Below are 115343 nucleotides of genomic sequence, written 5' to 3'. Positions count from 1 at the left end.
GGATCATCTCCAGGGGCGGGGTTTCTTCCTCCAAGCCCAAGGCCTCCACCGTGCCGCGCGGGAAGCGCGGGTGACCGGCAGCAGAAGGCCAATAGAAGCCGCGTCCGGCAGCCTCAGCAGCAGGCGCCAAGAGCTCACCCAGCATCACGCCATCGGCACCGCACGCAATTGCCTTAGCCACATCACCAGAGGCATGTAGTTCCCCATCGGCGATGATGTGCACATATCGGCCACCGGTTTCATCCAGGTAATCCCGGCGCGCTGCCGCCACATCCGCAATGGCAGTCGCCATGGGGGTGTCAATGCCCAAGGTGTCGTAGTTGGTATTCGAACCGCCACCCACAATGATTCCGGCCGCGCCGGTACGCATCAGGTGCATGGCGGCGGTGTAGTCAGCCACACCACCAGCGATCACCGGCACATCCAGGGTGCCAATGAATTCCTTGAGGTTTAGCGGCTCTTCACTATCCCCGGAGACATGCTCAGCGGAGATAATGGTGCCCTGAATAATCAGCAGCTCCGTGCCGGCTTTAATCACATGCGGGGCGAATTCGCGGGCACGTTGGGGCGATACGCGTACCGCCACCGTGGCCCCAGAGGCCCGCACCTGTGCGATGCGATCTGCCAGCAGCTCATGGTCAATCGGAGCGGCGTGGAGTTCCTGCAGCACTGCGGTGGGGTTGCCGCCTTCCAGGGCTGCTTGGGTGACTTTCTTAATGGCGGCATCCAGGTCCGCGTGGCGGCCCCAGAGGCCTTCCGCGTTGATCACCCCGAGGCCACCTTGGCGGTCCATTTCGATAATGAACTCCGGGCTCGCCAGAGCATCGGTGGGGTGCGACATCACCGGGATATCGAAGGTGTAGGCATCAATATGCCAGGTGGTGTCAACGTCTTTGGAGGAGCGGGTACGCCGGGAGGGGACGATGGTGATGTCCTGGAGACGGTAGGTGCGGCGGGCTTGGCGGCCTTCACCGATTTCAACATAATCGCGCATGAGCTGTGCTTTCTCTTTTCTGCAGAGCGGCTGTATCTAGCGTCCCTCGTCCCTTAAGGGGAACTCAGTCCCCACCAGGGGGAACCGATCCCCCACACAAGGCGGATCGAGGGCCGCTAGGAGCCAATAAACCTAGTGGTAGTTCGGGGCTTCGACGGTTTGGGTGATGTGATGCGGGTGAGATTCCCGCAGCCCCGCCGTGGTGATCTGCACGAAACGAGCATTGTGCAGCTCTTCAATGGTGGCGGATCCGGTATAACCCATGGCTGCCCGCAATCCACCAACCAACTGGTGGGTAATGGCATCAATGGAGCCACGGAAGGGCACCCGCCCTTCAATGCCTTCGGGTACTAGTTTGTCTTCGCTGCGGACATCAGCCTGGAAATAACGGTCCTTGGAGTAAGAGCGCTTCTCCCCGCTCAGCCCACGGCCTTGCATGGCCCCTAGGGAGCCCATGCCGCGGTAGCGCTTATATTGCTTGCCGCCCACAACCACCACATCACCGGGTGATTCGGTGGTGCCAGCCAGCATGGAGCCCAGCATCACGGAGTCGGCACCAGCAGCCAGGGCCTTCGCAATATCGCCGGAGAATTGCATGCCACCATCAGCGATGATCGGCACCCCAGCCTGGTGTGCCACGGTGGAGGCTTCCAAAATGGCGGTGATCTGCGGGGCACCCACACCAGCAACCACGCGGGTGGTGCAAATGGAGCCCGGGCCAATACCCACCTTGATGGCATCCGCCCCGGCTTCGATCATGGCTTTAGCGGCAGAGCGGGTGGCCAGGTTGCCGCCAACCACATCCACCTTGTCGCCCCATTGCTTCTTCACGCGGCTGACCATATCCAGCACGCCGCGGGAGTGCGCGTGCGCAGAGTCCACCACCAGCACATCCACCCCGGCATCCACCAGCAGGCTTGCGCGCGACCAGGATTCCTCGCCAGTACCAATACCAGCGGCCACCAGTAGTCGACCGGCCTCATCTTTGGAGGCATCCGGGTACTGTTCGGTCTTCACGAAGTCCTTGACGGTAATAAGCCCCGCCAAGCGGCCTTCATTATCCACAATCGGTAGCTTTTCTACTTTGTTGGTAGAAAGCAGGCTCAGAGCTTCTTCCTTGCTCACACCCTCCTTAGCAACCACCAGCGGCATCTTGGTCATCACTTCGGTCACCGGACGGTTCATGTCCTGCTCGAAGCGCATATCGCGGTTGGTGCAAATACCCAGCAGGCGGCGGTCAGCATCCACTACCGGCAAACCGGAGATCCGGTAGCGGGCACAAAGCGCATCCACTTCCCCAATGCTCATATCCGGCGAGCAGGTAACAGGATCGGTGACCATCCCGGATTCGGAGCGTTTCACAATTTCTACGTGCTCGGCTTGTTCCTCAGCCGAGAGGTTGCGGTGCAGTACACCAATGCCGCCTTGGCGGGCCATCGCAATCGCCATGCGCGATTCGGTGACGGTGTCCATGGCGGCGGAAGCAACCGGGATCCCCAGTCGGATATTGCGGGTGAAGCGGCTGGATACATCCACTTCGCTGGGGACAACGTTGGACTCATCGGGCAGCAACAGGACGTCATCAAAGGTCAGGCCGACGAGCGCAACCTTTCCGGGATCGTCGCCACCGGTTGCTACGTGCTGATCAGTCATCAATGCTCCTTCGGCACACTTTGGGTCTGCAAGTCTTCGGTGCTCACCACATTAGTGCCTTGAGGGAACAACCTCTAAGCCGTTAAGGTGGCGCTTGTGACCTTCGACTCTATGATGCCCCGCGATCCCTTCGCTGATGATCCGAATGATCCTGCCTCCTTCCTTAGTGATGAGGAGCGTCCAGAGCCGTTGAGCGACCAGGAGCGGCGCTCCATCGAGGCGGATCTTGAACGTTTAGCTTTCTTCGCCCAGATCCTCTCCCCCCGCGGCATCCGCGGCATCGTTTTTTATTGCGAGGACTGCGAAGACTTCCACTTCTACGATTGGGAGATCCTCGCCACCAATATGCGCGCCATGCTCGCCGGCGAGCTTTCCCCAGTTCACGAGCCCGGCGCGGAGCCCATCCCAGAGCAATACGTGACCTGGGATTATGCGCTCGGCTACGCGGATGGTTACCGCCGCGTCTAAGCCCCCGCCTGCCGCACAACCCATCCCACAGCTGGGCATAGCAAAAGGGTGAGCACCGTTTTTTCGGTACTCACCCTTCTTCTTTTCATGCTTTATTCACCAGGTGCCGGCGGAGCGGGGCGTTCCCCGGCGGGCGGTGCCGGCTGAGGTTCCTGCGGGGAACCAGCTCCACCCTCTTCAGGGGGCACAGGGCTTCCCTCAGGCGGGGTGGTCGTAGGCGTGGTGCTCGGCGAGGGGCTCGGGCTGGTAGGGGACACTACCGTAACCGTCACCGTTTCGGTGGCTACCTGAACCTCGGTGGTGGGTTCGGTTACCGTCGTGGTTTCGGTAAGCACCTCGGTGCTCGGCGGTGCCGGCGGGATGGTGCGCGTCGTGGTCGCCGGGTTGCTATTGCCTAAACGCTGCGCATCCTTAATAACGGCGCGCATTTGCTCCACCAACGCCCGGGTCCCAGCGATATCCCCCTCGGTGGCGCGATCATCAAGCTCCCCTAGGGTTCCCGCTAATTCCACAATGGCTTTGCGATCGCTAAAGAAGTGCTCAGAAATAGGATACAGGGACGAATCCGGGGTGCTGTTATACAGCGCCGCCCCGCCACCGGCAATCACCAAAGTGGCTGCGGCCGCGCCAATCATCCCATGTACAAATGGGTGCGGTTTTTTCGCTTCTCGAGATCGGGTGGCTCGGAAAGGCAGGAAAGTACGCCGCTTCGTTCGCTCACGCGAGATTGAGGCCACGCCTTCCACCAGTCCCAGCTCAGCCAGGGTCGGTGCAGACGGCATCTGGGCATTAACCTCAGCGCGCATACCTAACAGCGCGTTCGCTAATGGGTCCTCACCACTGCTGGGGTCTTCACCGCGGGCAAGCGCATCAAGGAAGGCATCAGTGGATTGGATAGCCTCGAACTCACCATGCCCCGAGTCGGGGTATGTGCCTTCGTCATGACGTCTCGTCACTGAACTTGCTCCTCGTTTTCCAGGTTTTTGCGCAAAGCTGCAAGAGCGCGGTGTTGAGCGACCCGAACAGCACCAGCAGTGCTGCCCACAATGGCGGCGGTTTCTTCCGCGGATAATCCCACGAACACACGTAGAATCACGATGTCGCGGGCCTTCTCACTTAATGAATCGAGCAAAAGGCGCACTCTGTTACTACCGTCGCTGACCAGCGCAAATTCCTCCGGATTATTACGCATATCCGGACTATCGGGGAGCTCATCGGTGGGATGGGAGTGATCCCGCGACATGGCGCGGTGCGCATCCGCCACTTTGTTATAGGCAATGCCATAAACATAAGCCATAAAGGGGCGGCCCTGGTCCACATAATTGCCAATGGATGTCGCCACCGCGAGGCACACCTCTTGGGCAATATCTTCCGGGGTGGGGTGGCGCCCACCGCCGACCCGCGCACGCGCATAGCGCAGCACTGGCGGGTGGATAATGTGCATGATCCGTTGCAATGCCTTTTGGTCCCCGGCCGCGGCGTCGGGAACGAGCTGAGCAAGCTCTAACTCGGTATCGCTCACGAGATCGTGACCTTTCGCGGGGAGAAGTAACGGATGGAAAGTAGTGCCGGGAAAACTAGCAAATGTCGTGCTTCGTGAAGTTATTCTACCCACCGCCTGGGTCAGTGCAGAGGAATAATTTCCTACTCTCGAACATCAAATAGAGTTTGCACTGCTCAGCGGCATGTTGGAAATAGAAAACCCCCTACCCGAAGGCAGAGGGTTTTAATAGTTCACTCTCCACTTATCAGTGGTGGTGATGTCCAGCTGCTGCCGGGGCAGGATCAGCGGGCTTTTCCACAACCGATGCTTCGGTGGTGAGCACCATGCGAGCAACCGAGCTGGCATTAACCACGGCCGAGTGCGTGACCTTCACCGGGTCGATAATCCCGGCATCAATCAGGTTGCCGTATTCCATGGTGGCGGCGTTGAAGCCTTCACCATTGGGCAGTTCAGCACTGCGGGCAACCACTACGGAGCCATCCAGGCCGGCGTTCGCGGCGATCCAAAAAGCGGGCTTCGCCAGGGCGTGGGCAAGTGCGAGCACACCGGTGCGCTCTTCCCCTTCAAACTTATTGGCGTAGGCCTTGAGTTCTTGGGAGATCTGCACCAGGGCGCTACCCCCACCAGCAATCACACCTTCTTGGGCGGCTGCGCGGGCAGCGTTAATGGCGTCTTCGACGCGCAACTTACGCTCGTTGACTTCCGTTTCCGTAGCTGCACCAACCTTGATGACGGCAACGCCACCGGAAAGCTTCGCCAGGCGCTCGGCCAGCTTTTCCTTATCCCAATTGGAGTCGGTGGCTTCGATATCGCGACGAATTTGTTCGCGGCGGCGTTCCACTGCCTCCGCGCTTCCGGCGCCGTCAACGATGATGGTTTCATCCTTGGTCACGGTGATACGGCGGGCGGAACCGAAAACATCCATATCGGCTTCGCGTAGGGTAACGCCAACCTCGGGATCAATGACGGTGGCGTCGGTAACAACGGCGAGGTCATCCATGAAGGCCTTGCGGCGATCGCCGAAGTAGGGGGACTTCACCGCAACGACCTTCAAGGTCTTGCGGATGGAGTTAACCACCAGGGTTTGGAGGGGTTCGCCTTCAATGTCTTCCGCGATGATCAGGACTTGCTTGCCGGACTCCACGACCTTCTCAAGCACCGGGAGGAAGTCCGGTAACGAGGAGATCTTATTGCGCACCAAGAGCACCAAAGCATCATCGAGAATGGCCTGCTGTGTATCGGTGTCGGTAATGAAGTAAGGCGAGAGGAAGCCCTTGTCGAAGGAAATGCCCTCCGTGATCTCCAGGGTGGAGTCAATGGATTGGGATTCTTCGACGGTGAGGACACCATCTTTGCCCACTTTTTCCATGGCGTTAGCAACCATTTCGCCTACCTCCGGGTCCCGGGAGGACACGGTGGCAACATTGGCGATATCACTGGCACTAGCTACTTCGGTGGCGCGCTTTTTGAGCTCTTCCACCGTCTTTTCAGCAGCTGCGGCGATGCCGCGGTTCAGGCCAATGGGGTTGGCGCCGGCAGCAACATTGCGCAGGCCTTCGCCGATGAGGGCTTGGGCGAGCAAGGTGGCGGTGGTGGTGCCATCGCCGGCAATGTCGTTGGTTTTGACGGCCACGGATTTCACCAGTTGTGCGCCGAGGTTCTCGAAGGGATCCTCGATGTCGATATCGCGCGCGATGGTGACGCCATCATTGGTGACGGTCGGGCCGCCGAATGCTTTGTCCAGGACAACGTTGCGGCCACGGGGCCCCAGCGTCACCTTCACGGTGTCGGCGAGTGCGTCCACACCGCGCATAATGCCCTCTCGGGCCTCCTGGTCGAATGCGATCAGCTTTGCCATTAAAGACCTTCTTACTTCTCGACGATGGCGAGAATGTCGCGGGCGGAGAGGATGAGGTATTCCTCGCCGTTGTACTTGATCTCGGTGCCGCCGTAGCGGGAGAAGATCACGACGTCGCCGGACTTAACGTCGAGCGGAATGCGCTCACCCTTCTCATCGAAGCGGCCGGGGCCTACTGCGATGACGGTAGCTTCTTGCGGCTTTTCCTTAGCGGAATCCGGAATGACCAGGCCAGAAGCGGTGGTGGTTTCAGCTTCGTTGATCTGAACCAGGATCTTGTCTTCTAGCGGCTTGATGTTGACGTCTGCCACGATTCTTCCTCCGTGCAAATATTCAGGGATTTATGTGCCGGTTGCGGTGTCCAGCACAGCCGTCGTCGCGGGTGAACAACTGTGGGTCAAACAACCTCCTGGCACTCTACCCTTGCGAGTGCCAAGTCTTCAACGCACCGGGCATTCTGAAGCTATGTGATAGCCTTTCACTATTGCATTAGGCAAGACTTTGTATACATGTATACTCAGTGCCGTGAAAAATAGAGCACATGCTTAAGACATCCGCTTTGAAGAACTTCAGAAAGGTGCATCAGCTCTCATGAGCACCCCCGTTTCGACTGACTCCTTAAGCGAGGAACAAGCCGCCGCACCGCCGGCCGATAAACAAACCACCAGTATGCCGGCTCTTAAGAAGATGCTGGCCCCGGTGAAAACCCAGATGATTATCGGGCTGATCCTCTCCTTTATTGGCGGCGGGCTACTCCTTGTCCCAGCTGTAGCCATTGCTGAGATCGCCCTCCACCGCGATGAGCTCAGCACCGGCTATGTGGTGGGCTGGATTATTGCCACCACCATCTGCCTTGCCCTGGGCAACCTCTTGGTTAATGGGGTCACTGGCTGGAGCCACAAAATTGAGGCTGATTATCGCGCCAGGTTACGCACCCGCATCGCCAAAAAACTCTCCATAACCCCACTGGGATGGTTCGCAGATACCAACTCCGGCAATATCAAGAAAACACTCAAAGAAGATGTGGCTAATATCCACACCTTGATTGCCCACGGCCCAGCTGAATTAGGCAATGCGCTGGCTGGCCCAATCTTGGGGTTCGTCATCCTCTTCTACTATGACTGGCGCTTCGCGCTAGGCATGCTGCTGTGGTTCGGCACCGCAATGGCTATTTTCTCAGCCATTCGGCCGAAGAACCTAGAAGAATCCACCGAGATGTTCATGAGTGCGCAGGGGCGCATCTCCCAGGCACTGGTGGAATTAGTTGATGGCATCACGGTGGTGAAGAACTTCAGCGGCACCGGAAAAATTTTTGAACGCTTCAACGCCGCCCAAGAAAACTTCATCGAGAAGATGCGCGAATGGATGACCAAGGGTGGGCGTAGCCAATCCCTTGGCCTAGCGATCCTCAACCCCGCCGGCATGTTGCCCGCCATCATCTTCTTCTCTTGGATGGTTATCCACTTCTTTGATGCTGACCCGGCTCTTATCGCTGCCTTCTTGACCATCAGCATTGCCCTTCCTGGTGGCGTGCTTTCCCTAGTTCCGCTTATCCACCTGATCTCTGCGGGCATGGAATCAGCACAACGCCTCCAAGATGTCTTGGACCTAGATCCCCTACCGCTGGCCGAGCACCCCACTGCCCTACCTGATACCCGTGGTTTGGATGTGCGTTTCGAAGACGTCAGCTTCAGCTATGACGGCACGCACCCAGTCATTGATCACTTAAGCGCCACCTTCCCGGCCGGTACTACCACGGCTTTGGTGGGACCTTCGGGTTCTGGTAAAACCACGCTCACCCGGTTGATCTCGCGTTCCTATGATGTCACCGGTGGGGCGATTTATGTCGGCGGGGTGGATATCCGCCAAGCCAATGATGAGGAGCTTTTAGCTCACCTGGCGATTGTGGACCAAGACGTCAGCCTCATTAATGACACGATCCGCGAAAATATTGCGCTGGGCCATCCGGAAGCCACCACCGCCGATATTGAGCTCGCCGCGAAACGCGCCCGCATCCACGATCGCATTATGCGACTACCGCATGGCTATGACACCGTCGTGGGCGGTTTAAGTGGTGATGAGAATGCTGCCGATGAAGGTGCGTATCTCTCCGGTGGTGAACAGCAGCGTGTCTCCTTAGCCCGCGCTTTCCTCCGGGATGCCCCAGTGCTATTGCTCGATGAGGCAACTGCCTGGGCGGACCCGCACTCGGAACGTGAAATCCAAGAGGCTATCGCGGAATTAGCTAAGGGGCGCACCGTGATTGTGGTGGCGCACCGGCTAGCCACCGTGGTTGGTGCCGACAATATTCTCGTTCTGGATTCCGGCAAGGTTGTGGAATCTGGAACCCACGATGAACTTCTCGCCAAGGGCGATATGTATGCAACGCTGTGGGAGGCCCAGCAATGATGACCATGCTTCACCGCTATGAACTCTGTCTTGGCCGTAAATCTCAACTGCGGTTATTGGCCCTGCTCTTTAGTATCTCTTCGATTCTTCAGGGCATCACCATCATCTTGTTGGTGCCACTGCTTCGCTCCCTCATGCTCGAGGGCTTCGGCTCTTCTAGCCGCTGGTTCCTCGCGGTTGGTTTGACCGGCGCGGCTTCGCTGATCGTGCACTTCTTTACTTCCCTGCATGCCTACAAGGTGTGCATGGATGACATGCTGGATCTCACCGCACGTTCCGGTAACCGCATTGTGGATCTGCCCTTGGGTTGGTTCCGCGCTGATTCCGCAACCAAGGTCAGCCACGCAACCTTAAATGCGCCCAGTGGTCTTTCGCACCTGCCGGTGATTATTCTGCCGCAGATCGTGATCAATGTGGTCACCCCGGTGGTGATCTTAATTGGCATGTATATCTACGAGTGGCGTATGGCTGTGGTGCTCACCATTGCCATTCCCATCTACTACCTCCTGCAGCGCTGGATTAACCGCGTATCCACCCGCGCTATTGCCCTGGAGGGTTCTTCGGATGAGGAAATTAGCCGACGGGTCCTAGAATTCGGTGCGCTGCAGTCAGTATTCCGTGCCGCTGGTGGGGATCGCGGTATGGACCGGGTGCGCGCTGCGATTGATAAAAATAATCAGGCCATGCTCGATGGTTTGAAGAACCGCTCCACCCCGATGCTGAGCGCCATGCTCTTTATCCAGGGCACCTTGGTGGTGGCTATTGGTGTGGGACTGTACCTGCTGCTGCATGGCGAATTGGATATCGCCACCTTTACAACGCTGGCCCTATTCTGTGTGCGCTTTGCACAACCGCTGTCCTTATTGCCTCCCTATCTATCTGAATTAACCGGGATCAAGGCCAATATTGAAACCATTGCGGCCATTGTGGTGGATGCCCCGTCAGTGCCGGAACCAGCCCCGAATAAGCGGGCGCAGGCTAAGGATAATTCCATTGATATTGAGCATGTGAGCTTCGGTTATGGGCCGAATAACAGGGTGCTCAACGATGTCTCATTGCACCTGCCCGGCAACACGGTGACCGCGCTGGTAGGCCCTTCAGGTTGTGGTAAATCTACGCTGCTTCGGCTGATCGCGCGCTTCCATGATGTCAATGAAGGTGCGGTACGCATTGGTGGCGCGGATGTGCGCGACCTGGGTACCGATCAGGTTATGGAGATGACCTCCATGGTCTTCCAGGACGTGTACCTTTTTGAAGGCAGCATTAAGGAAAATGTGCGCCTGGGCTTACCGGATGCCACGGATGAACAATTAGCGGAAGCCGCCCGGCGCGCGCGGCTTGATGAGGTCATTGGGCGCCTACCTGGTGGGTGGGATGCCGAAGTGGGTGAAGGTGGCCGTCGCCTCTCTGGTGGTGAGCGTCAACGTGTAGCGATTGCGCGGGCTTTCTTAAAGGATGCCCCGGTGCTGCTGCTTGATGAGGTCACCGCATCCTTAGATGGTGCTAATGAAGCTGCGGTGACTGCCGCGATCCATGAGCTTTCTGCTGGTAGGACCACGGTGTTGATTGCGCACCGCTTATCCACGGTGACCCGTGCCGATAAGATTGTGGTCTTTAACCAAGAAGGCCGTATTGATGATGAAGGCACGCACCAAGAATTAGCGGCACGCTCTGGTATCTATGCCCGCTTCCTGGCGGATCATGAGGCCGGTGAGAATTGGCGTTTGGATGAGGTGGAAAGCCACAGCTAGTTCACCAGGGGGATTTCCACTTCCAAGCTGGGGTCGGTGCCCACCGCGTAGCTAGAAGGCTTAGCGCCTTCATAAATCAGCTGCGCGGCTAGGGCGGCGATCATCACGCCATTATCGGTGCATAGCTTGAAGCGGGGGACGCGAAGTTCGATGCCGTGTTCTTGGCAGCGCTGGGCAGCAAGTTCGCGGAGGCGACTATTAGCTGCCACCCCACCGCCAAGAAGCAGTACCTGCGCGCCGGTGTCCTCACAGGCGCGCACTGCTTTGCGGGTCAGCACATCGCAGACAGCTTCTTGGAAGGAGGCACACACATCGGCCATGTCGATGGTGCGTTCTTCACGTTCGGCGGCTTCGACGTAGCGGGCCACGGCGGTTTTGAGCCCGGAAAAAGAGAAGTCGTAGGGGGCGTCGGATTTCTTCATGAGCCCGCGGGGGAAGGCGATGGCTTTGGGGTTGCCCTGGGCGGCAAGGCGGTCGATGACGGGGCCACCGGGGTAGCCCAAGCCGAGGAGTCGGGCGACTTTGTCATAGGCTTCTCCGGCAGCGTCATCGAGGGTGCTGCCGAGTTCGCGCATGGGTTTACCAACGGCATCGACTTCTAGGATTTGGGTGTGCCCGCCGGAGACCAACAAGGCAATGCTGTGGCCTAGGGGGGCGCCTTCGAGGTTGGCTACTGCCACATGTCCGCCGAGGTGGTTAACACCATAAAAGGGCACTTCCCAGGCGGCGGCATAGGCTTTGGCGGCACTAGCGCCAACTAAGAGGGCACCGGCAAGGCCGGGCCCAACGGTGGCAGCTACGGCATCGGGGCGGGTGATGCCGGCTTCGGCTAGAGCGGCACGCATGACAGGGCGCATGGCTTCGAGGTGTGCGCGGCTGGCGATTTCGGGGACCACACCGCCGAAGCGGGCGTGTTCTTCCATGGAGCTAGCTACCTGGTCGGCCAGGATTTCGGTATCACCGGTTTCTTGGTTAAGGCGCACAATGCCTACTCCGGTTTCATCGCAGGAGCTTTCAATACCCAAGATGATCATGGCTGTGGTTTCGCCTCTCTTTTCATGGTGTAAGCATCAGCACCGGAGGGCTGATAATAATTCCGGCGCACCCCTAAACGTTGAAAACCTAGGTTCTCATAAAGGGTGATGGCGGGTTCATTATCGGTGCGCACCTCAAGGAAAATGGGGGCGCCATAGTGATCGGCGATGCGCAGCAATTCGGCCATTAAGCGCCGACCGATTCCGCGGCGTTGATAAGCCGGGTCCACCCCAATGGTGTGGATTTCGAATTCCGGGGCATCAGCTGGGCCCATGGCGGCGATGCCGGCGTAGCCGATAAGTGTTCCGGTTTCGGGGTCATCTTCGCCGATATAGATGGTGTGGGCTTGGTTGAAGGCCTCGCGAAAAGCTTCGGTGGGCCAAGGATCATCGCCGGGGAAAAGCTGGGTTTCTAGCTCAGCGCAGCGCGGGGCATCGAAATCGCTGAGTGTCCTCATCGAGATTGCTCTCTAAATTCCGCGGGAATAGCACGACTTAATGGCTTGCTACTCGGCTCCACCGCGTCCGGCCTGCGAAGGTACAGCGGGACCAGCGGCGCGGGTGTGGAACCTAAGTCCACGATCTCGATTAAAGCCCGCGGTGTGGGCGGCTGCTCGATAATCTGGGTGCTGTTGGGTACATCGAATTTTTCGCGCATGGCCTCGGGGATGGAGATGAGGTCATAGGAAGTGCAATCAAGGGCATCGGGTTTGATGACGCCGGGGCCCTCGAGGCGCGCGGGGCCCTGGTAGCTGGCCCAATAGGTTTCGCGGCGGCGCGCATCTGTGCACACCAAGAGGCGCTGGGCATGCGGGTGCGCGTGGCGGGCGGCCTGTGCGATGGCGTCGTGGGTGCACACGCCGTGCACGGGGATGTCAAGGGCGTCGCCGAAGGCTTGGGCGGTGGCCATGCCTACCCGCAGGCCGGTGAAGGGGCCGGGGCCGCAGCCCACCACAATGGCGCCGAGATGCTCGAAGCTGGTGTGAGCGCTGCGCAGGAGTTCCTGGACGCAGGGTACGAGGGCTTCGTTGTGGTGGCGGCTGGAATGCAGGGTGTTCTCCCAGGTCTGTTGCGTGTTGGTGTCGACAAGCCCAGTGACCAGGTCGGTGGTGGCGGTATCAATCGCGAGAACAAGCACGTGGTTTAGTGTAGGCCAGGCTAGGTGAGCAGAATCAGTAGCACCTGGCAGGCAATGATCTTGCCGATCATGGCGGAGGGGTACACGGTGGCATAACCGCGGGTGGCAAGCTCGGTGCCGGTTTGGCCATTGAGATAGGAGATGATCGCCGGGTTGGTGGTCATGCCGGCGGCGACACCCATGGATTCATCCCAGGTAAGGTGCAAAATCCAGCGGCCGGCGAGCCCGCAGACCAAGGCGGATGCAACGGTGATAATAAAGCCCACCGCAATGAATTTCAGGGACTCTGGGTCCGTGAGTGCAGAGCGGAAACCAGCGCCGGCGGTGGTCCCCACGCCGGCTAAGAAGAGCACCAAACCGAGCGTGGAGATGGTGCGATTGGCGTGATACGGCAATTGCCATTGGATAGGGCCGCTGCGTTGTAGGGCGCCGAGGATCAGGCCTACGACGATGGGTCCGCCGCCGAAGCCGAGGTTAAGAACATTGCCGCCAGGAAGCGGGATCGGGATGGCACCAACGAGCAGGCCGAGGGTGAGGCCAAGCGCGAAGGAAAGGAGGTCTACTTCGGCTAGGCGGCGTTCGGAATCCCCCAGGAAACCGCGGATGCGATCCATCATGTGTTCCGGGGCGACCACCAGCACACGGTCGGAGTAATTCAGCACCGCATCTTGGCTGGGTACCACATCGGAATCGCCGCGGCGCAGGCGGGAAATGAGGAAGCCGCGGGAGGTGGTGTTGAGGTCTTTAATCGCATGCCCGGCAACTGCGGAGCTAGAGACCGTGAAGCGTTGGTAGAGCAGGTCGGTGCCATCGATTTCGACATCGACCTGTTCGCCGAGGATCTCGCTGGCGCAATCAATATTTTCGCGGGTGCCATTAATAACAATGACTTCCCCGGGGCGGATCGGGTCGCTGGGCTCGGCTAGCTCATGGTGCTTTTCATCCTTGACGATGCGGGTGGCAATAATCTGCACGCCGGTAAGCTGCGAAAGTTCACCTAAGGTGCCGGAAAGACCCGGGCGAATACGGATGCCTTGGGTCAGCAGCGGGCCGGGCAGGAGGCCTTCTTTGCGGGCGTCGGCGCGGTGATCCACTTTGAAGACCTTCGCGCCAATGGCGGCCACCAAAATGGCGCCCAGCACGCCGCCGGGATAGGCCAGGGAGTAGCCGATCACTGGTTCCGCGGCGAGCTCTGGGGTGGTGCCGCGCACCATGGAAACAATGGCGGCCATACCTGGGGTGGAGCTCAGCGCGCCGGCGAACATGCCGGCACCGGTGGTGTGCTTGAGGTGGAAGATGGTGACCAGCCCCCAGGCCAGGGCCACCAGTGCCATCAGCAGGAGGATGAGGAAGAGGTTGAGTTTCCAGCCGCGGTCTTTGAATTCGGCGAAGAAACGTTCGCCAGCGGAAAGTCCGATCGCGTAGACGAACATCGCCAGGCCCATTTGGAAGAGCAAAGGTGGGACGGTGATCTCGGGGTTCGCGGTGGACAGCGCAATGGCGACGAAAAGCACCGCGGCGGCCCCCAAAGAGAGCCCGAAGATGCGGACTTTGCCCAGCGCCAGGCCCACGGCCATGATGAGCACGAGGGCGAGAAGTGGGTTGGTGGCTAGGAATCCAAGGACTTGAGTCACGGCGCGGAAAGAACCTCCTGGGGGCGTGCATCCCCGTCCACTTATGCCTGATCAGGTAGAAAATAGGTGGAAATAGGCGAAAGCAGGCGAAAGTGGACGAAAACAGCCCCACATTATCTTTTGGTTATGTCCGTATAATTCTGCTTGGTTATGGTTGCTACTTCAAGCGGACATATTCGCGCCCGAGAATGTGGGAAATTTGGGGAGGGGTGTTTAGCCGCGCGCTGTTTAGCTGTGCGTCGGTTTAACCGCGCGCTGGCCTAGCCGCGGTTTTCCATCCACTGCCAGGAAATAATGCGCGCCTCCGACTCCGGATCCTCCGCCACCGCCGTCTCGCGATCAAAACTCACCAACAAATACGCCTCGCTGAGCTGCTCCACCAAACCCCCACCCCATTCGGCCAACACCACAGCTTCCTCAAGCTCGGTATCCAAATCCAAAGAATCCAATGCCCCCAAGGGATCCGCATCCCCCGCATCCGCATCCAACAAACGATAAGCATCCACATGCACCAACGTCGGCCCCTCCCCCTTCGAACGATGCTCCCTCGCAATGACAAAGGTCGGCGAGGTCACACGCCCACGCACCCCCAACCCACGCGCCACACCCTGAGTGAAGGTCGTCTTCCCCGCACCCAAAGGCCCATCCAAAATCACCACATCCCCAGCCTCCAAGGCTGCCCCTAATTCTTCGCCCAACGTTTGGGTGTCTACCGCATGTTCCAGGCGACGGCTACCACTGCGGGGGAAATTTTGCTTCACGAGATCCTCAATACTTCTTCGGCTTTAAGGCTGCGGGTATGGGCTGTGGCTGGGCTTAAGCATCGCCTGCTACTGATGCGCCCGGCATAGCGGTTTCATAGATGCGTTGGATACGCGGCCCCTTCGGTCGACAAATAATTTCGTGAGAAATAGACCCCATGCGGGTGGCTAAGGTAGTGGCATCCAGACCGCCTTCCCCGAAAATCACCGCCACATCCTGGGTGCTCACCTGGTGTGGGTTATCCCCTAGGTCCACCACAATCTGATCCATGCACACGCGCCCCACCTGTGGGTAGAGGTGCCCATTAATGCCTACTTCTAGGTGGTCTTGGATATTGCGCGGCAGCCCATCGGCATAACCCATGGGCACAATCGCAATGTAGCCATCTTTCGGGGCACGCCAAGTAAGTGAATAGCTACTCCCCTCCCCCGCTTTAATGGGATGCACCACCGTAATATCTGACTCCCAGGTCATGGCGGGGATCAGATCATTTTCGTGGCCCAGGATCGGCTCATGGCCATAAATCGCCAGCCCGGGGCGCACCATACCGAAGTGTAAGTCCTTCCGCGATAGCGTCGCCGCACTATTACAGATGTGGTTCAGCGGCAGCTCCAAGCCCAGGCGGCGGCCAGATTCAATGGCGGCGCGGAAGCGTTCTGCCTGCGCATCGGTTTCTGGATTATCCGGATCATCTGCACAAGCCAGATGGCTAAACAGGCCGCTAATCTCCACCCCGGGGGCTTCCCTAAGCACCACCAACGCGGGGCCAAGGTCTTCTACCGGCATCGCTGAACGGTGAATCCCGGTATCTACTTTCACCGATACCCGCACCGTGGTGCCTTCTGGTTGCGCCTTCATCAGCGCAGCTAAGAATTCTGCTTGCTCAAGGGAGGTCACCCCAATATCAATGCCGGCCGCAATCACACGCAGCACGGTTGCCTCATCGTGGGTGGACCACAGCCACGCCAAAATGGGGGCCTCAATGCCTTCGCGGCGAAGCTCCAGGGCTTCTTCGAAGGTGGCCACACCCAGGCGGGCTGCACCATTAGCCAGCGCAACGCGGGCCACGCGGGTGGCACCATGGTTAAACCCATCGGCTTTGACCACCGCCATCAGCTCAGCCCCCGGGGCGAGCAGCCCCTGAATGGTGCGAACGTTATGGGCAATAGCCCCAAGATTAATGCGCAGGCGAGCAAGAGTCATGGCCATTATCATGCCACTTCAGCAAGTTTCGTGGGGTGAGCTTAAAGCCTAAAGGTGCGCAATCCCCATCCCGATAAGCAGCACCGCCACCACATAACCTGCGATCGTGGAGACCTCCCTAGGATGTGCCCGCATCCACTTAAACCAACGCCCGACCATCGACGTGGGGTGCATGCGTACCTGGCCTACTAGCACCGCACTTAAAGCCGGCAGGCTCAACGCCACCGAGGCATAACCTAAAAGCCCCACATAGCGGGCAAAGGTACTAATCCCACTGGCGGAGAGCACCAACAAACCACCAAAGAAAGGTGCCGAGGTTGCTGATTGCACCACCCCCAACACAAAACCGGTCAACACGGTGCGCAAAGAAGGTTTCTTTAAGCCCTGCATAATGGGTCCGAAAATTTTATTTTCCTTCGGCTTCCCGGAAGGCCCCGATACCTGCCGGGCATTCCGCCAGGCCATCATTGCTGCTAACCCACCAACGGCGATGAGGATAATGCCGAAAACCGGTGAGCTCACTAATTTTTGGACGGATTCTTGGAGCCCGTCGAAAATATAGAGAGTGGCTAAGGCAAGTAGGAAAACACCAAGCCAGTCGCCAGCTACCAGCAGGGTCACTACCGCGGCATAGCGTTTCTTCAGGCTCACCCCGAGCGCCAAAATCACGCCGATAAGCAGGACATTAATGGAATCAGCCCAGGCTAGAACCAATGCATGGGTCATCGCCTGAGCATCTCCTTAAACACCAATGTCTAAAAATTTTGTGCGGGTGCGGGGGTTTACTCCACCGTCACTGACTTCGCCAGGTTACGTGGCTTATCAATATCCTCATTACCGCATTGACGGGCAATCTCAGCGGCTAAGAATTGCAGCGGCACGGTAGCCAGCAGTGGCTGCATAATCGTGGAGGTTTCCGGAATGCGGATCAACCAGGTGGCATAAGGCACCACCGCATCATCGCCTTCCTCGGCGATCACAATGGTCTTAGCGCCGCGGGCCCGGATCTCCTGAATATTGGAGACAATCTTCGAGTGCAGGAGCTTCACCCCGCGCGGGCTAGGCACAATGACCACCACTGGGAGGTCATCTTCAATCAAAGCGATGGGCCCATGCTTGAGCTCACCTGCTGGGAAACCTTCGGCGTGAATATAGGCCAGTTCCTTAAGCTTTAAGGCACCTTCGAGGGCAACCGGGAAGCCCACCCCACGGCCCAGGAACAACATGGTGCGAATAGCACCAAGTTCCTTAGCAATATCATTGACCGGGCCTTCGCAGGCCAAAAGCTCCTCAACCTTGGCGGGGATTGCTTCTAGGGTGTCATAGATTTCCGCAATCTCATCAGGGTATTTCGTGCCCTTCGCCTGGGCAAGAGCTAAGCCAACAATGTAGTTAGCGGCCACCTGCGCTAAGAAAGCTTTGGTGGAGGCCACGCCGATCTCGGGGCCGGCGTGGGTATAAAGCACCGCATCGGATTCCCGCGGGATCTGCGAACCATTGGTGTTGCACACCGCCAGGACCTTCGCGCCTTGGGATTTGGCGTGGCGAACAGCTTCTAAGGTGTCAGCGGTCTCACCACTTTGGGAGATCGCCAGCACCAAGGTGCGTTCATCCAAGACGGGGTCGCGGTAGCGGAATTCGCTGGCCACCTCGATTTGCACGGGGATGCGTACCCAATGCTCAATGGCGTATTTGGCGAGCAAACCAGAGTGATAAGCCGAACCACAGGCAACCACAAAGACCTGGTCGATGTATTTAAGTTCCTCTTCGGTGAGGTGCTGTTCATCAAGCACCACGCGGCCATCATGGAAGTGCCCTGCCAAGGTATCGCGCACTGCGGAGGGCTGCTCATGGATTTCCTTCATCATGAAGGAATCAAAGCCGCCTTTTTCTGCGGCAGCCAGATCCCAGTCAATGGTGAAGGGGGTGGCGGAGGCTTTAGAACCATCGAAGTGCATCAACTGGTACTCATCAGCATGCACAATCACCACGGAGTCTTGCTCCAATTCCACGGCATTGCGCGTGAACTCAATGAAGGCGGCAACATCGGAGCCAAGGAACATTTCGCCTTCCCCCACACCCAAGATCAGCGGGGTTGAGCGGCGCGCCGCAATGATCATATCCGGGTGATCCGCATGCATAAATAGCAAGGTGAAAGCACCCTCGAGGCGATTAAGAACGCTCAGTGCGGAAGCTTGGAAATCCTCGGCGGTTTCGCCTTCGTTGTAGGCGCGGGCGAGAAGATGCGCGGCTACCTCAGAGTCCGTGTCGCTGACAAGGGAAATGCCGGCTGCTTCGAGTTCGGCACGCAGGGGTGCAAAGTTTTCAATGATGCCGTTGTGGACGATGGCAACTTTGCCGTCATAGGACATATGCGGGTGCGCATTAGCGTCGGTGGGGCGCCCGTGAGTGGCCCAGCGGGTGTGGCCAATGGCGGTACAACCAGCAAGCGAGTTTTCGCCGACCTCGGCGATGCGCTCTTCTAGGTTTGCTAGTTTGCCGGCGCGTTTGGCCATATTAATCGCGCCTTGACCGTCGGCGACTGCGATACCGGCGGAGTCATATCCGCGGTATTCCATGCGCCGAAGCGCCTCAACTGCGATGGGGAGGCCTTGGCGCTGCCCGACGTATCCAACAATTCCACACATGGGCACAAGAGTAATGGATAGTCCTAGCAATGCAGTACATCTGGTGGTGAGCGCAGAAAATGCGCAGAACATCACATAGGCAAGCACACTCCACGGAAAATGTGCGGTGTTCCAAGCTGAGCAATCAGGGCCCTGATCGGGGCCCCCTTTGGCCGCGGGCGGGCGCGGGCGAAGCATGGCTTCCACTATCCTGGGGAACGTGTCTGAGAATCTAAAGAAGCATCTAGGGAAATTATCCAAGCGAGGCCCGCACCGCGTGCTGGTTGGTGACCTGTCTTATGCAGGTTTAGCTGGCAAGGCTTATACCCCTGCGGAAGGAGATGGCATCCCGGCAGTGGCCTTTGGTCACGACTGGATGAAGGATATCTCCAAGTACCATGGCACCCTCCGCCATCTTGCCAGCTGGGGTATTGCGGTAGCCGCCCCGAATACTGAAACTGGGTTCGTCCCAGACCATGGTGGCCTCGCTGCTGATTTAGAAACCTGCTTGCAGATCCTCGCCGGGGTGAAACTTGGCGCCGGTAAAGCAGTAGTCGCACCGGGCAAACTGGGTGTGGTTGGCCACGGCATGGGTGGCGGCGCAGCCATTCTTACCGCTGTTGATAACCCGAAGGTCAACTGCGTTGCTGCCCTTTACCCGGCAGTGACTACTCCTTCTGCGGAATTAGCGGCCCGCCATGTGGATATTCCTGGGCTGATTATTGGATCCGGAAAATCCCAGCTATTAGATGCCGGTAACCCTGCCAAGATTGCCCACAATTGGAAGGGCGATGTTGCTTATCGCGAGATCGCGAAGGGCACCCAGCAGGGCTTTAGTGAAGACACTATGTTCAAGTTGCTCTCTGGGATCGGTGGTCCGCAGTCGAAGTACATTGAGATTGCTCGCGGCCTGGTGACCGGCTTCCTGTTGCACCAGCTGAATCAGGATAAGAAGTATTCGGCTTTCTCCGCGGCAGATGCCACGGGCAAGAAGGTCGAGTCCTTCACCGGAGACAAGCTAGCTGATCGAGCTGGCTTCGCCCCCGATGAGGTCCTCCCCTTCTAGGCTTCTAGTTCTTCCGCAGCACCCCCTGCACCGCCCCGCGTCGTGGGCGCGCAGCAGGGGGTGTTGTCATTCCTGGGGTATCCAACGGCGCGCCTTGAGGTGCACTCTGCGGTACGCCTTGAGGCGCGCCTAGTGGTGAGTGCGTTGGGGTGCGCTCTGGGCTGTGCGCCTGGGTTCGGCTTTGATTCTTGGCTTGTTTTTCGCGGGCGGCATCAACTGTTTTTTGGGCTTCAGTCAGTGCCTTATCGAATTCGGTGAGCCGTTGTGCCAGTCGTTTGTGGAAGTTTTCAATGAAGGTATCGAAATCCATGGTGATCACCAGGCTCCTGCTTTAGGTGGAATGCCTTTAGTTGGTGCCCCAGCAGCTGGGTCCACCGGCGGTGGTGGTGGCGGTGGGGCGGCGTGGATAAATTTCTTGGGTGGTGGCGGTGGTTCCGGGACCTTCGCTAGCTCATCCAGATTCGGTGTTGGCGGCGGTGGTGCTGGGGGTGGTGGAGCAGGTGCGGGTTCTGGTTCCGGTAGAGGTGGCGGCTGCAGGTGATCGGAAATATCTTCAATGATCTTGCCAATACCGAAAGCCAGAATGCCGATTCCGATTACTCCCACGATACCGCCGAAGATGCTGCTACCGGCAGGAGCTGGTGGGCAGTCTTCTTCCTCATCTTCTTCACACTCAGGTTCCGGGACAGGCTCGGGCTCAGGCTCGGGCTCAGGTTCGGGCTCTTCGCAGTCCTCTTCGGGTTCCTTCGCAGGCTCAGGTTCGGGTTCTGGATCCGGTTTGGGTTCGCAGTCTTCTTGTTCCACCTCAGCAGGTTCTGGTGTTGGGGCTGGAGGTTTCTTTTCTTCCTCGCAATCCGTTTCTGGTTCCTTGTCTGGTTCTTCAGGTTTGGTTGGTTCCTCGGGTTTGTCAGGGGTTTCCTTATCTCGCTCTGGTGGACAAAGGTCCTCAAGATCCGGGAGCTCTGGTTTAGGGATACTTGGCGGGGTGACCCCACCGATCGGTGCCGATGGCGGCAACTTTGGTTCAGGTTCCGGTTTGGGCTCAGGTGTGGGTTCCGGTGTGGAATCAGCACTTGGTGGTGCTGGTGCTGGTGCTGGGCTTGGTGCGGGCGCAGGGCCTGGTGCCGGAGCAGGTGCAGCCCCGCCGGGACTTGGGGCCGGCGCATTACCGGTAGTCGGTGGAACCGTTGGTGGGCAAGGATCCGGTTCTGGCGCACAGGGATCTTCCACCACGCACTCTTTAATTTCCGGCGGTTCCTCGCAGTCGGGGTCTTCAGTGATTCTTCTGGCTTCTCCAATCATGTGGTCGAAGCATTGGTTAATGGCCTCGTCGCGGTCTTTGCACTGTTCCAACGCCAATTTTCCGGTGTCATCAATGAGCTTGGAGCCACAACTGACTAGCTCTCTAAATAGGTCGATGTGTTCCGGTAACTCCAAGGAGTTAAGGGTGTTGCATAGTGAGCGGATTGCTTGAGCCAAAAACACCATGAGCGTGCGCACGCTGTGTTGTGAGGAGTCGCAGACTTCATCAATGACCCTGGTGCCTTCGTCTACGCACTCTTGCATTTCTTGGCCGCGGTCTTTCCACCAACTCCAGCTGTTGACGCGGTCCGTGATGAAATTCCCCAAAATCCCGTTGAGCACACCATGCAGTGTCTTTTTCAGCATTAGGGCAATGCCAGAACGCATGGTGGTGGGGTCGCTCTCTCCTACCGCATTGCGGGTGTGCTGCTGCAGCTCTGCGGTGTTTAAACCATCAATAGCTCCAAGCGCTTTAGCTAAATCCGAGGAACTAATTGCAGGTCCTGCGTATCCTCCCCGGGAAGCACTCCGAAGGTCACTAATCGCGGCATTATAAGAGCTCACTAGAGACGAGTTATCGGTTTTTAGGCTCATAGCGGAACCGCCTCAATGCGAGCGCGGTGGCCCCGCTCGCCTTCCTGATAGGTGCTGATCTGAGCGGTTGCTTGGTTACCGGTTTCTTGAATGAGCGCTAATCGTCGTGCACCTTTGTCGTGAATCTGCTGCAACACTTCAGCAAAAGCTGCGCCGCGGTCAACGAAGTCACGTCCGGCGCTACTTGGTGCTAAAGCTGGGCTGCGTGATGCGTGGATGGTGCTTTGTTGGCTGGCCTCATCTGTGAGTTTGCCCAACATGGCTAAAGCTTCGCTGATATTGAGTTCTAAATCCGCCATGGTGTGTAGGCCTCCCGTAGAAAAGAACAGATTGTGTAGTTTCCGAGGTTCTCTAAGGGGTTATGCCCAGAGAATCCTCGCTGTCTCTTCTTAGACGCCCTCGGCAGCAGTGCCGGTTCCCAACCTCTGAGTTTTCGCTGCCCTATACCCCACCCCAGGTCCTTTCCTTACGGGCAAACCAAAGCACCCCCTGCACATAGCCACCAGAAGGTGATCCGGATGTCCAGGGGGTTTAAGGTGTCCGAAGGCTAGAAGGAGTTGGTGTATTCCTTAAACAGCAGCAACTACAGCTGCGAGCTTGCCGGCAACTCGGCGGGCGGTTTCTTCTTCGCCAGCTTCAACCATGACGCGGAAGAGTTCCTCGGTTCCGGAGGGGCGAAGTAGCACGCGTCCGGTCTTACCGAGTGTTTCTTCAGCTTCAGCGATGGCTGCGCGCACATCGGGATTATCCATAATGCAGGCTTTGTCAGAGACCGGCACGTTAATCAGTACCTGAGGCAGTACCTTCATTACCTTGGCCAGTTCAGCCAAGGACTTTTCAGTTTCAGCCATACGCGCCATAATCGCCAGGCCGGTAAGCGTGCCATCACCGGTGGTGCCATAGTCCGGCAACACAATATGCCCGGATTGTTCACCACCCAGGCTAAACCCGCCGGCGTTAAGCTCTTCGAGAACGTAGCGATCCCCCACGCTGGTGGTGCGTAGGTCGATCCCAGCTTCAGCCATGGCGAGTTTCAACCCAAGGTTGCTCATCACGGTGGCGACGAGGGTGTTCTTTCTTAATTCCCCGTTGTCTTTCATGGCAACCGCCAAGATCGCCATGATTTGGTCTCCATCGACGATACTGCCCTTGGCATCAACAGCCAGGCAACGGTCCGCATCACCGTCGTGGGCAAGCCCTAGATCGGCGCCATGTTCCACCACAGCTTTTTGGATCTGATCAATATGTGTGGACCCACATTTGTCATTGATGTTGTAGGCATTGGGGTTGTTGTGGATGGCGATAACTTCTGCGCCGGCCGCGGAATAAGCCAAGGGGGTGACCTCCGAGGCTGCACCGTTCGCGGCGTCGACAACCACCTTGATGCCATTAAGTCGGGTGGGGATGGATTCGCGCAAATGGTTAAGGTAGCGGTCCTGTGCGTCCGGGGCTTCTTCAATGACTCGGCCAATGCCATGGCCGGTGGGGCCTTCTTCTTTGAGGCGTCCCATGACCGCTTCGATTTCATCTTCTACGACGTCTGGGAGCTTATGGCCGCCAGCGGAGAAGAACTTGATGCCATTATCTGGCATGGGGTTATGCGAGGCGGAGATCATCACACCCATGTCGGCGCCATAGTCATCGGTGAGGTAGGCGACCGCCGGGGTGGGGATCACGCCTACACGCAGCACATCAACTCCGCGGCTGGCCATGCCGGCGGAGAGGGCTGCGGCTAGCATTTCGCCAGACACTCGGGGATCACGGCCCACAATGGCTATGGGGCGTCGTTTAGAGGTGCGGTTTTCTGCGGTGAGTACCTGGGCTGCTGCTGCGCCGAGACGCAACGCCAATCCAGCGGTGAGATTCTCATTCGCGAGGCCTCGAACCCCGTCAGTTCCGAAAAGTCTGGTCATGGGCAACCATTATGCCTGGCCCGGGCAGGAGTCAACGCATTTGGTTCCAAAAAGCCAGCTGAAAATAGCAAAACACCGTCCCCTGGCACGCCCAACCACGTGGTTGGAAAAGTGCGCGCCAGGTAGGGCGGTGTTTGGCAATAAAGCGAAGCGGTAAGGCTTAGCGCTTGGAGTACTGCGGAGCACGACGGGCCTTGTGCAGACCAGCCTTCTTGCGTTCCACGGCACGAGCGTCACGGGTCAGGAAGCCGGCCTTCTTCAGGGCAGCACGATCCGCGGGGTTGTAGAGATTCAGTGCACGCGCGATGGCGAGACGGAAGGCACCGGCCTGACCGGTGGGGCCGCCACCGTGCAGGTTGGCCTGGAAGTCGAACTGGCCTTCACGGTCCAGCAGAGCCAGCGGAGCCTTCACCAGCTGCTGGTGCAGCTTGTTGGGGAAGTACTCTTCGAGGCTACGGCCGTTGCACTTGAATTCGCCGGTGCCGGGCACCATGCGGATGCGAACGATGGCGCGCTTACGGCGACCAACGGTCTGGATGGGGCCTTCGACGCCTTCGGTAACCGGAGCAGCTTCAGCTTCGGTGCTTTCGGAAGCAGCCGGGGCTACGGCGTCACCAATGGTGTTGGTGAATTCTTCGGTGGCTGCGGTAGCGGCCGCGATGTCAGCGGAGTCCGCAACGTTGCTTTCGATGTTGTTCTGTTCGGTCACTGTGCCACCTGCTTGATCTCGTAGGTCTCGGGCTTCTGGCCGGCGAAGGGATGCTCGGAGCCGGCGAAGACGTGGAGCTTCTTCACAGAAGCGTTGGAGAGCTTGTTGTGCGGCATCATGCCACGGATGGACTCTTCGATGACGCGCTCGGGGCGGGTCTCGAGAGCGCGACCGAGGGTCATGGACTTCAAACCACCCGGGTAACCGGAGTGGCGGTAGCGCATTTCACGATCGCGCTTGTTGGAGGAAACGGCAACCTTGTCGGCGTTAATGATGATCACGTGGTCACCACAGTCGACGTTCGGTGCATAAAGGGGCTTGCCCTTGCCGCGGAGAAGATCAGCAGCGTGGGTGGCGAGGCGACCGAGCACCACGTCAGTGGCGTCGATGACGTACCACTTGCGCGTGATGTCACCGCTCTTCGGGTGGTAAGTAGACAAAGTGACTCCTCATAAGTCTGTCTAGTGACTGCCAGCCTAAGAAATTGGCGGTGGAAAAACGTCCCGGCGGCCGGTGGAGACCCGGTCGTTTCTGCTGTCCCCGCACCTATTCAGGCAGGAGACTCCACACACGGCGATCTACATTACGCGTTAGCGGGGCCAAGATACAACACCAGTATTCTGCGGCGGGCATAACCTCAGCGCCTAGTTGATCATTTTCTTCACCGCATAGCTACATGTGGACATTCGCTTTGATCTTCCGCCCTCGGGATGTGGCGTGCGTAGTGTGCTGGGCTACGCACACCTAGGGTGCCTGCGGATGATGTCAGCGAGTAGCTGATGGTTCGCGGTTCATGATCTTTATGTCTGCTTGAGGTTACGCCCGCGGCACAACACTGTTGTTGGCACAATGCTGCCACTCGATCCGCGCCCCACGCTCGGTACTTAACGCGTAGGTGCGCTACCTGGACGCCGAAAGACTGCCGATGGGATACGCGGGGGATGCTCTCGAAGGGATAGTGGGATGTAGTGTGGCCAAGCCTGAAAACCTCAGCATTGTTATGCGAAGTTCCAAGGAAAGTAAGTACTTCTTAGTACTCACTGTGGCGCATTCCCCCGCGCGTATCTCATCACTGGCTGAGTGAACTTAATCCTCAGCCCTTAGTAATCCAGCGGCATCATTCCTTTCCTTTTCTCACCTTGCGCACACCGCACACCGCGGTGGGGAGGGGGCCGCTTCGATAACTGCTCAAGCAATCGAGACCTACCGCGAGAGCTGTCAGCCGGAAAGCACCTACCTCAGCTCCTCTGATGTCCGCGAGGTGCGTGTTCTGTTTAAGTTATGCGTTTGCCCAGTCGTTAATGTGCGTAGATCAGGGTTCTTAAACAGTCCACGGCACCTTCAAACAAACACCAGATGATCTGAGGTACTAACAATCCTGTGCTCGCCAGCTGGCCCTCTCCCCTCACCCACGTAGAGCGCGGGGAACGTCATTCCACGTCCTTGCGCTAGTGGTGGTTTATCCCCAGCTGGCAGCAGCCTGACGGTTGATATCGCTCATGCGATCATTACCGGCACTGACGGTGCGGGAAATGGTCTGCAGCACCATATTGAGTTCGGCAGCAGACTGATCCCACTGTTGTTGGGCGACTTGGTATGCAGCGGCGGATTCGCCTTCCCAAGCCTCCACCATTGGGCGGATCTGGGCTTTAATGTCATCCAGCAGCTGGTTGATCCGAGCGGCCGTGGAATTAATATCGGCCGCCGCGGTCTGGATGGCGCCGAAGTCATACTTGATTTGGCTATTCATGGCCTTGGTGTTTCTCCTTATCCTTCTCCCCCGCACTCGCCGAGGGAAGATCGGGGTATTTTTCGATCTACCTGCGAACTGCCGCAGGTCTCGCCAGTGCGCTACACAAGCGCAACAGCACTACGCCGGTACTACAGCGCCAACCCATCTCCGCCAACCTGGGCGAATGCTTGGGCGTTATCGGCTTCCACGTTTTCGAAGTGATGCGCATTCGAGCGCAAGTTATCGGAAATGGCCTGCAGTGCTTCTCGCAATTGCTGAGCAGAGGTATTCCAGCGCTGCATCAGCCCATCGAAACTCACCTGCGCAGAACCCACCCACGAGGCACGGACACCATCAACGACACCATGAAGTCGCTGCAGCTCCCCCTGCACCTCATTATTGGTGTCATCGACGCGGCCAGCAGTGGCCACCATAACTTCGGCTTCGGTCCTAAATAGTGCGGACAAAGTCGCCCCCCTTTTTGTTCTGAGTATCCCCCGAAGAAACCACAGCCACCGCATCACAGGGATGCTCCTTGCTGCCGATTTCCCCGAAGTATGAATAAATGTCCTGAAAACCCCTCAACTGAGGCCTTCATAGTTATTGGACGTCACCACCACCCCAACTGGTTCCCCGCAGCTCACACCCCCTAATTCTTCAACTCCAAACTCTCCACAGCCATCCGACACACAGCCTGCTGAACCACCGTCGGCGCCTGCCGCGTATGACACCCCACCGACATCTGATGCTCCCCACTTACCCACACAGTCCACGCCACCTGCGAACCATCACCAGGATCCTCCCGATAACGCAACGCCGGCACCTCCTCAGTCCCCACTACCCGCGCACTCTCCTTCACCCCATCTAGCTGCGGGTCCGCGGCAATAATCTCCCTAATCTCCGCCAAAATCATCTCCGCCGTGGCCCCAAATAAGGGCTCGGCTTTCACATGCACCCGCAGGTTTTCATCCAACCCCTGTGCAAACACCCTGCCCTCCTCGCTCACTAACTCATATCCCCGCGGCAGATTCACCCGCAACTGTTCATGCTCCAACACCACTTTCATCTCCGCGGTGGTTGTTGGCGGCGCACTCGGGGCACTACTACTCGCACTCGTACTCACCGCGCTGCTACTTACCGCAGGCAACACAGGCTCCGACTTCTCCTCAGGCTTCAAAGTCCACCAACTCACCCCCACCACACTGATGAGAACAAACAGCACAATCCCATGGAAGGGATGCAACCCGAGATCGCGCACACTACGGCCCTCAGTAGGGCGCGGGATTTTCAGTTCCTCGCTTTGCCGCACGCGGTGCCGCCCAGCGGGAATAGTGTTTTCCTCAGGTGGTTCTTCGTATTCCTCTTCCACCTCACCCGCAGGATAAGCAGGCACCCCCTTATTAATCAGCGTGCGACTAATCAACTCGGTGATCTGCTCATCAGCATCAATAACCACCTCCACCTCCGGCCACTGCGGGCCAGCAAGATGACGCACCTGGTCAATCAAGGAACCTAAAGCCCACCCCTCCATCACGCCACTAGCTGGAAGGTCATAGCGGTACACCGTATCGGTGCCTTCCACAATGCTGGCGTTATCATCCACTCGCACCACAATCGTTGGGCAGATAGCCGGAGTAGTTGTGGTTTTCGATGGAACCCCCATTTATTCTTCCCCCTCTGGCACACATATCTGGCACAAGCCCACCGCAGTGCCACCAACATAAAGCTGTCCTCGACCAGGTGGTTGTGGGCTCGGCCGAAGTCCCATAATGGGACCTTCTTCCTTATCGCAATCAAGCAATAAAAGTGCTGCTTGTTGATCTCTGAGCGCGCTATAGAAAGCGTGGAAGAAGGCCCTGCCAATACCACCGGATTTGCGGGCAATAAACACATGCAACCCAATATCGGTGGCATGCGGTAAGAGCTCAACCAGCGGCAATAATGTGCCATCTGGAAGCACATCAGCATCATCAATAAGCAGGTAAATCTCCGGCCCACTCCACCACGAGCGTGCCTTCAGCTCCGCTGGGGTGACATCCGCATGCGGCAACCTAGTTCGCAAGGTGGTGACGGTATCCCTAATCGCATCACTAATGGCGGTGGTAGTAGCCGCATAAGAAGCCATCACTTCATCCGGGGTGTCCCCCAGGTGGCTGCGGCGCGGATCGATCAGCACAATGCGCGCATCTGCACGACCAATCTGCCGGATCCCCTCGATCATGGTGGCTAACCAAGTGCTACGTCCAGAGCCTTTGGAACCAACACAGATCATGTGGTTCAGGGTTTGTGGGGTCCAGCTCAATGCTTCAAGACGTGGTCCACCAATGGCATAGACATTGCCGGAAATATTCTCCGCACTGGCCTCCGCCAACGTGATGTGCTGCGGCAGCATCTTTAATGACGGTACTGGTACTTGACCTTGGCTCTGGGCCGCGGTGGAGATATGCGCAATATCCTGGTTGGAAGATAACGCAATCAGCACATCTTCGGAATCACTCGTGATGCCCCTACCCGGCGCATCCACCGGGATGCGTTGTTGTGCTTTGCGGTCAATGAGGGAATCCAACGGTTCATTAAGCCGCAGTTCCAATCTTTGATCAATCAGATCCCGGATAGCTGGGCGAAGGATAGTCCAACGGGTGGTGGCAATTAGCAGATGCACACGCACCCCAGGCCCGTCCGCGGCGATCTGAGATATAGCGCCCAGGAGTTCTTCGTATTCGGAGATGATGGTGTGCCAACCATCAATAATTAAGAAGGTATGTCCGTTATAGCCGGTGGGGTTAGTGCCCTGTTCTTTAGCTTCTAGGCCGTCATGGATGATGCCCGCAACCTCATCGATAATGCGGCGGATTCTTTCGGGATCACTACGGTTAGCCACCCCAGCCACATGTGGGAGTCGACTGGTGGTGGCCAGTTCACCGCCACCTAGATCAAGGACATAGAAACGGATCTGGTTGGTGGGATGGGTTGCCGATAAGGAACAAATAATGGTGCGCAAAGCAAAAGATTTTCCGCTTCGCGGCCCACCACTAAGTGCAAGGTGACCACTGCCTTGGCTGAAGTCAATCACCAATGGGTCTTGGCGCTGTTGGTAGGGGCGATCAATGATCCCAATAGCGGCCCGCAAAGCCCCCAGATCATCTGCGACCCCAGCAAGTTCCACACTGGCAGGCAATGGTGGAAGCCATACTCGGTGCGCTTGTTTTCCTTGGAGTTCCCCGGCGTTGCATGCCGCATCCACCACAGAGTCCAGCAAGGTGGTTGAGTCATCGATTTCGATGGTCTCTTCTACTTCGGTGGTGTCATCTTCCAAGTCTGTCCAACTGGTGTAGAAGATGATGGATTGTTCTTTGGTGTGTTCGTTGTCCTCAAAAACACCGCGGCGGCGTTCTAATGGTCCGGAAACATAGGCGGCCCGGAAAGCGGTGAGTTCGCCGGCTTCGGTGGTATCTGCTCTTAAAAACCCAACCCCTGGTTGTGCTGGAAGATGATAGGCATCCGGTACGCCAAGAACTTGGCGGGATTCCGCTGCGGAGAAGGTTTTCAGACCGATGCGATAAGACAAGTGGGAATCTAAACCCCGGAGGCGACCTTCTTCTAGTCTTTGGCTAGCCAACAGAAGGTGAACATGAAGGGATCGCCCGAGTCTGCCTACGGCAACAAAAAGATCGGCGAAATCTGGGTGCTGGCCTAAAAGTTCTGAGAACTCATCAACAATAATGATCAGCGCCGGAAGTGGTTCCAATTCTGGGCGGTGTGCCCTAGCTGCTGTGTACTCGCCTACGTTGGCGAAGTTTCCGCTGGTTCTTAGTAGTTCTTGGCGACGGTTCATTTCTCCACTAATCGCATCATGCATGCGTTCTACCAGCACAGATTCCTCGGAGAGGTTCGTGATCACAGCGGAGGTATGCGGGAGGCGTTCTAACCCTAGGAAGGTGGCGCCGCCTTTGAAGTCCACCAACACTAAGTTCACATCATCCGGGCTATGGGTGGCTACTAGCGAGACCACAAGGGTTCGGAGGAATTCGGATTTACCGGCTCCGGTAGCACCGATACATAAGCCATGCGGGCCCATCCCACCATGGGCAGCTTCTTTGAGGTCAAGCTGCAGGATATGTCCGGCATCGCTTAAACCCACCGGGACTTTGAGTCGATCCTGCAAGCTCAATGGTGGCCACATGGTTTCAGCTATAAGTTGTTCAGGATCTCGTAGCCCCAGCATCGCCAATAGGTCACCGGTGTGGGTGGCCGTGCCGGTGGTATCAAGGCTTCGCTGTTGGGGGCGCACACAACCGTGCATCCGGCGAGCCATAAGAGTTGCTTGGGCGATGCTCAACCGGTCAGCGATGCCGAGTTCTTCCATGCCATTAGCGGTATGCACGCTTAAAGTGCGGTCACAATAAAGAGCAAGCCCTTCTTCTTCGGCACGTTGAGCAAGGACACTGCCCTCCCGGGAGCCCACGCTAATAACGCAGGTTGTGTTGGGTTCTGCAAGGATCTGGGCTATCAGCTGATCGCGTTCCGGGGTGCTATATGTGCGGTCATCAACCAACACAATGTGGTGGGCTGCTTCCCTGGGATTTTTAGTGTGCGGCAACCATTTCAACCATTCCCAATCCCCTGCGTGATCAGCTGATCGACGGCTTGTCCCCTGTGCCGGAGTATCGACTAAAGCACTGATCCCCACGGTGTCAGGGCCATGGTGGAAAACAATATTGGTGATCAGTGCGCGGACGGCGTCCGCAGCATCCGGGCCTTGGAAACTGATATACGAAAATGCTGGTAACGCAACAACGACCGGCATATTCGGTACCTGCGCAATGGCGCGAACAGTGTGGCGCACACTAACTGCGCACACTGGGTCGAGATCCTCAGTGGCACCACTTTCGGCGACCACCACTGGGGTGCATAAAGGTGTGGTTCCTAAACCGATGCGAATATCGAGAACATCTTTATCCCCCGTTGCTCTTTCCCAGAGGCGTCGCGAAGCCACTAATTGCCATAGGTTCTCTGGGTTTGGGTGGCAGTGCACATAGTGTGCGCGTTGAGCTTGGGCATTAGCCAAAGCTTTTTCTCGCAACGCCTGCAGGTGGCGTAGATAAGTGCGTCGGGTTTCATCCACATCCTCGCCTTGAGGTGGCGCAAACATCATTAAAAAACCCATGACCATCATCAGCGGGAATATCAACATCATCGGGTTCAGCGCACCTCGGCTAAGCACCATTAAGGCAATGACCGCGCCCATTGCAGCCACCATGATCACCGGCATGAGGATGCGCATTAAAGGTGTTGGTGATGGCCGGCTAGCTGGCGGTACGGCCTCGATGGTCAGTTCGCCATTCGGTAGTGGCGGAATGGGGTCACGATCCCCTTCGGCTAGTACATGAACCGGGCGTTCCGGCACGATCACAGCAACCATGAGCTGAGTTCTTCCCCCTTAAAAATATGTTCAGATCCCCTCGACGTTTGTGCGCAGTTCACCGCACCTATCCCCACAATCCGCGTCGCATGGACACTCTTCTTTGAGGTTCAAGCGCTATGCACCCCTGCATAGTGCGGTGAGGTGTGGCCCCAAAGTTTAGGACATAGAGCGGGACACGGGGGAGGTTGTGTGGGAAAACCCACTGCATAACCACTGTCAGCGGGTACCCCCGGAACGCGGTTTTCTTCCATCAGGCTGCCTATCGGAAACAAATTTTCGTTCAGGGAACCCCTGGGCGTCCTGCTTCCGTCTAAGAAGAAGCACGCACCTGTTCGTTTTCTTTAAGCAACAGCGTGCGTGTCGGGAAACAGCACTATCACGGGTTGTTTTCTGCACCCCTTGAGGAAGGAGAAAGGAGGCCTGCATACATGGGCGTAGCTGTCGATCACATTATGCGCCTAGTCTTGCGCGTTCATGTCGGCGCTTATCGTCGTGAAGCTGATGTAGCGGTCCCCGCCGGCTCTAGTGTTGGGGAAATCCTAGAAGAGCTCACCACGTTGATGGAAGCTCCACGCATTAGCCGCGCTTGGCAGGCAATGAGCGCTACTGGCACTCCCATTGACCTGGCGACTCCCCTGGCAACCACCGGGCTAGCCCAAGGTGATGTGCTGGTGCTTACCCCGCATAGTGAGCATCCCCGAGTTGTGGTGCGCGATGCCGCAGAGGCTTTAAGCGATCGTGACCCGGACGCGCCGGGGCATGGGCCAAGGATCAATGGTGGTGTTGCTTTCGGCAGCCTCGTTGGGGTGGCAGGCTTTTTATTGCTTGCCTGCGCCCCGCCTCTCAAGCTGTCTCCACCACTCGGCCTGGGGATCGCCGCACTTTTGGTGCTGGTGATTATTAGCTGGCGGCGGGACCTTCGTTCGCTGGGTAGTTGCTTCATGTTGTTGTGTGCGGCTAGCGCCGCAACCTATGTGCTGGGTGAATCCACCAAAGATGTGCTCAGCTGGGCGTGGGCTATCAGCAGCGCAGCGGGATTCGCCTTAGCGGCGATTATTCCGCTTATCGCACTGGGAGTTGCCGGACCTCGTCAAACCACTGCCCTGGCTATGGCCAGCATGCATGTTTTACTGGCTGCAATCACTGTTGCGCTTAGCGGTCGGCTTCTCGCTGGGGCGGGATTAAGTGTTGCCCTGGGGCTGGTAATGGTCAGCATGATCCCGCGACTTGCTGCGCTACTAGCTGGACTGAAGGTCCCCACTTTGCCCAGTGCCGGGCAAGACCTGGCGGTCTCAGATGTTCCGGATCCGCAGGTGACCACCAAAGCGCGGCGTGCCTTGGATCTTCAAGCTGGCCTGCATCTCGGTAATGCTGCAGCAACCGCAATTGGGCTGATAATTATTGCCGGCATTAGCGGTGGTCCTTTTACTCAAGCGTTAGGGTTATGCGCTTGTATTGCGGTACTTTTCCATGCGCTTCGCCACCGTGGTGCGATCGCCACCTGGTCACTGGGCATTCTTGGTGCTGTGGCGCTGGGATGTAGCTTGTGGGCAGCAATCTACCCCGAAATGGGCCATATTCTGCAGTTCGTGATCGGTGCACTGTGTGTGATGGGGTGCTTAACCCTTGTCTTATGGGCACCGCTTTTAAAGAATATCCAGCCAACCACCATCGTGTGGTTGGAAAGAAGTGAAACTTTGGCTTTGGCCGCCTGCTTACCTCTTGCAGCGCACTTGGCCGGGCTCTTTAGCAGCATCAGGGGGCTAGGGTGAACAACATCCTAAAAGCGGGATCGCAGCGGGAATACCGCTTCGCTAAGAAAAAGAAGAAAAGACTGTCGGCTGCGATTCTAGGAATTACATTTGCATGTTCCAGCATTGCCGCACCCTCAGTCGCCGCCCAGGAATCCGAACCAATGCCGGAAGCTCCGGGACCAGAACATCGCCCAGTACCTGGGCCACAACCACCAGAATGCCAAACAGGTGCGGAAGCGGATGAGAAAGCACTCGCCGCATTCCGAGACTCCGTCTTGGCTGATTCCATGAGAAAGGCACATAAATTCGCCACCGGGAAAGGCGTGAAGGTAGCGGTCATTGATACCGGGGTGAGCCCACATCCACGTCTTCAGCACGTAGTTGGTGTCGCTGATCTGTTGGATCAACGCGATGCCCTGCATGACTGCGATGGTCATGGCACTGCAGTTGCCGGCATCATTGCCGCTACCCCAGGTGAGGATGGTTTTACAGGGGTGGCACCCGATGCCACGATCATGGCGATCCGGCAAACCACATCTTTAGCCGAAAGAGATTTTTCGGGCATGCCAATAGATAAAACCGGGGATCTAGGCACAATGGCTGACGCCATCAAAGTGGCGGTCGATCATGGGGCGGACATTATCAATATGTCGCTTACTGCCTGCGACCGTAATCCCTTTGACCGTCGGGGCCACTACGCGATTATGAAAGAAGCAGTGGACTACGCCGAGCAACACAATGTTGTGGTCGTCGTGGGAGCTGGCAATGAGAGCTCACTATGCGAGCAAGGCGATCATGTGTACCCCGCCCACGTTGAAGGAGTGGTGTCAGTATCCGCTATCCGCGATGATTGGCATACCTTCAATGATGTCGAAGGGGGCACGGTACTTCCGCTTACGGAATGGACCTTGCGTGGCCCCAACCGTCTCGTGTCTGCACCGGGTACCGCACCGGTGGCTCTCCCACCAGGAAGCAGCGGTCTTGCCCGGGGCATCATGCCACCAGAAAACAAGAAGAAGCGCTACCAGATTGATCCGGACCCCTATATGGGGACCAGCTATGCAGCTCCGGTGATTGCCGGCTCGTTTGCGTTGCTGAAGGAATTATATCCGCAGGATACCGCGGCTCAGCTGCGCCAACGCCTCTACAACGTCTCGGATCCGCTGACCGGTTATACCGATCCTTTGTCTGTAGTCACTCATGTGAATGTGCGTAGCGGAGAAAATGTGGAGGCCTGGGTGGCTAACCACGGTGCCCCTGATCCCTCAAGCAATCAATCGGGTTCTGGTGGCAAGGGTGAGCAGGTGCAGCTTGCAGCGGAAGAAGAACACAATGCCCCTAAACGTGCGGTGTTGGTGGCGATAGTGATTCTTAGTGTTGGTGTTGCCTTGTGGTGGGGCCTGGGGATGCGGCGTAATGCGCGGAAGAAATCGGCCACAACACTAGCGGCAACACCTGCGGCAGCACCCGCTGCATCTGTGGCCCATGCGGCCGCCCAGCCGCCACCAGCCGCCCAGCCGCCACCGGGCACTCCGGATCCGCGGTCCTATCTGCCCGGCGCGCCTCAGCAACCGTCGCAGCGAACGCCTAAGACCACCTCGCAACACAGACCACCGAACACGCCACCAGCGAATGCACCACGGCCTGCGCAACCACCTACGCCTCCTCCTTACCCAGGGATGCGTTAACTAAAAGCGCTGACACGCATAACCCCCGCATACATGCTGTTGAAGCTGTGTGCGGGGGATGCTTTTTAGTGGCTAAGGCCAATCCACTTAGCGAGGGGATCTAACCAGGGTGCCCAGCCGATCCGCCAGGTGATATAGCCGGCGACGATGAAGGTCACCCAGATAATGATGATGAGCAGCGCAATGAGTATCACTCGGGTCTTGACGCTTTGGCGGCGGTACCAGTCAAAGAAACGGTCGTATTGGTGCACACCCCAGGCAAGGAAATTGCGGGCCCATTGTTGTTCCAAGGACAAGATGCCAATGCCAAGGAAGGTGGTGAGCCAGCCTTGTCCGGGAAGGGGAATGGTGATTAGGCCGACGATGAATACCGTCCAGCCCAGAATCAACGTCAGCGGGCGCACCAAGTACCCATAGCGTGTTTCTTTAGAGCGTTGGTGGAATCTGCCAAGGGATTCGACCCGCTGATTAACCATTTCTCTCATCGTGCCCATACCTGATTAACGCTACTATTCCGGGCTGAAGTTCCTCTGCCTGCGCCTTTTACACAGATCTTCAGTACCCCCACAGGAAGCGTCCAGATTCACCTCTTTTAGCTGGGAAAAACGTTAATGACCTAGGAGCTCACACACTCCTGACGTGGGGGCAGCTAGGCGGAGGCTCTGCGGCAGTACTCTTCACCATGCATCACCCGAAAGCAGGTCTTCGGAAGTGCCATCGAAGCCAAGGGCATCGAGGCCATGGCCGCCGGCCGCAAGGCCATCGGCCACAGGGTCATCAGGACCAGAGCTCCCCTGGTCCACGTGCTCCGCTCGGTCCACCTGCCCGGCCTGTCCGACTGGCCCGACCTGGCCAACCGAAAGTCCTGGCACGCGGATTTGGCTGGCCACATTGGGATCCAACACCGCACCTTCGGGCAGCAGACGGATAATCTCCCACCTGGCTCGCCGCAGAGTCGGCAAGCCCAACACATCCGGGTGAATATTCGGGGCCAGGTGGTGGCGAATCCCCTCATCGCTAATCACCCAAATGCTGCCATGCTCCATATCGCTGATCACCCCCACCGCGCCCCACATTTTCTTCTCCGCAGGTTTCTTCTGCTCATGCCAATTGTCCTCATTTAGCAGGGCGCGGTGGAAGAAGAGCTCATATGCGGGTTTGTGCCCATCCGCGCCACGCGGTACCGCAATCCCACCATCAAAAGGCGGTATCTCCCCTGCCTCAGGTGGTGGCAACACCACATCTGTGTGGGGTTCCACGCTTCCTAATACCCGCAAGCTCGCCCCACCATCGGGTTGCTCCCACGCCGCATCTTCAGGCGAGCTAAAACACAGCGTGTGTGGGTCCGCAATATGCACTGCCTTCTTCGGCAGATGCAGGTCATATTCAGCGCGCGGCTGAGTAGCGCTGTGTGCACGGCTCATTTCAAAGAAATCCGCCCCGGCGCTTAAAAGAATTTGCCCTTGGGTATAGCTAATGGGGATCAGCTCTATCTCTCCGGGGAAGCGCATCCAGCGTGGGTTCGCTGGGTTTTCTCCTACTACTTCCGGTAGTGGTTCCGGCAGCATCATCGGCGGGTACTCGTCCAGCACATTGATCAGCTCACCGGGTAGGTCCCGCACCGCGGTGGCCGAGTCGATGCCTAAGACCTCGCGAATCGCCTTCCCGGCGCGAGTATGCGCTTCCGGCAAGCGGCTGCGGCCCTTATGGTCGACCAGCCATTGCTGGCCTTCGGCGCTAATAATGACCGCTGCTTCCGCCGGTAGTGCATGCACCTGGGCGCCGGAAGGGGCTTCTAAAATATCCACGCGCTCTGGTACGGCTTCCCCACTCCCGCTGGTGTGGCATAACGCCCAGGGACGATCCGGGCTAGGGTGCGGCGCGATCACGGTGGGGGCACCACTAATCCCTACTGGGCCGCCGCGTTGTGCTTGGCCGAAGATTTCCGCGGAAATTTTTGCTGGTTCCGCGGCTTCATTAAGAATCAGCCGTGCCGAACTCAGATCGCTCACCGGGTGGTAGATATCCGCTATCCGCACATACAGCGCCCCTGATTCGGTGCGCACCAAGGGCGCATCACCGGGGTTAGGTTTAGGGGCCATAAAGGCAAAAAGCCCAGACCCCAAGGCCATCAGCACGCACGCTACTAGCCCAAACACCAGGGCACGGCGCCGCCGGCTGAGTGGGTCGTGGATCATGCGGATATCGCCTAAAACCAGGCCGTGTTCCAGGCGCCTTACTAAGAAGCGATGCCCGGATACCTGCGCACGGCTAGTTGGCAAAAGGACAGAGCCCATTGTTCCCCCCGAAAAGCTATGTAAAAATTTTTCCCGCCCCCGGTATTACCGGTCTCCTATCCTAGCCAGTCCACACCGCCGAAGGGAAGGGCAACCACCGCAGCCACAACGCCCCCCACAACGCCCCGCAAGCGTCACCGCCTACCGCGCCGGGCGGTGGAAGATGGTCTTGCCATCTTCATCTACCGGCAAAGGCGGCAGCGGCTCCGGGGAATTCCCTGGTGCGCGCATGGCTTTTAGTTCCTTATCGCTAAAAGCATCATTGACGGCGAAGATGCTCACCTGGTGGTCGTGGTAGATCGGGGTGACTCCCGGGGTGAACCATAGGCCTTCGGTTTGGCGCAACAAGGTCGGCTGGAAATTCCAGAAGTTACCAGGTGAAACATAGATATAGTTCACCTTCAGGTCGCGGGCGGCTTGGTCCACGCGGTTAGGGGCATCCGGGTCACCATCATTGCCGGCACCGAGTTTGCTGGGATAGCGGTCTAAGTATTCGGTATCGGATTGGTAGCCGCTAATGGGCCAGGCGTAGTGCCGGGAGATCGAGGGCAAGCCGTTATAGGCATACATCCAGCCATGCCCATCAGCTGGGGTGCCGAAGATATGCCCCTCATAGGCGCGTGGTTGGGTAGCTAACCAATCAAAGGCTTTGAGGTCATAGTCGTCGACCATGCGTCCATCGCGGGCAGAGGAAATCGCCCAACGATCCGCCTTCGAGATTTCCTTATCGGCATGCACCACTACCCCATAGCCAATCACCCCAGTAGCGGCCACGGAGACCACCGCAGAGAACCACCACCACAAGGGCACTTTATTGCCTAGGGGTGCGGCGGTAATCAGCCGCACGAGGCTGACTATCCCAATGGCGGCGGCCGCGATGGTGAGCATGGCTACCGGCATGATCAGCCGGTGTGCGGTGTTGTAGTGCAGGCCACCAACAATGCCCAGTAATTTCCCGGCAACGTTATCGAAGGGCAACAGCGCATTCACGGTGATCGCTAGGCTTAATGCCCAGAGCGCCAGGCCCCAGATATTGCGCCGCCACACGGCCAACACCAGCGCCCCAATGGCGGCAAAGATCAATAGCCAGGTGACATCCAAGGGCCCCCACTCTTCGGTGTGGCGGGTTTGCAGCTCAATCGCGCGCCACCAGGATTCTGAACGGGTAAGGTCCTCGGTGGCACTAAAGGCATTGACTTCTTCGGTTTGGCGCGCGCCCACCAGAATCTGCGGGGCGATCAGCAACACCCCGGCGATCCCAGCTACCGCGAGGAAAAGGACGTCCCGCACCCGCGCCTTAACCGCCCCACCCGCACTGGGGCGCCAGAGTTTCTCGCCGAGCCACCACAGCCCCAACCCCAGCACCACAATCGTGGCGCTCGCGGGGTGCAGCTGCACAATCCCGGTGAGAGAAAGCGCGGCGGCGAAGATCCTGACGGGGCGTTCCGGCACGCTCATGAAAAGTGCTAGCACCACCCCGGAAAACGCCACGGCCGTAAGGTAGGGCCAAAAGCCGACGTAGTAGCCCACCCAGTACAGGGCGGGCACACCGAGTACCCCTAGCGGTGCGAGTGCGGCAGCTAGCTGCGCGGTGAGCCCGCGGTTACCCACCAGCTTCCAGGCCAGCAGCCCCACCGAAAGCGGCAGCCCGATGGCGGGAAGCAGCACCCCGGCGAGGTTGATGGACTCAATGACGCTGATGTGGGCGAGGTCTTTAAATACCCACACCCCGGCGTGCCAGGCGGTTGGGTAGTAGCTAAAAGCCTGGGTTTCGATATTTTGGAGCTCACCCATGCGCGTGGGTGAGGCGATACCTTCGAGCTCAATGAATTGCACCACGCTGGCGTGCCAGTGCACATCCCAGCCTTGGAAGATGCTTTCTACCCCACCGTTGTCGGATTCTTTGAGGTATTTCAAGGCGCGGGTGGCTAGCAAAAATATTGCGGAAAGCGCGCCGAGGCCGGGAAGTACCCAACTCCCGTCGGCTAAACCTAGAAGCGTCGTCCGCCGCCACCAGGGCAGTTCCTGCGCGGGCTCGCCACCGAGGCGCACGATCTCGGGGGGAAGCAAAAATCTGCGGGCCAGTAGTCGCCAGATAATCCCTAGCCCCAGAAAACCTGCGAAAACCACGCTGATGGTGGGAATATCGAAGCGTCCGGGGGTCAGTCCGATCAGCCAGGAGGCGAGCCCGTAGATGCCGAAGCTGACGGGGATGCTGCCGAGTAGTGCCCAGGGAAGCCGCAGCCCGGAGATGAGGTTGAGGAGGAATCCGGGGAGGATGAAGACAGCGAGGGCGATGAAAAGGACCTGGGAGATGTCCATGATGGGTGCTGTCTTCCTTCTCCTTGGATGAGCAGTTTCTGTGCGCTCACAGCTTAGCGTGCTGCGGCGGGTTTTAGAGGGCGGCGCGTTTGGCGCGAGTCTTTAAAGCACGCTTTTCGAGATCGGCGGGCGGGGGGTAGTCAACGCCGCTTAAGGTCAGGCCGCGGGCTGGGGCTGGCCGCACCTGGGGGCTGCGATGCCGGAGATTGAGAAGCTCGGCGGTGAAGTTGGGGGCCTGCTGGCCCTGGCCGATGGCAAGGCAGGTACCCACCAAGGAGCGCACCATATTCCAACAAAACGCATCCGCGGTGACCTCTGCGATATAGAGCTGCGGTTCTTCTTCGGTGGAGGCATCATGCCAGTCGAAGCGCTCGAGGGTGCGGATGGTGGTGGCGTACTCACGAGGTTTGCAAAAGGCGGCGAAGTCATGCAGGCCAAGGAGGGTATCGGCGGCGGCTTGCATGAGTGGAAGGTCCACTGGGCGGGGCCAGGTGGCGGTATCGATGGTGCGGGTGGGTAAAGCGCCACGGGGATGCGTGGTGATGCGGTAGCGGTAGTGGCGGCGCAGCGCGGAGAAGCGTGCGTCGAAGGTATCGGGGACTTCCGTGCAGGCGTGGACGCGCACGTCTTCAGGCAGAAGACGGGCCAGGCGGCGTACCAGGCGGTTGGGGTCGCCATCGATGCTGCGCTGCTGGAGGGCCTCATCGGGGACATCGAAGTGCGCGACCTGCGCGGTGGCGTGCACGCCGGCGTCGGTGCGTCCGGCGACGGTGAGTTGGAGTTCGGGGTGTCGCAGGATCATGCGCAGGTTGTCTTCCAGCACACCTTGGACGGTGCGGAGCTCGCCTTGTTGGCGGGCCCAGCCGTGGAAGTTGCTGCCGTTATAGGCGAGGTCGAGTCTGATGCGCATGTGAGTGTGTGTGGGATTCTGTGGTTGGTGGGTGCTGTGCGTGTGCTGTGCCGGTGGGTGCTCTGGAATAAGGATCACCCCGTGTGCTTGCAATATCTAGCAAGCTAACACGGGGTGATCTTAGTGCGCGAGAAGTCCCTAAAGCTTAAGGGCGAAAGTGTCCGGAAGAATTAGTCTTCCTTGGCTTCGCTTTCTTCAGCTTCTTCGGTCTTCTCTTCAGCCTTGGGGGCCTCTTCGGCTTCCTCAGCCTTAGGAGCTTCTTCAGCTTCTTCGGCCTTGGGGGCTTCTTCGGTCTTTTCAGCCTTCTTGGAAGCAGCGGCGCGGACGGCGCGCTCAGCCTCAGCAGTCACGGTCTCTTCCATAACCAGGGAGATCTGCGACATGGGGGCGTTATCGCCGGCGCGGTTTTCCAGCTTGATGATGCGGGTGTAGCCACCATTACGGTTCTCGAAGGCCGGGGCCAACTCGTCGAATAGGTGGGCAACAACATCCTTCTGCGGGATGTGCTTCAGCACTTCGCGGCGGTCAGCAAGAGTGCCGGACTTAGCCTTGGTGATGAGCTTTTCCGCATAGGGACGAAGGGTCTTAGCCTTCGCATCGGTGGTCTTGATGGCACCGTGCTCGAAAAGCTGCGCGGCCAGGTTGGAAAGAATCTTCCGCTGGTTGGCCGGAGAGCCGCCGAGACGGGCGCCCTTCTTTGGGGTAGGCATGGGGGATACTCCTCGTGTACAGGATCGTAGTGTCCGAACGCTCCGCTGTGGGGAGCTCCTTGGAGGTTCCTTGGGAGGTTTCCTTTAGGAGCGCACAGCGGCAGGGCTCAGGTCAGGGCGTTTTACTCGAAATCTTCGGGCTCGTGGTCGATGAAATCGCCAGTCTCAGCGTCGTAGCCTTCCAGCGTCGTCGGATCGAAATCCTCCGGGGCGTCCTTCAGGGTCAGCCCCAAGCTGGCGAGCTTGATCTTTACTTCATTGATCGACTTCTGGCCGAAGTTGCGGATATCCAGCAGATCCGATTCGGTGCACTCAGCGAGCTCACCGACGGTGTGGATTTCCTGGCGCTTCAGGCAGTTATAGGAGCGAACAGAGAAGTTCAGGTCTTCGATCGGCATGCCGTAGGCGGCAATGAATTCGGTTTCCTGCGGGGAGGGCCCAATTTCAATGCCTTCAGCAGCGGTGTTGAGCTCACGGGCGAGGCCGAAGAGTTCAACAAGGGTTTTGCCGGCAGAAGCCAGAGCATCACGTGCGGTGATGGAGTTCTTGGTCTCGACATCAATGATCAGCTTGTCGAAGTCGGTGCGCTGCTCAACACGAGTAGCTTCCACCTTGTAGCTGACCTTCAGCACCGGGGAGTAAATCTGGTCGACCGGGATGCGGCCGATATCAGCGATGCTGGGATTCAGCGCTGCCGGAACATAGCCGCGGCCACGTTCCACAACGAGTTCCATGTCGAGCTTGCCCTGCTCATTCAGGGAAGCGATGTGCAGATCCGGGTTGTGGATCTCCACGCCAGCCGGGGGTTGGATATCACCAGCGGTGACCTCACCCGGGCCTTCCTTGCTGAGGTACATGACCACCGGCTCATCAGAGTCGGAAGACAGAACCAGTCCCTTGACATTCAGGACGATGTCGGAGACATCTTCCTTCACGCCGGAGATAGTGGTGAACTCGTGGAGCACACCATCGATCTTGATGCTGGTCACTGCAGCCCCCGGGATGGAGGACAGCAGGGTGCGACGCAGCGAGTTACCCAGGGTGTAACCGAAACCGGGTTCCAGGGGTTCAATGATGAACTTGGAGCGCGCGGAGTCGATGTAATCCTCGGTGAGAGTCGGCCGCTGGGAAATGAGCATGGGATGTTTCTCCTTTTTCTGACGCCCGCCATATGACGTCGGAAAGGGCAATAAGACGGCGTTGAGTTGAAGATTTATGCTTCCCCACACACGCTTCCAGCGCTATGCGGCGGTGCGCATCACTGCTAGTAAATAGTTCTTAGCGTGGTGCGCGCCTGCCCTGGCGCTGCTGCGTGTTAGGGGTGTGAAGCGCCCTGAGATTTCAGGGATTACTTCGAGTAGAACTCGACGATGAGCTGTTCCTGGATCGGAACGTCGATCTGGGCACGCTCGGGCAGCTGGTGCACGAGGATGCGCAGGGTTTCGGGAACGACCTGCAGCCATGCCGGCACGACAGCGTCGGCCAAGCCCAGCTGAGCTTCTTCGAACCAGAGCATCTTGCGGGACTTCTCACGCACGTCGATGATGTCGTACTGCGACACCTGGTAGGAAGGCACGTTGACCTTCTTGCCATTGACGAGGAAGTGACCGTGGGACACCAGCTGACGGGCCTGGCGGCGGGTGCGAGCCAGACCAGCGCGGTAGACCACGTTGTCCAAGCGGGATTCCAGCAGAACCATGAGGTTGTCACCGGTCTTGCCGGGGCGACGGTTCGCTTCGAAGTAGTAGCGACGGAATTGCTTTTCCATCACACCGTAGGTGAAGCGAGCCTTCTGCTTTTCCTGCAGCTGCAGCAGGTACTCAGATTCCTTGATGCGGGCGCGGCCAGCCTGTCCCGGGGGGTAGGGGCGACGCTCGAAGGCCATATCTCCGCCGACGAGGTCGACGCGGAGGCGACGCGATTTACGTGTAACGGGTCCGGTATAACGGGCCATAATTCTTACCTTTTCCTTTCCCTATTAGACGCGGCGACGCTTCGGCGGACGGCAACCATTGTGCGGCTGCGGAGTCACATCCGAGATCGAGGTGACCTCGAGGCCGGCGGCCTGGAGGGAACGGATAGCGGTCTCACGTCCAGAGCCGGGGCCCTTGACGAACACGTCAACCTTCTTCATGCCATGATCCATAGCCTTGCGGGCTGCGGATTCGGCGGCCATCTGAGCAGCGAAGGGGGTGGACTTACGGGAGCCCTTGAACCCAACGTGACCAGAGGAAGCCCAGGAGATGACAGCACCCTTCGGGTCCGTGATGGACACGATGGTGTTGTTGAAGGTGGACTTGATGTATGCGTGGCCTTCGGCCACATTCTTCTTAACGACGCGGCGGCCAGTGCGGCGCGCGCCGGAGCGAGTCTTCGGAGGCATGGATTACTTCTTCTTTCCGGCGATCGTCTTCTTCGGACCCTTGCGGGTGCGCGCATTGGTCTTGGTGCGTTGGCCACGAACGGGCAGGCCACGACGGTGGCGCAGACCCTGGTAGCAGCCAATTTCAATCTTGCGGCGAATATCGGCCTGAACCTGGCGGCGAAGGTCACCCTCGACCTTCCAGGTGGACTCGATGACATCACGCAGAGCAGAAACCTGTTCGTCGGTGAGGTTGTCGGTGCGCAGGTCCGGGGAGATGCCGGTCTCCTCCAGGAGCTTCGCGGCACGGGCGGGGCCAATGCCGTAAATGTAAGTGAGAGCAACCTCCATGCGCTTATTGCGCGGGAGGTCAACTCCAGCAAGACGTGCCATTAGGCAGTACCTTTCCGGTTGTTACGGTGGTTTTCTCCCTGTTCGTCCTCACCACCCGGTGGTGTTTGTCACCCGGACGGAAAATCCCGGGCTTACACCGTGAATCATGAGGCTTCGGCCACCGTGGCCAAAGGTTGTTGTCAGCGCGTGCCCTACTTGGCGAATATCAAGCGTCGGTGTCAGGGAGTTGCGATAACTCGGTGACTACCGACGCCCAGTGAAGATATTCAGCAGGGGCCTCGCACCTAAAAACAGGGAGGCGTGTGCTTCTTACTTGTAGCGGTAAACGATGCGACCGCGGGTCAGGTCATAGGGCGAAAGCTCCACTACAACCCGGTCTTCGGGGAGGATGCGGATATAGTGCTGACGCATCTTTCCGCTGATGTGAGCCAGTACCTTGTGACCGTTGTCAAGCTCGACTCGAAACATTGCGTTAGGAAGAGATTCGACAATGCGACCCTCAACCTCGATGGCGCCTTCCTTAGCCATATCCTCCACATTCCCGGTGCCGGGGAATTCAAGTCCCGACACCTGTAAGTTGTTGTGTTTACCTTGGTGCGTGCGCAAAACCCCACATCTGGGCAGGCCAGAGGTGGTGCACATACACCAACGGAGCACTTTACCGGCGTGAGCATGGAAAAAGCAACCCGTGTTATCCACCAATGAGGTGGACGGGTTGCTTTTGTGGCTTTAGTGACCATGCCGGGCGGTGTGCTCCAAGCACTGCAGCCCCTTAGCGACCGTGGGGGTTGCACCCCACGCTAAGGAGTATCCGAGGTGATTTATTAGTAGATGTAGATCAGATCACCGGGGTGCAATTGGTCGAAGTAGGTGACGGCATCCTGGTGCATCAAGTGGATGCACCCATGGGAAAGCCAATCGACGCGGCCTTCATGGAAGGCGTGGCCGGCGTGGGTGAAGTACACGGCATAAGGCATGGGCGCATTATCGAAGGGGATGGACACCTCATCGCGAACCTTACGCACCACGCTGAACATCCCGCGCGGAGTTTCCGTTTCCGGCCCCGGGGCGCCAGCCGACATTACGGCCGGGCCGTAGGTGACATAACCATTGTGCTGAATCCAGGTGCGGTTGCCATTAAGGTCCACGCACACGCGGGCCTCCACCGGGCAGGGGCTATCAATGCGGTAGCCGCCATGGTGCGGGTTCGGAGCAGGTGCCGGTGCCGGGGCGGGAGCAGGTGCCCAGCCGCCGCTGCGCTCATTAATCAGGCCTGGGAACATGCCGTTGACGGCCCCATCAACAGCTTGACGGGCCTGTTGGGCGAGCTGCGGGGGCAAAGCACCGGCAGCGTTATGAAGATTATTGCGGGTATCCCAAGCGATATTGCGCAGGTCCTGCTGGGAGGAACCGACGAAGATCTGGGGCATATCAGAAGAGCCAACCGCAGCCGAAAGCGGATTCGGTGCGGCCTGGGCACTACCTGCCATGGCCGGGGAGACGAGCATGCCAGCAGCTGCGGCGGCGCTCACGAAGGTCAGCGCTGCACGGCGCACAATGGTTTTCATACTCTTTTTAAAGCCTTTCCGGGGGAGGAAATTAATCTTTTGACAGCACAATATCTCTGCTGTGATTCGCGGAGACACCTTACCGTTAAAGTCCCTGCAAGCCTAGTTGATTGTTACATGGGTGTGTCTACAGCCACACCCTAAAACTGTCACGTTGGACTAAAACGCCACTGCTCATAAGCCAGTTCGCACGTGGGGCAACCGCCCGCACACTACCGAGAAGCTCAAGACCAGAAGCTGAAGAACTAATCGGCTATGCTGCGCGGGGTAAGAATCCGCGGGCCATCAGAGGTAGCTGCCACAGTGTGCTCCCAGTGGCTCGACCAGGAGCCATCAATGGTCACTACCGTCCAATCATCTTCCAGCACCGCGGAATCACAGGTACCCAAGGTCAGCATCGGCTCAATGGCTAGCACCGAGCCTTCTGCGATAATCGGGCCTCGCCCGGGTTTGCCCTCATTAGCTAGATAGGGTTCCTCATGCATGGTGTGGCCGATACCGTGGCCGCCGTATCCATCCACGATAAAAAGATCGACGCCAAATTTTTTCTCCGCCGCGCGCGTCGCTAATTCCAGGGCATGGGAGACATCCGTGAGTCGATTCCCCGGCACCATTGCTTTCATGCCTTCATAGAGCACCCAGCGGGTAGCTTCGTTGAGCTTGGCTACTTCCTCATCGACTTCCCCGATCGGGAAGGTCCAGGCAGAGTCCCCTACCCAGCCTTCATAGGTGGCGCCGCAGTCGATGGATACCAGGTCGCCTTCTTGTAACACGGTTTCCTGGTTGGGGATGCCGTGCACAATTACTTCATTAACGGAAGCGCAGATTGACGCCGGGAAACCTTGGTAGCCGAGGAAGGTAGGGATCGCTCCGGCTTCCCGGATGGTCGTTTCGGCGATCTCGTCGAGGTCCTTGGTGCTCATCCCCGGGCGGGCTGCTTCGCGAATATTCACCAAAGCGCGGCCGACGATAGCGCCGGCGGCTTCCATGGCATCAAGTTCGGCGGCGGTTTTAGCGGGGATGCTGCGGCCTTTGCGGCGTTTACGAAAGCCCATGGGGCGGTATCTCAATCTTTCGTGGATCTGTGGGGAGAGGTGGGTCTATGAGGAGGCGGGGCTGCGGGTGCTGACAAAAAGGGGTCTGCTCCGGCCAAGAAGATGCTGCGACAAGCAAAAAGCACGTGCCCTCGCATCACCTCCCGCCACCCCAGCGCATCAACTACGCAAAAGGGGTGCGGTCAGGCGGCGGGCACGTGCTTCATCAGCAAGCCAGCAAGGCACTGCCACTAAGGCACTGCCACGACGGCGCTACCACTAAGGCAATGCCACTAGCACCAGCGGAAAGTCTTACTTCCCGAGTGCCTTCATGGCGCGCTCGTTGATTTCTTCAACTTCGCCTTCGGCTTCGATATTGATGATCGCATCGCCGTAGTGATCAATCAGCGGAGCGGTCTCATCGCGGTACACCGCCATGCGCGTGCGGATGGTCTCTTCATTATCATCAGCGCGACCACGAGCCAGCATGCGCTCAACCACCACATCCTCAGAGACGCGGAAGTTCAGCACACCATCAAGCTTCTGGTCCTGCTCCTTGAGGAACTCAGCCAGGATCTCAGCTTGTTCCACGGTGCGCGGGAAACCATCTAAGAGGAAGCCATTCTTGGCATCATCTTCCGCCAGGCGGGCCTTCACCATGCGTGCGGTGACATCGGTGGGCACCAACTTGCCAGCGTCAATATATTCCTTGGCTTCCAGACCCAGCGGGGTGCCTTCGCCAATATTGGCGCGGAAGAGATCGCCGGTGGAGATATGCGGGATATTCAGCTTTTCCGAAAGGAGGGCTGCTTGGGTGCCTTTGCCGGCACCGGGGGGCCCAAGGAGTACGAGTCTCATTTGAGAAGTCCTTCGTAATTACTTTGTAGGAGCTGGCTTTCGATCTGCTTCACGGTAGTCAAAGCAACCGAAACCAGAATCAGGATCGCGGTGCCACCGAATGCGTTCATGGTGGATCCGGTACCGGACCCCACGCCCATCTCCAAAGCAATATTCGGCAGAACGGCAATCAGGCCCAGGTACAAGGCACCGACGAAGAGCAGACGGTTCATCACGAAGCCCAGGTACTGGGCGGTCGGACGGCCCGGGCGAATACCCGGGATAAATCCACCGTACTTCTTCATGTTCTCCGCCTGGTCGTTCGGGTCGTATTGCACCGAAACATAGAAGAAGCTGAAGAACACAATCAGCAGGAAGTACAGCACAATGTACTGCCAGCTAGAGGGCGTTTGCAGGTAGTGCACCACATTGCGCATCCACCAGTTATCCGGCGGCACAGCCTTACCGGAGTTCACAATCTGCGTGATCAGCACCGGCATATAAATCAGGGAGGATGCGAAGATCACGGGGATAACGCCGGCCTGGTTCACCTTCAGCGGCAGGTAGGTCGAGGAACCACCATATTGGCGGCGGCCGATCATGCGCTTGGCGTATTGCACCGGAATGCGGCGCTGCCCCTGCTCCACAAAGACCACACCCACAACCAGGATGATCACAGCAACCAGCACCATGGCGAACACAAAGCCACCAGAGTTGCTAAACACCATCACACCATCGGTGGGCAAACGGGTGGCAATACCGGCGAAGATCAGCAGCGACATGCCATTGCCGATGCCCTTTTCGGTAATCAGCTCACCAAGCCACATCACCAGCACCGCACCGGAGGTCATCACAACCACCAGCAGCAGCAGGTCAAAGAGGTTGCGATCAGCCTTCAGCACATCCACACCGGCACCCAGCAGCTGCTGGCGATCCGCCAGCGCCACAATGCCAGCAGATTGCAGCATCGCTAATGCCAGCGTCAGATAACGCGTATATTGCATCATCTTCGACTGCCCGGTCTGTCCCTCTTTCTTCAATTCTTCGAAGTGAGGGATCACCACGGTCAGCAGCTGCACAATAATTGAGGCCGTAATGTACGGCATAATGCCGATGGCAAACACCGATAGCTTCAGCAGCGCGCCACCAGAGAACAGGTTCACCAGTGAGTACACACTCGACTGGTCCTGGCTAATCTGGCTGAGCCGTTCGTGAATCGCCGCATAGTCAACACCCGGCGAGGGGATTTGTGCACCAATGCGGTACAGGATGATCAGCGCAATAGTGAAGATGATCTTCTTGCGCAGATCGGCGTCCTTGAATGCCGATATAAGGGCGGACACGTAGCCTCCTGGGTACTCCCGCCAAGGCCCGCGCACGCGCACGCACACAGTCCCCGCGGGACAAGTTGTTCATTCCTGGCCCAGGATTGTCGGGCCCGGACACAATTGACCCCACTACCCTACCAGCCAAAGAAAGGATAACTTAGCCGCGGGTACCCTCACTGGCATGCGCAGGGATTTTCCCGGCACACATCGCGCGCTCCACAGATTTTTTGCTTCATTCGAGATCGGTTTTCCCGCGGCTATGCGCTCCTTATAACGGTATCCACGGGGCTGGGGTTTGCCACGCCACCATCGTGGCCCAACGCGAGTAGTCGAACCCCTGATGTGGTCGGGTGCTCCCGGACCATTTGCTATATGACCTGCCGACGATGGGCTGTGTGCCCGGAAGGTAGTGACATAAAGAAGATTCGACCATGACCTGCGCGGACACATCCCCGGGAGATCAGGAATGTCGCTGGGCTGTCCTCGAGATCGACACGGCCCCGATATCAGCACTGCTAACGGCACGCACAAGGCCCACGCTATGCCACCCCTGATGCGTGTTTCCGGCCCGATTCAGCGAATTTCGAAAAGTGCACCCTCACTCTGCGCACGTGCGCAGAGTGAGGGTGCTACTTACAAAGAGATTTCCCGCAGCAGGGGGATAACCTGAGCTTTCTCTAACTCCGGGTGAATCCCGCTGTATTAGAAGTCGTTGCGCCTTCCGGCAGGAGAGTTATCGGCGTGCCGGGTAGACATTATGTGGGACGGCATAAGGGTTACCCCTTTCGCTATGCGGCAGCGAGAAGAAGCCCTCCAACAAGAACCCACCATCACTAGGCCGCGGGTCCCTTAAAGAAAAGGAGTGCACACGCAGTTCCCGAGCACCACCCTGCGGCTGCGTCACCACATAAATATTTTCACCATCTACCGTGGCAGATACCGGATTCGTATCCGGCGGCAACAACACCTCAGATTGATACACCTCATGGTTCTCAAAATCTAAGGCAATAACCCTTCCCTCATGCAGGAAGCTATAAAGCTTCCCATCAAGAACCTGGAAGGACCTATTCATCTGTCCTTTTTCGGTTTTAGGGAAAAGGTCTCCTATATCCCAGTCTTCCTTAAGCACCACATCAGGCCAACTACCTTCGACAGCGTAGGCATGCAGCCTACCGGAATCATCATAAAAACCGAGATAAGAGCCCTCCTCACTACAGCCTAGGAGAGTCGCACCAGAGGTGAGCTTCGTACCATCGGGGGTTTCGAGCACTACCTCAGTCGTGTCACCGGAAGGATCCATTCGAACCAAGCCCAAGTCCCCAGAGTCAGTAGCTTTTGTCAGCCACGTAGCTGACCCATCATCACAAGCTCGCATAGACGAGACATAATCAGTTATCGAAAAGGAATGGATCCCTTGATCATTCAGAGCAAAAAGACGGCTCGCATAAGAGTTGTCCTGGTCACTGACGTCGAAGTTTAGGACCACTGCGGACCCATCAACTGAGCCAACGCCTTTTAGTTGCTGATTAAGTTCGCCCTCTCCAACATCGAACTGGGATTTCACCTGCAACTGCTCATCTAAAAACAACAGGCTATCGCGGGTTGGCACCACCCAGCCATCATCAAAGCGCTGCATCGAGGGGTAATAAACCGCCTGATAGGACTGCGCCTCCCCGGTGCCATCATCAGTTGCCCAAAAAACATTATTCCGAGAATGCTTATCCAATAATGAGACTGGCTCGGAAATCCCCACCCACTCCCACTCATCGAAAGGGGCAGCAGGAACACCGTTGGCAGAATGGTCCTCTGAAGAGCAGCCAACAGAGAGCAAGCTGGTGGTCAGCAAGCCGAGGATTGCGATAGCAACCCGAAAATTCATCATTGGTCTCTGCCTTAATGGTACTCGTAGGTGTTATGCGATAAATAAATATCCCACGGGAATACTGCCGCTTTGTAACTTTCATAGGGGCGCTCTTCTCCGATATCAAGGCCACCGCCCGAAGCCCGTTTATACGCGGCCCACACCAGTTGAGAACAGTTATAGCTGTCCCGATCCAGCCGGCCGATACGAGTGAACCAGAAGTTACTGTTATAGTCCTTGGTCACCTGGTCTTCAGCGAAACTTGCTGCAGCATCCCTCGTCGCGTCGTCGGTTCTAACTCGTAACAAGCGTGGCTTACAAACCCCTCTCCTATCGCTGCCTTTTATACGCTGCACTCCTTCTTCAGGGCTGAGAGCTTCGACGGTTTCAATATCATCCGGGTGGTCAGCTTCTGTAACGAATATTCCGGAGTGACCGTGGTTGGCATGAACCTTGCCCTTGAAAGTAGTTGTCGCCACTGAGTAGAAGACATCGCCTCGCTTCGTATTGGCGTTTCCAGGGGCCACATACTCGCAGCCGTCAGACGCATCCACTCCACGTACCGCATTGAGCGGTGCCACATCGTTTGCTCCCGTGAAATTACTATCTGCTACGGCTTCCAAATAATTCTGAGCATTAATTTGCAGTGATTCAAGAGACTGCTCCAGCAGCTGTTCAAAACCAGTCATGCTATCGATGCCATGCAATTCGAAATCCTCAACCAGGATATCGACCATGTTCTGGATCTCTGACTCATCCATGAAGAAGCTTTCACTGATACGCGTCAGCAGCGGAATAAACCCTGAAAGTTCTCCGTGTTCGAAGTTTTGGCGTACACGCCACTCTCCATCAGCATTGGCATCTCCAATCGGGTAGCCGAACTTTCCAGTCTCATAACCCGAATCAGCCCACTGATCCAGAATTGATCCCTCAACGGCATACGCTCCATGCTGCGGGGTCCAATAGATAGCCCCACCTTCAAAGAAGTTATAGCGACCAACGCCATCAGGAGTCGGCAGCTCATCACTGATCGGGAACCCCAAAGAGCTATTCTGAGCCCCTAACGATTGCCATTTATCGTAAATCGCGCCTTGAATACTGGCCTGCACCGGAGGCAACGCATTGTGGGTATAAACATAACCCCCCTGGAAATGCTGCTTATACCAACCATTTCCTTGAGCAATATCACTCGTCGTGGGATAGCCTAAGAAGCCCTGCTCCCAACCATGACGCGCCCACACCATGGACGCAGGAAGACTTACCGTATGAGCTCCCGTATCGGGGTGCCAATAAATAAAGCCATTAAGGAATTCGGTACGCTTTCCCACACCATCAGGGTTCGTCAACTCCCCCGACCGTGGCAAGCTTAGGAAGCTCGTGGGCCCACCGATCTTGTCATAAAGCTCCTTGATAGCACCACAGACCTCGAACCATGAAGGCCAATAGACACTACAACCAGGAGCCGCCCGGAATGCCCGCTGTGGATCAGCCGCAATACGCGCTTCTTTGACTTCAGCCTGATCAGCTTCAGCCTTATCAATCCCCTCCGGGATGCGCTCATAATCTGAGCGCATCGCCCCTGGCACAACCTCGCCATTGGGATCAGCAGTAGGCGTCCAATCGCTTAAGCCTTCCGGGTTAAGCTCAGCATCTGTAGCTTCGTTGACCTGATAGTTCTCAGCGCCCGGCGGCGTAGGGAAACCCCACTCCGCAAACGGGCCGCTTTCCACCTCCCGAACAGTCCCCATACCTGAGGTAAGAGGGGAATAGCCACCAGCGTCTTCAGCTAATGAATACGTTGGAACGGACACAGCAACGCTCAAGCCAAGCGCCACAGAACACAAACTTCTGAGCATTCTACTCATAGGAAATCCTCCCTGAGAGAAAAAAAGGTAGTAGAGCGAGACTAACAAAAGTTCGACACGCCTAATATTCACTAGTTCTAATGGGGGTAGCATTCAATAAGGTAATCTCAATCCGCTCCTTTGGCGCTCACGCTGGCTACGGCCAGGTAGATTCACCGCCTCAACCAGTGGGTTTTTAAAGATAGTCAACCTTGTATTTGGCCACCCGTTTGAAGGAGCGAGCCCCCGAAATGCAGCCGCCGCAACACCAGCCCGTCACAATGGGAATATCAAAGCACCCAGCCCAACAAGCAAGGCGAAATGTGCAGAACGCGCACCTCGGTGAGAGCCATGATCATGAGTGCTGCACTGGGTCTTTAGGTGGCATTTCTGGCCCCCAAGAGGCCGGATGCGGATCGTTCGCTGGGTTGTACTCCAAGAGACGCCTTCACTGATCCCCTCATGTAACTTCGCAGATAAATCAGCATCCCCGGGCTACAGTACAAGTACACAGTTAATGGACAAAAAGTGTGTCCGGCCTTCTCCATAATCAATGGTCAGAGTAGCTAAATCGACAGTTAATTGTTCCCACTAAATTCCCCTCATACTTCCATCCCCAGGGAGTAAATAGTGCGCTAGCTACCGGGGCATCTACCGCATTCAATCCCCGCAGTTACACCCTTAAGTGTCTGTAGACCCAAGGCGCGGACACAGCTAGATACCGCCACCAGCTAAAGCTAAATAGCAAAAGGCTCGTAACGGGATAATCCCATCACGAGCCTTGAAACACTCTCACCCCGAACCTGTTGAACAGGTTCGGGGTGAGAGAACTACTGACTAAGAGTGATTACTTAGCCTCAGAGACGCTACCGCCGGCAGCCTCGATCTTCTCCTTGGCGGAGCCCGAGAACTTGTTAGCGGTGACATTCACGGCGACAGAGATGTCGCCATTGCCGAGCACCTTAACCGGCTGGTTCTTACGAACCAGGCCCTTGGCAACCAGGTCAGCAACGCTAACCTCGCCACCCTTGGGGAAGGCCTCAGCCAGATCGGCAACATTGACGACCTGGAAGACAACCTTGTTCGGGTTCTTAAAGCCCTTGAGCTTCGGCAGGCGCATGTGCAGCGGCATTTGGCCGCCTTCGAATGCTGCCGACACTTGCTTACGTGCCTTAGTACCCTTGGTGCCGCGGCCAGCGGTCTTACCCTTGGAAGCCTCACCGCGGCCAACGCGGGTCTTCGGCTTATTGGCGCCCTTAGCCGGGCGCAGATCGTGGAGCTTAATGGGTTCGCTCATGTGTTATCTACTCCCCCGCCACTTCTTCGACGACGACCAGGTGGCGCACCGCGTTGATCATGCCGCGCACCTGAGGGGTGTCGGGGCGGACCACGCTGTGGCGGATGCGCTTAAGGCCGAGTGAACGCAGGTTTTCCCGCGCCTTCGGCTTGGTGCCGACAGTGCCTTTGATCTGAGTGATCTTCAGTGCCATGTTTTAGGCCTCCTGCCCTGCGCGGATGCGCAGCATACGAGCGGGTGCAACCTCTTCGAGGCTCTTGCCACGACGGGCAGCAACCTCTTCGGGACGCACAAGCTGCTTCAAGCCGGCCACGGTAGCGTGGACGACGTTGATGGCATTGTCGGAGCCCAGGGACTTCGACAGCACGTCCTGAACACCGGCGCATTCCAGCACCGGACGGACAGCGCCACCGGCGATCACACCGGTACCGGGGGCAGCCGGGCGCAGCATAACTACGCCAGCAGCGGCTTCGCCCTGAACCGGGTGGGTGATGGTGCCACCGACCATGGGGACGCGGAAGAAGTTCTTGCGAGCCTCTTCGGCACCCTTCTGGATAGCGGCGGGAACTTCCTTGGCCTTGCCGTAACCGACACCGACCATGCCCTTGCCATCGCCCACGATCACCAGAGCGGTGAAGCTGAAGCGACGACCACCCTTAACGACCTTGGACACGCGGTTGATGGTGACAACACGCTCAATGTACTGGGAGCGCTCGTCCTGCTGCTGATTGCGGCGGTCGTTGCGGCCGCCGCCGCGGCGCTCATTGTTCTTCTTATTCTCGTCGGCGGAGCGTCCGCCGTCACGCCGTTCACGTCCCGGCATTACGCGATCCTTCCGTAGATGTTGCTGATTGCGGTGGTGATCATTAGAACTTCAGACCACCTTCGCGAGCGGCATCAGCCAGAGCGGCGATGCGGCCGTGATACTTGTAGCCGGCGCGGTCGAAGACGACCTTTTCAATGCCAGCTTCTTTGGCACGCTGTGCCAGAACTTCGCCGACCTTGGCGCCCTTGGCCTTCTTATCGCCCTCGATGGAGCGGATCTCCGGCTCCATGGTGGAGGCGGCAGCCAAGGTGTGGCCGACAGTGTCGTCGATGATCTGGGCGTGCATGTGACGCGAGGTGCGGTGCACGACTAGGCGCGGGGCCTCGGCGGTACCGCGCAGCGTCTTGCGGATACGGAAGTGGCGGCGGGAACGCGCGGCACGACGGCGAGTAGAAATATCCTTGCCGACAGGCAGGCGCTTGCCCTGGCTGTTTTCTGCGTTGTTGCTCATGCTTACTTACCCGTCTTTCCGACCTTGCGGCGGATCTGCTCACCCTCGTAGCGGATGCCCTTACCCTTATAGGGATCGTCCTTCCGCAGACGACGGATGTTAGCGGCGATCTGCCCGACCTGCTGCTTATTGATTCCGGAGATGGAGAACTTGGTGTTGCCGTCAACCGCGAAGGTGATGCCTTCCGGAGCCTCAATGAGGACCGGGTGCGAGTAGCCCAGGGAGAACTCGAGGTCCTTGCCCTTGAGCTGGACGCGGTAACCCACACCGTGGATTTCCATCTTCTGGGTGTAACCCTCGGTGACACCAACAACCATGTTGTTCACCAGGGAGCGGGACAGGCCGTGGAGTGCACGGTTCTTGCGGTTATCATCCGGGCGGGTGACCAGGATCTGGCCATCTTCCACAGCAACGTTGATCGGGGCGGGGATGTCCTGGCTCAAGGTGCCCTTAGAGCCCTTGACCTCGACATGCTGGCCGTCGATCTTGATTTCAACGCCGTTGGGGACCGGAATCGGGTTCTTACCGATGCGCGACATATTAAGTCAATCCTCCCTTACCAGACGTAGGCGAGGACTTCTCCGCCTACGCCCTTCTCGTGAGCCTGACGGTCGGTCAGCAGACCCTGAGACGTGGAGATGATGGCCACGCCCAGACCCCCCAGCACCTTCGGCAGGTTGGTGGACTTGGTGTACACGCGCAGACCCGGCTTGGACACGCGACGCACGCCGGAGATGGCGCGTTCACGGGAAGGGCCGTACTTCAGCTCGAGGCTCAAGGTCTTGCCAACCTTGGCGTCCTCGACGGTGTAGTTAGCGATATAGCCTTCTTGCTTGAGGATCTCAGCAATGTTGACCTTCAAGTTAGAAGAAGGCATCGACACGGTGTCGTGGTGCGCATGGTTTGCATTACGCACGCGCGACAACATGTCGGCAATAGGATCAGTCATGGTCATGAGGTGACCTGGTGCCTTTCTCGTTGCGGTTCCCACATCCCACCAAAGCGTTTACCGGGCGATCCATCGGGCCACTTCACGCTCCCCAGACAAAATCATCTGGGATGCTCGCTGCCGCTTTCCGCTCGGTTCGCATGACGCGGCGGGGGGCCTACAACAAAGTAGGTATGTACAGTTTTCAGGGAACATACAAACGCTTCACCTATGTCGAGCATGAAGAATTACGCCAACACAAGCAAAGCGCAGTAGTCCGTCGACCAACACTACAGCACTACCTAGTTTGCACACAAGCAGGATGAAGTAGCGTCTCCGGTTAAGCCCCACGCGTAAGGTTGCAAGGTGACAACCCTGAAGAAAATTTCCCAAGGAGCTGAGCTCACCCGCTCATGTCTGAACATAAAAAGAACACCGATCAAGATTTCACTCACGCACACCGTTGGTTAGATCGCGCAGCCCGCGAACTAGGTGTTGATGAAAGCCTCATCCGCCCGGTCGTAGGCGATCTATTGGACCTCACCCGCGATGTCGCGCATGGGCCTTCCCGCCCTGCTGCCCCGCTGACTGCTTTCCTCGTGGGCGTAGCCGCAGGTTCGCAGGACCTATCGGCGAAACAACGACAAGAGTTTGTTCGCAAGGCAGCTAAGAATCTGCGCGATATTATCGCCGAGGATCAGGACTCTTAATCCCCGTGGGAAGAATCACCCGTTCTGCAGCTGTCACTAAGGTGACCTTGCCACCTGCTGATCAGCCTGATGGTGCCTTAACTATTGACACCCGCGCTGATCTGTTGAGTGTGGAGGAGCCCCTCGAGTTAAGGGTGAATGGAACCACCTTCACCACCACTATGCGCACCCCCGGTGATGATATTGAATGGGCGCACGGCTTTCTTCTCGGTGAAGGTGTGATTCATCAGGCTGAGGATGTGAAAACGGCGCGCTATTGTGCCGGCGCTACGGGGCCTCATGGCGAGAACACCTATAACGTGTTGAATGTCGAACTTGCTGCGCATGTGCCACCGCCAAGCGCGCAAAGCATTCGTCTAACTCCCACAACATCTGCCTGTGGGGTGTGCGGCAGCTCCTCCATTGAAAAAATTATGGGCAGCTGCCCTGCCCCGCTACCTGCGCATCCTTTGGACCCCGACGTTGTGGTGCGAGTACCGGAGATTTTGCGGGAGCATCAAAAGAGTTTCCGCAAAACTGGTGGCATTCATGCGGCTGGTGCGTTCACCTTAGAAGGCCAGCCGATTGTGGTGCGCGAAGATATTGGTCGCCACAACGCCGCCGATAAGGTCATTGGGCACCTACTGCTCAATAATCGCTTACCGGCTGAGGACTTGTTATTGGTTATGAGCTCCAGGGCTAGCTTCGAGCTTGCCCAAAAGGCCATTGCGGCACGATTTTCAGCACTGCTAGCGGTATCTGCTGCGACGTCTTTAGCGGTGGATCTAGCCCGGGAAGCAAACCTCGGCCTAGTGGGCTTTATCCGTGGGCGTCGCTTCAATCTCTATTCTGGGCGCATCAATAATTAACAGCACACAAAAAGCCACGGCTAGTGTCCGGAGAGAATAAGAATTCCTCCGCACCAGCCGTGGCTGTTGTTTAAGTCCAGGGGGCTGTGCGCTTAGTCGCGGAAGGCCTCGCTGCCGCGGTTCAGCCAGGCATAAAGCCCACCGATGAGGAAGCCGCCACCGATCACATTGCCGACCCACACCACAGCCCAGTTCATGGCCACCGGGCCAAAGGCCATGGAGTCGATCATCGGGTTGGAGGTGAAGAAGGTAATGCTCATCAGGCAGAAGTTAGCAATAACGTGCTCGAGGCCCATACCAACGAACATGGCGATGATCGGAATGATGGTCAGGAACTTGCTGGCCACGTCCTTGCAGAAGACAGCACCCAGCACAGCCATGTTCACCACGAAGTTAGCCATGATGGCTTCCACCAGTGCATCGAAGGGGCCCTTGTGCAGCTTGGCTTCGGTAATGGTGGCTATCAGGTGATCTGGGGTGATATTTCCGAACTTTGCGGTTTGCGCCAGCATCACTGCAATGAGGATCGCACCGATGAGGTTGAAGATGGTGCACACGATGATCAGGTAGAAGGCTTTAGTCCAGGAGGTGTACTTCTGAACTGCGCCATAGACCATGTACATCATGTCGCCGGTGGCTAGATCAGCACCCAACAAGATGATGGAAAAAAGACCTAAGCCGAAGAGGAAGGAGAAAGTCAGACTTCCCATCCCGGGGGCAAGTTGCTCTACGGCATGACCGGCGACCGCCGCAAAGGCCGTACCCAGCGCCAAATACACACCACCAAGGGTGGCGCGCACGGCGAAGCGCGGGAAATCCTCCTCCAGGAGGGTGATTTTCTTTTTCACCGCGGCTGCAGCGGATTCGTTCAGGCTCATATCCTCGGGCCTTTCACTATGAGTGTGAGTGGGGGGCAAATGTCAGTCGGTGTGAACGTCTGGCTTCAGCCAAACCGCTCATTAATTAGTGACTTCACGCGCGGACCCTTAGGTACCTGACTCTTCACTTCTTTGTGGTCACTAAGGTGCGAGGGCTGCGCAGATGCGCGTGAAGGCTGCTAGGAACCTTAACGAAAACACACAGCTTTTTCCACACAGCAAGACCCCAAAACATGCCCCCTACCTGCTATAAGTCCGTACACAATAAGATTAGCTACAACTTAAGGCAGGAGTTGAAAAAAGGGGTTACTTGTGCTCACCTGCGATTTTATTAATGAATTTTGGGTAGCCTTAGCCGACTAGAGCCAAGGCAAGGGGTGTGCCCAGGAACATAACGCCGCTCTCATTATTTCGGGGGTATTTATCCTGATCTCAACCGAAGAAATGCGCTACCCCGAAAGAAAGCGCTTCGACAAAGCTAGAAAATGCCTTCGAGCTCGCATAATGAGGAGTTCTAACCCCAAGTTGATTCTGGCGATCAACCTCTAGCACCAAAGCAGAACTAAGGGCCTGTGATCTGTGGTCGCTAGCGCGTGCGTTAGAGCCCCTTCCGTCGCTGCGCGTATGCCCCGCGCCTGCGCGGGTCCTTCACGTGCAGCTTGACTCGCGGAAGGCCCTAGCGACGAAAGAGGTGGTCGTGAGGGATAAAAAGAAACCGAAACGCCAACCAAAGGGCACTGCCCAACGGTCGGAACCCACAAGACCCCGGCGCCAGCAGTACTTCCAAGGTCAAGCTGGCCACCGAGGTCTTTCGCTTACTGACCGAAATCCTGAAGGTGGTTAATGCCTTCCTTCACGGCGGACCATAATGCCCAGCCGAGGTCCGCTATATCCACGAGGGTTAGCGCACTTCAGCGGGTATACGTACTTCCGCAAAACTCCTGCACCAGGTACGCGATGCTTGCTGAAGAACCGACGAGCTTAACAAGGCGTCCGGCTTATGTCAGTCCTTGCGCACCAACCCCGAGTTAAAGGACAAAATGTGTGTCCAGTTATCGGCATAAACGCTGGTAATGGTGCCTAAATTGGCGAGTAATTGTTCCCTAGGATAGTCCACCCACCGCACTCCCCTCACCCCCAACGCACCAAACCCCCGCCACCTCACACTCATGATGCAAGGAACGGGGGTTTAGTGAAGCTTCAATGAAGCGTGAAACCGTTCGAACTAGAACCGCTTCAGATTTACAGCGCCGGAATCTTAGTTCTGGTCGTTCTTCTTGAAGGGGAAGCCCAGTTCGCGGAGCAGCGCACGACCTTCGTCGTTGTTGGTCGCGGTGGTCACAACGGTGATGTCCATACCACGGGGGCGATCAACCTTGTCCACGTCAATTTCGTAGAACATGGTTTGCTCGGTCAGGCCGAAGGTGTAGTTGCCGTGGCCATCGAACTGCTGGTCAGACAGGCCGCGGAAGTCGCGAATACGCGGCAGTGCGACGGTCAGCAGACGGTCCAGGAACTCCCACATGCGGTCGCCACGCAGGGTAACGCGGGCACCGATGGGCATACCTTCACGCAGCTTGAAGTTAGCGATGGACTTCTTGGCGCGACGGATCTGTGGCTTCTGGCCGGTGATCAGGGCCAGGTCTTCCATGGCACCATTGATCAGCTTGGAGTCACGAGCAGCATCGCCGACACCCATGTTGACAACAACCTTGGTGACGCCGGGGATCTGCATGACGTTATCGAAGGAGAACTCTTCGTTCAGCTTCGCGCGAATTTCTTCGCGGTAACGGGTCTTCAGACGCGGGGTGTAATTCTCGCTCATGTTTAGATGTCCTTCCCGTTGCGTCGCGAAATACGGACCTTCTTGCCGTTTTCGTCGTAACGGTAGCCGACGCGAGTCGGGTTGCCGTCGGAGTCGAGGACCATCACGTTGGAGACGTGAATCGGGGCCTCCTGGGTGACGATGCCGCCGGACTCAGCACCACGCTCGGGAGCAGAGTTCGCAACATGCTTCTTGATGCGGTTGACGCCTTCAACCAGAACCTTATTGCGCTTCGGGTAGGCCTCAATGACCTTGCCCTGGGCACCCTTGTCCGGGCCAGAGATAACGACAACCATGTCGCCCTTATGGATCTTCAACTAAATCACCTCCGGTGCAAGAGACACGATCTTCATGAACTTCTTTTCACGAAGCTCGCGAGCAACCGGTCCGAAAACACGGGTACCGCGGGGCTCGTTGTCGTTCTTGATGATCACGGCAGCGTTTTCATCGAAGGAGATATAGGAGCCGTCAGCGCGACGGGTTTCCTTCTTGGCGCGAACGATGACGGCGCGAACAATGTCGCCGGCCTTCACGTTGCCGCCGGGGGTGGCTTCCTTAACGGTGGCGACGATGACATCACCGATGCCAGCGAAGCGTCGAGTGGAGCCGCCAAGCACGCGGATGCACAGAATTTCTCGTGCACCGGTGTTATCGGCGACCCGCAGACGCGATTCCTGCTGAATCACTAGTGGTCTCCTGACCTGGTTTGTATGTGCGTCGGATTTCCGTCCCAGACGCACGCGGTCTGATGTACATGTGACTACGCATGGCAACAAAGCTCTACGCAGGCAACCCCAGTATTAAACCACCTTCACCCGAACTCAGCAACACGGCCTACTCACACACCACCCTCGCCCCACTATGAGCATCAACTTTGCGGGTTACCCGCTGGCTATCAAGGTATTCCAAGAAAGGCACAGCGACCCTTCGGGTGGTGTTTAATGCCTTCCTAGCCTCGCTGAGGGTGAAGGGCTGCGGCAAACCTTTAAGCACCGCCCTAGCCGCAGCGGGCGCGGAGGGCAATAACACGATCTCGGAAGGCAAGCGAAGGATCCTGCCTGCCTTGGCTGCCGCGGCGAGTTCCCGCGGACCTAAGCGAAGATCCCGCAGCTCAGTAGCATCGGGGGCATTAAAAGGTTCCTCGGCAAGCCACTCTTCAATGGTGGCGATGGCTTCCTCCGCGCGCCCCAAATTCACCTTCGCCCCGGGCAGGCGCACGCGGCCATCAGCCTCCTGCAACCCGGCGCGGCGCAGCACCTCCGGATACAACTCCGGGGTGGGCAAAAGCTTGGTGACCTGCTGTTTACTGGCCCCAGGGTGCAGCGGATCGCTGCTTGTCGCCGCGGCCCGGGCGGCGTGGGCAAGCTCAGCTAGGGTCTGTTCTTTTACCCACCACTGCCCCACCTGCACGATTCCTGCCGGCGGCTCAGCGGGCATGGGCACCCCGGCGCGGCTAAGTGTGTGGGGATGAAGGATGCTGTGGCGGGTGAGTTCTCGCTGGATAAAGGTGGTGGGGTCGGTAAAATTAGCTTCTTCGAGATCGTGTTGGTGGCGTGCTGCGTCCCCGCGGCGGGCAAGGGGCGCGGGAGACAGATCAATGACTTCCACGCCCGAGAATACGGCGTGATCACCGGGTGCTCTTAACACCAGGCGATCACCAATCTGCAGGGCCACCGGATGGGGAAGCTGCAGCCGCGCATGGTTCTTGCCAAACGGGCGCAGGCGCACCTGTAGTTCCAGGGTGCCAATGTGCGCGGCGAGTTCCTGCGGGGCCTCGTTCAGGAGGTGTTCGCTGATAGCAGGCAGGCGGCGCACATCAATAGTGGTGCTAAGCGGCCAGGCGTTAATGGGGGCTAAGAGCAGGTCACCGCGGCGAATCTGGGAGGCTTCAATTCCGCGAAGATTCACCGCCACCCGCCGGGTGGGGCCCACCTCAGCCATGGCTTCTTCTTCAGATTGCAGGCCACGGATAGTTACCCGCTGTGCGGTGTTTTGCCCTTTAAGCAGGAGTTCTACCTCATCGCCGCGGCGAAGCGTGCCAGCAGTGAGCGTGCCGGTGATCACGGTGCCGGCACCGCTAATGCTAAAAGCACGGTCGATCCATAGGCGGGTGCGGGCATCCGGGTTGGGTTCAGGCAGAGTGCTCAGTACCTCATCGAGGGTGCTGCGCAGTGCGTCCATACCTTCCCCGGTTGTGGCAGAAACCGTACAGATCGGCGCGCCGGCGAGGCTGGTGCCAGCCAGGCGGCGGCGGATATCGGCTTTTACTTCCTCGCGGCGGGCTTCATCGGCGCGATCGGCGCGGGTGAGTACTACTAGCCCAGTTGTTTTCCCAAGGGCATTGAGGGCATCAAGGTGGTCGGTGCTTTGTTCCTGCCAGCCTTCATCGGCAGCTACTACCAGCATCACCGCGGGGGCGGGGCCAATGCCGGCCAACATATTGCCTAAGAAGCGCTCATGGCCGGGCACATCCACGAAGGCCAGGTCGCGGCCGGAGGGAAGGGTGGTCCAGGCGAACCCAAGATCAATGGTGAGGCCGCGGCGTTGTTCTTCTTCCCAACGATCCGGCTGCATCCCGGTAAGTGCTGATACCAAGGTGGATTTGCCGTGGTCAACATGGCCGGCGGTGGCAAGAACAAACACGATGAGCTGAGGACTCCTTTGTGCGTGAGCGTTTGCGCGAGTGAGCGTTATTTCCTTAAAGCTTATCCAGAATAGTTTTTAAAGCGTCCGCAACCGCCGCATCCTCTTCTTCAGGAACGCAGCGCAGATCAATCAGGGTATGCCCCTGGTATTCGCGGGCCACCACCACCGCGGTATCTGGATCAGTGGGTTGGCGCAGGAGCGCACTCAGTCCCGCCGGAAGCGCTAATGCCCACCCTGGCAGCGGGTATTCCGGGGCACCACCGCCACCCACACGGCCTTCATGTTCAATAACCTCCCCCACCCCAACATCAGCGGCGAGTTTTTCGGTGCGTCGGCGAAGTTCTTCCGGATCGCTGCGCAACGCCTGAAGAACCGGGGCGGTGTCGTGGCCATAGATGGTCGCTTCAATAGCGGCGAGGGTGAGTTTATCTACCCGCACGGCTCGTGCCAGGGGGTGTTGACGAAGCGCCTGAACATAGCTTTTCTTACCAGCAATAAGCCCTGCTTGGGGGCCACCAAAAAGTTTGTCGCCGCTGGCGATCACCAGGTCTGCACCATCTTTAAGGGCACTAGCCATATCGGGTTCTTGGGGTAGGCGAGGTTCAGGGTGCAGCAAACCGGAACCCACATCGGTGATCAGCGGGATGGCGTATTCATCGGCGAGGGTGCGTAATTCTTTTAAGCCCACTTCCGCGTGGAACCCAGCTACCCGGTAATTAGAAGGGTGCACCTTAAAAATCGCGGTGCGTGTGGTGGCGCTGCCTGTGGTGGTGCCGTGTTGTTCTAAGGCTTTGGCATAGTCCGCGAGGTGTGTGCGGTTGGTGGCACCTACTTCAATGAGCTTTGCCCCGGTGGCCTCAATAAGTTCCGGGAGCCTAAACCCAGCACCAATTTCAATGAGCTCACCGCGGGAAATAATGATCTGCCCACCAATTCCGCATAAAGCGGTGGCAGCCAACATCAATGCCCCAGCACCATTGCCCACAATCAGGGCATCTTCAGCAGCTGGGGTACCTAGTGCCCACACCAGGGCTTGGCTGGGGGCTTTCCCGCGGGTACTGGAACGCCGGCCGCTATCAAGATCCATCTCTACATCCACATAGCCGCTGGCTTGGATGAGGGCTTCTTGGGCGGCGTTGCTCAGCGGGGCGCGCCCTAAGTTGGTGTGGATGATCACCCCGGTGGCATTAAGCACCGCAGTAAGAGAACTAGGTTGCGTATTCCCCAGGCGCTGGGCGTATTCCTCCCGCACCCTGGCGGCTAGGTCATCGGCACTGAGTTCGCTGAACCTGCCGGGTGTTTCGGCGCGGGCATCGGCTTGAACTTCGCGGGCGATCTCGAGGGCGCGTTCGCGGTTAATCTTGCTGGGCGTGGCGTGGTAGATCTCTAGGAGTTCATCGACGCGTGGGATACTCCGGCGTGGATCCTTATTTGGTGCGCTGTGTTCCTTCGCAAATTTCTTCGCCATCAGCGCACCTCATTGCCAAGTGTGTGGGGGGACTATAAGGATCATCAACAAGCTTTGTGGCGGAGGCGGACGGGAATCGAACCCGCCAGACCGAGATACTCGGCCTCACCGGTTTTGAAGACCGGGGCGCCCACCAGGACACGTACGCCTCCACTGCATTAGTGAGGTTAGCATGCAGCCATCAGGCCACCAGAAGCCTGATCGGTAGGCTGGTGAGCATGACTGCCTCAACCGATTCTGACCAGCGTGCACACACCAAGAACCCGGACTTTGGGCACCCACTACTCACCCAACCACTGACCAGCTACGCCGCTGGTGGTGGGTGTGCCTGCAAGATCCCACCAGGAGAATTAGAAGATGCCGTCGCAGGCCTTCACGGTATAAGCGATGAACGGGTATTAGTTGGCCTGGATGCCGGTGATGATGCGGCAGCCATTCGGATTAGTGGCAACCAAGCGATTATTAGTACCGCGGATTTCTTCACCCCGGTGGTTAATGACCCCTATGACTGGGGGCGGATTGCGGCCACGAATGCGCTTTCAGATGTGTATGCCATGGGTGGTACCCCGCTGACGGTGATTAATTTAGTGGGCTGGCCGCGGGAACTCATTCCCTTGGAGGTTCTCACCGAGGTGCTGCGCGGCGGCATGGATATTGCCAATGCTGCGGGCGCCCCGGTAACGGGTGGGCATTCCATTAGTTCCCCGGAACCTATTTATGGCATGGCGGCAACCGGGATTGCGGATCCGGATAAGTTAATGCGTAATGATGTTGCCGAAGCTGGGCTGCCCATTACTTTGACCAAACCCATTGGGGTGGGGATTTTAAATAATCGGCATAAGAAAACCGGGGAGCGTTTCGAGCAGGCCATTGAGGTGATGACCACGCTTAATGCTGATGCTGCGAAAGTTGCGGTGGCCGCGGGCGTGCGAGCTGCTACTGATGTGACCGGCTTCGGGTTATTGGGGCACCTTTATAAGATGTGCCGCGCTAGTGGGGTTGGGGCGCGCCTTGATTCCTCCGCCATTCCGGTGGTGGAAGGTGCCAGGGAATCTTTAGCAGACGGGTTTATTCCTGGTGGTTCTAGGCGGAACCTTGAGTGGGTGCGTGAGTATCTTCAGGCCCCGGGCTTAAGCGAAGAGGAGCTGGTGTTGCTGGCGGATGCCCAAACCAGTGGTGGGCTCTTAGTGATCGGGGAGATTCCTGGTTACCCGGTGATTGGGGAAACCACCGCGCTTGAAGAAGGTGCGGATACATTCCTGGAGATTAGCTAGCACCGCTTCTTGCTGCCACCTGCGACGGGGAAGTCCCCGGAGGTGCGGCAAGAGAAAAGAGCTTCCGTTTGCTTGAAACGGAAGCTCTTAGTGTTTCTCCAGCAGCGCTAAGCCTTTAGCCAGCGGAGGCTTTTAGCCAGCGGAGGCTTTTAGCCAGCAGTGGTCACATTATCGCGGCCTTCGCGGGCAGCGAGGCGACGTTTTTGCGGTTCCACGGTGTAGCGCGGATCCTTCGCAGCTTCGATACCAGCATTTAAAATACCGAAACGCGTGCACGCCGAGCCGGCAATTAAAGCAGCACCGGAAAGTGCAGATAGCACCCGGGACTTACGCCCCAGCACTGCCCCAATGCCACCAGCAATCACGAGGGCTTCAGAAGCCTTCAGTAATTTACCGGGTCCACCTTGGTGCAGTGGTTCAGCAGCGGTGGGATCCATGGAGTTCTCCATGAGCTTCATGGCCACCACATCACCCACCACACCGGCAACGGCCATCACACGGGCGGGCTTTACATGCTCTAGGTCGGTGGTGATCATGGCTAAACCACCGGAGGCTAAGGAAGCGGAGCTAACGAAGACAAACGGCAGATGATCCTTCGCCCCGTTCCAGGTGGGGTTGGCGGTATCACCTAAAAGTACCGCGGTATACACCGCCAGCGGGGCGCCAAAAAGACCACTAAAGAGCGTGGCCGGGCGCTTCGCCCAGTGGATCAGACGCTCAATCGGATCCGGGAAGGGCAGATCAAGGCCCATATTGTCTTCTAAGATGCGGTACACCTCAGCAGCTGCGGAAGCGCCACCAACGGTGCCGAAGGAAGCCAAGATCCAGGAACCCACCGACATCGGCGAGCTGAGCTTGAAGACACGCATCATATTAAGGAAGCGTGCCGGGCGGCCCAGGTCCTTCACCAGCGCTAGTGAACCCAAACCGGCAGCACCAATGGCTGCTAGGCGGGAGTTACGTGCCAGGATCTTATTGTCGCTTAGCTGCGCGCCGGAAGCGATGATCGCGGAACCACCGGCGATGCCGCCGAGCACCAGGTACACCCCGATGGGCCACTCCCATGGTGGTGCTTTGACTACCTGGCGTCCGTAGTAGGAGCTGAACTCCGCATCCGGAACCATCGGCATTTCGCGGGCACCAGAATCAGCGCCGCGACGTCGCATCCCACCACCACGGCGGGCAACATCTTTTACCCCATCAACCAGGCGGTCGCGGCGGCGTTTGCGCCGGGGCGGTTCTGGTGGACGGTAGCTATCAAAGGGACTGGTCATTCTAGGAACGTCCTCCAATCATGAAGGAAACAGCGGCGGCGCCGAGCATGCCGGCAGCGGCAATAGCCGAGCGGACCGCCATGCGCGGCAGATCAGCGGTCGGGACCCGCGGGTCTGGCGGTAGGCCATAGACCTCTGGTTCATCCAGTAGCAAGAAGATCGAGCCGGTACCGCCCACCCCATCTTCATCATTGGCGCCATAAAGGCGCGCTTCGGTGAAGCCTTGGGCATGTAGTTCAGCAACGCGTGCGCGTGCCTTGGCCAGCAGCTCATCGCGCTCACCATAGGTAATGGAGGTCGTCGGGCAGGCCTTGGCGCAGGCCGGCATTTCCCCGACCTTCAGGCGGTCATAGCACAGGGTGCACTTTTGGGCGACGCCAATATTCGGGGCTTTAGGTGCCCGACCAGGGGTGAAGTCATCCCCATCGGTGTCAATCGGGTCAGCCCCCACCGCATTGGCGCGCTCATTGCGTTTTTGTACGCCACCATCATCGCGGCGTTCAATCACACCGAAGGGGCAGCCGGCGACACAAGTGCCACAACCATTACACACATCATCTTGGACCACCACGGTGCCATGTTCGGTGCGGAATAGTGCACCGGTGGGGCACACATCCAAACACCCTGCATGCGTGCAGTGCTTGCACACATCAGAGGCCATCAACCAGCGGAAATCCGCGGTATTAGGTGGGGTGATGTCGGTGCTATCTGGGGCGTGGACCGCTTCTGGTTGGTTGGGGCGCCCCACGGTGGGGGTTCCTAGGCTCACCAATTTACGGCCGGATTCCCGGGCCGCGGCAATGCGTTCGGCGTCCTGTTCCACAAAGGCCACATGGCGCCAGGTGGAAGCACCTAAAGAGCCGGTGTTGTCGTAGCTGCTGCCGAGTAGTTCATAGTCAGCATCAACCGGGTTGCGGTTCCATTCCTTGCAGGCAACCTCACAGGCTTTGCAGCCAATGCAGATAGATGTGTCGGTGAAGAAGCCTTTGCGGGAGCTCAGCTGATCGCCATAGTCTTCGTGGCTAGCTGAGCGCTCTAGGAAAATATTCCTCACTTGGTTTCTCCTCCTTCACGGTCATCTCGGTGAGCCGCATCGCGGTTGCGGGCATCGCGGTTGCGGGCATCGCGGTTGCGAGTATCGCGGTGCACTGCTTCGCGGCTGTTTTGTCGGTTGCTTGCCATAGTGGCCAACATGTCCTCTAGATCAATATCGGGGTGCGTCTTCGGTGCGCGATCACCTTCCGCGCCGATCGGCTCACCAATGCGCTGGTTACCGGTTTCCACATTCAACCCGGCGCGCTCTTGGTATTCCTCGACTAGCTTCAAGCTGGCCTCGCCTTGGGGGCGTCGGCCTGGCTGAATATCGCAGGCACCGATCTTGGATTCCTGGATGCTCACATTCGGATCCAAGGTCAAGCCGATCAGGTCATTGACGGAGTCGCCGGTAATCAGTGCGTCATCGCCCTGCGCCCAGTGGTAGGGCAAACCAATGGTTTCGAAATTCTTCCCATCAATGGTCAAGGCACTCATGCGCTCAGTGACCATCACGCGGGCTTCAATCACCGCACGCGGGGAGATAATCGTTGCCCAACCACCATCAATAAGGCCGCGTTCTTCAGCCAAGGCTGGGGAGACTTCGCAGAAGAGTTCCGGTTGCAGCTCTGCCAGGTAAGGCACCCAACGGCTCATGCCACCAGAGGTGTGGTGCTCGGTGAGACGGTAGGTGGTGAAGATATAGGGGTATACCTCACTACCGGTGGTGCCAGCACTAGCTGCCGAAAGATTATCTTCGCGGCGGAAGATCTGCCGCGAAGGTGAAGCCTGCTGGTTATACAGCGGGTTATTCACCGGGGATTCTTGGGGCTCATAGTGCGTAGGCAGTGGTCCATCGACCATGCCCTTCGGTGCGAAGAGCCATCCCTTGCCATCGGCTTGCATGATGAAGGGGTCAATACCGGAGACCGCTGCGGCACCGCTTTGGTCCAAGGTGGGGCGGTATTCGGGGTCGCGGTCAGCCGGGAAGTCCGGCACGTCCTTACCGACCCACTTCTTTTCTTCTTCGTCCCACCACACATAGCGCTTGCGCTCGCTCCAGGGCTTGCCATGCGGGTCCGCAGAGGCACGGTTGTAGAGCAGGCGGCGGTTCGCCGGCCACACCCAACCCCACTCCATGGCCAATTCATCTTGTTCTTGGCCAGGCTTGCGCTTATTGGCGTGGTTAATGCCATCGGCATACACACCGGTATAGATCCAGCAGCCACCAGCGGTGGAGCCATCATCTTTCATTTGGCCGAAGTTGCTCAGCGGCTCACCATCATGTTCGCCACCAACGTAGTATCCGTTGATTTCCTTGAGCACTGCTTCCGGATCCGGGTCGCCATGCTCATCGGTGGGGTAATCCCAGGTGATGTCCAACAGCGGGCGGTCGCGCGGATCAGTGGAGTCAGCGAGCTTCTCACGGATGGATTGGCCCAGCTTGTAGAAGAACTCCAGCTCACTATGGGCGTCTCCCGGTGGGTTGACGGCCTTTTCACGCCATTGCAGCATGCGCTGGGTTTGGGTGAAGGAGCCTTCCTTTTCCACGTGGCAGGCAGCCGGCATGAAGAAGACTTCGGTTTGGATTTCTTCCGGGGTGAGCTCACCGTTGAGGATCTCCGGGGAGTCCTGCCAGAAGGTGGCGGTTTCAATTAGCTGCAGGTCGCGCACCACCAACCACTTCAGGTGGGCCAGGCCTTCGCGTTGCATGCGGCCATGCGCGGACCCCACAGCGGGGTTCTGGCCGAAGACGAAGTAGCCATCAACCTCATCGCGGATCATGGACATCACGGTTTGGTAGGTACCGTGTGCACCATTAATGCGCGGCAGGTAGTCATATAGCCAGTCGTTTTCGGCGGTGGCTTTATCACCCCACCAGGCCTTCATCATGGAGACCATGTAGGCCTCGGCGTTACCCCAGAATCCCTTTTGATCCTTCGAACGCACGCCGTCGATGTATTCCCGGAAGGTGGTTTTATCCACACTCGGCATCGGCAGGTAGGCGGGCAGCAGGTTAAAGAGGGTGGGGATATCCGTGGAACCTTGAATGGAGGCGTGACCACGCAGCGCCATAATGCCGCCACCAGGGCGACCAATATTGCCAAGCAAAAGCTGCAGGATCGCAGAGGTGCGGATGAATTGCGCACCCAAGGAGTGCTGCGTCCAGCCCACGGCATAGGCAAAGCAGGTGGTGCGTTCCGGGTTGGAGTTCTCGGTGATGGTGCGAGCTAGGTACTCAAAGTCCTCCGGGGAAATACCGCAGGCCTTTTCCACCATCTCCGGGGTGTAGCGCGAATAGTGGCGCTTGAGGATCTGGAACACACAACGCGGGTGCTGCAGGGTTTCGTCAGTGCGGTAGTGCCAACCACCCAGGCTGGGTCCACCTTCACCGGCAGTCTCGGCATGGTGCCCATCAGCTTCATCCGTGGCACCAGAATCTTCGGCGTTCTCGGTGGCGGTGGAGCCATCCACGCGCTCGTATTGCCAGGAGGCATTGTCATAGGCCCCAGTTTCGGGGTCTAGACCAGAGAAGAGGCCATCGAGATCTTCGGTGTCCTGGAATTCCTCGCTGATGATATTCGCGGCGTTGGTGTAGGACAGCACATAGTCCTTAAACCACAGGTCATTGCTGATCACATAGTTAATCAGCGCACCGAGCAGCACAATATCCGAGCCGGGGCGGATCGCAATATGGTGATCAGCCACCGCCGAGGTACGAGTGAAACGCGGGTCAACGTGAATAACCTTCGCGCCGCGTTTTTTAGCTTCAGTCACCCACTGGAAACCAACGGGGTGACATTCGGCCATATTAGAACCCTGAATGACAATGCAGTCAGAATTGGCCATATCTTGTAGCGGCTGGGTTGCGCCACCACGACCAAAGGAAGTTCCCAAACTGGGAACTGTGGCGGAGTGTCATATGCGGGCCTGATTTTCGAGCTGAATGGCGCCGGCGGCGGTAAACAGCTTCTTAATCAGGTAGTTCTCTTCGTTATCTAAGGTGGCACCACCCAGGCCAGCAATTCCCATGGTGCGATTCAGTCGACGACCTTGGTCATCCACATCCTGCCAATGGTTACGGCGCGCCTCAATAAAGCGCTCCGCAATCATGTCAATCGCAGTGTCATGGTCAATAACGGTCCACTCTGTTGCCCCCGGCGCGCGATAAAGAATATCGGAACGACGAGTGGCGGAGTTCACTAGCTGTTCACTAGCGGAACCCTTGGGGCAGAGCCGACCACGCGAGATCGGCGAATCCGGATCACCCTCAATTTGGATGACCTTCTCATCTTTCACATAGACGCGTTGACCACAACCGACCGCACAAAATGGGCACACCGAGCGGGCTACTCGGTCCGCATCAGCGATGCGGGCGGTCATTTCCTTGGACTTCTTAGATTGGGTATTTTCGGCACGGCCGAAGACGTCCCCAGAGCGTAGCTGCCGGAGAATCGGCCAGTTCAATGGGATACGGCGAGTCATGGGTTTGATCTTATCTTATTTACCCCAAAAAATCCCCTCTGAGCTGCGGATTTACCCCAACTAAGGTAAGGGCACCCTATTTTCAACATGCGGAACAGTGACCCAGGACACCCCAGAGGGGTGCAGCTTATGGGGGTATAAGCAGGCATAATGCCTATATTTGCACCCAACAATCCTTACCCCAATTTTGCCTACACCCCTCCCCCACCTCCTATCGGTCAACCGAACCTAGCGAACCGTACACTGAACAGCTTTGGTCGTACCGCTGCTGCCACGGAGCACCCCTTAAAACGGGGGTCCTCAACAGTGCTGGCTTGGGCAACCATCCGAGATCGAGTGGCTAAGCCAGCTAGGTCCACTGACGGCTGTGCAGGTGCGAAGGCATGCCGCACCAGGAATTTTATTTACCTGAGATAGTGAGGGAAATAGGTGGGCGAGATAAACTTTTAAAAGCTATTTTTGGGTCTAGTATTAGTGCCTCCAAAGGCCGGTTCGAACTCGCCCCGCGCGACCATACGTTGCTCAGTGTTAATCAGCGCGCACTGCGGTAATGCAGTGTTTACCCCACCCCACCCAGGTCGCGGATTCCACCACGAAGCCAGCCTCCGCAATGGCTCGTGCAAGATCCCGCTGGGTGGGTACTTTGGTGCCGCGAAGACAGAGGCACTGTAGGTCCTGTTCATAATCATGTTCATCCCCACCAGCTTCCGGCACAAGGGCACTGATGCAGGTGATTTTCTGGACGCCTAGGCCAGCGAGGATCTGTGGCACCTGGGAGGGGGCAGCTAGGGAGAAGGGATCAACAATCACCGCAGCTTCCGCTGGAAATGGGTGGCCTGCTTCCCACTCCTGGGCTTGAGCGCGGTCACGTCGCACATGGTTGACATCATCAAGTCGGGCTATCTGTTCAAGTGCCACACCGGGTGCGCTGTGCGCGGCGATGATGCCCTGCGCTTCGGGTACCGCCCGGAGTACTTCATCGGCGTAGACAGCGGCACCGGGGCCAAGGAAAGCTACCGTGGGGCCGTGGGTAGAGAGCACATTGACATTCGCGGCGAGCGCCGGCGCGGTCCACCCGGCCATCGCGGATTCTTGTTCGGCTAAACCAAAGGCAAGATGTGGGGAGTTGTCCAGGATCTGCCCAAGTGTTTCACTACCGAAGCCAATGGGTACAGCACTATCGCGGCGTAAGGCTTCTTCCAGCCGGAACATCGCCTGGTTCAGGAGGGCTTGCAGGCCGGTGAGCCGGGCGTTGACCGGGGATTCGGGGTCAGCCAGCAGTGCACCTAAGAAACTCAGCTGCACATGGTGGCTGGCGTCTTCTTCTTGGAATCGGAGCTCCACCAGGTTGATGGATGCCAAATAGCGCAGGAAGCGCAGCAGGGTATCTGGGTTGAGGTTGCAGCGCTCGGCGAGAGCCTGCGGGCTGGTGGCACCATCGGCGATGGCGGGGAAGATCCCCAGGGACGCTGCTGCTTGGAGGGCTATAGCTGGGGTGGTTTCAGCTAGCTCCGCTAGCTCCATAAGGGCACCGGTGCTGGACGCATCCTCCCCCACTTCCCGCCAATAACCGTGGATCTCGATATGTTCGCGGGGGATGTCTTTTTCTTTCGCGAAGGCGCGCACCCCGCGAAGTTTGAGGGCCTCACCAGCAGCCCAGAGGAAGGGAGTGCCTTCGCGCCAGGTGATGTGGCGAAGCGCCTCAGCGAAGCTTTCGCCTTTGCTGCGCACACACCAGTGGATACGGGCATCTGCGCGGGTGGCTAGCTGTTGGATGTGCTCAGGCTCTGCGACTTCGATAACGGCGGTGACGGGGTGGCCTTCGGGGAGTTCCTCCAGGCAGCGTGAGATAGCTGGAAGTGCAGTCTCATCGCCCACGAGTAGCAACCACTCCGTATGGATCGGCAAAGCACCACAGTTCTTCGGGCCAGCGATCCAAATCTTTTGCCCTGGGGTGGCATTGGCGGAGAAATCCTCAGCCAACCCGAAGCCATGGCGGGCGAAGTCGATGGTCAAAGTGCCGGCTTCTTTGTCGAAGGCGCGAACAGTGTAGGCGCGGAAAAGATCTTTAATTTCCGCGGTCCAATCCAGGTTCCCATCACCAAGGGGTGTCGGATAGGGGCGTTCGCCGGTATCGGGGTGCGGGAAGATGATGCGCACATCATCATCAAAACCATCGGAAATGAGCTCTGGCATCATCACGCCATCGCGTTCATGGGCATGAAGATCACCGGTGAATACCAAACGCCGCATGCCGGGGTTGATATCGGTGACCTCGAGGAGCTCGAGTTCGCGTAAAGAGATGGGGTAAATGTCTTGGTAGCGGCTGCTGCGGGCCATGGTGAGGGTACTATTCCACTGAGATTGCTAACAGGTATGCGTTCTAGGTGAGGATACCCAAAGTTGTGGCCTGGGGGACACCATCTCGCGTAGTGAAACAGATAACGTGCGGCAGACCCCAGCCCCGCTGCCCGCAGTTGCCGATGCCTCAGGGGCCTACGGAAGGCGGGTCTCGGACAAAGCAACACCCCCGCAAGCTGCTGTGGGAGCAGTGCGGGGGTGTGTTTGTCTCGTTATCGAGGAAGGAAGACTACTTGGCCTTCTCCACGATTTCGACGAGGCGGTAGTGCTTGTCCTTGGACAGCGGCATGCACTCGGCGATGCGGACGAGGTCGCCGACACCGGCGGTCTCGTTCTCATCATGCACCTTCACCTTGGAGTTGGTGCGCATGATCTTGCCGTAGAGAGCGTGCTGCTTGCGGTTTTCCAATTCGACGACGATGGTTTTCTGCATCTTGTCAGAAACCACGTAGCCGGTGCGGACCTTGCGGGCGCCCTTTTCCTTCTTGTTCACGTTTGCCTCACTCATGATTAAGCCTCAGCTCCCGGAACCACGGACAGGCCCAGCTCACGCTCGCGGATGACGGTGTAGATGCGGGCGATGTCGCGCTTGACCGTGCGCAGGCGGCGGTTGTTGGTCAGCTGGCCGGTGGCAAGCTGGAAACGCAGGTTGAAGAGTTCTTCCTTGGCCTCGGTGAGGCGGGTGGACAGCTCTTCAGCGTTCAGCTCACGAAGCTCAGCTGCGGGGGTACCGTTGCTCATTAGAACTGGTCCTCCTTCTTGATGATGCGGACCTTGCAGGGCAGCTTCTGCCCGGCACGACGAAGTGCCTCGAGGGCAGTTTCTTCGTTCGGGTAGCTCATCTCGAAGAGGATGCGGCCCGGCTTGACGTTGGCCACCCACTTCTCGACGGGGCCCTTACCGGAACCCATACGCACGCCGAGCGGCTTCTGGGTCAGCGGGCGGTCCGGGAAGATGTTGATCCACACCTTGCCACCACGCTTGACGTGGCGGTTGATGGCAATACGAGCGGATTCAATCTGGCGGTTGGTGACGTAGGCGGGCTCGAGAGCCTGGATGCCATAGTCACCGAAGGTGATGCGGTTGCCGCCCTTGGACACGCCACTACGGTTCGGGCGGTGCTGACGGCGGTACTTAACGCGCTTGGGGATCAACATTGTGATTAGCCCTCCTGCTTCTTTTCAGCGCGGTTACGGCGCTGGCCACCGCGACGCGGACGGCCACCACGGTCGCCACGGCCGCGACGCTCGGACGGAGCATTCAGTTCGCTTTCGCGACGGCCGCCCACAACGTCACCCTTGTAGATCCACACCTTGACGCCAATGCGGCCGAAGGTGGTGTGGGCTTCGTAGGTGCCGTAGTCGATCTCAGCACGCAGGGTGTGCAACGGAACGCGACCTTCGTGGTAGCGCTCGGTACGGGACATTTCGGCACCGCCGAGACGACCCGAGCACACAACCTTGATGCCCTTGACCTGAGGCTGACGCATGGCCGACTGAATGGCCTTGCGCATAGCGCGACGGAAAGCGACACGGTTGCTCAGCTGCTCAGCGATGGACTGTGCCACCAGCTGGGCGTTGGCATCGATGTTCTTGACCTCGAGGATGTTCAGCGCGACCTGCTTGCCGGTGAGCTTTTCCAGCGCACGGCGAATACGGTCGGCTTCGGATCCACGGCGGCCAATGACGATGCCAGGGCGGGCGGTGTGGATATCCACACGCACGCGATCACGGGTGCGTTCGATAACGACGTCGGCGATGCCGGCGCGGTCGAGACCCTTGGAGAGGAATTCGCGGATCTTGATGTCCTCGGCGAGGTATTCCGCGTATTGCTTATCGGCGTACCAGTGGGACTTCCAATCGGAGGTGATGCCCAGCCGGAGGCCGTGAGGATGAATCTTCTGGCCCACTACTTGGCCCCTTCCTTCTGGCTCTCAACAACCACGGTGATGTGGCTGGTGCGCTTGCGGATCTGATAGGCGCGGCCCTGAGCACGCGGCTGGAAACGCCGCATGGTGGGTCCCTCGTCAGCGAAAGCTTCAGAGATGACCAGGCTGCGCGGATCCAGGCCGAAGTTGTTTTCAGCGTTGGCCGCGGCGGACTTGACAACCTTGGCGACCGGAGCCGCTGCACGCTGCGGAGCGTACTTCAGGATGGCGAGTGCCTCGGAAACGGACTTACCGCGGACCAGATCGATGACGCGGCGTGCCTTCATGGGGGTTACGCGGACGAAACGGGCCGTGGCGCGGGCGGAGGTGATGGTGTCACTCATCGCTTATCGACGTCCCTTCTTGTCGTCCTTGATGTGACCCTTGAAGGTCTTGGTGGGAGCGAACTCCCCTAGTTTGTGACCCACCATGGAGTCATCCACGAACACCGGAACGTGCTTGCGACCGTCATGGACGGCGAAAGTGTGACCGATGAAGTCCGGGAGAATGGTGGAGCGGCGGGACCAGGTCTTGATGACCTGCTTGGTGCCCTTTTCGTTCTGAGCGTCGACCTTGTTGAGGAGGTGCTCATCGACGAACGGGCCCTTTTTAAGGCTGCGCGGCATTCTTCGTTACCTCCTCTTAGCGCTTCTTGTTGGACCGGCGGCGACGCACGATCATGTTGTTGCTATAACGGTTCGGGTTGCGGGTGCGGCCTTCCTTCTGGCCCCACGGCGACACCGGGTGGCGACCACCCGAGGTCTTACCCTCACCACCGCCGTGCGGGTGATCAACAGGGTTCATCACAACACCACGGACGGTCGGGCGAATGCCCTTCCAGCGCATACGGCCGGCCTTGCCCCAGCGGATATTAATCTGCTCGGCATTGCCAACTTCACCCACGGTTGCACGGCAGCGGATGTCCACGCGGCGGATCTCAGAGGAGGGCATACGCAGAACTGCGTAGGTGCCTTCCTTACCGAGAAGCTGGATGGACGCGCCGGCAGAGCGGGCGAGCTTAGCGCCTGCACCGGGCTTCAATTCAACAGCGTGAATGGTGGTACCGGTCGGGATATTGCGCAGCGGCAGGTTATTACCCACCTTGATGTCGGCGTTGGCGCCGGATTCCAGCACCATGCCCTGCTTCAAGCCCTTGGGGGCAATGATGTAGCGCTTCTCGCCATCGCGGTAGTGCAGAAGGGCGATATTGGCGGTGCGGTTGGGGTCGTACTCAATGTGCGCAACCTTGGCCAGGATGCCGTCCTTGTCATTACGACGGAAGTCGATGACGCGATAACGGCGCTTGTGGCCGCCACCCTTGTGACGGGTGGTGATGTGACCGTGCACGTTGCGGCCACCGGTCTTGGTCAGCGGGCGCAGCAGAGACTTCTCCGGAGTAGAGCGAGTGATCTCGCTGAACATGGAAACGGAGCTCTGGCGGCGACCCGGGGTTGTCGGCTTGTACTTACGAATAGCCATAGTGTGTCCTTTACTTTCGACGCTTAAGCGGCGGAGCCGCCGAAGATGTCGATGGAGTCGCTGCCTTCGCGGAGCGTGACATACGCGCGCTTGGTGGCCTTGCGCTGACCATAACCGGTGCGGGAGCGCTTGCGCTTGCCCTCACGGTTAACGGTGTTCACAGAGGCAACCTTCACGCCGAAGATCTGCTCCACGGCGGTCTTGATCTGGGTCTTGTTGGAGTCGGTAGCCACGAGGAACGTATAAACGTTCTGCTCCATGAGGCCATAGGACTTCTCGGAGACGACCGGGGCGAGAATGATGTCCCGGGGATCGACGATCTTGGCCATTAGTTCTGTTCCTCCTGATCCGCACCCTGAGCGCGGTTGATGAAGGTGTGCAGCGCCTCGACAGAGAACACGATGTCATCAGACTTCAGGACATCGTAGGTGTTCAGCTGATCAGCGTTGAGGATGTGGACACCCGGGAGGTTATTAGCACTCTTGCGGGCATTGACATCTTCGCGGCCGATGACCAGGAGCACGTTCTTGCGCTCGGTCAGACGCTCGATGAAGGTGCGGGCCGACTTGGTGGACGGGGTCTGACCCGGGACCAGCTCAGTGACCACGTGGATGCGGTCGTGGCGGGCGCGGTCAGACAGCGCACCGTAGAGGGCGGCGGTCTTCATCTTCTTGGGGGTGCGCTGGGAGTAATCGCGCGGCTTGGGGCCGTGCGAGATACCACCACCGGTGAAGTGCGGTGCGCGGATCGAGCCCTGGCGGGCGCGGCCGGTACCCTTCTGGCGGAACGGCTTGCGGCCGCCACCAGAAACTTCAGCGCGGGTCTTGGTGGAGTGCGTACCCTGACGCTTTGCGGCGAGCTGTGCGTTGACGACCTGGTGCATCAAAGCGATGCTGACTTCACGGTCGAAAATGTCGGCAGGCAGCTCAACCTGGCCGTCGGTCTTGCCGTCGGCAGTGTGGACGTCCAGCTTCAGATTGGTCATGCGTGTGCACCGCCCTTCACTGCGGTCTTGACGGTCACGATGCCGCCGCGAACGCCGGGGATTGCACCCTTGATCAGCAGCAGGTTGGCATCGGCGTCGATCTTTTGGATCTTGAGGTTCTGGGTGGTGACGCGGTCATTGCCCATGCGGCCAGCCATGCGCTTGCCCTTGAAGATACGACCCGGGGTAGCGCAGGCACCGATGCCACCGACGCGGCGGTGAGCGGCCTGGTTACCGTGGGAAGCACCCTGTCCGGCGAAGCCGTGGCGCTTCATGCCACCAGCGAAGCCCTTGCCCTTGGAGGTGCCGGTCACGTCAACGAAGGTGATGTCGTTGAAGATTTCGACGGTCACGTCCTGGCCAACCTCGTAACCGGAGACATCGTCCATGCGAATCTCGGTGACGTGGCGGCGGGGGGTAACGCCGGCTTTCTTGAAGTGACCAGCGGCAGGCTTGTTGACCTTGCGCGGGTCGATTTCACCATAGGCGATTTGGATGGCGTTGTAGCCATCGGTTTCTTCGGTACGAATCTGGGTAACCACGCACGGCCCAGCTTCAACGACGGTCACCGGGATAACGCGGTTTTCCTCGTCGAAGACCTGGGTCATACCGAGCTTGGTGCCCAGAATGCCCTTGATCTCGTTTTCACTCATTAGTTATTCTCCGCCAAAGTTTCCGTCGATCACTGAATATTCACGTCGACGCTGGCCGGAAGGTCGATGCGCATAAGGGCATCAACCGTCTTCGGCGTCGGGTCGAGGATGTCGATGAGGCGCTTATGGGTGCGCATCTCGAAGTGCTCGCGAGAGTCCTTGTACTTGTGGGGAGAACGAATAACGGCGTACACGTTCTTTTCGGTGGGCAACGGCACCGGACCCACGACGCGTGCACCCGTACGGGTCACGGTCTCGACGATCTTACGTGCAGACGCATCGATCGCCTCGTGGTCGTAGGCCTTGAGCCGAATGCGGATCTTTTGTCCCGCCACGCTTATCCTCTTCCTCGCTTGTCCCACATCACATTGCTGGAGCGGTGGGAATCGCTTCTGTGTTTTCTCTATGTCGTTGTTTCCCTGGAGTGAAAGCCATGGGGTAAGCAACGCCAGTTCCTGTAGTTGTTTTGACTTGCAGATCGCGAGATCTCATGACGAGCGCGTCAAATAAACATTGCGCTCGTTAATGGCCTGCCACCTGCGTTATGCACGCTGTGCTGCCAAAACATAAGTTCAGGGTGATTCTTCCCCTTGTCTCTCAACTTTCTGCGTCCCGTACAAAAAGGAGTCCGCAGGGAAGTTAAGCGTGAAAGGAAGGCCCTAAGCCTACTGCCGCTGTTTATTTGCCATGCTCTTCATTCAGGGTTTCTGCTCCCGGACGAGGCTAATAATCTTTAAGTGAAGATTGGCCTGCGCATCGCGAGCAGATCCTTCCCTGGATCACTTCACGAACTTCACGCTCGTGCGTCCAATCCAGACGAAGTGTCATGTTTACTCCGCCAGCGACGCAGCATCTCCGCACCACCTTCGAACTGAAGGCAGAGGCGCTTACGCCGTGTCAAAGCAACCCGGCTATTAAAGCATGAGTAAGCAGGTAGTTTCAAACTGGGGCGCCAGGGGTGTAAGGGGAATCACCTGAAGCGGGTGTGCTGCGAAGATGCGGGCGCTGAGATGTGCAGCTGTACAACTGCGTGGCAGCACTCACACGACATGTATAAGGAATCCTGGATAAGCTATAGGAATAGGCTCGCCTAGCTTCATGCTCACCAGCTGCTAGCTATTCAGCTCAATCAGTATCCAAAAAGAAAAGGACGTGTCTCTAACTCATGTCAGAGAATAAGAACGACGACAAGACCATCCAGAAGAACACCGAGAACACCCCCGCCACTCAGGCTGCCGAGAATGCGCCTGCAAAGCCGGTGCGCAACACCAAGCTGCATACCTCCCATGGCACCACCACCATTGAAGATGTGGTGGTCTCCAAGATCGCCGGCCTGGCTGCCCGTGAAGTTTCTGGTGTGCACGCCCTTGGCGGCAATGCTGCCCGCATGGTTGGTGCGATCCGCGAATCCTTCGTTGGCCAGAACACCAATGTCCAGCAGGGTGTTTCCGTGGAGGTTGGCGAAAGCCAGGCTGCTGTGGATGTGGCCATCGTTGCCGAATACGGTGTGGCCATCCATGAGCTGGCAGAAGCCATCCGCCGCAATATCATCAACTCCATTGAGCGCATGACCGGCCTGGAAGTAACCGAGGTTAATGTGACCGTCCACGATGTCCATCTGGACTTGGGCGATGACGATGATGATGTGCAGGCCGCTATTGAGCAGCCCACCCAGGCGCGAGTTCAGTAATACCTATGGCAGCCACCCCTGAAGTATTCACCCATCTGCGGTACGATCCGGTTCCTCTTGAGCAAGCCCGGGAGATTGTGGCAGCTGTGCGCGCCACCCCAGGTGTTGCGGATTTAAGCTCCGGATCTTTTGGGGAAGTGGCACTGCTCTATCCCGGCGCGCGAATACCCGGATTGCGGGTCTCAACCATCGGATCCGAGGAGCCACGCTTAGCAGTGCATGTGAGTGTGGACCTCGGTGCCGCGGCGGGCGCGAGAGAAAAGCCGATGCTGGCGGATATTGCGGAAGCGATCCGCGGCAGTGTTCGTTCGGTTGGGTGCACAGAGCTACCCATCGACGTGGTTTTTGCTGATGCAGCTGTGCCAGGGAAAGAACAGTAATTTTCCCACCTCATCTTCACACCACCCCGCATTCCCTTTGATTCTTCTTCTTTCACGCACTCTTTTGGGAGTAACACTATGAGTACGCACTACACCCTCATCGGGATCGCGGTGGGTCTCGCCTTGGCCTTCGCTGCGATTTTCGGTGGTATCTACGGATTCCTCATGGCCTTGATCTTCTCCTTTGTTGGTGGAGTTCTAGGCGCCCACTTTGACCACCGCATTGACCTTCGAGCCCTGGTGGGCGCGCTCGGTCGCGGAGGTCGAGGATGAGCGACTCCACCACCACCCGCACCGAAAATAAACCGCTACCTGCGATTAGCGATGACGCGGATATTGCATCCCTGGATCCGGCTAAGGCGCTAGAAACTACACCGGATCGCACGGTTGAAGGCCGCGTGCATATTAGCGAGCGCGCAGTAACCCGCATTGTGGAGGCCGCCTGTGCGAGTGTCCCGGGTACTGCGCGGGTGACCCGTAGTTTGGAAAGACTCTCGCGCTCCTACCCGCGCTTTGATGTGCTCCTAGAGCCCACCACCCCGGGAAGCACGGAAGCAGGCTCGGTGAGCGTGGAGGCACATATTGCGGTGACCTGGCCCTCCCCCGCTGCTGATGTGGCGACCGCGGTGCGTGACACCATTATTCAATGGGTAGAGGATGTAACGGGCTTGTATTGCACCCGCGTGAATGTGGTGGTGGGGACCGCGGTGGTGGATAACCAGCAGCGCAGTTCCTTAAGCTCCCGCCCGCCGCTTAGTGCTGAGACTTTGGCTAATACCAATCTGCATCCACCGATAACCCCGGTGAAGGTGCCGATGGCGCGAGTGTATGTGCCCGAAACTCCGGCTGCCCCGACTTTGCGGCAGATCAGTACCTCGACCAGTACCCCGACGTTGCGGCCGATCCGCACTGCCCCGGAGTTGCCTTTAAAACCTGTTCGCGTGGTCCCCTTGCATCCGCTTAGCCCTGCTCATGACCCCGCGGTGCAACCGGGGAAGCAGAAAGGAGGCCTGCGATGAGCGAGGAGAAAACCGAAGACATCACGCGCGGCATACCGGAAACCATTGAACATGAGTCGGAGCTGCGCACCGCACCCGCGGGTCTCGATAAGCACCTTGGGCAGGAACCCAAAGCTTCGCCAGCTGCCCGCTGGCTGGTGATTGTCCTGGGGTTATTGCTGATTAGTTTGGCGATTGTGTTGGGCCGTGACTTGTGGTTGAACGGGAATCGTCCGGCGCTGGCTGTGCCGCAGGTGCTTGATCTGCTGAGTAATGCCACCTATGAGCCGTGGATGTTGCCGGCTGGAATTGTGTCTGTGGTGGTGGGAGTCATCATGGTGATTTTGGCGCTGAAGCCGCGGAAGGCAACGCACCATCAGCTGCGCTCGACGGTGTCTTTGTGGATGCGTCCGGTGGATATTGCGCGCAAGGCAACGGCCACTGCTTCGCGGGTGGCGGGGGTCTCGACGGCGCACAGTCATGCGACGAAGAAGACCGTGAATGTGAGCATCACTGGCGATGCTGAGGATGAACAATTAGGGGCACGAGTGGAACAGGCGGTAACGGGGATTGCCCGCGAGCTGGACCCCGCGCCCGAGGTGAAGGTGCGGGTACGCCCGCGCGGAGAGGTGCACTCATGAGTCGCTCTTTAGCTGCGATTGACCGCATCATTATTTTCTTAGTCGGCTTGATCCTGATTGCCGGCGGGGTGTGGGCAGTGGCCTTGTACTTTGATGAGGCGCATGCACAATGGTTAGCCGACCGCGTGGTGGAAGTGCCCTGGTCAGAGGCTACGGCGCAGAGTTGGTATCCCTGGGCGGTGGGTGCTGGCATGGTGATTGCCGCATTGGCGGGAATTGCGCTGATTGTGGCGAACCTGAGTCCGCGGCGCTTCTCGCGGATGCGTTCGGAAGTTTCCTCCGATAAGGGCACCATTGAGCTAAGCGTGGCGCCGATTGCGCACGCCGCGGCCGAGTATATGGAGCGCAGCCCGCGGGTGGAGAAGGTGGCGCAGAAGGTGGCGATGGATCGCCAGCGGCCGACCGTGACCTTCACTATTGATGCTTTACCGAATGTAGACATTGATGGTTTGCGCGCTGAAGTGGAGGAAACTGAGCGGCTCTTCCGGGTCGCAGTGAAGGACCTAGATGTAGATAGCACCTTCTTGATTCACTTGGCGGCAGTGCAATCGCGCTAAGCGTGCGGTCATTTTAGAGTGCTCAAACTGCGAATGTGCGGGAGTGGGGCTTCTACTAGAAGGGATTCTTGGAGAGGCCCCACATTCATGTGCTCATCGACGATGCAGTCAGCGTGAGGGTGCTGCAGGCCACTGAGGCGTTGCCAACGGAAATGCTGGTACTCGGTGGTGCGGCGGTGGATGCGCCACAGATCAATATGCGTGCCGAGCAACATAATGGCTTCTGGGAAACGCAGGAGCCAGGTGTGCTCACGGGTAGTGATATCGCGGCAATGGAGGTAGCCGCCTTTACGAAGCGGAAGGCTCGGGACGGTGATGGCGCGAATGGATTGGATTACCCCGAGGTGGTGTTGAACTTCAGCAGTGTCGCGGATGACTAGCGGTTCGGCGACGCTGGCGCGTTCGATGCTGTGGTAGCTCCACACGCCGGGGCGGGTTTCAGGGGAGGTGGTAAGACGCAAGATGACGCGGGTGGGGTGCACTGTGACCAGAAAATCCGGTTGCGTGGTGCGCAGTAGGTAGCTGCCTGTGGCGTGGGCGTTGTCCCGCGGTAGGTGTGCGGGGTGTGCGGCGTTGAGGTGGTTGAGTAATGTGCTGAACTCTTCATCACTAGTGGACCAGTTCAGCCCATGGTTGTGGAGCACGTCGAGGAGCTCCGCGAAGCTTAGTTCGGGTTGGGCTTCCCAGGTGTCCCTGAGTGCCGCCATGATAGGCGGGATGCGCCAAGGGTCAGCTTCGAACATAACCGCAGATTATATGTGGGGGAGGTGGTGGGGGGTGTTGAGTGGGCGTAGTGCGGCTTGCGAGGGGAGCCCCTGCGCGAGGTGCGCCACTGCGGGGAGGCTTGTGCGGGGGAAGCTCTGCGAGGAGACTTGTGCGGGGTTAACCGTGAGAGAAACTCCGTGTCTTAGGATTCTTCTTGGCGACGGCGACGGCCGAAGAAGAGCAGTACCGCACCAGCACCGATGAAGCAGAGCGAGGCCAGTAACACACTGATGATTTGAGCGCCGGTCATGGGGAGACGCTCGATGATTCCCGGGATTCCCGGTTTCGGAGTGGGCTGCGGGGTGGCACCAGGGTCACTGGGGGCCGGCGGGGTGATGGTGTAACTCGGAGTGGGCACAGGGATGGGAATTGAGCTCAGCGGTGGATCATCCGGGTGTTCTTTGAGCGCAATGATGGGGACATAGTCCCAGCCCCCTACCCCACCGGTGGGCAGCATCAGCAAGAAGGGGTCAAAGGATTTGTATTTGTGACTCGGTTCAGCTTGAGGTGCTTCGACATCAACGAGATAAAGCCCTGGGGTGAGCCCGGAGATTTTGGCGATCCCGGATGCGTCAGTGAGTGCGCTGTGAGAGATGCCATGTTGCAACAAGCGGGCACCTTCTGGGGTCAGCAGATCTGCTCGCTGACGATCTTGGGCATTACGCGGATCGAAGCCGAGAATCTCGGTGACGGTGATTTTATAGCCGGCTAATTGAGCTGGCGGGAGTTCATCGGCTGGGGTGTCGTCATAGGGGTTTTCCCCGGTCAGGGTGAAGGTGACGTCAACGAGATGCTCGTTGTTAATGGTGCCGATATCTAGGTCATCGGTGTTGCCGAATACTGTTCTAGCGTCTGCGGTGGCGGTCGCGGAATTTTCCATGATTCCGCTCTGAAATAAGAGGGCAGGTCCCGTGGCTAGCAAGGTGGCGGAAAGCAGGCTGGCAGCAGCACGGTGCCAGACCGCGGTGCGGGCGGACGCTCGGCGTGAGAACCGGTGGCGGTGTTGGTGAGCGTTAGTGGGCTTCATGATTGTCCTTTTCCGGCTCAACAGAAATTAGCGCGGTATGTTGTCGGCGACGAGCCCGATAAAAAATCCACAATAAGGCGAGCAGTATGACCACCACGGCGACCAGGATGGCGACCATCCACCATTGCCAAATAGATGCTTGGCTGCCTTCAACTTCAACTTTTTCCGCTTCGTCTAGCGGTACGCGTACTCCACGTACCAGCAGGCGGTGGGTATTAATGCCATATGGGGTGCAGGTAATGAGGGTTAGATAGTCTTTATCCGGAACGCGGAGAAGATCATCGGTTTCTTCGGGGCGAACAACCTTGATTTGATCGACCTCGTATTTCAGCATCTCGTTCATCACTTGGATGTAGAAGGCGTCGTCTTCTTCGACTTTGTTGAGGTTGTCGAAAAGCGTGGCGGTTGCCAGACCGGTGTGCCCGGTTAAGACGGTATGGTTACCCACTCCCCCAGTTGGTAAGGCAGATCCGAAGAGATGCCCAACACCGCGACTCAAGGTATCCATATCGGTGCCGTGGAAAACAGGGAGATCAACCTGGATCGCCGGAATACGCAGACGCGCCATCGCCTGGGCAACATTGAGCTGCTCTAGGTACTCGCGGTACTGCGCATTATCAGGGGTGATGCGCGCTAACCAAGGATCCAGGATAGGACCATCTTGCTGAGTTTGATTGAAAGCGTTAGCGCGCTCTAATTCAGCCGAGCGTTGCTCTTCAGGCACAGTTTCTAGAGTTTCACCATATTGTCGAGCCACTTCGACTTGTTTCACATTGTTGAAGTGGGTGGATAATACTGGGTAAAGCAGAGCGAGAAATCCGGTCAGGATGAGAAGCAGAGTGATGACTTTTCTCTTGGTCTCTGATTCCTTCGGCTTATCAGGCATGGCAGCAAGCGAACCGGACCCCGGAGAAAACTCCGGTGTCTGATCGTTGGCTGGATGCGAAGGAGGGATCACCGAATAGTCATCTTTCTCTAGCTTTTTGCTGAGGTGCAGGCCCTCAATGAGATGAGTAGCTCAGCTACTCACGCCCTGTGGGATGTGAGTAACTCAGCTGCTCACCTCACACTCATGGACGGCGTCTAGTGGTGTAGTGGGAATCGGAAGCTTTTGGGGGGTCGCGGTTATGGTGCGATCCCCCGCATAGCGTTCAACTTCCAACTAATGGTTTTCTAGACGGGCTTTAAGAGCGTGGGGCGAAACAGGTTAGGTCCTAGGACCGACGGGAGCTACGTAGGCCGTACCAAGCGCCGCCACCAATGAGGGCCAAACCAGCGAGCACCAAAGCGATGATGCCGGGCCCACCAGTAAGCGGCAGGTTCGGGGAGACGGACTTGATATTGGCAACACTGACCACATGTGGGTCCTCCACTCCCTCAGAGAGAGACGGAAGCTCGAAGGGCACAGGTTGAGTCCGAAGCTCATACCCTTCTGGAGCTTTGGTTTCGACCAAGCAATACTTTTGGTCCTCTTCTTCCAGGTATGCGTTATCCGCGAAATCGGTGACATGCAAGCCATCGATGGTTACCGTGCCATCAGCACCGGTGGTCCAAGAGGAGAATTTCTCACCAGGAGCGTCTGGGTTGTTCCCTGCCTCAATCTTCTCGCCCAGCTGTGCATCAGCATCGCAGACGTATAGTTCGAACTCTGCTCCCTCGAGTTTCGTGTCTGGATTGCCCTTCTCGTGCTTGTCGATCGTCACTGTGCGGTGCTGAGTTACCACCTCGTCAGATTTCACCTCGATATCTTCGACGTCTGGGTCAGCGCTGGTCTTGGTGTTCAAGGTTGCTTCGTTGAAGGTCATCCCGCTTGTCTCCCCGACTTCGAGGATCTCGGCATCGATGGTGACAATAACCTGTGGAGCTTCCTCACCCACCTCGCCGTTTTCAGCTGCAGCATGGCGCGCTTCTGCAAGCTTCTGCAGACCACTCGGTCCGAAAGTTACTGTGACTTCACTGGTATTAGGGTCCACAGTCACTGTGTAGTCAGCTGGGGCGAGTCCTTCCACTTTAGGAGCAGTGACTGTCACGTCCTCGGCAGAAACCTTAACGCGGTCACTCGGGACTGGGTCGCTGATGACGTACTTGGTCAAAGGATCGACAGTGTCTGTGGTGGTAGTGGTTTCCTCACCTTCGCCACTGCTGGTGGTCGCGGTTTCGCGAGTGTAGGTCGGTACGGGAATATCGGCAGTGATTGTCCAGGTCAACTTATCACCCACGTGTTTCCCGGCGTCCTCGACGGATTTGGTAATCCCGATCTTAGAGTTCTTGGGATACACATGAATGTCGTAGTTCCACTGCGATGTGTCATCCGGGTTAGTCATCGGGATGAACACCAGGAAAGGAGCTGATGGGACCAAAGATTCTTGGCCCGGACTCCCCTGTGGCGGGCTATCTTCAGTCACAAGATAGACCCCGACTGGCAACTCACTGAAAGTCGCTACACCTCCGGCAGTAGTCTTCTTTTCGGGCTTGCCGGTGGGGTTAGCTGTATCCGGAGTTAATGCAACGGCATTCGCCCAACCTTCATCGGTAGTGAGATCAGCGTCCACTCGTTGCACCGTGAAGGAAACCCCATCCATAGGTTGTCCGGGAATAGGGCTTTGTTCATTACCGGTACCTACCTCGGTGGCTTTATCCGAGAGGTATTTATGGATGGTGAGCGAACCCGTCTTGGCTGGGTCGATGAGCGACGCCGGGAGTTCGGGGGCAGGCGGCGCCGGTTGCTCCGAGGTGGGTGCGGGATTAACGACAACTGCGGCCGCGTTCGGCGCGGTTGCGGGGATCACTCCGCCCAAGGCGAGGGCCAGTGCACCGACGATGGCGAAAACTGGTTGGGAACGATGTTTTGTCATGGGGGTTTCTCCTGAAGAGGTTCATGCGCTGATTGAAAGCTCAGCAATCAATATGATGTGCGGTTGTATTCGATCGGCCGAAGGAGGACAACTGATGCGGGATTAGCCTGCTCTCTTAGCTAGGACGAGGCTTGATCTGCCAATAAAGGGGCATAATCACTCACCTGCCTTAAGTCGATAGCGAGCACCATCGTGGATATTGAGAAGCACTACCCCGATAGCGACCATGAGTGATAGCGCAATCCACACCATTTGATTCTCTGGCCCGGTCTTGGGTAGAACACCACTGCGGACATCAGCGACTGTGATCATTAACGCCTGAGTTTCGGGGTCCTTTTCGAAGAACACCAAGGGGGAGGTCGTGGCATCAACTGATTGGATCTCGTAGCCTTGTTCCCCTTGGGTCACGCTGAAGTTCGCGGCGTTGGGGAGCAGTTGGTAGCCACCAGAGGGTGCTTGAGTTTGGATTAAGCGATATCGGCCAGGCTCTAGCTGGAAGTTGAAGGGGCTCCCATCAGATCCACCAGTCATGGGGATAGCTTCACCGATGGGTGTACCAGATTCATCAATCGGCTGCACATTGAAGGCAGCACCGGAGAGGGAATTATCGGTGACGGTCTGGTTCTGGGCGTCATAAGCTACGGTTTTGAGGCTGACCGTTGCCGGGTCCGGGGGCAGGATGGGAATGCATGCATGGTTATTGGTTGCACCATCATTGTCTGGCCCATCCATGTGCACCGTGTTTGGGACACCACCCTCGAACCCAGCATCGTCATCGATGAATGTGCAGGTAGTGAGAACTTCTTTCGCTTCAGCTGTGGCTAAGGAGTCCAGGTGCACCGGAACGGTGATCTCGAAAGTCTGTGATACACCAGGACCAAGTTCGAGGCTCTTAAACAAAGCTAAGGAGGCACCATCTACCCAGGCATCTGCTGGGTAGGAAGCACTGAGACCATTAACCACGCTGCCGTCAACAGCGTCGGCATCGATAGTGACATCACCGCTGATGCTCAGCCCGTTTGGAACACTGACTTTATCCACAAGATTGGAAACGCTGACTGCGGTGTCTGCGGAGTTGTTGTGCACGGTCACCGTGTAATGAAGTTGGGCATCACCTTTGGCATCGACTTTTATGCCTTCTCCGGGCTGTGGCGTCTTTTCGATGGAAACATCGGCATCTAGGGAAAGACAAGCGTGATTATTTGATTCTGGGGTAGTCCCGTCTTCTTCGTCGAGCATCGATACGGTGTTGAGTACACCGGCGGTGCCGCTGTCATCCGTGGGCAGCGATTCCGCGCAGGTGAGCGCGGCCTGTGGGGCAGCTTCGTCCCAGGCACTGAGCGGTGCTTTAATGTCGGCGCGAAGAAGAAGGGTCTTTTCACCTGCGGCGGGGATTGTTCCGACTTCGCTGCGCGGAATAGTCGTCGTGCCGCCCACGCTCACACCTGTGAGTTCGGTTCCTTCAATGCTTACTGCTCCACCACTAACTTCCACGCCCGCTGGAAGTTTTAGGGTATCGATAATGTCATTCGGTATTTCAGATTCGACATCCAGCGCGTTTTTTACCCTGATCTCATAATAAAGAGAAGCTGTACCACCGGTGGCATCGAAGGAGATAAGAGGATGCGCTTGATCACCCGGTTTCGCTGGATTCTGGTCAGCGGCGGGAGCTTTTTCTAGCGCAATACTCTCACTCGGGCAGTCCGAGGTTGCAGTGTTATTGGAAGAATTCGGGTCCTCATTTACTGGGGTAATGCCGGCTGTATTAGCTGGGCACTGCTGCCCGGAGACAATATCAGCCACCACGAGTACTGTCTTGGATTCACCTTCTTCGAAGGCCTCAGCAGTACAGGAAACAGCATTTGCGGCGCTAATCGAGCAATCCATGCCCCGTCCGGGTTCCGGCTGGGTCAGGTCTGAGCCTGCAGGCGGCGAGCTGATCTGATCTTCCGCAGTTGCGTCATCGGCGCTGATCTTATTGGCATCCAGAACGCGCACATTTTCAAAAGCATCGGATGCTAACTTGTCTTCGAGTTGGAAGCCTAAGGATTTCCCAAGACCTTTGTTAGTGACCTTGAGTTCCCATACGACAGTTGCTTTGTTGTTAGCATCGCGCAGGAGTTTTCCGAAGCGTGGCTTCTTGGTGAGTTCCAGGTCAGGAGTGGGAACAGGAGCGAATTGGGGTGCTGTAGTTCCACCTTCCTCTTCTGGCCAGTCGGTCTCCGGACACACAATGCGATCAGCGTTGGCGTTCCCCACTGGTTTATTGGCGTCGAATTGGAATTTCCACTGGATGAGATCGCCCTGGTCGATCAGCTGATAAAAGCCTACGAATTCGACTGCGAAGTGGCCTGAACCACCAAGGATAGTTTCGTTTTTCGCAGGGCTGATGAACTTGATTTTCTTTGTAGGATCGTCGGCATTCTTTAAGACACAAGGGCTCCCGTCGCCCGGACAGGTATCCACCACCCAGTCGGCATTATCGCTGTTGAGGTAATAGGCGTCAGCAGGGTCTCCGATCTCGATACCAAAATAGGGCTTGCCAGTCGCGGGATTAAGCCCTTTCTCCAGCTTTGCTGCACGTCCAAGTTGTGTAGACCAATTCCCCTTGCCCACCGAATAGTTGAAAGCCGTTTTTTCTAGCTGACTCAAGGACCTATCCCAGTTCGCGCTAGCAATGAAGCGCTCTTGCGCGTCAGCGAGGCTAATTGTGTCCCCCACATAATAATGATCAGCGGCGCTCGGAGAGCATTGCTTGATCTTCAAGGAGCCGCCCGAACGAAACGCTCCGGCAGGTTCAGTGCCTAGCTGTGCAGGTAGATCAGTAGAATCCTCTTCGGCATCCGGCTGATCCGGGTTTTCTATTTCCGAATGGACTGGCTGATGGGGCGTGCTCTCCGGAGTAGGAACTTGTGAATCCCCAGCACTGGTGGGGAAAGAGGCCTCTACCGCAGGAGTTCCATGGCCGCTCTCATTTGGCAGATCCTGGGCCTTCGCGAGTGGGAGCGCGAAAAGCAGTGCGCAGATTGCGATGAAGCCGAGAATAATAATGAGGACGCGCGCGAACGGCGTCTGTGCATGGCTGTAGCTATGTAGCTTGGCACGGTGTCCAGCGTCGTCCGCTTGAGGCACCTTTACACCTTCCGTGGTTGTTTATCCCGCATCCTTCGAAGAATTCATTATTGTGATTTCTAACGACCAAAATGGGACTACTTACACAACCACTGTTGCATTAGTGCTAAAGCTAATCAAGCAACCCTTATGAATCTCCCACCGGTTTATACACCGCATTTCCGCTGCAGAAAACACGCTGTTCGCAGCTTTGAGCATGTCATAACCCATTTTCCATGGTTAGAGATCGCACTAATGGAGGATGCTGTCTCTAAAATCGCTACCCCCGCTCGTCTGTTCGCGCTAGAGCGAGCACAGGATTAATCCCCGCGTTTTAACCATGCGCAGGGCTTTGACCTGCTTAATCATTGAATGGGAATCAGTAATGTTTATCTAACCCTAGGAATAGCTAGCGCAAAGATTGAGGCTCTGTCAGAGAGAATAAGAGCATCAGTCTTGCGCTGGGCCGACGGGGAAGCTAGTCGCTATTACCCGATCGAGATTTTCAGGTTGAGCGCTGCGGGTTTGGACACGCCGCTGCCCCGTCTCCTTGCCAAGGTGACGGGGCCGTCCGAGAGATGAAGTGGTGTTCCTCCTAGTGATCCTGGTTGCGCTGGCGACGTCGCATTCCGAAGAAGAGGAAAACGGCGCCGGCAGCGATGAAGCACAGTGAAGCCACAAAGGTAGCTATCACCTGAGCACCGGTCATCGGCAAACGTTTGAGTACTCCGGGAAGATCATTATGTGGGGTCCCCTTGTCCGGTCCGCCTGGCTGCTCTGGGTCCCCGGGGGTAGGAGGCTGCGAAGGCTGAGGCGGAGTAGTCGGGAAAGTGGGGATGACGGGCGGATCATCGGGGGTTTCTTTCAGAGAAAGGATCGGAACATAGTCCCAACCCTCAATACCACCCGTTGGCAACATTACGAGGAAAGGTTCAAGCTTCTTGTACTTATGGGTCGGGTCCCCTTGAGGGGCAACAGTTTCGACTAAATACAACCCAATGGGGAGATCCGAAATTTTTGCGAAACCATGCTCATCAGTCATCGCGGAGGCAGTGACTCCGTGCGGCATGAGTCGAGCCCCCTCAGGAGTAATAGCGTCAGCGCGCAGCCGATCAACTGGGTTACGAGGATCAAAACCCAAGATCTGGGTTACCGTGATCTGGTAACCACTAAGCGGGGCTGGAGGCAATTCCTCCGGCTCCACATCGTCGTAGGGATTATCTCCGGTAAGTGTGAAAGTGACATGCACCAATCGATTCGCATCGATCACGGAAATATCCAGATCATCAGTGTTCCCAAAAACTGTTTTCGCTTCAGCTCTAACGCTGATGGGCCCAGAAACACTTTCTGGCAGTACTACGGTCGAAGCACAACCCAGGGTGGCAGCAGCCACGGAAGCGAGGAGCACTCGCTTGGAGAGCCCCCAATGAGTATCGCGGTGATTAGCCATTGAGATTCTCCTCATCATCGTGAGCAAAATGCTCGCTCGGGTAGCCGGATCCATTCGCTTGATCCACGACTTCGTTGTCTTCTTCTGTCTTGGGCCGCCAAGCCCGCGCGAAGAGCCAAGCTAAGAGGATCAAGAGCACAATGATTGCAACCAAGATCGCGGTCATCCACCATTGCCACACGCTGGCCTTAGCTTCTTCGATGCGTTGGGTATCTTCCTTTTCGAGGGGAACACGCGTACCACGCACCAGTAGACGGTGAGTGTTGATGCCATAGGGGGTACACGTCACCAAGGTCACGAGGTCTCGCCCAGCGACGGGGCGCAAATCATCTGTCTCGTCTGGACGGACGACTTTTACCTGGTCGATCTCGTATTTCAACGTCTCCCCCATGACCTGGATGTAGAAGGCCTCCCCCTCATTCAGCTTCGACACATTATCGAAGAGGGTGGCGTTGGCAAGACCGGTGTGCCCGGTTAGTACCGAATGCGTACCTTCACCTCCGACCGGCAAAGCCGAGCCGAAGAGGTGACCAACCCCGTGTTCGAGCGTATGCGGCGCAGTTCCATGCATGACAGGTAAATCCACGCCAATATCGGGGATGCGGAGTCGTACCATAGCTTCGGCTGCATTCAATTGCCCCAGGTACTGTTGATAATCCGTATTATCCGGCGTGATCCTTGCAAGCCACGGGTCTAAAATCGGCCCGCTGTGCAAGTCGTTTCGGTTGTATTCACGGGCGCGCTCCAACGTCTCGGAGCGTACTTCCTGAGGTACTTCTTTCAATACTTCGTCATAGCGAGCAGCAATAGCCGCCTGACGTTGGTTATTGAACTGGGTAGACACTACGGGGTAAAGCAATGCCAGAAAACCAAGTGAGACGAGCACCAGAGTGATAATTTTTCGGCGCTTGTCTGCTATTTTCGCAGCGGACCGACGGTCCTCGTGCGAGTTGCGCTCGGGACCGTTCCGCTCGGCTAATGCCATGGAACTAGGCGAGCCCATACGTTTTCTCCAAACACATTGCGGTAATCATGCTGAGGTACTCAGCAAAATCTAAAACAGGAATAGCGGGATAACTCCGTCAAGGAAATCGGATAATAACTGACGATTTCCCTCACGCGAGCTACCTCGCAGAATCGAGGTAGCTGCGTGCCACTTCCTCACCTAGCAGAGCCTGGGGCTGTAGGTGAGGAAGGTAGTGCACTGCCCGGTAACTTCTGAGGGCTTGCTCTAGGTGCCGGCGGACACTTCAGAGGGCAGTTCCACTCAGAAGATGTTGACGAGGCTTAGGCCTTATGGCTGCTGCGCAGACCATACCAAGCGCCGCCACCGATGAGAGCCAAGCCAGCTAGGACCAAGGCAATGATGCCGGGGCCACCAGTAAGCGGGAGGTTCGGGGAGGTGGACTCGACGTTGGTGATATTAGCCAGGGTCTTCAGGTTGACAGGGGTGGCTTCACCTTCGCCATAACCCAGATCCGCGCGGGTTAGTTCGAACTGAACCGGTTTGGTCAGTAGCTCGTAACCCATCGGCGCTTCAGTTTCCACCAGGCAATAGTGGCTACGGTCAACAAGCTCTTCGTTGTCAGCGAAGTCGGTTACGTGCAGAGCATCAATGGTGAAGGTGCCCTGATCGTCGGTGGTCCACTCGCTGACGCCATTCACAGTGAGAGATTCACCCTCAAGCGTCGGATCCTCAGCGGCACCGGTGCATTGGAACACTTGGAATTTGGCGCCGGACAAAGGCTTATTCGCCTCGTCGACCTTGTTCACCTTGACCTTGCCGAAGTAGGACTTCACCGTGTCGGTGTTGGTGGTGGTGTCATGTTCGGTCGAACCATTGTTGCTGACCACGGTTGCTTTGTTTTCAAGCAATGGCATGCCATCTTCCCCCAAAGGGAGAACCTTGGCGGTGATCTTCACCTGCACCTGCGGAGCTGGCACATTATTACCTGTGATCTCCGTATTCTTCGCGGCGGCAAGCTTCTTCAAACCAACCTCGGTGAATTCCACAGAAACCTGATATTCTTCACCTTCAGTGATGGTAACGGTGTAATCGGTGTTCTCTGTCAAAGCCGGACTGATATTGAGGCCTTCCACAACGACGGTGGGCTTCTCGACTTTGCTGGCGTCAAGATTATCGTTAACCACATACTTGGACAGGGTTTTATCAGCACCCGGCACCGGGATATCACCCTTAATGGTCCAGGTCACCTCATCGCCCGCGTTAGCGCCAGCATCCTCCACTTCCTTAGTCGCCCCAGTTTGGGAGTTCTTCGGGAAGACATTGACGTCGTAATTCCAGCTGCTGCGGTCCTTGGGGTTGGTCATCGGAACGAAGACCAAGAAGGGTGCAGCCGGGGTGATCTGCTTGCCTTCTTCAAGTCCGGTGACAGTCGAGCTGTCCACTGCATCTTCCGACACCAGATACACGCCAACGGCGAGATCACTGAAGGTTGCTACGCCGTCGGGGCCGGTTTTCATGGTGACTTTGGAATCGTCATCAACGGGAGCGGTATCCGCGGTAAGCTTCGCAGCTTCAGCGAAACCATCTGGGGTGTTGAGGGGGTTCGTCAGCGTGACCTTCTTGATGGTGAAGGGAACGTTACCCAAAGGCGTCGCATCGGCTGGAACGGCATCGTCGGGGTTACCGGTACCAGCGGTAGTGGGGTTGTCGTACAGGTACTTGTGAACGACGATCGAACCCGTAGCCGCAGGGTTGATGAGGTGGGCCTGTGCAGCTTCAGCGGTGGTGCTAGCTTCTTCCTGAGCGAAAACAGTCGGCGCGGCCATGGTGAGAGAGAGCGCGAAGATACCGCTCAGAGCCAGCGTGGAGCGAGTGAAACGTGTAGTCATGAAGAAAGATCTCCTATATGAGGCGGTCCAAGGGAACCGAGACGTCCTCGGTAAATAACCCAATGGGAACTATGAACAAATACGGGTAGTACGTGTTTTTCAGGAAAGCCGCGCACTATCGAGGGCGGGGCTTAATTAGCCAACGCGGTCGCGTCATGCTTGTACCTTCCTGTCTATGAGCGGCGACGATTCCGTCGGATATCACTGAGATTCAGAACCAGCATTCCCAGGCCCAACGTGAGTGAAAGGCTGACCCACATAATCGGATTAGCGGGGCCGGTCTTGGGAAGTTCGCCGGTTTGGACATCGGCGATCTGGATCCCAACCGTGGGGGTTGTTCCCCCGGCTTCGACGGTGTCGTTCACGAAGCTGATTAGCGGGGAACTATAAGGTTCCTGGAACTCCAGGCGAGTTCCCTGAGCGTCTTTAACCAGCTTGAAGGGGACTTTGCCAGGCAGTAGCTGATAACCACCTTCTGGTGCCTTGGTCTCTACCAAGGAGTAGGAACCAGGCTTCAAAGTTGCTGTGAAACGTCCACCCTCCCCTGCGACTGGCACAATGGCGACGCCACTATTGTCTGAGGGTTCGATCCGGAATTCCGCGCCGGTCAGTGGTTGGGGGACCACGCCATCGCCGGAAACATAACTGACCTTCTGAAGGAAGATCGCGACCGGTTCGGCTGGTTTAAGCGGGATACATGCGTGGTTATTTTCGGCCCCATCAACGTCTGGGATATCCATGGACACGCTATTGGGCACACCACCTGTAAATGCTCCACCTTCGGCTGCTTCACAAGTCTCCAGTTCGCGACGTTTTTCCGCCGGAACGTTTGCCTTGAGTTTCACCGGCACCGTGATGCGAATTTCTTGGGACACTCCAGCATCAACCACGACCTCCTTAGCGATCGTGAGCTTCTTTCCTGCAACCCATTCGGCCGCAGGAATGGCTGCGGTGAGCTCCCCAATTGATGCACCAGTGGTGGCCGGTGCCTCAATGTAGATGTCGCCGCGCGTCTGCAAAGTATCCGGCAGTTCGACCTGTTCAAAGAGGTTCGGGACGGTCACTGCGGGTGATCCGGGACCGCCACTATTCGTCACAGTAACGGTATAAGTAAGGTCCGCTTCCCCATTCCCGTTCATCTCAACTGCTTCGCCTGGGGATGGCGATTTACTGATAGCAGCGCTCGGGTTCACGATCGTTACGCAGGCATTATTATTTTTGGTGCCGTAAGGCGGATCTTTTTCACCCTCCATCCTCACAGCGTTAAGAGCACCCTTGGGGTTCTCTAGGTTCTCCGGGGTAGCCGAAGCGCATTCAAGTTTCTCCATGTTTTCAACACTGAGAGCCGAGTCTTCGAGGATTAGGAAGACCTCGAGTTCAATGATCTTCTCGCCTTTCGCCGGAATTTCGCCGACAGCAGAGACCGGAATCATCAATGCTTTGGTGTCTGGATCGAGCGTTGCGTCTAGCAGCGTGTCTTCGCCACGAATCTTTGCCGTGGAGTTTTCCACTTTCACCCCTGCTGGGATGCGTAGGGTGTCAACGATCTGACTGGTAATCGGCCCTGCCTTATTGCCGTTATTCTTGATGAAGATTTCATAACGCACCCGAGCCTTCTTTTGGCCGTTCTCTTCGTAGACGGTGGCTTGAGGCTGATCACCAGGAACATCGGGATCTTGATCCGCGGCAGGGCGCTTCACTAGCGCGATACTCTCGTTCGGGCATTCCGCAGTGTCCTGGTTGTTCCCGGGGTTGGGATCCGGCTCAAGACCATTAACCGATGCGGTGTTAGTCCCACAAGCGGGGTCAGAGATGCCAGGGAGTTCACCAGCACCCACAAGATCCGCGACAACGATCACCTCTTTGGAGGCTTGCGGCTCAAGCGGACCAGCGTTACAGGTGAATGCGGGAACATCAATTTCTGGATGACCCTTGTCCGGTTTTTGCCCCACTTCACAAGTAATGTGGCGCGGAGTCATACCGGGCAGGACAAGACCGTTGTTGGGATCAACTGCGGGGTCAGGGGTAGTCGGATCCAAACGCTCCGCTAACGGAACCTTCTTGAGCTCAGCCTTGATTGCTTCACTAACAGCAATTTCATCGCCTCCATGCTGGGCAATCAGCTCTTGGCGCAGTTCTTCTAGTGCTTTTCCATCAACTACGCGGAGGTTCTTGAAGGGGGAATACCAGGCTCCACTCGCGTCCTGCTGTACCGGCAGCGTATCCGTCAAGATGAAACCGGAAGAGGGCATACCGCCAGCGGGTTCCTCATTTTTAACGCGGATACGCCAGAGATAAGACTTCGCATCATTATCACTAATCAGAACGGCGTTATCGAAGCCCGTCTTAGCCACACTGAGATCAGATTTATGATCCGGGCGATAAGAGGTTGCGTCGTTGTTTTCCGAGGTCGGGATCGGCGACACACTGACAAGTTTGATGGAATCAAGCGATTGCAGATTGTCTGGATCAGCGATCTCCAATTGGAATGCCGCTGCGTGAGGCTTGAAAGGATCGGTTGCACGGTTGGTGGCGAACACGAGGTTGCCATTAGGTTCAGTCCAGGCACTACCGTAGATAGCACCGGGACCGGTCGGCATCTTATTGCCGGCTGGGGTGCTCAGGTCCGAGAGGTCAAACCAGTCGATCCTGCCAGCATTGGGACCATCGAGGGTAATCCGCTCGAGTGTCGGCGTGGATACCCCATTTGACCTCAGCTGGTTAACCATGCCATAGGCATATTCACCTTTGGCACCGAGAACATATGTGTAGTCATTCGAATTCGGGCGTGCTTTTGACAGGGTGTAGCCACTGCCCCTCTTTAAGGTGACCGTGCGGGCAACCGCAGGTCGCCCCTCTGCGAGCGGAACACTATATAGGGTTCCGGTACCGGATACCGAAGCATTAGCAACCCAGTACTCGCCATCCAGCGTCATAGTACCGGTGTTGATGCCGCCCTTGACGTCGTCATCTTTAATGCCCTGAAGCTGGCCACGATCAGTAACCTTGCCGGTCTCTGGGTCAATAGACAATAGATGCCCTGCAGGGTATTGAGTTTCATACCCAGTTTCCGGCTTCTGAGAAATTGCCACTAACTGGTGGGTGATGTCATCGTATGCCAGAGCGTTGTAGACCCAGTGAGCATCCGAACCAATTTCCTTCAGACCTGAACCATCCAGCGCGGTGCGGTACAGCACCGACGGTGCAGTGGAGGGCTTGCCTCGGACTAGGTAGGCTTGGGCAATTCGACCAGGAGCCGAGGTCGGAGCATGAGGTAACCGTGGAACGTCCTCGAAATCAAAGGTCGAGTCAGAAACCTTCGAAGCGTCATACCAACTGACACCTTTGTCGCTATCCCAACGCAGTCGAAGCGTCACCGGCTCATAAACATCGACGATGCCATCCTCAAAACCTTCGACGGTGACCGTGAATCCGCCGGGACTATAAGCCCCACGGTTGCCATCGAATGTGAATACCACCTTTTTCGTGGGATCATCTATCCGCGAAAATGTACAGGTACCGTTTGCAACGGTCTGTGGGCAATCCGCAGACCAGACGCTGGTGTCATCGGTATTAATGTAATAAGGACTATCTAGCGGGCCAAGCTCCAAACCCAGGTTTGGGCGACCATAAGCATCGACAGCTTGAATCCAGGAACCATCCCAAAAGCCCGGGGCATATGCGAAGTGCGCGCTCAAGAAGCGGCCTGGGTTAGAGCCAGTACTGCCGCCATCCCAATGTTTGGTAACCTTCCAGCGTTCCGAGGAGTTATCCACGGTGACACCGGGATTTAGGGAGCGAACCCCGGCGGAACGTTCCGCGAAGGTACGAGGAGCTACCGCATCTTCATCCAACTCGGATGCTAACCCTTCATCGCTGGATTCGGGCTCGGCGGTTTCGGGGTCGCGAAGAAGCTCCTCGATCTCCGCAGGGAGTCCGAGGTCATCCCCTGCGGTCGCAGCGGTTGGTTCTTCCGCGGGCTGAGAAATCACAGTGTCATCGACAACATCTTGGGCTTGAGCCAAAGGTAAATTCAAGGCCAAGGCGCAGACGGCCAATAGTCCTAAGGGTTTTTTTACTGAGCCAAAAATAGAACGAAGCGAAGCACTATCTCGCGCTCTAGAGAGGCGGTGTCCCGGTTGAGCGGAGTCAGATTCCTGTCGCGCCACCTTCACACCCTTCCTGGTTACTGCTTAATAATCATGTCGACGTCAAGAATGTGGGAATTTAGTTCCCTCAGACTAAAACGACTGTGTTTTAAGTGTGGGAATAAACAGAAATTGTTGAACAACCGACACCAAGGGGTGCGATCTTTCACCAGTTCCACATAGCCAACATGGATGGACAGCCGAATGCTAGCAGTGTTAACAGTGAAAGCCGTAGCCAGTTGACAGCCCGTGGCAACCGGGTTGAGGTGCCCGTTCCCTTAAGTTTTCCTATAAATGCACGTCAAGCTTGGTAGTTGCTTGCTTAAAACTAACTTAAACTATGATAGAAAGCATAGTAACGGTAGCACCTTTAAAGCCATACAAACCCACAATCCAACAGGGTCCAAACTGAGTTTTAGTTAAGACTATTTCGGCATCCGTCCTTAATAATCACTTCTGATCCCCTATTTCAACAGCGGAAACATAGCGTTCAAGTGGGGACACCTAACTCTTATATTAATCATAGGTACCACTAAAATCGGACATTTTAGGTAGTACGAATAAACGCCTCATTGTACCCATGTTTACATACCGTTGAGGTTGAGGGGATAGTGCCCCTTCCTGTAGCCTCAAACGGTTGTCGCCAGTGTTCACAACATCCAGAAGCAACCGGAAGAAGACAGCGCCCGATCAAGCATTGGTTGGTCGGGAGCTACGGCGAAATTATGCTTCCTCCGGCACACACGATGCCCACGATGATGATGTGCGGCCGCCCGATGGGACGTGCTTCCTCTCTCCTGGCGCATGCCCATAGAATCCTGAAATATGCTTCGGCTTGGCAGCGTGGGCGTCGCAGCTTAAGCACCTGAGGTAGCTCCTTAGAGGGACAGAGCAAGCATCAATAGCCGCGGAGAGCTAACAACGGCAGCGCTCCTCCCCGCGCCCACTTCGGCGCACTACCAGGAGATGGCACCAGAGGTAGATCCGATAGGAAGGCACACAAACCGCATATGGCACCCAAGTGCCTTAGTCCCCTCTGCCTTTTAAATAGCTGGAACCTCTACTGGGGTACTTGGCTGCGCTGTGGGAGCATCGCAATATCTTAAACAAACTCGTAACGCCGGTCCCACCACCCCCGGCCCCCGAAACGCCAACAGCCTCCCACCCACCGCTAAGAAGCGGTAGAGGGAGGCTGGGAGCGTTAGGTCTAGCTTTAGTCAGCGAGACGCGTCGAAAGAATCTTCAAGTGATTACTTGATGATCTTGGTAACGCGGCCGGCGCCGACGGTGCGGGAGCCTTCGCGGATAGCGAAGCGCAGGCCTTCGTCCATGGCGACGGGCTGGATGAGCTCGACGGACATCTCAACGTTGTCGCCGGGCATAACCATCTCGGTGCCCTCAGGCAGGGTCACAACACCGGTAACGTCGGTGGTGCGGAAGTAGAACTGCGGACGGTAGTTGTTGAAGAACGGGGTGTGGCGGCCGCCTTCGTCCTTGGACAGGACGTAGACAGAACCCTCGAAGCTGGTGTGAGGGGTGTAGGCGCCCGGCTTACAAACAACCTGGCCACGCTCAACGTCTTCGCGCTTGATGCCGCGGAGGAGCAGACCGCAGTTGTCGCCAGCTTCGGTGTAGTCCAGCAGCTTGCGGAACATTTCGATGCCGGTAACGGTGGTGGTCTGAGCCTTCTCCTTGATGCCGATGATCTCGACATCTTCGTTGACGTTCAGCTTGCCACGCTCGACACGACCGGTGACCACGGTGCCGCGACCGGTAATGGTGAAGATGTCCTCGATGGGCATCAGGAAGGGCTTGTCGGTCTCGCGCTCCGGATCCGGGATGGACTCATCGCAAGCCTTCATCAGTTCGACGATGGACTCGGTCCACTTCGGGTCACCTTCGAGGGCCTTCAGAGCGGAGATGTGGACGATCGGGGCGTCCTCGTCGTAGTCCTGCTCGCCGAGCAGTTCGCGGATTTCCATCTCAACGAGCTCGATGATTTCTTCATCGTCGACCATGTCGCACTTGTTGAGGGCGACGAGGATGTAAGGAACACCAACCTGGCGAGCCAGCAGCACGTGCTCACGGGTCTGCGGCATCGGACCGTCAGTGGCGGCAACCACGAGGATTGCACCGTCCATCTGAGCGGCGCCGGTAATCATGTTCTTGATGTAGTCGGCGTGGCCGGGAGCGTCAACGTGTGCGTAGTGGCGCTTCTCGGTCTGGTACTCCACGTGGGAGATGTTGATGGTGATGCCACGTTCCTTCTCCTCAGGCGCCTTATCAATGGCGTCGAAGGCGAAAGCCTGGTTCAGTTCCGGGTAAGTATCAGCAAGCACCTTGGTAATGGCCGCCGTGGTGGTGGTCTTACCGTGGTCAACGTGACCGATGGTGCCGATGTTTACGTGCGGCTTAGTACGCTCGAACTTAGCCTTTGCCACTGTATGTCCTCCTGGACTTCGTGGTGGCTACGACTTTCGCAGCCACATATGATTGACAGTCATCATTGGCACATGATCTTCAGGTCGAACACAACCAATGATAGTTGCACAATGTGCCAGCGACATGATCCTAGATTTACAACGCCGTTTTTTCAAACTGCGGGCACACCAAAAGCACATCTCCGCTCCAGCATAGACGCACTTCGGTTCAAACACTGCATCCACTACCCCACCCGCCCCCATAAAACTGCAGGTCAGCGCGGCCAATAAGAAACTCAATCAAGAAGACCCACGATCCCCCCACTAGGGTCCCCCGTTAATCCTTAAAGTCGCAGCCCAAGCCCAAGAAACACAGCTTCCCTACGCTCCCCGACAGGTGTGGCGTTTTACGCACTCAGCCTACGCGGTAATAAAAGTCACGTTCGGCACCGAAACGCTACGCCATGCGCCCCGCAACGCACGCCCAACAACACGCCACACAAGCCCCCTACAAGCCCCTCAGAGCGCTATAGGCGAGCGCTAGGGCCGCAACAAAGCCCCACTCTCCCCGGCGCATCCGCGCCCCACAAAGAAGCCACGTGCGGCATAGAGAAAGCCCCCTGAAACCCTCCCCGCGCTGTGCGGGAGGTCCAGGGGGCTGTTCTCGGGTAAAGCTACATCTTTTTAAAAGATTTTACTTACCGGTGCGCTCAGCAATGATCTCGGCGGAAACGGAGGAAGGAACCTCAGCGTAGGAGTCGAAGACCATGGAGTAGTTGGCGCGGCCCTGGGTCTTGGAACGCAGGTCGCCAACGTAGCCGAACATCTCAGACAGCGGAACCTTGGCCTTAACCAGCTTGGCGCCGGCGCGATCTTCCATGGCGTTGACCTGGCCACGGCGGGAGTTGACGTCGCCAATCACTTCACCCATGTATTCCTCAGGGGTGGTGATTTCCACGGACATGACCGGCTCCAGCAGAACCGGCTTGGCCTTGGCGACGGCTTCCTTCAGCGCCTGGGAACCGGCGATCTTGAAGGCCATTTCGGAGGAGTCCACTTCGTGGTACTGACCATCAAGCAGGGTGGCCTTGACATTCACCAGCGGGTAACCGGCGAGGTAGCCGTACTGCATGGCGTCCTGAATACCGGCGTCGACGGAAGGAATGTATTCCTTCGGCACGCGGCCACCGGTGACGGCGTTCTCGAACTTGTAGATCGGGGACTCGCCCTCTTCCAGTTCGTCGGCATTCGGAGCGTAGGGCTCCAGGGAGATGATGACCTTTGCGAACTGACCGGAACCACCAGTCTGCTTCTTGTGGGTGTATTCCAGCTTCTCGACCGGCTTGCGAATGGTTTCGCGGTAGGCCACCTGCGGGGCACCCACGTTTGCCTCAACCTTGAACTCACGGCGCATGCGGTCAACCAGCACGTCGAGGTGCAGCTCGCCCATACCGCCGATGACGGTCTGCCCGGATTCTTCATCCAGGTGCACGGTGAAGGTCGGGTCTTCTTCCGCCAGCTTTTGAATGGCGGTACCCAGCTTCTCCTGGTCGGACTTGGTCTTGGGCTCGATGGCCACCTGGATCACCGGATCCGGGAAGTCCATGGACTCCAGGATGATGGGGTTAGCAGCATCGCAGAGGGTATCACCGGTGGTGGTGTCCTTCAGACCAATGAAGGCGTAGATATTGCCGGCGAGGGCCTCATCAACCGGGTTTTCCTTATTAGCGTGCATCTGGAAGAGCTTGCCAACGCGTTCCTTCTTGCCCTTGGTGGAGTTGGTCACCTGGGAGCCCGGCTCAACGCGGCCAGAGTACACGCGGACGAAGGTCAGCTTGCCGAAGAAGGGGTGCACGGCGATCTTGAAGGCCAGTGCGGAGAAAGGCTCATCCACGGAGGGCTTGCGGGCGATCTCGGTGGACTCATCACCCACGGCGTGGCCGTGAACTTCGCCGATGTCCAGGGGGTTCGGCAGGTAATCAACCACGGCGTCGAGCAACGGCTGAACGCCCTTGTTGCGGTAGGCGGTACCGCAAAGCACGGGGTAAACCTCGGAGTTAACGGTCAGCTGGCGGATCGCAGCCTTGATTTCCTCGATGGAGAGTTCTTCGCCACCGAAGTACTTGTCCATGAGCTCTTCGGAGGACTCGGCGACAGTTTCGAGCAGCTTCTCGCGGTACTCGGCGGCCTTGTCCTGCAGATCAGCCGGGATTTCTTCGATGGTGGGCTCGGCGCCCGTGTCGACCTTGCCGCGCCAGGTGATGGCCTTCATTTCCACGAGGTCAACAACGCCATCGAAGTCGTCTTCGGCACCGATGGGCAGCTGGAGAACCAGCGGCTTGGCGCCGAGGCGATCGATGATGGTCTGCACGGTGTAGTAGAAGTCCGCGCCGAGCTTGTCCATCTTGTTGACGAAGCAAATACGCGGGACGTCGTACTTGGCGGCCTGACGCCACACCTGCTCGGACTGCGGCTCCACACCTTCCTTGCCGTCGAAGACGGCAACGGCGCCATCGAGCACGCGCAGGGAGCGCTCAACTTCGACGGTGAAGTCGACGTGGCCGGGGGTGTCGATGATGTTGATCTGGTTACCGTTCCAGAAGCAGGTCACCGCGGCAGAGGTAATGGTGATGCCGCGTTCCTTTTCCTGTTCCATCCAGTCGGTGGTCGAGGCACCATCGTGGGTCTCGCCGACCTTACGGTTGATGCCGGTATAGAACAGGATGCGTTCAGTGGTGGTCGTTTTACCAGCATCGATGTGGGCCATGATGCCGATATTGCGGACCTTTTTGAGATCCTTAAGCACTTCTTGTGCCACGGTTGTTACCCCAACTTAATTCGTTGTGTCCGGGCCATACGAGGTGTTCGATCACCAAAGCCCGATACTAGATGTGTTATTTCTTCGTCAATCTTGCCATGAGGGCGCGGTTGCTGCTGGCTGTTGCTGCTGGCTGCTATGCCTTGCGGCTGTTGCCGTGCGGCTCCTGTGCCTTCAGCGTCCTCATCCTCAGGGCGCGGGATGTGTCGCGTCCCCAGCGCCGGGATTCCCAAGGGAGTGGCCCCGGGAGGGAAAACTCCCTGAGCGGAAGTATCCCCGGAGGGTACGACCCCAGGAGAGAGCTCCCCAAGAGGAAAGCTCCCCAGCGGGAATTACCAGCGGTAGTGAGCGAAGGCGCGGTTGGCTTCAGCCATCTTGTGCGTATCTTCGCGACGCTTCACAGAAGCACCCAGACCATTCGAAGCATCCAGGATTTCATTGGCCAGGCGCTCAACCATGGTGTTCTCACGACGCTGACGGGTGAAGGTCACCAGCCAACGCAGAGCCAGGGTGTTGGAGCGGCCGGGGCGAACCTCAACCGGCACCTGGTAGGTGGCGCCACCCACGCGACGGGAGCGAACCTCGAGGTCAGGGCGGATATTGCCGAGAGCCTTTTCGAGGGTGCCAACCGGATCGGTGCCGGTCTTCTCACGGCACTTTTCCAGAGCGCCATAAACGATGCGCTCAGCGGTGGACTTCTTGCCGTCCAGCAAAACCTTGTTCACCAGCTGGGTGACAAGTTCGGAACCGTAAACCGGATCCTTGATGATCTCGCGCTTCGGAGCTGCAGACTTACGCATTGATTACTTCTCCTTCTTCGCGCCGTAGCGGGAACGAGCCTGCTTACGGTCCTTCACGCCCTGGGTATCCAGGGTGCCGCGGATGATCTTGTAGCGCACACCCGGGAGGTCCTTCACACGACCGCCGCGAACGAGCACCATGGAGTGTTCCTGCAGGTTGTGACCTTCGCCGGGAATGTAGGCGGAAACCTCGATACCAGAGGTCAGGCGCACACGAGCGAGCTTACGGAGAGCAGAGTTCGGCTTCTTGGGGGTGCTGGTGTACACACGGGTGCATACGCCACGACGCTGCGGGGACCCCTTCAGGGCCGCGGTCTTCACCTTCGCGGACTTGTCGTGGCGGCCCTTGCGGACCAGCTGCTGAATAGTGGGCATGAACCGTCTTTCTTGTTGTTTTGACGCCCAACGCGCATTTTCCGCGACGCAGACGTAGAACCTTGAGTTTTATTTAGCTGCCCGTTGTCCTTCTATCACGCTCAGCCACCCAAACTTCAAAGGTTTTTAAACGTGCGTAACCCAGTCGGCCGCTCTCGCTGGCTTACTGGGGAAAAATCGGGCTTCCCACCATCTAGACGTGGGATCCGGCTAAGAGTACCGCAGTCACACCTGATCACCCAAATCACACCCCCACTACCGTCCCCTCAGGTTTCCCGAGGCTTCCCCGAGGCTTCCCCGAGGCTTCGCCGAAGCTTTACCCGAGTTCGGCGGGCCCACGCGGGGCACATATATATAAGTATCCGCGCGCACGGCCCACGCTATGCCACGCCACTAAGAATGCTTGGCGCGAGTAGCCATAACAAGGACCCACATACCCCCATAGCGTGTACGAGTGTACGTGCTAGAAAATTATCCTTGCAGCACCAGCCCCCTTCTGCTACCCCCGCCATTTGCGCAGCGCTCATACCCCGGCATTGCGACCACTTAGTGGAGATGTGGCCACCCTCCCTGCCCGGAGTAATAGTTTCTGCAGGATATGGACACTTATCCAACCCCCGAATGTGACCTAAAACGCCTTGTCGGCAGTATCCGTGGTGGTAGGCTTCAGCTCACAGACCCACACGTAGTAAACCAACATCTACTACGTGGATTGGTGTTGTTTTCCATCCGTCTTTTCATTGACAACATTTCCTTAACCTCTTGGAGGCATATATGTCCCGTACCTATCTCATCACCGGCGCCGCTAGCGGTATCGGCAAGGCCACGTCCGAGCTCCTCCAATCCCGCGGCCACAAGGTCATCGGTGCCGACCTACAGAACGCCGATATCAATGGCGATCTCTCCACCCCGGAAGGCCGCCAGAACCTCATCGATGAGGCCACCAAGCTTTCCGAGGGCCGCCTCGATGGCGTCATCGCCAACGCCGGCATCCAATTCCCGAAGCCCATCACCTTGAAGGTGAACTACTTCGGCGCCCTGGCCACCCTCGAAGGCCTGCGCCCGCTACTGCTCAAGTCCGATGCCCCGCGCGCAGCGCTTACCTGCTCCATCGCCTCCCTGCATCCGCAGGATGAAGAGCTCATGAAGGCTCTGGAAGACCGCGATGAAGAAGGCGCCGTCAAACGCGGTGCCGAGCTGGAAGAAATGGGCCAGTCGGATGCCTATAAGAACTACTCCTGCTCCAAGAAGGCCATCGCCAAGTGGATGCGCCGCGCAGCCCCCTCCGAGGATTGGGCTGGTGCCGGCATTCCGCTCAACGCCATCGCCCCGGCTGTAGTTACCTCCCCGATGACCAAGGATCTGGTCAATAACCCCGAGGGCCGCAAGCTCCTCGAGGAAACCACCCCGATGCCGCTGAATGGTTGGATGGATCCGGAGCAGGCCGCCAAGCTCTTCGCCTGGTTGGTCAGCGAAGAAAACACTCACCTCTGTGGTCAGGTCATCTTCATCGATGGCGGCTATGACGCTCTCACCCGTGGTGATTCGACCTGGTAAATACTCAAACGATAATTTTTTGCAAACAGAGCAATTGATTATCGCAGCGAATTAACCCCTAGCCTCCCCTATTTGAGGGAGGTCTAGGGGTTTAATTTATTCCCATTTTCCAAATGTACAAATGTGCACAGTTGCGACGTAATTTCCTGCCATAAGAAACGTATTTTCATTTAGATAGGCCACCCATACCTAATTGACCTGCAGAAATGTTTCTTTACCGATTAATACGTACGTACATCCAACCTTCGGATGATGCCTTCCTCCGTCGAAGGTGACCCATTCAATTTCTTCTTGTGAGCAAAATCGCTTCCAATACGGTTAGGCATATCTTCCCAACTGCCATTAGGCTGGCCTTGCCTGTACCCAATTACGTGACCCTGCAGGCTCGTCTTGGAATTTTTGGCGTTCCTGGTCTGATTAGGACCCCTCTATATATCCGCCCCACAGAGACGAATTGGTCACGATATTTACTGAAGTTCTCTGGGAGGAGAAACATTCCATGATCGTACGTCGCTGCATTACCGGTGCCGCAATTACCGCCCTGGCCGCAACTGGCCTGGTGGCTTGCTCCGGTTCTGAATCCGACTCTGGTGATTCCACCAAGACGGAAACCTCTACTACCACCACCAGCACCGCTGCTGAAAAGGAAAGCACCTCGGCTAAGACTGAAGCTGACGGCGAAGCCATCAGCATCACCGACGTCGAAGGTCGCACCGTTAAGTTCGACAAGAAGCCCGAACGCATTGTCCTGGCCGAAGGTCGCGGAGTGTTTGCCACCTCGCTGCTAGACAATAAGAACCCGATGGACAAGATCGTTGCCATCGGCACCGACCTGAAGGGCAATGTCCCGGACTTCTACAAGAAGCTCGTTGACACCATCCCCGAAGCCAAAGACATTCCGGAAATCGGCAACCTGAAGAAGGGCGACGTCACCGTCGAAAACCTTCTGACCTTCAACCCCGATGCCCTGGTTATGTCCACCGACCAGTACAAGGCTGCCCAGAAGGCCGGCACCCTTGAGCAGATCGAAAACTCTGGTCTCAAGTACGTCGTTACCGACTTCCGCCAGCACCCGCTGGAGAACACCCCGAAGTCCGTAAAGGTCTACGGCCAGCTGTTGGGCAAGGAAGATAAGGCAGAAGCCTTCCTGAAGGATTGGCAAGGCACCCTTGACGAGGTCAAGGAAAAGGCCGCCAAGATGAGCGACAAGCCCTCCGTCTTCGTCTGGCGCGCAGCAGGCCTGAAGGATTGCTGCTCCACCTGGAACAACGCCAACATCTCCGAGCTGGTTAACTTCGCTGGCGGCGACAACGTCGGCGACGCCATCCTGGATGGCGAAGCTGGCGACCTGACCCCGGAGAAGGTCATCGAATTGCAGCCCAAGTACATCATCGCCACCGGTGGCGACTGGGGTGCTAAGAAGAAGGACGGCAAGACCCCGGCCTACGCTGCATCCGGCTATGACATTGATTCCTCCACCGCTTCTGCTTCCCTCGACAAGCTGCTGGAAAACCAGCCCGGCTTCGAGCTGCTGGAAGCTCCGAAGGAAGGCAACTTCCACGCCATCTGGCACCAGTTCTATGACTCCCCGATGAACTACCTGGCCCTGCTGCAGATCGCGGCATGGATCAACCCGGAGGAGTACAAGGACCTCGACATGCAGAAGAAGTGGGATGAAGCCCACGAGAAGTACATGCCTTTCGGCGGCGAAGGCACCTTCTTCCTCAGCCAGAACTAATACGTGACGCAGAAGGAAACTTCTCCAAGCGTGTCTGATCAACAACGCACCGTAACCCCGGATACCCTGCAAACTTCCGCAGTGGTGCCCGGGGTTCCCGGTGTAGGCGATCTGGTCAACGAACACCGCCGCACCGTTCGTCACCGCTGGCTCATCATTGGTGGCCTGATGGCTCTAGCGCTGGCATCTTTCTTTGTCAGCACCATCGTGGGCGCGATCGACATCTCCGTCAAGGATGTGCTCTTGGGGTTCCTCAACCCCAGCTCGCTTGACGATCAAACACGCACGGTTCTCTTTAAACTCCGTCTACCGATGGCTGTTATGGCCCTCTTGGTAGGCATGCTGCTCTCCCTCGCGGGCGCGCAGATGCAGACAATCCTCTCCAACCCGCTGGCCGAACCCTTCACCCTCGGTGTTTCCGCAGCCGCCGCTTTCGGCGGCGCAAGCTCGATCGTGTTGGGCTGGACAATCCTGGATCAACCGCAGTTCAACCTGGCCGCCATCGCCTGGATTTCCTCCATGCTAGCCTCGTTGATCATCGTTGGTGCCGCCATTTGGCGTGGCGCTAGCGCAGAAACCATGATCCTTTTGGGTATTGGCTTGGTTTTCCTCTTCCAAGCCATGCTGGCACTGATCCAATACCGCGCCACCGCTGAAGCTTTGAGCCAGATCATCTTCTGGTCGATGGGCTCACTCACCCGCGCAACCTGGGTGGGTAACGCGATTATGTTCGCGGTATTGCTGATCTCCATCCCGATCTTCGTCGTTTTGTCGTGGCGTCTGACCGCGCTGCGTCTCGGTGACGCTCGCGCAGCTGCCATGGGCATTAATGTCAAGCGCCTGCGGGTCAGCGTGCTGATCCTGGTCTCCTTGATCGCCGCTACCACCGTGGCCTTCACCGGCATCATTGGCTTCGTTGGCCTGGTTGGCCCGCACGTTGCTCGCATGTTGGTAGGCGAAGATCAGCGCTACTTCCTGCCAGCTGCTATGGCCTCCGGCGCTGTGATGATGTGTGGTTCCCACGCCATCAGTCTGATGATCAACCCCGGCCTGGCCATCCCGATTGGTATTGTCACCGCCATTGTCGGCGTGCCCTTCTTCCTGACCATTATCTTGACCCGAAAGAGGGCCTTATGGTGAGTAAGACGTCGACTCAAACCCCAAAGACTGTTGAGCTACAGCTCAATGATCTCAAGATCGGCTACGGCCGCACCACGATCATTGAGGGCTTTAAGGCCAACCCCATGGGCGGCGGGCGGATCGTTGGTTTACTGGGGCCAAATGCTTCCGGTAAATCCACGCTGATCCGCACCATCGCTGGTGTGCACCCCGCTAGTGCCGGTTCCATTGATCTTTATGTTGACGGCGCTTTGCTCAACCCAAAGGAACGCCGCAAGGCCTGTGGCTATGTGCCGCAGGACCTGCCCACCGCAGCGAGCCTCACCGCTTTTGAAACCGCGCTGGTTGCGGCTCGCCGTACCACCAGTATGGATCCGGTAGATCGTACCGCTGAGATCTTCAATGAATTGCAGATCGGGCATATTGCGCAGCGCTACCTCTCGGAGCTTTCCGGTGGTCAACGGCAGCTGGTTGCCGCTGCTCAGATGTTGGTCGGTAACCCTTCACTGATGTTGCTCGACGAGCCCACCTCTGCGTTGGACTTGCACCACCAGCTCTTCCTTTTGGAAGTGCTGCATCGCCGCGTCATCAAGGACAACACCTTGGTGCTTGTGGCCCTGCACGATATCAACCTGGCTGCTCGCTATTGTGATGAGCTTTTGGTCATGCGCCGCGGTGCGGTGCTTGCCCAGGGCACGCCTCAAGAAGTGCTCTGCTCCCGGTTGATTGATGATGTCTACCAGGTCAATGCCGAGATCCTTGATCACCACGGCACCCCGGTTATGACTCCGCTTCGCGAACCTTCCTAAAGGTCTAAGAAGCACCAACCTTAAACTCCTCAACGGCTTTCGCCGCTGAGGAGTTTTTTGTTGCCTGCCAAACAGAACGATGGTGCGGTGCCCCTTAAGCTATTACCCCAGGGGCACTGCCCTGAAACTGCTAGTTGAGGCGTTCCAGCTGCATATATGTCGGCAGGTAAGCACACTCTGGATGGCAGCCCACGGCTGTAACCCAATCACGAGCACCAGCAAGCTGGCTGGCGTCAAGGATCTCGTGTTTGACCTGTACACCAGGAAAGTGAGCCCGGCAGACTTCATCCAAGGCACTACTTAGGCTCTCCGCAAAGCCGCCGCGATCTATGTCAGCGGTTTCATAGCACACTGCCACATCTATGCACCCGGGCTGAGTGGCAGAGCTCCCGTGCAGGTAATTCACACCAATCCAGGCGACACCATCGAGCACAACGCCTCCTAAAGCTTGGCGGAGGGCTGCGAGGGCAAGTGCGCGATCCCGAATTGCTTCACGCCGTGCCCCTAAAGCCCGGGGCCATAGGCATGGCAGCACAGTGGAATGAGGTTCATCCACGCCATTGTCGCTCTCGCCAGCGGTAGCTGGCGTTGCTGATCCTTCGCTCACTTCTGCTGAAGCTGCCGCGGAGTGCAACAGCTCAATCGGATAATCCGTCGAGGAATCAACGCCGAGGGCATCAAGCACATCGCACACATCATGGAGGATGCTGCCATAAGGGGCTCCTTCATCCACCACGATGCTCATCAGTGGTCGATCAATGGAATCACCCAGCACGGAGGCGCTAGTAGGACGGAGTGCACGCACAGTGCTCTCACCTCGACCAGCCCAGGCATCAGCTGATAGTCCCCAGGTGGCTAAGGACTCCCAGATCATCGATGGGGATGTATATGCCACCAGGGTTGCCGAATCATCAGTGGAGCTTTCCTGTTGTAGTTCAGCAATCACTTCTGCAGGCGTGAGATAGCCGCCGTAGTGGATGCTGCGATCTACAACTGTTTTACCTGGTACAAATCGGCGGGCTTCAACAACTCCGCTATCTGAATCTCGATGCAGAACAACCGGAGTTTGGCTAAACGTTGCCGGCGAAGAATCCCTGCACTTATCCGCATAGGAATCCGAATACTCTTCCCCACTCGCCGCTGGAGGCAGTGAGCAGGAAGGAAGAAGCTCGGCAATAAGTGGGATCCGATACAGAATGATTGGGGCTTCCTCTGCATCTATTTCGTGGATAGTGGAGGGGAAAACACTGTGGACACGAATAGTGCGGAAAATTTTCCGGCAATCAATGCTGCTCCCGAAAACCGTAGCGAACTTTTGGGCACGCTCGATGAGGTGCCCGAGCACTTCCTCACTAAATAGCAGATCCTCAGCGAGAATATGCAAGGTGATAGACGTAGTGTGCGTCGTTTCTCCCTGCGGTGTGGATACCTGTTCTGGCTCTCGGTTTCGCGTCACGCTATATGCCAGCCGGCCATATGCGGAGCTGCTGGAACACCGATCGGGGTTCTTTTCCAACTGCTCTGCATATTCCTGCGTGAGCTGCCTTAAGACAGAGCCGCTGTAGTATTCGCGAACTGCAAGAGCAAGCAGTCCCAAGGGTTCTGCCAACGGCCAGTCCGGGATGTGTGCTGAGAGTGCCTCTCCGACTGCGGTTTCACCAAGATCCTTGGCGTATGCCAGTGAAGCTTCGGGACTATAGTCATGGTTTCGCCCTGAGTCGGAGCCTCCAGCTAAGGAAGCATCGCTAAAATCCACGACAGCGAACGTGTGCTCGCTAAGGGTATCTCCACTTAGCCGCAGGTTTTGGTGATACACATACTGCAGCGCCGATTCATCGCGGGGTGCACCGGCCAGCAGCCACTGGATGTGCGTGTATTCGCGCTCGATTAGCTCCAGCGTGTTTGCGCAACCGCCGGCAGATTCAATGCGAATGCGGTGTGGGGAGCCACCGGGGGCTACGGACATCCCCTTCGAGTGGCGTGGGATAGCTAATCCGCACGTCCACGCCGCAACCCCCATCCAGCGCAGATAGTTAATCGTCATCATTACACAGCAAGGCTAGCTTGTTGGGGCACAGTAGAGCGTCTGAATATTCTCCTGCACACCAGGCCAGTCTCGCTCACCGATCACATCAACGTCTGTCGTATTCCGCCAGCTCACGGGATGCGAGGAAGCATAGCAGTGCGTACGAGCTGTCACGCGATTGCCGCGACCTCCACCGGCCTCAATACTCTGTGAGTTCGGCGCCACGGTTATCCACGTTCCCACGCCAGTTTGACGATTTCCCCAGAAAGCGGAGAGATCAACCCGCACGTTAGCATGGAAGTTCCGACAGTTGTTCCTGTACCAAAAACCATGCGCTGACACGTCGCTGCCAGATTTGTGAGGGTTCTCAGCATGTCCAATCGGGCTACAGATATGGAACGATGGGGTTGCCCGGAAATCGTCCGTCGGCCTTTCAATGCCGATGTACGATTCCTCAACCAGGGCATCTGGAACTTCCATGGGTTCAAAGCCCTCAAGGATAGCTCCGGAAAAAGTGGATTCGTCAACCAATCGCCACTCGGTAGCAGGATTTTGGTTGATAGTTGTGGCGTAGGCGGGAACTCCCACTACGCTTGTGAATGCGGCTGCCAATGCCGTTAGAACAGAGATACTTGTTAGCCGACGCATAAGAACTCCTTGAAGCCTGGGAGGTCGATACTCCGAACCGGTTTGCGGTCCAGCATGTCTATTCATGCCACTTGGTCATCGGAGGTTAGCCAGGCTGGCCAGCCACTAAGGTAACACTATGAGATCTATAACGCAATACCCTTCATAACATTTTTTCACGTGCGGGTCCTAGCACTGTGAACCGAGAACGTTTTCAAGAAATGGCTCCTTTGGATGACTGATATTGCATAGGCTGCCATAGAAAGAATCACCCCATAGGGAAATCTCCTTGTTGCGCGCTGCAGCGGCATAGTGACCAGACCTCGCTATGCTTCACCTGCCGAATTTGCCTCTCCTCGAGCGTCTAGAAATGACTTGGTCCGGCGGATTTTACTGGCTTTTCATGGTGCGATGAGCTACTCCGCCTACGCTATAGACCGTATCTGTGGACCCGTCGCATCCTTGACATGCTTGTCTTAAGTAAACCTACGCCACTGGTTTTCGCCTGTTGATTTCTTAGCGTTGTAGAAGCTAAATATCCCGCGCTCAGTACGGTCAATTGATTCTATGAGACTCATGATTATGCGGAGAGCAGTGTCCCTAGTGTTTCCCTGTTACCTCTGGGAATGATACGTCTATAGCATGAAGTAGACCCGTTTTTCTCTGTAAGTGAGCTTCAGGAACAGCTTCCTCCGTGAATCAACAGCCATATGGGCCGCAAGGAAAAGTTTTTCTTGCATGCCCTTCTAAGGCACCACAGAATAACCAGACAGTACGCTTACGCCTCTGTTACAAGCACAGTCCCTCTTACAAAGATGGAACCTCTTGAGTTGCGCGGTTGTGGCACAGTATCCCGGATAGCTCACGTGTAGGGGCAGAAGAGAAATGCTCTAATGCCCAGATGATGAGCCCTCGTGTCTGGAATCTCCAAGTGAACAGTAGACTCGGATCCGTACAGCCGTGGATGAAAACCCAATTGCTGGGCAGCAGCCTGGACTTGCTAGTAGATTCGGCCAATATCAGTCCCTGGGAAAGCAATTACGAAATGCGATTCTCGAAGGTCGAACTAATCCAGGTTAAGGCGACCCCCAGAGCGAACCTCCCCAGTAGATAGGCGTAACGGGGAAGTCTCAACGTGAAATCCGGAGGAGCTAAAACCCTTCGACAGTGCTCGAGCTATATGCAACCCAAGCGCTAATACGCGCGTGTTAAACCTTGGATAAGCGCACCAAACACTTACTCCCAATAACTAAGGGGGATGTGCGTTGACAAGCCCGTCACCATAGATCTGGCTTCTACTTGGCTCAAACAGATCCTGGCCGAAGGTCGGTAGCAATAGCAACGCGCCCCGCTGCTCTTGCCCGACAAGGGGGCGAAGAACTGCGGGGCGCGTATCTGCTTCTTAGCTAGCTATTGCCACAGTAGCTTTTAGAATGCATCCTCCAGCGGAACGGAGGCGCCGGTGAACTCACCGAAGCTATCGTCGCCGCCATAAATCGAATCCGTGTAGTTGGAAATCGCATATGCGGCGGAGCGGGCAGCTTCCGTGGGCTTAACGGAGATATTGCGGTAGCGGGAGATAC

Annotated in this window: 101 protein-coding genes, 1 tRNA gene and 1 pseudogene (2 of these 103 cut by a window edge); 20 read left to right on the top strand and 83 right to left on the bottom strand. The window is 57.4% G+C overall.

Annotation, left to right across the window (positions count from 1 at the left end; all coding sequences use genetic code 11):
- A protein-coding gene (locus tag BMZ01_RS00795) for a GuaB3 family IMP dehydrogenase-related protein (protein WP_092283426.1) crosses the window boundary here: on the bottom strand, positions 1–994 show its 5' portion. Its footprint begins 128 nt before the window's first position; the window shows 994 of its 1122 coding nt (coding positions 1–994); the start codon lies at positions 992–994; its stop codon lies off the left edge, out of view.
- 132 nt (positions 995–1126) lie between these two features.
- Positions 1127–2647, bottom strand: coding sequence for an IMP dehydrogenase (gene guaB / locus BMZ01_RS00790; protein WP_092283424.1), 1521 nt, complete (start codon positions 2645–2647; stop codon positions 1127–1129).
- Between the two features lie 96 nt (positions 2648–2743).
- On the opposite strand from guaB, the gene BMZ01_RS00785 reads away from it, so the two are divergent.
- Positions 2744–3115, top strand: coding sequence for a DUF5319 domain-containing protein (locus tag BMZ01_RS00785; RefSeq protein WP_223845839.1), 372 nt, complete (start codon positions 2744–2746; stop codon positions 3113–3115).
- A gap of 92 nt (positions 3116–3207) precedes the next feature.
- Here BMZ01_RS00785 and BMZ01_RS00780 read toward each other — a convergent pair whose 3' ends face one another.
- The 4 genes from BMZ01_RS00780 to groES form a co-directional block, all read right to left on the bottom strand.
- Positions 3208–4071 carry a hypothetical protein gene (locus BMZ01_RS00780; RefSeq protein WP_092283422.1) on the bottom strand — a complete coding sequence of 288 codons (864 nt, stop codon included), beginning with the start codon at positions 4069–4071 and terminating at the stop codon, positions 3208–3210.
- Positions 4068–4637: a sigma-70 family RNA polymerase sigma factor gene (locus tag BMZ01_RS00775; protein WP_092283420.1), complete on the bottom strand. Its 570-nt coding sequence runs from the start codon at positions 4635–4637 to the stop codon at positions 4068–4070. The genes BMZ01_RS00780 and BMZ01_RS00775 overlap by 4 nt, the downstream gene beginning before the upstream one ends.
- A 226-nt stretch (positions 4638–4863) precedes the next feature.
- Positions 4864–6477, bottom strand: coding sequence for a chaperonin GroEL (gene groL, locus BMZ01_RS00770; protein ID WP_092283418.1), 1614 nt, complete (start codon positions 6475–6477; stop codon positions 4864–4866).
- 11 nt (positions 6478–6488) lie between these two features.
- Positions 6489–6788, bottom strand: coding sequence for a co-chaperone GroES (gene groES, locus BMZ01_RS00765; RefSeq protein ID WP_092283416.1), 300 nt, complete (start codon positions 6786–6788; stop codon positions 6489–6491).
- 280 nt (positions 6789–7068) lie between these two features.
- On the opposite strand from groES, the gene BMZ01_RS00760 reads away from it, so the two are divergent.
- Positions 7069–8886 carry an ABC transporter ATP-binding protein gene (locus tag BMZ01_RS00760; protein WP_092283414.1) on the top strand — a complete coding sequence of 606 codons (1818 nt, stop codon included), beginning with the start codon at positions 7069–7071 and terminating at the stop codon, positions 8884–8886.
- A complete protein-coding gene (locus tag BMZ01_RS00755; RefSeq protein ID WP_092283412.1) occupies positions 8883–10637 on the top strand; it encodes an ABC transporter ATP-binding protein in 1755 nt (584 codons plus the stop codon). Before BMZ01_RS00760 ends, BMZ01_RS00755 begins: the two co-directional genes overlap by 4 nt.
- Here BMZ01_RS00755 and tsaD read toward each other — a convergent pair.
- The 8 genes from tsaD to glmS form a co-directional block, all read right to left on the bottom strand.
- The gene (gene tsaD / locus BMZ01_RS00750; RefSeq protein ID WP_092283410.1) at positions 10634–11671 is read right to left on the bottom strand and encodes a tRNA (adenosine(37)-N6)-threonylcarbamoyltransferase complex transferase subunit TsaD; all 1038 of its coding nucleotides are present in this window, start codon (positions 11669–11671) and stop codon (positions 10634–10636) included. The two genes, BMZ01_RS00755 and tsaD, sit on opposite strands and share 4 nt — an antisense overlap.
- Positions 11668–12135: a ribosomal protein S18-alanine N-acetyltransferase gene (gene rimI, locus BMZ01_RS00745; protein ID WP_177180011.1), complete on the bottom strand. Its 468-nt coding sequence runs from the start codon at positions 12133–12135 to the stop codon at positions 11668–11670. Before rimI ends, tsaD begins: the two co-directional genes overlap by 4 nt.
- Positions 12126–12809, bottom strand: coding sequence for a tRNA (adenosine(37)-N6)-threonylcarbamoyltransferase complex dimerization subunit type 1 TsaB (tsaB, locus tag BMZ01_RS00740; protein WP_092283406.1), 684 nt, complete (start codon positions 12807–12809; stop codon positions 12126–12128). The genes rimI and tsaB overlap by 10 nt, the downstream gene beginning before the upstream one ends.
- A gap of 20 nt (positions 12810–12829) precedes the next feature.
- Entirely contained in the window at positions 12830–14443 is a 1614-nt protein-coding gene (locus tag BMZ01_RS00735; protein WP_263364348.1) for an aspartate:alanine exchanger family transporter, read from the bottom strand.
- Between the two features lie 260 nt (positions 14444–14703).
- Positions 14704–15204 carry a tRNA (adenosine(37)-N6)-threonylcarbamoyltransferase complex ATPase subunit type 1 TsaE gene (gene tsaE, locus BMZ01_RS00730; RefSeq protein ID WP_092283404.1) on the bottom strand — a complete coding sequence of 167 codons (501 nt, stop codon included), beginning with the start codon at positions 15202–15204 and terminating at the stop codon, positions 14704–14706.
- A gap of 55 nt (positions 15205–15259) precedes the next feature.
- Positions 15260–16408: an alanine racemase gene (gene alr, locus BMZ01_RS00725; RefSeq protein ID WP_092283740.1), complete on the bottom strand. Its 1149-nt coding sequence runs from the start codon at positions 16406–16408 to the stop codon at positions 15260–15262.
- Positions 16409–16456: 48 nt separating this feature from the next.
- Positions 16457–17134: a GAP family protein gene (locus BMZ01_RS00720; RefSeq protein WP_092283402.1), complete on the bottom strand. Its 678-nt coding sequence runs from the start codon at positions 17132–17134 to the stop codon at positions 16457–16459.
- 56 nt (positions 17135–17190) lie between these two features.
- Complete coding sequence (glmS, locus tag BMZ01_RS00715) at positions 17191–19056, bottom strand: glutamine--fructose-6-phosphate transaminase (isomerizing) (RefSeq protein WP_092283400.1); 1866 nt, start codon at positions 19054–19056, stop codon at positions 17191–17193.
- A 199-nt stretch (positions 19057–19255) separates the two neighbouring features.
- Here glmS and BMZ01_RS00710 point away from each other — a divergent pair, with 199 nt between their 5' ends.
- Positions 19256–20101: a poly(ethylene terephthalate) hydrolase family protein gene (locus BMZ01_RS00710; protein WP_092283738.1), complete on the top strand. Its 846-nt coding sequence runs from the start codon at positions 19256–19258 to the stop codon at positions 20099–20101.
- A 4-nt stretch (positions 20102–20105) separates the two neighbouring features.
- Here the strand turns inward: BMZ01_RS00710 and BMZ01_RS11065 are convergent, their stop codons facing one another.
- The 10 genes from BMZ01_RS11065 to eccCa form a co-directional block, all read right to left on the bottom strand.
- The gene (locus BMZ01_RS11065) at positions 20106–20411 is read right to left on the bottom strand and encodes a hypothetical protein (protein WP_150363835.1); all 306 of its coding nucleotides are present in this window, start codon (positions 20409–20411) and stop codon (positions 20106–20108) included.
- A 5-nt stretch (positions 20412–20416) separates the two neighbouring features.
- Complete coding sequence (locus tag BMZ01_RS11060; RefSeq protein WP_177180001.1) at positions 20417–21967, bottom strand: hypothetical protein; 1551 nt, start codon at positions 21965–21967, stop codon at positions 20417–20419.
- Positions 21968–21993: 26 nt separating this feature from the next.
- Positions 21994–22296, bottom strand: a complete 303-nt coding sequence (locus tag BMZ01_RS00695; protein ID WP_092283396.1) for a hypothetical protein — start codon at positions 22294–22296, stop codon at positions 21994–21996.
- Between the two features lie 270 nt (positions 22297–22566).
- On the bottom strand, positions 22567–23910 hold the full coding sequence (glmM, locus tag BMZ01_RS00690; RefSeq protein WP_092283394.1) for a phosphoglucosamine mutase: 1344 nt from the start codon (positions 23908–23910) through the stop codon (positions 22567–22569).
- A 160-nt stretch (positions 23911–24070) separates the two neighbouring features.
- The gene (rpsI, locus tag BMZ01_RS00685) at positions 24071–24619 is read right to left on the bottom strand and encodes a 30S ribosomal protein S9 (protein WP_092283392.1); all 549 of its coding nucleotides are present in this window, start codon (positions 24617–24619) and stop codon (positions 24071–24073) included.
- Positions 24616–25059 (bottom strand): 50S ribosomal protein L13, encoded by a 444-nt coding sequence (gene rplM, locus BMZ01_RS00680; protein WP_092283390.1) that lies wholly within the window; start codon positions 25057–25059, stop codon positions 24616–24618. The genes rpsI and rplM overlap by 4 nt, the downstream gene beginning before the upstream one ends.
- A 1019-nt stretch (positions 25060–26078) precedes the next feature.
- Entirely contained in the window at positions 26079–26369 is a 291-nt protein-coding gene (locus BMZ01_RS00675; protein ID WP_092283388.1) for a WXG100 family type VII secretion target, read from the bottom strand.
- A gap of 131 nt (positions 26370–26500) precedes the next feature.
- The gene (locus tag BMZ01_RS00670) at positions 26501–26818 is read right to left on the bottom strand and encodes a WXG100 family type VII secretion target (protein ID WP_092283386.1); all 318 of its coding nucleotides are present in this window, start codon (positions 26816–26818) and stop codon (positions 26501–26503) included.
- Between the two features lie 182 nt (positions 26819–27000).
- Positions 27001–28014: a type VII secretion-associated protein gene (locus tag BMZ01_RS00665; protein WP_092283384.1), complete on the bottom strand. Its 1014-nt coding sequence runs from the start codon at positions 28012–28014 to the stop codon at positions 27001–27003.
- Positions 28015–31773: a type VII secretion protein EccCa gene (gene eccCa, locus BMZ01_RS00660; protein ID WP_092283382.1), complete on the bottom strand. Its 3759-nt coding sequence runs from the start codon at positions 31771–31773 to the stop codon at positions 28015–28017.
- Positions 31774–32204: 431 nt separating this feature from the next.
- On the opposite strand from eccCa, the gene eccD reads away from it, so the two are divergent.
- Together eccD and BMZ01_RS00650 are read left to right on the top strand one after the other, a co-directional pair.
- The gene (gene eccD / locus BMZ01_RS00655) at positions 32205–33548 is read left to right on the top strand and encodes a type VII secretion integral membrane protein EccD (RefSeq protein ID WP_092283380.1); all 1344 of its coding nucleotides are present in this window, start codon (positions 32205–32207) and stop codon (positions 33546–33548) included.
- Between the two features lie 143 nt (positions 33549–33691).
- Positions 33692–35218: a S8 family serine peptidase gene (locus BMZ01_RS00650; protein WP_092283378.1), complete on the top strand. Its 1527-nt coding sequence runs from the start codon at positions 33692–33694 to the stop codon at positions 35216–35218.
- 65 nt (positions 35219–35283) lie between these two features.
- Here the strand turns inward: BMZ01_RS00650 and BMZ01_RS00645 are convergent, their stop codons facing one another.
- From BMZ01_RS00645 to rpsH, 22 genes are all read right to left on the bottom strand, one after another.
- Positions 35284–35712 carry a TIGR02611 family protein gene (locus BMZ01_RS00645; protein ID WP_092283376.1) on the bottom strand — a complete coding sequence of 143 codons (429 nt, stop codon included), beginning with the start codon at positions 35710–35712 and terminating at the stop codon, positions 35284–35286.
- Positions 35713–35895: 183 nt separating this feature from the next.
- Positions 35896–37515, bottom strand: coding sequence for a type VII secretion protein EccB (eccB, locus tag BMZ01_RS00640; RefSeq protein ID WP_092283374.1), 1620 nt, complete (start codon positions 37513–37515; stop codon positions 35896–35898).
- 141 nt (positions 37516–37656) lie between these two features.
- A complete protein-coding gene (locus BMZ01_RS00635) occupies positions 37657–39837 on the bottom strand; it encodes a DUF6541 family protein (RefSeq protein WP_092283372.1) in 2181 nt (726 codons plus the stop codon).
- 73 nt (positions 39838–39910) lie between these two features.
- On the bottom strand, positions 39911–40747 hold the full coding sequence (gene truA / locus BMZ01_RS00630; protein ID WP_092283370.1) for a tRNA pseudouridine(38-40) synthase TruA: 837 nt from the start codon (positions 40745–40747) through the stop codon (positions 39911–39913).
- A gap of 170 nt (positions 40748–40917) precedes the next feature.
- The gene (rplQ, locus tag BMZ01_RS00625; protein WP_092283368.1) at positions 40918–41457 is read right to left on the bottom strand and encodes a 50S ribosomal protein L17; all 540 of its coding nucleotides are present in this window, start codon (positions 41455–41457) and stop codon (positions 40918–40920) included.
- A 122-nt stretch (positions 41458–41579) separates the two neighbouring features.
- On the bottom strand, positions 41580–42596 hold the full coding sequence (locus BMZ01_RS00620; protein ID WP_092283366.1) for a DNA-directed RNA polymerase subunit alpha: 1017 nt from the start codon (positions 42594–42596) through the stop codon (positions 41580–41582).
- A 209-nt stretch (positions 42597–42805) separates the two neighbouring features.
- Complete coding sequence (gene rpsD, locus BMZ01_RS00615; protein WP_092283364.1) at positions 42806–43411, bottom strand: 30S ribosomal protein S4; 606 nt, start codon at positions 43409–43411, stop codon at positions 42806–42808.
- Positions 43412–43435: 24 nt separating this feature from the next.
- Positions 43436–43840, bottom strand: coding sequence for a 30S ribosomal protein S11 (gene rpsK, locus BMZ01_RS00610; protein ID WP_092283362.1), 405 nt, complete (start codon positions 43838–43840; stop codon positions 43436–43438).
- A gap of 3 nt (positions 43841–43843) precedes the next feature.
- Entirely contained in the window at positions 43844–44212 is a 369-nt protein-coding gene (rpsM, locus tag BMZ01_RS00605) for a 30S ribosomal protein S13 (RefSeq protein ID WP_092283360.1), read from the bottom strand.
- Between the two features lie 270 nt (positions 44213–44482).
- Entirely contained in the window at positions 44483–44701 is a 219-nt protein-coding gene (gene infA, locus BMZ01_RS00600; protein WP_092283736.1) for a translation initiation factor IF-1, read from the bottom strand.
- Positions 44702–44997: 296 nt separating this feature from the next.
- Entirely contained in the window at positions 44998–45741 is a 744-nt protein-coding gene (locus BMZ01_RS00595) for a L,D-transpeptidase (RefSeq protein WP_223845833.1), read from the bottom strand.
- Positions 45742–45986: 245 nt separating this feature from the next.
- On the bottom strand, positions 45987–46796 hold the full coding sequence (gene map / locus BMZ01_RS00590) for a type I methionyl aminopeptidase (RefSeq protein ID WP_092283358.1): 810 nt from the start codon (positions 46794–46796) through the stop codon (positions 45987–45989).
- A 291-nt stretch (positions 46797–47087) separates the two neighbouring features.
- Complete coding sequence (locus tag BMZ01_RS00585; RefSeq protein WP_092283356.1) at positions 47088–47633, bottom strand: adenylate kinase; 546 nt, start codon at positions 47631–47633, stop codon at positions 47088–47090.
- On the bottom strand, positions 47630–48955 hold the full coding sequence (secY, locus tag BMZ01_RS00580) for a preprotein translocase subunit SecY (protein ID WP_092283354.1): 1326 nt from the start codon (positions 48953–48955) through the stop codon (positions 47630–47632). The genes BMZ01_RS00585 and secY overlap by 4 nt, the downstream gene beginning before the upstream one ends.
- A gap of 718 nt (positions 48956–49673) precedes the next feature.
- A complete protein-coding gene (locus tag BMZ01_RS00575; protein WP_092283352.1) occupies positions 49674–50822 on the bottom strand; it encodes a hypothetical protein in 1149 nt (382 codons plus the stop codon).
- Between the two features lie 11 nt (positions 50823–50833).
- Positions 50834–52666: a YiiX/YebB-like N1pC/P60 family cysteine hydrolase gene (locus tag BMZ01_RS00570; RefSeq protein WP_143067415.1), complete on the bottom strand. Its 1833-nt coding sequence runs from the start codon at positions 52664–52666 to the stop codon at positions 50834–50836.
- A gap of 826 nt (positions 52667–53492) precedes the next feature.
- The gene (rplO, locus tag BMZ01_RS00565) at positions 53493–53942 is read right to left on the bottom strand and encodes a 50S ribosomal protein L15 (RefSeq protein WP_092283350.1); all 450 of its coding nucleotides are present in this window, start codon (positions 53940–53942) and stop codon (positions 53493–53495) included.
- Positions 53943–53949: 7 nt separating this feature from the next.
- Positions 53950–54135, bottom strand: a complete 186-nt coding sequence (rpmD, locus tag BMZ01_RS00560; RefSeq protein ID WP_092283348.1) for a 50S ribosomal protein L30 — start codon at positions 54133–54135, stop codon at positions 53950–53952.
- A 3-nt stretch (positions 54136–54138) separates the two neighbouring features.
- A complete protein-coding gene (gene rpsE, locus BMZ01_RS00555) occupies positions 54139–54765 on the bottom strand; it encodes a 30S ribosomal protein S5 (RefSeq protein WP_092283346.1) in 627 nt (208 codons plus the stop codon).
- Between the two features lie 43 nt (positions 54766–54808).
- Entirely contained in the window at positions 54809–55219 is a 411-nt protein-coding gene (gene rplR / locus BMZ01_RS00550; RefSeq protein WP_092283344.1) for a 50S ribosomal protein L18, read from the bottom strand.
- A 2-nt stretch (positions 55220–55221) separates the two neighbouring features.
- On the bottom strand, positions 55222–55758 hold the full coding sequence (rplF, locus tag BMZ01_RS00545) for a 50S ribosomal protein L6 (protein WP_092283342.1): 537 nt from the start codon (positions 55756–55758) through the stop codon (positions 55222–55224).
- 17 nt (positions 55759–55775) lie between these two features.
- On the bottom strand, positions 55776–56174 hold the full coding sequence (rpsH, locus tag BMZ01_RS00540; protein ID WP_092283340.1) for a 30S ribosomal protein S8: 399 nt from the start codon (positions 56172–56174) through the stop codon (positions 55776–55778).
- Between the two features lie 386 nt (positions 56175–56560).
- On the opposite strand from rpsH, the gene BMZ01_RS00535 reads away from it, so the two are divergent.
- Together BMZ01_RS00535 and fdhD are read left to right on the top strand one after the other, a co-directional pair.
- Positions 56561–56857 (top strand): DUF6457 domain-containing protein, encoded by a 297-nt coding sequence (locus BMZ01_RS00535; RefSeq protein WP_092283338.1) that lies wholly within the window; start codon positions 56561–56563, stop codon positions 56855–56857.
- Positions 56858–56862: 5 nt separating this feature from the next.
- Entirely contained in the window at positions 56863–57705 is an 843-nt protein-coding gene (gene fdhD, locus BMZ01_RS00530; protein WP_092283336.1) for a formate dehydrogenase accessory sulfurtransferase FdhD, read from the top strand.
- Positions 57706–57797: 92 nt separating this feature from the next.
- Here fdhD and BMZ01_RS00525 read toward each other — a convergent pair whose 3' ends face one another.
- From BMZ01_RS00525 to BMZ01_RS00495, 7 genes are all read right to left on the bottom strand, one after another.
- Positions 57798–58583 carry a formate/nitrite transporter family protein gene (locus tag BMZ01_RS00525; protein WP_092283334.1) on the bottom strand — a complete coding sequence of 262 codons (786 nt, stop codon included), beginning with the start codon at positions 58581–58583 and terminating at the stop codon, positions 57798–57800.
- Positions 58584–59841: 1258 nt separating this feature from the next.
- Entirely contained in the window at positions 59842–60408 is a 567-nt protein-coding gene (gene rplE / locus BMZ01_RS00520) for a 50S ribosomal protein L5 (protein WP_092283332.1), read from the bottom strand.
- 2 nt (positions 60409–60410) lie between these two features.
- On the bottom strand, positions 60411–60725 hold the full coding sequence (rplX, locus tag BMZ01_RS00515; protein ID WP_092283330.1) for a 50S ribosomal protein L24: 315 nt from the start codon (positions 60723–60725) through the stop codon (positions 60411–60413).
- On the bottom strand, positions 60726–61094 hold the full coding sequence (rplN, locus tag BMZ01_RS00510) for a 50S ribosomal protein L14 (RefSeq protein WP_092283328.1): 369 nt from the start codon (positions 61092–61094) through the stop codon (positions 60726–60728). It abuts the gene before it with no gap.
- Positions 61095–61242: 148 nt separating this feature from the next.
- Positions 61243–63051 (bottom strand): selenocysteine-specific translation elongation factor, encoded by a 1809-nt coding sequence (gene selB, locus BMZ01_RS00505; RefSeq protein WP_092283327.1) that lies wholly within the window; start codon positions 63049–63051, stop codon positions 61243–61245.
- Between the two features lie 55 nt (positions 63052–63106).
- Positions 63107–64522, bottom strand: coding sequence for an L-seryl-tRNA(Sec) selenium transferase (selA, locus tag BMZ01_RS00500; RefSeq protein ID WP_092283325.1), 1416 nt, complete (start codon positions 64520–64522; stop codon positions 63107–63109).
- Positions 64523–64579: 57 nt separating this feature from the next.
- Positions 64580–64674, bottom strand: a tRNA-Sec gene (locus BMZ01_RS00495).
- A gap of 66 nt (positions 64675–64740) precedes the next feature.
- On the opposite strand from BMZ01_RS00495, the gene selD reads away from it, so the two are divergent.
- Positions 64741–65796, top strand: coding sequence for a selenide, water dikinase SelD (selD, locus tag BMZ01_RS00490; RefSeq protein WP_092283323.1), 1056 nt, complete (start codon positions 64741–64743; stop codon positions 65794–65796).
- Positions 65797–65945: 149 nt separating this feature from the next.
- On the opposite strand, the gene nrfD is transcribed toward selD, so the two are convergent.
- The 15 genes and pseudogenes from nrfD to rpsJ form a co-directional block, all read right to left on the bottom strand.
- A complete protein-coding gene (gene nrfD, locus BMZ01_RS00485) occupies positions 65946–67070 on the bottom strand; it encodes an NrfD/PsrC family molybdoenzyme membrane anchor subunit (RefSeq protein WP_092283321.1) in 1125 nt (374 codons plus the stop codon).
- A gap of 1 nt (position 67071) precedes the next feature.
- The gene (locus tag BMZ01_RS00480; protein WP_395890595.1) at positions 67072–68124 is read right to left on the bottom strand and encodes a 4Fe-4S dicluster domain-containing protein; all 1053 of its coding nucleotides are present in this window, start codon (positions 68122–68124) and stop codon (positions 67072–67074) included.
- Positions 68125–68330: 206 nt separating this feature from the next.
- Positions 68331–71588 (bottom strand): annotated as a pseudogene (gene fdh, locus BMZ01_RS00475) (formate dehydrogenase); the annotation flags it as partial.
- 528 nt (positions 71589–72116) lie between these two features.
- Entirely contained in the window at positions 72117–73928 is a 1812-nt protein-coding gene (locus BMZ01_RS00465; protein WP_092283315.1) for a siderophore-interacting protein, read from the bottom strand.
- A 250-nt stretch (positions 73929–74178) separates the two neighbouring features.
- On the bottom strand, positions 74179–74457 hold the full coding sequence (gene rpsQ, locus BMZ01_RS00460; RefSeq protein ID WP_092283313.1) for a 30S ribosomal protein S17: 279 nt from the start codon (positions 74455–74457) through the stop codon (positions 74179–74181).
- Between the two features lie 2 nt (positions 74458–74459).
- The gene (gene rpmC, locus BMZ01_RS00455) at positions 74460–74690 is read right to left on the bottom strand and encodes a 50S ribosomal protein L29 (protein WP_092283311.1); all 231 of its coding nucleotides are present in this window, start codon (positions 74688–74690) and stop codon (positions 74460–74462) included.
- Entirely contained in the window at positions 74690–75106 is a 417-nt protein-coding gene (rplP, locus tag BMZ01_RS00450; RefSeq protein WP_092283309.1) for a 50S ribosomal protein L16, read from the bottom strand. Before rplP ends, rpmC begins: the two co-directional genes overlap by 1 nt.
- A gap of 5 nt (positions 75107–75111) precedes the next feature.
- On the bottom strand, positions 75112–75858 hold the full coding sequence (rpsC, locus tag BMZ01_RS00445; RefSeq protein WP_092283307.1) for a 30S ribosomal protein S3: 747 nt from the start codon (positions 75856–75858) through the stop codon (positions 75112–75114).
- On the bottom strand, positions 75858–76220 hold the full coding sequence (rplV, locus tag BMZ01_RS00440; protein ID WP_092283305.1) for a 50S ribosomal protein L22: 363 nt from the start codon (positions 76218–76220) through the stop codon (positions 75858–75860). The genes rpsC and rplV overlap by 1 nt, the downstream gene beginning before the upstream one ends.
- Positions 76221–76223: 3 nt before the next feature.
- Positions 76224–76502 carry a 30S ribosomal protein S19 gene (gene rpsS / locus BMZ01_RS00435; RefSeq protein WP_004566728.1) on the bottom strand — a complete coding sequence of 93 codons (279 nt, stop codon included), beginning with the start codon at positions 76500–76502 and terminating at the stop codon, positions 76224–76226.
- 16 nt (positions 76503–76518) lie between these two features.
- Positions 76519–77355, bottom strand: a complete 837-nt coding sequence (rplB, locus tag BMZ01_RS00430; RefSeq protein WP_092283303.1) for a 50S ribosomal protein L2 — start codon at positions 77353–77355, stop codon at positions 76519–76521.
- 23 nt (positions 77356–77378) lie between these two features.
- Positions 77379–77684, bottom strand: coding sequence for a 50S ribosomal protein L23 (gene rplW, locus BMZ01_RS00425; protein ID WP_092283301.1), 306 nt, complete (start codon positions 77682–77684; stop codon positions 77379–77381).
- The gene (gene rplD / locus BMZ01_RS00420; protein ID WP_092283299.1) at positions 77684–78340 is read right to left on the bottom strand and encodes a 50S ribosomal protein L4; all 657 of its coding nucleotides are present in this window, start codon (positions 78338–78340) and stop codon (positions 77684–77686) included. Before rplD ends, rplW begins: the two co-directional genes overlap by 1 nt.
- Positions 78337–78993, bottom strand: coding sequence for a 50S ribosomal protein L3 (rplC, locus tag BMZ01_RS00415; RefSeq protein ID WP_092283297.1), 657 nt, complete (start codon positions 78991–78993; stop codon positions 78337–78339). Before rplC ends, rplD begins: the two co-directional genes overlap by 4 nt.
- A 29-nt stretch (positions 78994–79022) precedes the next feature.
- Positions 79023–79328: a 30S ribosomal protein S10 gene (gene rpsJ / locus BMZ01_RS00410; RefSeq protein WP_003854291.1), complete on the bottom strand. Its 306-nt coding sequence runs from the start codon at positions 79326–79328 to the stop codon at positions 79023–79025.
- An 830-nt stretch (positions 79329–80158) separates the two neighbouring features.
- On the opposite strand from rpsJ, the gene BMZ01_RS00405 reads away from it, so the two are divergent.
- The 6 genes from BMZ01_RS00405 to amaP all read left to right on the top strand — a co-directional run bounded on the left by BMZ01_RS00405 (position 80159) and on the right by amaP (position 83259).
- Entirely contained in the window at positions 80159–80683 is a 525-nt protein-coding gene (locus BMZ01_RS00405) for an Asp23/Gls24 family envelope stress response protein (protein ID WP_092283295.1), read from the top strand.
- A 5-nt stretch (positions 80684–80688) separates the two neighbouring features.
- Positions 80689–81063 (top strand): hypothetical protein, encoded by a 375-nt coding sequence (locus BMZ01_RS00400; protein ID WP_223845831.1) that lies wholly within the window; start codon positions 80689–80691, stop codon positions 81061–81063.
- 78 nt (positions 81064–81141) lie between these two features.
- Positions 81142–81336: a hypothetical protein gene (locus tag BMZ01_RS00395; protein WP_092283293.1), complete on the top strand. Its 195-nt coding sequence runs from the start codon at positions 81142–81144 to the stop codon at positions 81334–81336.
- Positions 81333–82082, top strand: a complete 750-nt coding sequence (locus BMZ01_RS00390; RefSeq protein WP_092283291.1) for an Asp23/Gls24 family envelope stress response protein — start codon at positions 81333–81335, stop codon at positions 82080–82082. The genes BMZ01_RS00395 and BMZ01_RS00390 overlap by 4 nt, the downstream gene beginning before the upstream one ends.
- Positions 82079–82702: a DUF6286 domain-containing protein gene (locus BMZ01_RS00385; protein WP_092283289.1), complete on the top strand. Its 624-nt coding sequence runs from the start codon at positions 82079–82081 to the stop codon at positions 82700–82702. Before BMZ01_RS00390 ends, BMZ01_RS00385 begins: the two co-directional genes overlap by 4 nt.
- The gene (amaP, locus tag BMZ01_RS00380; protein ID WP_092283287.1) at positions 82699–83259 is read left to right on the top strand and encodes an alkaline shock response membrane anchor protein AmaP; all 561 of its coding nucleotides are present in this window, start codon (positions 82699–82701) and stop codon (positions 83257–83259) included. The genes BMZ01_RS00385 and amaP overlap by 4 nt, the downstream gene beginning before the upstream one ends.
- A gap of 8 nt (positions 83260–83267) precedes the next feature.
- On the opposite strand, the gene BMZ01_RS00375 is transcribed toward amaP, so the two are convergent.
- The 5 genes from BMZ01_RS00375 to BMZ01_RS00355 all read right to left on the bottom strand — a co-directional run bounded on the left by BMZ01_RS00375 (position 83268) and on the right by BMZ01_RS00355 (position 90558).
- Positions 83268–84002 carry a hypothetical protein gene (locus tag BMZ01_RS00375; RefSeq protein ID WP_092283285.1) on the bottom strand — a complete coding sequence of 245 codons (735 nt, stop codon included), beginning with the start codon at positions 84000–84002 and terminating at the stop codon, positions 83268–83270.
- 164 nt (positions 84003–84166) lie between these two features.
- Positions 84167–85051 (bottom strand): LPXTG cell wall anchor domain-containing protein, encoded by an 885-nt coding sequence (locus BMZ01_RS00370; RefSeq protein WP_092283283.1) that lies wholly within the window; start codon positions 85049–85051, stop codon positions 84167–84169.
- Positions 85038–85937, bottom strand: a complete 900-nt coding sequence (locus BMZ01_RS00365; protein WP_092283726.1) for a class C sortase — start codon at positions 85935–85937, stop codon at positions 85038–85040. The genes BMZ01_RS00370 and BMZ01_RS00365 overlap by 14 nt, the downstream gene beginning before the upstream one ends.
- 328 nt (positions 85938–86265) lie before the next feature.
- Positions 86266–87906: a SpaH/EbpB family LPXTG-anchored major pilin gene (locus tag BMZ01_RS00360; RefSeq protein ID WP_092283281.1), complete on the bottom strand. Its 1641-nt coding sequence runs from the start codon at positions 87904–87906 to the stop codon at positions 86266–86268.
- Positions 87907–88062: 156 nt separating this feature from the next.
- Entirely contained in the window at positions 88063–90558 is a 2496-nt protein-coding gene (locus BMZ01_RS00355; protein WP_143067414.1) for a DUF11 domain-containing protein, read from the bottom strand.
- A gap of 309 nt (positions 90559–90867) precedes the next feature.
- Between BMZ01_RS00355 and BMZ01_RS11425 the strand changes: the two genes are divergently transcribed.
- Positions 90868–91002, top strand: coding sequence for a hypothetical protein (locus BMZ01_RS11425; protein WP_263364345.1), 135 nt, complete (start codon positions 90868–90870; stop codon positions 91000–91002).
- A gap of 610 nt (positions 91003–91612) precedes the next feature.
- Here the strand turns inward: BMZ01_RS11425 and BMZ01_RS00350 are convergent.
- The 8 genes from BMZ01_RS00350 to rpsL form a co-directional block, all read right to left on the bottom strand.
- Positions 91613–92467 carry an isopeptide-forming domain-containing protein gene (locus BMZ01_RS00350; protein WP_092283276.1) on the bottom strand — a complete coding sequence of 285 codons (855 nt, stop codon included), beginning with the start codon at positions 92465–92467 and terminating at the stop codon, positions 91613–91615.
- Entirely contained in the window at positions 92460–93452 is a 993-nt protein-coding gene (locus BMZ01_RS00345) for a class C sortase (protein ID WP_092283724.1), read from the bottom strand. Before BMZ01_RS00345 ends, BMZ01_RS00350 begins: the two co-directional genes overlap by 8 nt.
- A gap of 302 nt (positions 93453–93754) precedes the next feature.
- On the bottom strand, positions 93755–95323 hold the full coding sequence (locus BMZ01_RS00340) for a SpaH/EbpB family LPXTG-anchored major pilin (protein WP_092283274.1): 1569 nt from the start codon (positions 95321–95323) through the stop codon (positions 93755–93757).
- A 173-nt stretch (positions 95324–95496) separates the two neighbouring features.
- Positions 95497–99381, bottom strand: a complete 3885-nt coding sequence (locus BMZ01_RS00335; RefSeq protein ID WP_092283272.1) for a DUF6923 family protein — start codon at positions 99379–99381, stop codon at positions 95497–95499.
- A gap of 1340 nt (positions 99382–100721) precedes the next feature.
- Positions 100722–101912 (bottom strand): elongation factor Tu, encoded by a 1191-nt coding sequence (gene tuf, locus BMZ01_RS00330; protein WP_092283270.1) that lies wholly within the window; start codon positions 101910–101912, stop codon positions 100722–100724.
- 673 nt (positions 101913–102585) lie between these two features.
- Positions 102586–104709: an elongation factor G gene (gene fusA, locus BMZ01_RS00325; protein WP_092283268.1), complete on the bottom strand. Its 2124-nt coding sequence runs from the start codon at positions 104707–104709 to the stop codon at positions 102586–102588.
- A 332-nt stretch (positions 104710–105041) separates the two neighbouring features.
- Positions 105042–105509, bottom strand: a complete 468-nt coding sequence (gene rpsG, locus BMZ01_RS00320) for a 30S ribosomal protein S7 (protein WP_092283266.1) — start codon at positions 105507–105509, stop codon at positions 105042–105044.
- A 3-nt stretch (positions 105510–105512) separates the two neighbouring features.
- On the bottom strand, positions 105513–105884 hold the full coding sequence (gene rpsL / locus BMZ01_RS00315; protein ID WP_092283264.1) for a 30S ribosomal protein S12: 372 nt from the start codon (positions 105882–105884) through the stop codon (positions 105513–105515).
- A 774-nt stretch (positions 105885–106658) separates the two neighbouring features.
- Between rpsL and BMZ01_RS00310 the strand changes: the two genes are divergently transcribed.
- The 4 genes from BMZ01_RS00310 (at position 106659) to BMZ01_RS00295 (ending at position 111107) form a co-directional block, all read left to right on the top strand.
- Entirely contained in the window at positions 106659–107441 is a 783-nt protein-coding gene (locus tag BMZ01_RS00310) for an SDR family oxidoreductase (RefSeq protein WP_092283262.1), read from the top strand.
- 499 nt (positions 107442–107940) lie between these two features.
- Positions 107941–109179, top strand: coding sequence for an ABC transporter substrate-binding protein (locus BMZ01_RS00305; RefSeq protein WP_092283260.1), 1239 nt, complete (start codon positions 107941–107943; stop codon positions 109177–109179).
- Positions 109180–109332: 153 nt separating this feature from the next.
- The gene (locus BMZ01_RS00300) at positions 109333–110319 is read left to right on the top strand and encodes a FecCD family ABC transporter permease (protein ID WP_395890613.1); all 987 of its coding nucleotides are present in this window, start codon (positions 109333–109335) and stop codon (positions 110317–110319) included.
- Positions 110313–111107 (top strand): ABC transporter ATP-binding protein, encoded by a 795-nt coding sequence (locus BMZ01_RS00295; protein WP_092283258.1) that lies wholly within the window; start codon positions 110313–110315, stop codon positions 111105–111107. The genes BMZ01_RS00300 and BMZ01_RS00295 overlap by 7 nt, the downstream gene beginning before the upstream one ends.
- A 130-nt stretch (positions 111108–111237) precedes the next feature.
- Here BMZ01_RS00295 and BMZ01_RS00290 read toward each other — a convergent pair whose 3' ends face one another.
- A complete protein-coding gene (locus tag BMZ01_RS00290) occupies positions 111238–113154 on the bottom strand; it encodes a hypothetical protein (RefSeq protein ID WP_143067413.1) in 1917 nt (638 codons plus the stop codon).
- A gap of 2034 nt (positions 113155–115188) precedes the next feature.
- Positions 115189–115343 carry the 3' portion of a DNA-directed RNA polymerase subunit beta' gene (locus BMZ01_RS00275; RefSeq protein WP_092283251.1) on the bottom strand. Its footprint extends 3853 nt past the window's final position, so only the last 155 of its 4008 coding nucleotides appear in the window; the start codon falls outside the window, past its right edge — the gene reads right to left on this strand; its stop codon occupies positions 115189–115191.

It is taken from the genome of Corynebacterium spheniscorum (assembly GCF_900113445.1).
GTDB lineage: Bacteria > Actinomycetota > Actinomycetes > Mycobacteriales > Mycobacteriaceae > Corynebacterium > Corynebacterium spheniscorum.
Note: the sequence above shows the minus strand (reverse complement) of the source record. Positions and strands in the feature narration are given on the sequence as shown.

Coding starts and splice junctions, on each gene's coding strand:
- tsaD (WP_092283410.1), bottom strand. CDS start 11,671: ATGATCATCTTGGGTATTGAAAGCTCCTGCGATGAAACCGGAGTAGGC.
- groL (WP_092283418.1), bottom strand. CDS start 6,477: ATGGCAAAGCTGATCGCATTCGACCAGGAGGCCCGAGAGGGCATTATG.
- rplF (WP_092283342.1), bottom strand. CDS start 55,758: ATGTCGCGCATCGGTAAGAACCCGATTCCGGTCCCCAACGGCGTTGAA.
- nrfD (WP_092283321.1), bottom strand. CDS start 67,070: ATGACCAGTCCCTTTGATAGCTACCGTCCACCAGAACCGCCCCGGCGC.
- rpsD (WP_092283364.1), bottom strand. CDS start 43,411: ATGGCCCGTTATACCGGACCCGTTACACGTAAATCGCGTCGCCTCCGC.
- BMZ01_RS00400 (WP_223845831.1), top strand. CDS start 80,689: ATGGCAGCCACCCCTGAAGTATTCACCCATCTGCGGTACGATCCGGTT.
- BMZ01_RS00385 (WP_092283289.1), top strand. CDS start 82,079: ATGAGCGAGGAGAAAACCGAAGACATCACGCGCGGCATACCGGAAACC.
- rpsQ (WP_092283313.1), bottom strand. CDS start 74,457: ATGAGTGAGGCAAACGTGAACAAGAAGGAAAAGGGCGCCCGCAAGGTC.
- rpsK (WP_092283362.1), bottom strand. CDS start 43,840: ATGCCTCCGAAGACTCGCTCCGGCGCGCGCCGCACTGGCCGCCGCGTC.
- rplD (WP_092283299.1), bottom strand. CDS start 78,340: ATGACCAATCTGAAGCTGGACGTCCACACTGCCGACGGCAAGACCGAC.
- BMZ01_RS00295 (WP_092283258.1), top strand. CDS start 110,313: ATGGTGAGTAAGACGTCGACTCAAACCCCAAAGACTGTTGAGCTACAG.
- map (WP_092283358.1), bottom strand. CDS start 46,796: ATGGGCTTTCGTAAACGCCGCAAAGGCCGCAGCATCCCCGCTAAAACC.
- BMZ01_RS00695 (WP_092283396.1), bottom strand. CDS start 22,296: ATGGCGGATTTAGAACTCAATATCAGCGAAGCTTTAGCCATGTTGGGC.
- rpmD (WP_092283348.1), bottom strand. CDS start 54,135: ATGGCACTGAAGATCACTCAGATCAAAGGCACTGTCGGCACCAAGCCG.
- BMZ01_RS00350 (WP_092283276.1), bottom strand. CDS start 92,467: ATGGCTAATCACCGCGATACTCATTGGGGGCTCTCCAAGCGAGTGCTC.
- eccD (WP_092283380.1), top strand. CDS start 32,205: ATGGGCGTAGCTGTCGATCACATTATGCGCCTAGTCTTGCGCGTTCAT.
- eccCa (WP_092283382.1), bottom strand. CDS start 31,773: ATGGTTGCTGTGATCGTGCCGGAACGCCCGGTTCATGTACTAGCCGAA.
- BMZ01_RS00675 (WP_092283388.1), bottom strand. CDS start 26,369: ATGAATAGCCAAATCAAGTATGACTTCGGCGCCATCCAGACCGCGGCG.
- rplB (WP_092283303.1), bottom strand. CDS start 77,355: ATGGCTATTCGTAAGTACAAGCCGACAACCCCGGGTCGCCGCCAGAGC.
- rpsM (WP_092283360.1), bottom strand. CDS start 44,212: ATGGCACGTCTTGCTGGAGTTGACCTCCCGCGCAATAAGCGCATGGAG.
- BMZ01_RS00645 (WP_092283376.1), bottom strand. CDS start 35,712: ATGGGCACGATGAGAGAAATGGTTAATCAGCGGGTCGAATCCCTTGGC.
- BMZ01_RS00310 (WP_092283262.1), top strand. CDS start 106,659: ATGTCCCGTACCTATCTCATCACCGGCGCCGCTAGCGGTATCGGCAAG.
- guaB (WP_092283424.1), bottom strand. CDS start 2,647: ATGACTGATCAGCACGTAGCAACCGGTGGCGACGATCCCGGAAAGGTT.
- BMZ01_RS00635 (WP_092283372.1), bottom strand. CDS start 39,837: ATGGACATCTCCCAGGTCCTTTTCATCGCCCTCGCTGTCTTCATCCTC.
- BMZ01_RS00360 (WP_092283281.1), bottom strand. CDS start 87,906: ATGACAAAACATCGTTCCCAACCAGTTTTCGCCATCGTCGGTGCACTG.
- glmS (WP_092283400.1), bottom strand. CDS start 19,056: ATGTGTGGAATTGTTGGATACGTCGGGCAGCGCCAAGGCCTCCCCATC.
- BMZ01_RS00595 (WP_223845833.1), bottom strand. CDS start 45,741: ATGAAAACCATTGTGCGCCGTGCAGCGCTGACCTTCGTGAGCGCCGCC.
- BMZ01_RS00585 (WP_092283356.1), bottom strand. CDS start 47,633: ATGAGACTCGTACTCCTTGGGCCCCCCGGTGCCGGCAAAGGCACCCAA.
- rpsG (WP_092283266.1), bottom strand. CDS start 105,509: ATGCGTAAGTCTGCAGCTCCGAAGCGCGAGATCATCAAGGATCCGGTT.
- BMZ01_RS00465 (WP_092283315.1), bottom strand. CDS start 73,928: ATGGCCCGCAGCAGCCGCTACCAAGACATTTACCCCATCTCTTTACGC.
- selD (WP_092283323.1), top strand. CDS start 64,741: ATGACTGCCTCAACCGATTCTGACCAGCGTGCACACACCAAGAACCCG.
- BMZ01_RS00365 (WP_092283726.1), bottom strand. CDS start 85,937: ATGCCTGATAAGCCGAAGGAATCAGAGACCAAGAGAAAAGTCATCACT.
- BMZ01_RS00370 (WP_092283283.1), bottom strand. CDS start 85,051: ATGAAGCCCACTAACGCTCACCAACACCGCCACCGGTTCTCACGCCGA.
- BMZ01_RS00720 (WP_092283402.1), bottom strand. CDS start 17,134: ATGACCCATGCATTGGTTCTAGCCTGGGCTGATTCCATTAATGTCCTG.
- eccB (WP_092283374.1), bottom strand. CDS start 37,515: ATGGGCTCTGTCCTTTTGCCAACTAGCCGTGCGCAGGTATCCGGGCAT.
- rpsL (WP_092283264.1), bottom strand. CDS start 105,884: ATGCCCACTATTCAGCAGCTGGTCCGCAAGGGCCGCCACGACAAGTCC.
- rplQ (WP_092283368.1), bottom strand. CDS start 41,457: ATGCCTACCCCAAAGAAGGGCGCCCGTCTCGGCGGCTCTCCGGCCAAC.
- rpmC (WP_092283311.1), bottom strand. CDS start 74,690: ATGAGCAACGGTACCCCCGCAGCTGAGCTTCGTGAGCTGAACGCTGAA.
- rpsH (WP_092283340.1), bottom strand. CDS start 56,174: ATGACCATGACTGATCCTATTGCCGACATGTTGTCGCGCGTGCGTAAT.
- infA (WP_092283736.1), bottom strand. CDS start 44,701: ATGGCTAAGGAAGGCGCCATCGAGGTTGAGGGTCGCATTGTCGAATCT.
- BMZ01_RS00340 (WP_092283274.1), bottom strand. CDS start 95,323: ATGACTACACGTTTCACTCGCTCCACGCTGGCTCTGAGCGGTATCTTC.
- BMZ01_RS00390 (WP_092283291.1), top strand. CDS start 81,333: ATGAGCGACTCCACCACCACCCGCACCGAAAATAAACCGCTACCTGCG.
- rplR (WP_092283344.1), bottom strand. CDS start 55,219: ATGAGCAACAACGCAGAAAACAGCCAGGGCAAGCGCCTGCCTGTCGGC.
- BMZ01_RS00305 (WP_092283260.1), top strand. CDS start 107,941: ATGATCGTACGTCGCTGCATTACCGGTGCCGCAATTACCGCCCTGGCC.
- rplC (WP_092283297.1), bottom strand. CDS start 78,993: ATGAGTGAAAACGAGATCAAGGGCATTCTGGGCACCAAGCTCGGTATG.
- BMZ01_RS00290 (WP_143067413.1), bottom strand. CDS start 113,154: ATGATGACGATTAACTATCTGCGCTGGATGGGGGTTGCGGCGTGGACG.
- selA (WP_092283325.1), bottom strand. CDS start 64,522: ATGGCGAAGAAATTTGCGAAGGAACACAGCGCACCAAATAAGGATCCA.
- BMZ01_RS00375 (WP_092283285.1), bottom strand. CDS start 84,002: ATGTTCGAAGCTGACCCTTGGCGCATCCCGCCTATCATGGCGGCACTC.
- glmM (WP_092283394.1), bottom strand. CDS start 23,910: ATGACCAGACTTTTCGGAACTGACGGGGTTCGAGGCCTCGCGAATGAG.
- BMZ01_RS11425 (WP_263364345.1), top strand. CDS start 90,868: ATGGCCGCTCTCATTTGGCAGATCCTGGGCCTTCGCGAGTGGGAGCGC.
- rplV (WP_092283305.1), bottom strand. CDS start 76,220: ATGAGTGACACCATCACCTCCGCCCGCGCCACGGCCCGTTTCGTCCGC.
- rpsS (WP_004566728.1), bottom strand. CDS start 76,502: ATGCCGCGCAGCCTTAAAAAGGGCCCGTTCGTCGATGAGCACCTCCTC.
- rplO (WP_092283350.1), bottom strand. CDS start 53,942: ATGAGCGAACCCATTAAGCTCCACGATCTGCGCCCGGCTAAGGGCGCC.
- BMZ01_RS00575 (WP_092283352.1), bottom strand. CDS start 50,822: ATGATGAATTTTCGGGTTGCTATCGCAATCCTCGGCTTGCTGACCACC.
- alr (WP_092283740.1), bottom strand. CDS start 16,408: ATGACTCTTGCTCGCCTGCGCATTAATCTTGGGGCTATTGCCCATAAC.
- BMZ01_RS00345 (WP_092283724.1), bottom strand. CDS start 93,452: ATGGCATTAGCCGAGCGGAACGGTCCCGAGCGCAACTCGCACGAGGAC.
- amaP (WP_092283287.1), top strand. CDS start 82,699: ATGAGTCGCTCTTTAGCTGCGATTGACCGCATCATTATTTTCTTAGTC.
- BMZ01_RS00570 (WP_143067415.1), bottom strand. CDS start 52,666: ATGAGTAGAATGCTCAGAAGTTTGTGTTCTGTGGCGCTTGGCTTGAGC.
- BMZ01_RS00760 (WP_092283414.1), top strand. CDS start 7,069: ATGAGCACCCCCGTTTCGACTGACTCCTTAAGCGAGGAACAAGCCGCC.
- rplW (WP_092283301.1), bottom strand. CDS start 77,684: ATGGCCAAGATCGTCGATCCCCGGGACATCATTCTCGCCCCGGTCGTC.
- BMZ01_RS00535 (WP_092283338.1), top strand. CDS start 56,561: ATGTCTGAACATAAAAAGAACACCGATCAAGATTTCACTCACGCACAC.
- rpsE (WP_092283346.1), bottom strand. CDS start 54,765: ATGCCGGGACGTGAACGGCGTGACGGCGGACGCTCCGCCGACGAGAAT.
- BMZ01_RS00405 (WP_092283295.1), top strand. CDS start 80,159: ATGTCAGAGAATAAGAACGACGACAAGACCATCCAGAAGAACACCGAG.
- BMZ01_RS00395 (WP_092283293.1), top strand. CDS start 81,142: ATGAGTACGCACTACACCCTCATCGGGATCGCGGTGGGTCTCGCCTTG.
- rplP (WP_092283309.1), bottom strand. CDS start 75,106: ATGTTGATCCCCAAGCGCGTTAAGTACCGCCGTCAGCACCGCCCGAAC.
- BMZ01_RS00620 (WP_092283366.1), bottom strand. CDS start 42,596: ATGCTCATTTCCCAGCGGCCGACTCTCACCGAGGATTACATCGACTCC.
- rplE (WP_092283332.1), bottom strand. CDS start 60,408: ATGAGCGAGAATTACACCCCGCGTCTGAAGACCCGTTACCGCGAAGAA.
- BMZ01_RS11065 (WP_150363835.1), bottom strand. CDS start 20,411: ATGGATTTCGATACCTTCATTGAAAACTTCCACAAACGACTGGCACAA.
- BMZ01_RS00525 (WP_092283334.1), bottom strand. CDS start 58,583: ATGAGCCTGAACGAATCCGCTGCAGCCGCGGTGAAAAAGAAAATCACC.
- BMZ01_RS00755 (WP_092283412.1), top strand. CDS start 8,883: ATGATGACCATGCTTCACCGCTATGAACTCTGTCTTGGCCGTAAATCT.
- BMZ01_RS00650 (WP_092283378.1), top strand. CDS start 33,692: ATGCCGGAAGCTCCGGGACCAGAACATCGCCCAGTACCTGGGCCACAA.
- BMZ01_RS00665 (WP_092283384.1), bottom strand. CDS start 28,014: ATGGGGGTTCCATCGAAAACCACAACTACTCCGGCTATCTGCCCAACG.
- truA (WP_092283370.1), bottom strand. CDS start 40,747: ATGCGCATCAGACTCGACCTCGCCTATAACGGCAGCAACTTCCACGGC.